The 110,729-nt window shown below is 63.2% G+C and carries 108 protein-coding genes and 1 pseudogene (1 of these 109 running past the window's edge); 58 read left to right on the top strand and 51 right to left on the bottom strand.

The features are described 5' to 3' along the window. The 4 genes from ACE3OV_RS03580 to mgtE form a co-directional block, all read left to right on the top strand. Positions 1-98, top strand: partial view of an energy transducer TonB gene (locus tag ACE3OV_RS03580; RefSeq protein ID WP_374325098.1) — the 3' portion only. It extends 790 nt beyond the left edge of the window; the window shows 98 of its 888 coding nt (coding positions 791-888); its start codon lies beyond the left edge, outside the window; its stop codon occupies positions 96-98. Positions 99-106: 8 nt separating this feature from the next. Continuing rightward, positions 107-931 carry a shikimate dehydrogenase gene (gene aroE, locus ACE3OV_RS03575; RefSeq protein ID WP_374325096.1) on the top strand — a complete coding sequence of 275 codons (825 nt, stop codon included), beginning with the start codon at positions 107-109 and terminating at the stop codon, positions 929-931. Further along, entirely contained in the window at positions 928-1,623 is a 696-nt protein-coding gene (mtgA, locus tag ACE3OV_RS03570) for a monofunctional biosynthetic peptidoglycan transglycosylase (RefSeq protein ID WP_374325094.1), read from the top strand. The genes aroE and mtgA overlap by 4 nt, the downstream gene beginning before the upstream one ends. Before the next feature lie 102 nt (positions 1,624-1,725). Beyond that, the gene (gene mgtE / locus ACE3OV_RS03565; protein WP_374325092.1) at positions 1,726-3,168 is read left to right on the top strand and encodes a magnesium transporter; all 1,443 of its coding nucleotides are present in this window, start codon (positions 1,726-1,728) and stop codon (positions 3,166-3,168) included. Here mgtE and sugE read toward each other — a convergent pair whose 3' ends face one another. From sugE to ACE3OV_RS03545, 4 genes are read right to left on the bottom strand one after another with little or no spacing between them, the layout of a single operon-like run. Continuing rightward, a complete protein-coding gene (sugE, locus tag ACE3OV_RS03560) occupies positions 3,169-3,507 on the bottom strand; it encodes a quaternary ammonium compound efflux SMR transporter SugE (protein ID WP_374325090.1) in 339 nt (112 codons plus the stop codon). Next, complete coding sequence (gene hemL, locus ACE3OV_RS03555) at positions 3,504-4,787, bottom strand: glutamate-1-semialdehyde 2,1-aminomutase (protein WP_374325088.1); 1,284 nt, start codon at positions 4,785-4,787, stop codon at positions 3,504-3,506. The genes sugE and hemL overlap by 4 nt, the downstream gene beginning before the upstream one ends. Beyond that, positions 4,774-5,418, bottom strand: a complete 645-nt coding sequence (gene thiE, locus ACE3OV_RS03550) for a thiamine phosphate synthase (protein WP_374325086.1) — start codon at positions 5,416-5,418, stop codon at positions 4,774-4,776. Before thiE ends, hemL begins: the two co-directional genes overlap by 14 nt. Then, the gene (locus ACE3OV_RS03545) at positions 5,405-6,253 is read right to left on the bottom strand and encodes a hydroxymethylpyrimidine/phosphomethylpyrimidine kinase (RefSeq protein ID WP_374325084.1); all 849 of its coding nucleotides are present in this window, start codon (positions 6,251-6,253) and stop codon (positions 5,405-5,407) included. The genes thiE and ACE3OV_RS03545 overlap by 14 nt, the downstream gene beginning before the upstream one ends. 218 nt (positions 6,254-6,471) lie before the next feature. Between ACE3OV_RS03545 and ACE3OV_RS03540 the strand changes: the two genes are divergently transcribed. The 5 genes from ACE3OV_RS03540 to ACE3OV_RS03520 all read left to right on the top strand — a co-directional run bounded on the left by ACE3OV_RS03540 (position 6,472) and on the right by ACE3OV_RS03520 (position 15,289). Next, the gene (locus tag ACE3OV_RS03540) at positions 6,472-6,846 is read left to right on the top strand and encodes a PleD family two-component system response regulator (RefSeq protein ID WP_374325082.1); all 375 of its coding nucleotides are present in this window, start codon (positions 6,472-6,474) and stop codon (positions 6,844-6,846) included. Positions 6,847-6,860: 14 nt separating this feature from the next. Further along, positions 6,861-7,226, top strand: a complete 366-nt coding sequence (locus ACE3OV_RS03535) for a PleD family two-component system response regulator (protein WP_374325081.1) — start codon at positions 6,861-6,863, stop codon at positions 7,224-7,226. Positions 7,227-7,231: 5 nt separating this feature from the next. Continuing rightward, a complete protein-coding gene (locus ACE3OV_RS03530) occupies positions 7,232-7,744 on the top strand; it encodes a chemotaxis protein CheW (RefSeq protein WP_374325079.1) in 513 nt (170 codons plus the stop codon). 103 nt (positions 7,745-7,847) lie between these two features. Further along, complete coding sequence (locus tag ACE3OV_RS03525; RefSeq protein ID WP_374325077.1) at positions 7,848-9,896, top strand: methyl-accepting chemotaxis protein; 2,049 nt, start codon at positions 7,848-7,850, stop codon at positions 9,894-9,896. A gap of 17 nt (positions 9,897-9,913) precedes the next feature. After that, on the top strand, positions 9,914-15,289 hold the full coding sequence (locus ACE3OV_RS03520) for an Hpt domain-containing protein (RefSeq protein ID WP_374325076.1): 5,376 nt from the start codon (positions 9,914-9,916) through the stop codon (positions 15,287-15,289). 39 nt (positions 15,290-15,328) lie between these two features. Here ACE3OV_RS03520 and ACE3OV_RS03515 read toward each other — a convergent pair whose 3' ends face one another. The 15 genes from ACE3OV_RS03515 to ACE3OV_RS03445 form a co-directional block, all read right to left on the bottom strand. Continuing rightward, positions 15,329-16,738, bottom strand: coding sequence for a deoxyribodipyrimidine photo-lyase (locus tag ACE3OV_RS03515; protein WP_374325074.1), 1,410 nt, complete (start codon positions 16,736-16,738; stop codon positions 15,329-15,331). An 85-nt stretch (positions 16,739-16,823) separates the two neighbouring features. After that, positions 16,824-18,896: an esterase-like activity of phytase family protein gene (locus ACE3OV_RS03510; RefSeq protein WP_374325071.1), complete on the bottom strand. Its 2,073-nt coding sequence runs from the start codon at positions 18,894-18,896 to the stop codon at positions 16,824-16,826. 67 nt (positions 18,897-18,963) lie between these two features. Continuing rightward, entirely contained in the window at positions 18,964-21,189 is a 2,226-nt protein-coding gene (locus ACE3OV_RS03505; protein WP_374325069.1) for a PhoX family phosphatase, read from the bottom strand. A gap of 81 nt (positions 21,190-21,270) precedes the next feature. Next, positions 21,271-21,984, bottom strand: coding sequence for a hypothetical protein (locus ACE3OV_RS03500; protein ID WP_374325067.1), 714 nt, complete (start codon positions 21,982-21,984; stop codon positions 21,271-21,273). Beyond that, complete coding sequence (gspM, locus tag ACE3OV_RS03495) at positions 21,981-22,484, bottom strand: type II secretion system protein GspM (protein WP_374325065.1); 504 nt, start codon at positions 22,482-22,484, stop codon at positions 21,981-21,983. The genes ACE3OV_RS03500 and gspM overlap by 4 nt, the downstream gene beginning before the upstream one ends. Next, entirely contained in the window at positions 22,481-23,635 is a 1,155-nt protein-coding gene (gene gspL, locus ACE3OV_RS03490) for a type II secretion system protein GspL (RefSeq protein WP_374325064.1), read from the bottom strand. Before gspL ends, gspM begins: the two co-directional genes overlap by 4 nt. Then, on the bottom strand, positions 23,632-24,528 hold the full coding sequence (gspK, locus tag ACE3OV_RS03485) for a type II secretion system minor pseudopilin GspK (RefSeq protein ID WP_374325062.1): 897 nt from the start codon (positions 24,526-24,528) through the stop codon (positions 23,632-23,634). The genes gspL and gspK overlap by 4 nt, the downstream gene beginning before the upstream one ends. Next, positions 24,509-25,069, bottom strand: a complete 561-nt coding sequence (locus ACE3OV_RS03480) for a type II secretion system protein GspJ (RefSeq protein WP_374325060.1) — start codon at positions 25,067-25,069, stop codon at positions 24,509-24,511. Before ACE3OV_RS03480 ends, gspK begins: the two co-directional genes overlap by 20 nt. Continuing rightward, entirely contained in the window at positions 25,066-25,437 is a 372-nt protein-coding gene (gene gspI / locus ACE3OV_RS03475) for a type II secretion system minor pseudopilin GspI (RefSeq protein WP_374325058.1), read from the bottom strand. The genes ACE3OV_RS03480 and gspI overlap by 4 nt, the downstream gene beginning before the upstream one ends. A gap of 237 nt (positions 25,438-25,674) precedes the next feature. Continuing rightward, positions 25,675-26,148: a type II secretion system protein gene (locus tag ACE3OV_RS03470; RefSeq protein ID WP_374325055.1), complete on the bottom strand. Its 474-nt coding sequence runs from the start codon at positions 26,146-26,148 to the stop codon at positions 25,675-25,677. Continuing rightward, positions 26,120-26,554, bottom strand: a complete 435-nt coding sequence (gene gspG, locus ACE3OV_RS03465) for a type II secretion system major pseudopilin GspG (RefSeq protein ID WP_374325053.1) — start codon at positions 26,552-26,554, stop codon at positions 26,120-26,122. The genes ACE3OV_RS03470 and gspG overlap by 29 nt, the downstream gene beginning before the upstream one ends. Before the next feature lie 4 nt (positions 26,555-26,558). Continuing rightward, positions 26,559-27,758, bottom strand: a complete 1,200-nt coding sequence (gene gspF / locus ACE3OV_RS03460; RefSeq protein WP_374325052.1) for a type II secretion system inner membrane protein GspF — start codon at positions 27,756-27,758, stop codon at positions 26,559-26,561. 13 nt (positions 27,759-27,771) lie between these two features. After that, positions 27,772-29,220, bottom strand: coding sequence for a type II secretion system ATPase GspE (gene gspE / locus ACE3OV_RS03455; RefSeq protein ID WP_374325050.1), 1,449 nt, complete (start codon positions 29,218-29,220; stop codon positions 27,772-27,774). After that, the gene (gene gspD / locus ACE3OV_RS03450; RefSeq protein ID WP_374325048.1) at positions 29,217-31,250 is read right to left on the bottom strand and encodes a type II secretion system secretin GspD; all 2,034 of its coding nucleotides are present in this window, start codon (positions 31,248-31,250) and stop codon (positions 29,217-29,219) included. Before gspD ends, gspE begins: the two co-directional genes overlap by 4 nt. After that, positions 31,243-31,728, bottom strand: coding sequence for a type II secretion system protein N (locus tag ACE3OV_RS03445; protein ID WP_374325046.1), 486 nt, complete (start codon positions 31,726-31,728; stop codon positions 31,243-31,245). The genes gspD and ACE3OV_RS03445 overlap by 8 nt, the downstream gene beginning before the upstream one ends. Positions 31,729-31,836: 108 nt before the next feature. Here ACE3OV_RS03445 and ACE3OV_RS03440 point away from each other — a divergent pair, with 108 nt between their 5' ends. The 6 genes from ACE3OV_RS03440 to ACE3OV_RS03415 all read left to right on the top strand — a co-directional run bounded on the left by ACE3OV_RS03440 (position 31,837) and on the right by ACE3OV_RS03415 (position 35,924). Continuing rightward, positions 31,837-32,397, top strand: a complete 561-nt coding sequence (locus ACE3OV_RS03440) for a YqgE/AlgH family protein (protein WP_374325045.1) — start codon at positions 31,837-31,839, stop codon at positions 32,395-32,397. Between the two features lies 1 nt (position 32,398). Further along, positions 32,399-32,824, top strand: a complete 426-nt coding sequence (gene ruvX / locus ACE3OV_RS03435) for a Holliday junction resolvase RuvX (protein ID WP_374325043.1) — start codon at positions 32,399-32,401, stop codon at positions 32,822-32,824. Then, on the top strand, positions 32,811-33,317 hold the full coding sequence (gene pyrR, locus ACE3OV_RS03430; protein WP_374325040.1) for a bifunctional pyr operon transcriptional regulator/uracil phosphoribosyltransferase PyrR: 507 nt from the start codon (positions 32,811-32,813) through the stop codon (positions 33,315-33,317). Before ruvX ends, pyrR begins: the two co-directional genes overlap by 14 nt. Next, positions 33,310-34,269, top strand: coding sequence for an aspartate carbamoyltransferase catalytic subunit (locus ACE3OV_RS03425; protein WP_374325038.1), 960 nt, complete (start codon positions 33,310-33,312; stop codon positions 34,267-34,269). The genes pyrR and ACE3OV_RS03425 overlap by 8 nt, the downstream gene beginning before the upstream one ends. A gap of 4 nt (positions 34,270-34,273) precedes the next feature. Beyond that, complete coding sequence (locus tag ACE3OV_RS03420) at positions 34,274-35,518, top strand: dihydroorotase (RefSeq protein WP_374325036.1); 1,245 nt, start codon at positions 34,274-34,276, stop codon at positions 35,516-35,518. Between the two features lie 142 nt (positions 35,519-35,660). Further along, positions 35,661-35,924, top strand: a complete 264-nt coding sequence (locus ACE3OV_RS03415) for a ComEA family DNA-binding protein (protein ID WP_374325035.1) — start codon at positions 35,661-35,663, stop codon at positions 35,922-35,924. Between the two features lie 28 nt (positions 35,925-35,952). Here the strand turns inward: ACE3OV_RS03415 and ACE3OV_RS03410 are convergent, their stop codons facing one another. The 4 genes from ACE3OV_RS03410 to ACE3OV_RS03395 are packed head-to-tail and all read right to left on the bottom strand — an operon-like array spanning position 35,953 to position 38,274. Then, positions 35,953-36,243, bottom strand: coding sequence for a DUF167 domain-containing protein (locus ACE3OV_RS03410; RefSeq protein ID WP_374325033.1), 291 nt, complete (start codon positions 36,241-36,243; stop codon positions 35,953-35,955). After that, positions 36,243-36,776, bottom strand: coding sequence for a YggT family protein (locus ACE3OV_RS03405; RefSeq protein WP_374325031.1), 534 nt, complete (start codon positions 36,774-36,776; stop codon positions 36,243-36,245). Before ACE3OV_RS03405 ends, ACE3OV_RS03410 begins: the two co-directional genes overlap by 1 nt. Further along, a complete protein-coding gene (gene proC, locus ACE3OV_RS03400; protein ID WP_374325029.1) occupies positions 36,776-37,588 on the bottom strand; it encodes a pyrroline-5-carboxylate reductase in 813 nt (270 codons plus the stop codon). The genes ACE3OV_RS03405 and proC overlap by 1 nt, the downstream gene beginning before the upstream one ends. Continuing rightward, the gene (locus ACE3OV_RS03395; protein ID WP_374325027.1) at positions 37,585-38,274 is read right to left on the bottom strand and encodes a YggS family pyridoxal phosphate-dependent enzyme; all 690 of its coding nucleotides are present in this window, start codon (positions 38,272-38,274) and stop codon (positions 37,585-37,587) included. Before ACE3OV_RS03395 ends, proC begins: the two co-directional genes overlap by 4 nt. A 55-nt stretch (positions 38,275-38,329) precedes the next feature. Between ACE3OV_RS03395 and ACE3OV_RS03390 the strand changes: the two genes are divergently transcribed. The 5 genes from ACE3OV_RS03390 (at position 38,330) to ACE3OV_RS03370 (ending at position 43,717) form a co-directional block, all read left to right on the top strand. Next, entirely contained in the window at positions 38,330-39,373 is a 1,044-nt protein-coding gene (locus ACE3OV_RS03390) for a type IV pilus twitching motility protein PilT (protein ID WP_374325025.1), read from the top strand. A gap of 30 nt (positions 39,374-39,403) precedes the next feature. Further along, on the top strand, positions 39,404-40,540 hold the full coding sequence (locus tag ACE3OV_RS03385; protein ID WP_374325023.1) for a PilT/PilU family type 4a pilus ATPase: 1,137 nt from the start codon (positions 39,404-39,406) through the stop codon (positions 40,538-40,540). Between the two features lie 18 nt (positions 40,541-40,558). Further along, positions 40,559-41,257 (top strand): DUF4197 domain-containing protein, encoded by a 699-nt coding sequence (locus ACE3OV_RS03380; protein ID WP_374325022.1) that lies wholly within the window; start codon positions 40,559-40,561, stop codon positions 41,255-41,257. A 71-nt stretch (positions 41,258-41,328) separates the two neighbouring features. Then, positions 41,329-41,646 (top strand): hypothetical protein, encoded by a 318-nt coding sequence (locus ACE3OV_RS03375; RefSeq protein WP_374325020.1) that lies wholly within the window; start codon positions 41,329-41,331, stop codon positions 41,644-41,646. A gap of 82 nt (positions 41,647-41,728) precedes the next feature. Then, the gene (locus ACE3OV_RS03370) at positions 41,729-43,717 is read left to right on the top strand and encodes a UvrD-helicase domain-containing protein (protein ID WP_374325017.1); all 1,989 of its coding nucleotides are present in this window, start codon (positions 41,729-41,731) and stop codon (positions 43,715-43,717) included. Positions 43,718-43,789: 72 nt separating this feature from the next. Here ACE3OV_RS03370 and ACE3OV_RS03365 read toward each other — a convergent pair whose 3' ends face one another. Next, positions 43,790-44,248 carry a cytochrome c5 family protein gene (locus ACE3OV_RS03365; RefSeq protein WP_374325015.1) on the bottom strand — a complete coding sequence of 153 codons (459 nt, stop codon included), beginning with the start codon at positions 44,246-44,248 and terminating at the stop codon, positions 43,790-43,792. A gap of 254 nt (positions 44,249-44,502) precedes the next feature. Here ACE3OV_RS03365 and pncC point away from each other — a divergent pair, with 254 nt between their 5' ends. Next, positions 44,503-45,003, top strand: a complete 501-nt coding sequence (pncC, locus tag ACE3OV_RS03360; RefSeq protein WP_374325013.1) for a nicotinamide-nucleotide amidase — start codon at positions 44,503-44,505, stop codon at positions 45,001-45,003. A 1-nt stretch (position 45,004) separates the two neighbouring features. Here the strand turns inward: pncC and ACE3OV_RS03355 are convergent, their stop codons facing one another. The 3 genes from ACE3OV_RS03355 to ubiB all read right to left on the bottom strand — a co-directional run bounded on the left by ACE3OV_RS03355 (position 45,005) and on the right by ubiB (position 50,323). After that, on the bottom strand, positions 45,005-45,448 hold the full coding sequence (locus ACE3OV_RS03355; protein ID WP_374325011.1) for a DUF302 domain-containing protein: 444 nt from the start codon (positions 45,446-45,448) through the stop codon (positions 45,005-45,007). Between the two features lie 67 nt (positions 45,449-45,515). Then, entirely contained in the window at positions 45,516-48,797 is a 3,282-nt protein-coding gene (locus tag ACE3OV_RS03350; protein WP_374325008.1) for an SNF2-related protein, read from the bottom strand. After that, a complete protein-coding gene (ubiB, locus tag ACE3OV_RS03345; protein ID WP_374325005.1) occupies positions 48,797-50,323 on the bottom strand; it encodes a ubiquinone biosynthesis regulatory protein kinase UbiB in 1,527 nt (508 codons plus the stop codon). Before ubiB ends, ACE3OV_RS03350 begins: the two co-directional genes overlap by 1 nt. A 177-nt stretch (positions 50,324-50,500) precedes the next feature. Here ubiB and ACE3OV_RS03340 point away from each other — a divergent pair, with 177 nt between their 5' ends. From ACE3OV_RS03340 to ACE3OV_RS03315, 6 genes are read left to right on the top strand one after another with little or no spacing between them, the layout of a single operon-like run. Beyond that, complete coding sequence (locus ACE3OV_RS03340) at positions 50,501-52,003, top strand: diguanylate cyclase (RefSeq protein ID WP_374325002.1); 1,503 nt, start codon at positions 50,501-50,503, stop codon at positions 52,001-52,003. After that, a complete protein-coding gene (locus tag ACE3OV_RS03335) occupies positions 51,996-52,535 on the top strand; it encodes a DNA-deoxyinosine glycosylase (RefSeq protein ID WP_374325000.1) in 540 nt (179 codons plus the stop codon). Before ACE3OV_RS03340 ends, ACE3OV_RS03335 begins: the two co-directional genes overlap by 8 nt. Before the next feature lie 33 nt (positions 52,536-52,568). Beyond that, the gene (gene argS / locus ACE3OV_RS03330; RefSeq protein ID WP_374324998.1) at positions 52,569-54,332 is read left to right on the top strand and encodes an arginine--tRNA ligase; all 1,764 of its coding nucleotides are present in this window, start codon (positions 52,569-52,571) and stop codon (positions 54,330-54,332) included. 9 nt (positions 54,333-54,341) lie between these two features. Beyond that, positions 54,342-54,956, top strand: coding sequence for an SPOR domain-containing protein (locus tag ACE3OV_RS03325; RefSeq protein ID WP_374324997.1), 615 nt, complete (start codon positions 54,342-54,344; stop codon positions 54,954-54,956). 12 nt (positions 54,957-54,968) lie between these two features. Beyond that, positions 54,969-55,613, top strand: a complete 645-nt coding sequence (locus tag ACE3OV_RS03320) for a thiol:disulfide interchange protein DsbA/DsbL (protein WP_374324995.1) — start codon at positions 54,969-54,971, stop codon at positions 55,611-55,613. Further along, positions 55,614-56,384, top strand: coding sequence for an SDR family oxidoreductase (locus ACE3OV_RS03315; protein WP_374324993.1), 771 nt, complete (start codon positions 55,614-55,616; stop codon positions 56,382-56,384). Positions 56,385-56,393: 9 nt separating this feature from the next. On the opposite strand, the gene ACE3OV_RS03310 is transcribed toward ACE3OV_RS03315, so the two are convergent. Further along, a complete protein-coding gene (locus tag ACE3OV_RS03310; RefSeq protein WP_374324991.1) occupies positions 56,394-56,594 on the bottom strand; it encodes a hypothetical protein in 201 nt (66 codons plus the stop codon). Positions 56,595-56,692: 98 nt separating this feature from the next. Between ACE3OV_RS03310 and thiS the strand changes: the two genes are divergently transcribed. The 6 genes from thiS (at position 56,693) to ACE3OV_RS03280 (ending at position 60,169) form a co-directional block, all read left to right on the top strand. Further along, a complete protein-coding gene (gene thiS, locus ACE3OV_RS03305; protein WP_374324989.1) occupies positions 56,693-56,896 on the top strand; it encodes a sulfur carrier protein ThiS in 204 nt (67 codons plus the stop codon). A gap of 13 nt (positions 56,897-56,909) precedes the next feature. Then, positions 56,910-57,692 (top strand): thiazole synthase, encoded by a 783-nt coding sequence (locus tag ACE3OV_RS03300; protein ID WP_374324987.1) that lies wholly within the window; start codon positions 56,910-56,912, stop codon positions 57,690-57,692. Then, the gene (gene trmB / locus ACE3OV_RS03295; protein ID WP_374324985.1) at positions 57,689-58,474 is read left to right on the top strand and encodes a tRNA (guanosine(46)-N7)-methyltransferase TrmB; all 786 of its coding nucleotides are present in this window, start codon (positions 57,689-57,691) and stop codon (positions 58,472-58,474) included. The genes ACE3OV_RS03300 and trmB overlap by 4 nt, the downstream gene beginning before the upstream one ends. Before the next feature lies 1 nt (position 58,475). After that, a complete protein-coding gene (locus ACE3OV_RS03290; protein ID WP_374324983.1) occupies positions 58,476-59,438 on the top strand; it encodes a recombination-associated protein RdgC in 963 nt (320 codons plus the stop codon). Continuing rightward, on the top strand, positions 59,435-59,821 hold the full coding sequence (locus tag ACE3OV_RS03285; protein WP_374326224.1) for a YchJ family protein: 387 nt from the start codon (positions 59,435-59,437) through the stop codon (positions 59,819-59,821). Before ACE3OV_RS03290 ends, ACE3OV_RS03285 begins: the two co-directional genes overlap by 4 nt. Before the next feature lie 111 nt (positions 59,822-59,932). Then, on the top strand, positions 59,933-60,169 hold the full coding sequence (locus ACE3OV_RS03280) for a toxin-antitoxin system HicB family antitoxin (protein ID WP_374324981.1): 237 nt from the start codon (positions 59,933-59,935) through the stop codon (positions 60,167-60,169). A gap of 25 nt (positions 60,170-60,194) precedes the next feature. Here the strand turns inward: ACE3OV_RS03280 and ACE3OV_RS03275 are convergent, their stop codons facing one another. The 5 genes from ACE3OV_RS03275 to ACE3OV_RS03255 form a co-directional block, all read right to left on the bottom strand. Next, positions 60,195-61,349 (bottom strand): iron-containing alcohol dehydrogenase, encoded by a 1,155-nt coding sequence (locus ACE3OV_RS03275; RefSeq protein WP_374324980.1) that lies wholly within the window; start codon positions 61,347-61,349, stop codon positions 60,195-60,197. 57 nt (positions 61,350-61,406) lie between these two features. Continuing rightward, positions 61,407-62,405, bottom strand: a complete 999-nt coding sequence (locus tag ACE3OV_RS03270; protein WP_374324978.1) for an LLM class flavin-dependent oxidoreductase — start codon at positions 62,403-62,405, stop codon at positions 61,407-61,409. After that, entirely contained in the window at positions 62,402-63,331 is a 930-nt protein-coding gene (locus ACE3OV_RS03265; protein WP_374324976.1) for a DMT family transporter, read from the bottom strand. Before ACE3OV_RS03265 ends, ACE3OV_RS03270 begins: the two co-directional genes overlap by 4 nt. Positions 63,332-63,556: 225 nt before the next feature. Beyond that, on the bottom strand, positions 63,557-64,633 hold the full coding sequence (locus tag ACE3OV_RS03260; protein ID WP_374324974.1) for an alkene reductase: 1,077 nt from the start codon (positions 64,631-64,633) through the stop codon (positions 63,557-63,559). Positions 64,634-64,728: 95 nt separating this feature from the next. Further along, positions 64,729-65,310, bottom strand: coding sequence for a TetR/AcrR family transcriptional regulator (locus ACE3OV_RS03255; RefSeq protein WP_374324973.1), 582 nt, complete (start codon positions 65,308-65,310; stop codon positions 64,729-64,731). Positions 65,311-65,709: 399 nt separating this feature from the next. On the opposite strand from ACE3OV_RS03255, the gene ACE3OV_RS03250 reads away from it, so the two are divergent. From ACE3OV_RS03250 to ACE3OV_RS03240, 3 genes and pseudogenes are all read left to right on the top strand, one after another. Next, positions 65,710-66,570: a tetratricopeptide repeat protein gene (locus tag ACE3OV_RS03250; protein ID WP_374324971.1), complete on the top strand. Its 861-nt coding sequence runs from the start codon at positions 65,710-65,712 to the stop codon at positions 66,568-66,570. A 678-nt stretch (positions 66,571-67,248) separates the two neighbouring features. Continuing rightward, complete coding sequence (locus ACE3OV_RS03245) at positions 67,249-67,659, top strand: YidB family protein (RefSeq protein ID WP_374324969.1); 411 nt, start codon at positions 67,249-67,251, stop codon at positions 67,657-67,659. A gap of 96 nt (positions 67,660-67,755) precedes the next feature. After that, positions 67,756-68,004, top strand: a pseudogene (locus ACE3OV_RS03240) (VOC family protein); the annotation flags it as partial. Positions 68,005-68,078: 74 nt separating this feature from the next. Here ACE3OV_RS03240 and ACE3OV_RS03235 read toward each other — a convergent pair. Next, positions 68,079-69,610, bottom strand: a protein-coding gene (locus ACE3OV_RS03235; protein WP_374326223.1) for an IS3 family transposase whose coding sequence is annotated in 2 segments (ribosomal slippage) — positions 68,079-69,208 and positions 69,208-69,610 — 1,533 coding nt in all. Because the reading frame shifts where the segments join, the coding sequence is not laid out codon by codon here. On the opposite strand from ACE3OV_RS03235, the gene ACE3OV_RS03230 reads away from it, so the two are divergent. The 4 genes from ACE3OV_RS03230 (at position 69,504) to ACE3OV_RS03215 (ending at position 71,875) form a co-directional block, all read left to right on the top strand. Beyond that, the gene (locus ACE3OV_RS03230; RefSeq protein WP_374326245.1) at positions 69,504-69,809 is read left to right on the top strand and encodes a hypothetical protein; all 306 of its coding nucleotides are present in this window, start codon (positions 69,504-69,506) and stop codon (positions 69,807-69,809) included. The genes ACE3OV_RS03235 and ACE3OV_RS03230 overlap by 107 nt on opposite strands. 271 nt (positions 69,810-70,080) lie before the next feature. Next, entirely contained in the window at positions 70,081-70,920 is an 840-nt protein-coding gene (locus ACE3OV_RS03225) for a Fic family protein (protein WP_374324967.1), read from the top strand. 64 nt (positions 70,921-70,984) lie between these two features. Then, positions 70,985-71,395, top strand: coding sequence for a YidB family protein (locus tag ACE3OV_RS03220; protein ID WP_374324965.1), 411 nt, complete (start codon positions 70,985-70,987; stop codon positions 71,393-71,395). A 96-nt stretch (positions 71,396-71,491) separates the two neighbouring features. Then, complete coding sequence (locus ACE3OV_RS03215) at positions 71,492-71,875, top strand: VOC family protein (protein WP_374324963.1); 384 nt, start codon at positions 71,492-71,494, stop codon at positions 71,873-71,875. Here ACE3OV_RS03215 and ACE3OV_RS03210 read toward each other — a convergent pair. The 8 genes from ACE3OV_RS03210 to ACE3OV_RS03175 all read right to left on the bottom strand — a co-directional run bounded on the left by ACE3OV_RS03210 (position 71,872) and on the right by ACE3OV_RS03175 (position 78,741). Next, a complete protein-coding gene (locus tag ACE3OV_RS03210; RefSeq protein ID WP_374324961.1) occupies positions 71,872-72,549 on the bottom strand; it encodes a helix-turn-helix domain-containing protein in 678 nt (225 codons plus the stop codon). The genes ACE3OV_RS03215 and ACE3OV_RS03210 overlap by 4 nt on opposite strands. Further along, complete coding sequence (gene hemW / locus ACE3OV_RS03205) at positions 72,539-73,765, bottom strand: radical SAM family heme chaperone HemW (RefSeq protein WP_374324959.1); 1,227 nt, start codon at positions 73,763-73,765, stop codon at positions 72,539-72,541. The genes ACE3OV_RS03210 and hemW overlap by 11 nt, the downstream gene beginning before the upstream one ends. A gap of 5 nt (positions 73,766-73,770) precedes the next feature. Then, positions 73,771-74,880 (bottom strand): Fic family protein, encoded by a 1,110-nt coding sequence (locus tag ACE3OV_RS03200; protein ID WP_374324957.1) that lies wholly within the window; start codon positions 74,878-74,880, stop codon positions 73,771-73,773. Positions 74,881-74,966: 86 nt separating this feature from the next. Continuing rightward, positions 74,967-75,485: a DUF1016 N-terminal domain-containing protein gene (locus tag ACE3OV_RS03195; RefSeq protein ID WP_374324955.1), complete on the bottom strand. Its 519-nt coding sequence runs from the start codon at positions 75,483-75,485 to the stop codon at positions 74,967-74,969. Positions 75,486-75,559: 74 nt separating this feature from the next. Next, complete coding sequence (gene rdgB, locus ACE3OV_RS03190) at positions 75,560-76,156, bottom strand: RdgB/HAM1 family non-canonical purine NTP pyrophosphatase (RefSeq protein WP_374324953.1); 597 nt, start codon at positions 76,154-76,156, stop codon at positions 75,560-75,562. Beyond that, positions 76,153-76,869, bottom strand: coding sequence for a ribonuclease PH (gene rph, locus ACE3OV_RS03185; RefSeq protein WP_374324950.1), 717 nt, complete (start codon positions 76,867-76,869; stop codon positions 76,153-76,155). Before rph ends, rdgB begins: the two co-directional genes overlap by 4 nt. 10 nt (positions 76,870-76,879) lie before the next feature. Then, entirely contained in the window at positions 76,880-77,797 is a 918-nt protein-coding gene (locus tag ACE3OV_RS03180) for a PP2C family serine/threonine-protein phosphatase (protein WP_374324948.1), read from the bottom strand. Next, positions 77,794-78,741: a serine/threonine protein kinase gene (locus tag ACE3OV_RS03175; RefSeq protein WP_374324946.1), complete on the bottom strand. Its 948-nt coding sequence runs from the start codon at positions 78,739-78,741 to the stop codon at positions 77,794-77,796. Before ACE3OV_RS03175 ends, ACE3OV_RS03180 begins: the two co-directional genes overlap by 4 nt. A gap of 77 nt (positions 78,742-78,818) precedes the next feature. Between ACE3OV_RS03175 and ACE3OV_RS03170 the strand changes: the two genes are divergently transcribed. Both ACE3OV_RS03170 and ACE3OV_RS03165 read left to right on the top strand, forming a co-directional pair. After that, positions 78,819-79,685, top strand: a complete 867-nt coding sequence (locus ACE3OV_RS03170; protein WP_374324944.1) for a YicC/YloC family endoribonuclease — start codon at positions 78,819-78,821, stop codon at positions 79,683-79,685. Between the two features lie 185 nt (positions 79,686-79,870). After that, positions 79,871-81,148, top strand: a complete 1,278-nt coding sequence (locus tag ACE3OV_RS03165) for a tyrosine-type recombinase/integrase (protein WP_374324941.1) — start codon at positions 79,871-79,873, stop codon at positions 81,146-81,148. Positions 81,149-81,202: 54 nt separating this feature from the next. On the opposite strand, the gene ACE3OV_RS03160 is transcribed toward ACE3OV_RS03165, so the two are convergent. The 5 genes from ACE3OV_RS03160 to ACE3OV_RS03140 form a co-directional block, all read right to left on the bottom strand. After that, positions 81,203-82,339, bottom strand: a complete 1,137-nt coding sequence (locus tag ACE3OV_RS03160) for a hypothetical protein (protein ID WP_374324940.1) — start codon at positions 82,337-82,339, stop codon at positions 81,203-81,205. 79 nt (positions 82,340-82,418) lie between these two features. After that, a complete protein-coding gene (locus tag ACE3OV_RS03155) occupies positions 82,419-83,057 on the bottom strand; it encodes a hypothetical protein (protein ID WP_374324938.1) in 639 nt (212 codons plus the stop codon). Positions 83,058-83,138: 81 nt separating this feature from the next. Then, positions 83,139-83,633, bottom strand: a complete 495-nt coding sequence (locus ACE3OV_RS03150; protein ID WP_374324935.1) for a siphovirus Gp157 family protein — start codon at positions 83,631-83,633, stop codon at positions 83,139-83,141. Beyond that, positions 83,626-84,648, bottom strand: coding sequence for a hypothetical protein (locus ACE3OV_RS03145; RefSeq protein WP_374324933.1), 1,023 nt, complete (start codon positions 84,646-84,648; stop codon positions 83,626-83,628). Before ACE3OV_RS03145 ends, ACE3OV_RS03150 begins: the two co-directional genes overlap by 8 nt. 2 nt (positions 84,649-84,650) lie before the next feature. Further along, positions 84,651-84,968: a hypothetical protein gene (locus ACE3OV_RS03140; protein WP_374324931.1), complete on the bottom strand. Its 318-nt coding sequence runs from the start codon at positions 84,966-84,968 to the stop codon at positions 84,651-84,653. 447 nt (positions 84,969-85,415) lie between these two features. Here ACE3OV_RS03140 and ACE3OV_RS03135 point away from each other — a divergent pair, with 447 nt between their 5' ends. The 15 genes from ACE3OV_RS03135 (at position 85,416) to ACE3OV_RS03065 (ending at position 106,127) form a co-directional block, all read left to right on the top strand. After that, positions 85,416-85,709 carry a helix-turn-helix domain-containing protein gene (locus ACE3OV_RS03135; RefSeq protein ID WP_374324928.1) on the top strand — a complete coding sequence of 98 codons (294 nt, stop codon included), beginning with the start codon at positions 85,416-85,418 and terminating at the stop codon, positions 85,707-85,709. Next, complete coding sequence (locus tag ACE3OV_RS03130; protein ID WP_374324926.1) at positions 85,709-86,320, top strand: DUF1819 family protein; 612 nt, start codon at positions 85,709-85,711, stop codon at positions 86,318-86,320. The genes ACE3OV_RS03135 and ACE3OV_RS03130 overlap by 1 nt, the downstream gene beginning before the upstream one ends. Beyond that, a complete protein-coding gene (locus ACE3OV_RS03125; protein ID WP_374324924.1) occupies positions 86,317-86,973 on the top strand; it encodes a DUF1788 domain-containing protein in 657 nt (218 codons plus the stop codon). Before ACE3OV_RS03130 ends, ACE3OV_RS03125 begins: the two co-directional genes overlap by 4 nt. A gap of 11 nt (positions 86,974-86,984) precedes the next feature. Beyond that, complete coding sequence (gene brxC / locus ACE3OV_RS03120) at positions 86,985-90,548, top strand: BREX system P-loop protein BrxC (RefSeq protein ID WP_374324923.1); 3,564 nt, start codon at positions 86,985-86,987, stop codon at positions 90,546-90,548. Between the two features lie 42 nt (positions 90,549-90,590). Next, positions 90,591-92,432 carry a BREX-1 system adenine-specific DNA-methyltransferase PglX gene (gene pglX / locus ACE3OV_RS03115; protein ID WP_374324921.1) on the top strand — a complete coding sequence of 614 codons (1,842 nt, stop codon included), beginning with the start codon at positions 90,591-90,593 and terminating at the stop codon, positions 92,430-92,432. After that, positions 92,429-93,571, top strand: coding sequence for an ATP/GTP-binding protein (locus ACE3OV_RS03110; protein ID WP_374324919.1), 1,143 nt, complete (start codon positions 92,429-92,431; stop codon positions 93,569-93,571). Before pglX (ACE3OV_RS03115) ends, ACE3OV_RS03110 begins: the two co-directional genes overlap by 4 nt. Next, a complete protein-coding gene (locus tag ACE3OV_RS03105; RefSeq protein WP_374324918.1) occupies positions 93,568-94,083 on the top strand; it encodes a hypothetical protein in 516 nt (171 codons plus the stop codon). The genes ACE3OV_RS03110 and ACE3OV_RS03105 overlap by 4 nt, the downstream gene beginning before the upstream one ends. A gap of 27 nt (positions 94,084-94,110) precedes the next feature. After that, positions 94,111-95,475, top strand: a complete 1,365-nt coding sequence (locus ACE3OV_RS03100; RefSeq protein WP_374324916.1) for an SIR2 family protein — start codon at positions 94,111-94,113, stop codon at positions 95,473-95,475. Next, positions 95,472-97,580, top strand: a complete 2,109-nt coding sequence (locus tag ACE3OV_RS03095) for an ATP-binding protein (protein WP_374324914.1) — start codon at positions 95,472-95,474, stop codon at positions 97,578-97,580. The genes ACE3OV_RS03100 and ACE3OV_RS03095 overlap by 4 nt, the downstream gene beginning before the upstream one ends. Continuing rightward, positions 97,573-99,339, top strand: coding sequence for a BREX-1 system adenine-specific DNA-methyltransferase PglX (gene pglX / locus ACE3OV_RS03090; protein WP_374324913.1), 1,767 nt, complete (start codon positions 97,573-97,575; stop codon positions 99,337-99,339). Before ACE3OV_RS03095 ends, pglX (ACE3OV_RS03090) begins: the two co-directional genes overlap by 8 nt. A gap of 6 nt (positions 99,340-99,345) precedes the next feature. After that, positions 99,346-101,853: a BREX-1 system phosphatase PglZ type A gene (gene pglZ / locus ACE3OV_RS03085; protein WP_374324911.1), complete on the top strand. Its 2,508-nt coding sequence runs from the start codon at positions 99,346-99,348 to the stop codon at positions 101,851-101,853. A 22-nt stretch (positions 101,854-101,875) separates the two neighbouring features. Then, positions 101,876-103,963, top strand: coding sequence for a BREX system Lon protease-like protein BrxL (gene brxL, locus ACE3OV_RS03080; RefSeq protein ID WP_374324909.1), 2,088 nt, complete (start codon positions 101,876-101,878; stop codon positions 103,961-103,963). Positions 103,964-104,225: 262 nt separating this feature from the next. Then, positions 104,226-104,411, top strand: a complete 186-nt coding sequence (locus tag ACE3OV_RS03075) for a hypothetical protein (RefSeq protein WP_374324908.1) — start codon at positions 104,226-104,228, stop codon at positions 104,409-104,411. Further along, positions 104,404-104,847, top strand: coding sequence for a LexA family protein (locus ACE3OV_RS03070; protein ID WP_374324906.1), 444 nt, complete (start codon positions 104,404-104,406; stop codon positions 104,845-104,847). Before ACE3OV_RS03075 ends, ACE3OV_RS03070 begins: the two co-directional genes overlap by 8 nt. Positions 104,848-104,849: 2 nt before the next feature. Beyond that, entirely contained in the window at positions 104,850-106,127 is a 1,278-nt protein-coding gene (locus ACE3OV_RS03065; protein ID WP_374324904.1) for a Y-family DNA polymerase, read from the top strand. Between the two features lie 263 nt (positions 106,128-106,390). Here the strand turns inward: ACE3OV_RS03065 and ACE3OV_RS03060 are convergent, their stop codons facing one another. The 4 genes from ACE3OV_RS03060 to ACE3OV_RS03045 all read right to left on the bottom strand — a co-directional run bounded on the left by ACE3OV_RS03060 (position 106,391) and on the right by ACE3OV_RS03045 (position 109,290). Beyond that, positions 106,391-106,567 carry a hypothetical protein gene (locus ACE3OV_RS03060; RefSeq protein WP_374324903.1) on the bottom strand — a complete coding sequence of 59 codons (177 nt, stop codon included), beginning with the start codon at positions 106,565-106,567 and terminating at the stop codon, positions 106,391-106,393. Positions 106,568-106,705: 138 nt separating this feature from the next. After that, on the bottom strand, positions 106,706-107,296 hold the full coding sequence (locus ACE3OV_RS03055) for a hypothetical protein (RefSeq protein ID WP_374324901.1): 591 nt from the start codon (positions 107,294-107,296) through the stop codon (positions 106,706-106,708). A gap of 92 nt (positions 107,297-107,388) precedes the next feature. Continuing rightward, positions 107,389-108,720, bottom strand: coding sequence for a hypothetical protein (locus tag ACE3OV_RS03050; RefSeq protein ID WP_374324899.1), 1,332 nt, complete (start codon positions 108,718-108,720; stop codon positions 107,389-107,391). Between the two features lie 285 nt (positions 108,721-109,005). Next, positions 109,006-109,290 (bottom strand): helix-turn-helix transcriptional regulator, encoded by a 285-nt coding sequence (locus tag ACE3OV_RS03045; protein ID WP_374324898.1) that lies wholly within the window; start codon positions 109,288-109,290, stop codon positions 109,006-109,008. Positions 109,291-109,694: 404 nt separating this feature from the next. On the opposite strand from ACE3OV_RS03045, the gene ACE3OV_RS03040 reads away from it, so the two are divergent. Further along, positions 109,695-110,528, top strand: a complete 834-nt coding sequence (locus tag ACE3OV_RS03040; protein WP_374324896.1) for a hypothetical protein — start codon at positions 109,695-109,697, stop codon at positions 110,526-110,528. Positions 110,529-110,729: the final 201 nt, after the last annotated feature.

The following is a 110,729-nucleotide window of genomic DNA, read 5'->3' as shown; positions in this document are numbered from 1 at the left end:
TCCCGCGCGAGGCGATGGACGGTGCAACGGTGCTGTCGTTTGCCCGGGAATGGAATTTCGTCCCCGGCGACACCCTGGCCACCCGCAACAGCAATTAAGCCTTCCCATGCCCGACCTCTACGCCGTTTTCGGCAACCCGATCGCCCATTCCCGATCGCCGTTCATCCATGCCGCCTTCGCCGCGCAGACTGGCGCCGACCTGATTTACCAGGCGCGTCTGGCGCCCGTCGATGATTTTTCCGGCGCTTTGCGCGACTTCGTCGCCGAGGGCGGACGCGGCGCCAACGTCACCGTGCCGTTCAAGGAAGAGGCGTTTCGTCTGTGCGACGAGCTGACGCCACGGGCAGCGCGCGCCGGCGCGGTCAATACGCTGAGTTTTGCCGATGGCAGGATGCGCGGCGACAACACCGACGGCGCCGGTCTGGTCGTCGACATCGAGGGTAATCTCGGCATTGCGCTGGCTGGCAAGCGGGTGCTGTTGCTTGGCGCTGGCGGCGCCGCGCGCGGCGTCATCGAGCCCTTGCTGGCGGCCGGTGTCGGCGAGCTGGCGGTCGCCAACCGCAGTGCCGACAAGGCGCTCGCCCTGGCGGCGGCCTTTGCCGATCTGGCGCCGGTCGGCGGCGGCGGGTTCGGCGACCTGGCCGGGCGTCGCTTCGACGTCGTCATCAACGCCACCTCGGCGAGCCTGGCCGGCGACCGCCTGCCCTTGCCGGAAGGGCTTTTTGCCGCTGGCGCGCTGGCCTACGACATGATGTACGGCAAGGGCGAGACGCCCTTCCTGGCGCAGGCCCGGGAAGCGGGTGCGGCGCAGCGGGCCGACGGTCTCGGCATGCTGGTCGGCCAGGCGGCCGAGGCCTTCGCGGTCTGGCGCGGCGTCCGTCCCGCTAGCGCGCCGGTGCTGCAGGCGCTGCGCGCGCAACTCGCGGCATGAAACGTTTCGGCCGCTGGCTGCGCTGGGGGCTACTGGCGCCCTTTGCGCTCGCCATTCTCTGGCTGCTCTGGCTGTTCCTGTGGGTCGTCTATTGGGGGCAGTTCAACCCGGGAACCACCCGCTTCATGGAAATTCGCCTCGCCGAACTGCGCGAGAAGAATCCGGAAGCCGTGCTGCGCCAGCAGTGGGTGCCCTACGCACAAATCTCGATACACCTGAAGCGGGCGATCATCGCCGCCGAGGACGCCAAGTTCGTCGATCATGAAGGCTTCGACTGGGAAGGCATCCAGAAAGCGATGGAAAAAAACCAGAAGAAGGGGCGTTTCGTTGCCGGCGGGTCGACGATCAGCCAGCAACTCGCCAAGAACTTGTTCCTGACGCCGACCAAATCCTATTTCCGCAAGGCCGAGGAGGCAGTGATCACGCTGATGCTGGAAAACCTGTGGAGCAAGCGCCGCATCTTCGAGGTCTATCTCAACGTGATCGAATGGGGTAACGGCGTCTTCGGCGCCGAAGCGGCGGCGCGCCATTACTTCGCCGTCGGTGCCCGTCAGCTCGGCCCGGCGCAGGCGGCTCGCCTGGCCGGCATGGTGCCCAATCCGCGTTTCTACGACCGAAATCGCAACGCGCCGGGGCTAGGCCGCAAGACGGCGATCATCCTGGCCCGCATGCCCTCGGCCGAAGTGCCCTGAGTCGCTCGCGAAAGCGCCGGCCTAAGGGAAATCCGCAGCAATTCGGCGGCTGGCCGGCACCATCTCGGTGCTAAAATGGCGCACCTATTGCGGCGCTGCACCATGAGCGAAGAAAACCAGCTGACCGATGCCGAAGACCTGCAGGAGCGCCTCGCCGAGGTGCAAACCCTGCTCGCCCGGCACAAGCTGGTCGAGGAAATCGTACACCGGCAGGAAGGCCCGCGCCACGACCTGGTCGAAGGCATCGTGCACAAGCAGCATTTGCAGGAACTCCAGCAAAAACTGGAGCCGATGCACCCGGCCGACGTCGCCTACATCCTCGAAGCACTGCCGCCCGACGAACGCCTGATCGTCTGGGACCTGGTCAAGGCCGAACACGACGGCGAAATCCTGCTTGAAGTCTCGGACGCGGTCCGCGAGAGCCTGATCGAGTCGATGGCCCGCAACGAGCTGGTCGCCGCCGCCGAAACCCTGGACGCCGACGAGCTCGCCGACCTCGCCCCCGACCTGCCACAGGGCGTCATCGACGACGTCTTCCGCAGCCTGCCGGCCGAAGAGCGCGAGCACCTGCGGGCGGCGATGTCCTATCCGGAGGATTCGGTCGGCTCGATCATGGACTTTGACATGGTCACCGTGCGCGAGGACGTCACGCTCGAAGTCGTGCTGCGTTACCTGCGCCGCTTCGACGAGTTGCCCGACCACACCGACCAGCTTTTCGTCGTCGACCGTGACGAACACCTGAAAGGCGTACTGCCGCTCAACATCCTGCTGGTCAATGAAGTCGAGGTCGAGGTCGGCAGCCTGATGCACACCGAATTCGTCGAGTTCGAGCCCGACGACGACGCCGAAGATGCCGCCAAGGCCTTCGAGCGCTACGACCTGGTGTCGGCGCCGGTGGTCGATGCCGACGGCAAGCTGCTCGGCCGGGTCACCGTCAACGACGTGGTCGACTTCATCCGCGAGGAAGCCGAGCAGGAACAACTGGCCAACGCCGGTCTGGCCGAAGAGGAAGATATCTTCGCCTCGGTCTGGGATTCGGTGCGTAACCGCTGGGCCTGGCTGGCAGTCAATCTGGTCACCGCCTTCGTTGCTTCACGCGTCATCGGCGCCTTCGAGGATTCGATCGAGAAGCTGGTGGCACTCGCCGCGCTGATGCCCATCGTTGCCGGCATCGGCGGCAATTCCGGCAACCAGACGATCACCATGATCGTCCGCGCGATTGCCATGGGCCAGGTTCAACCGGATGCGATGCGCCGACTGCTGCGCAAGGAACTCGGCGTCGCCAGCATCAACGGCCTGATCTGGGGTGGTCTACTCGGGGTTGCGGCCTGGTGGCTGTACGGCAGTTACCAGCTTGGCCTGGTGATGACCGCGGCAATGACGCTCAACCTGCTGCTGGCCGCGCTGGCCGGGGTCGGCATTCCGCTGATGCGGCAGAAGTTCGGCGCCGACCCGGCGATCGGTGGCTCGGTGATGATCACCGCACTCACCGACTCCGGTGGCTTCTTCATCTTCCTCGGCCTGGCGACACTGTTCCTGATGTGATCAGTGGCTGTCGGGCGTCAGCAGCTTGAGTCCGACGATGCCGGCGACGATCAGGGCGATGCTGGCCAGGCGCAGCGCCTCGCGCGATTCACCGAACAGCAGCATGCCGCAGATCGCCGTGCCAACGGCGCCAATACCGGTCCACACCGCGTAGGCTGTGCCCAGCGGCAGCACTTTCAGCGACCAGCCGAGCAGGACGACGCTGACCACCATGGCGATGATCGTTCCGACGCTGGGCCACAGGCGGGAAAATCCTTCAGTGTATTTCAGCCCGACCGCCCAGCCGACTTCACACAGGCCGGCGAAGAAGAGAACGATCCAGGCGCTTGCAGTGCTCATTGCGCTTGCCCGAACCAGGCATCCGCGGCGGCAACGGTCGCGGCGATATCGGCATCACTGTGCGCTGCCGAGACGAAACCAGCCTCGAAGGCCGACGGCGCGAAGTAGTGGCCGGCGCCGATCATGGCATGGAAGAAACGGTTGAAGGCTTCCTTGTCGCAGGCCAGCACTTCGTCGTAGGTACCCGGGCAGCGCTCGGCGAAATAGAGGCCGAACATGCCGCCGACGTTCTGGGCGGCGCAGGCGACGCCATGCTTTTGCGCGGCGGCGACGAGGCCGTCACACAGAGCTTTGGTTTTCGCCGTCAGCGTTTCGTAGAAACCCGGCGCCTGGATCAGCTTCAGCGTGGCCAGGCCGGCTGCCGTGGCAATCGGGTTGCCAGACAATGTGCCGGCCTGGTAGACCGGGCCGAGCGGCGCGATCTTTTCCATGATCTCGCGCCGGCCGCCAAAGGCGCCCATGGGCATGCCGCCGCCGACGACCTTGCCGAAGGTGGACAGGTCCGGGGTGATGCCGAACAGACCCTGCGCGCTCTTCAGGCCAACGCGGAAGCCGGTCATCACTTCGTCGAAAATGAGCACGGCGCCGTATTGTGCGGTGAGGTCGCGCATGGCCTTGAGGAACTCCGGCGTCGGCGCGATCAGGTTCATGTTGCCGACCACCGGCTCGACGATCACCGCGGCGATCTTGTCGCCATGCGCCTTGAACGCTTCGGCCAGACCCTGCGGGTCGTTGTAGGTGAGCACCATGGTCGTTTCGGCGGTACCGGCCGGGACGCCGCCGGAGGACGGATTGCCGAAGGTGAGCAGGCCGGAGCCGGCCTTGACCAGCAGGTGGTCGGCGTGACCGTGGTAGCAGCCCTCGAACTTGACCAGAATGTCGCGGCCGGTGAAACCACGCGCCAGGCGGATGGCGCTCATCGTCGCCTCGGTGCCGGAAGAAACCAGGCGGACCATGTCGAGCGACGGCACCATCTCGCACAGCAGGTCGGCGATCTCCACTTCGCGCTCGGTCGGCGCGCCGAACGAGAGGCCGTCGACGACGGCTTCCTGGACAGCGGCGATCACTTCCGGGTGAGCGTGGCCGAGGATCATCGGGCCCCAGGAGCCGACGTAGTCGGTGTACCACTTGCCGTCGGCATCCTGCACCTGACTGCCGCTACCCTTCTGGAAGAACAGCGGCGTGCCGCCGACCGAGCGGAAGGCGCGCACCGGCGAATTGACGCCGCCGGGGATGTGTTTCTGGGCACGGGCAAAGAGTTCTTCGTTACGTGAGGTCATGGCAGGCTTTCTCGAAAAGACGTTGATACTGGGCGGCGCGGGCGGCGATGTCCGGCGCCGAAAAGAGATCGGTGATGACGGCCAGCAGGTCGACGCCGGCGGCAAGCAGCGGTGGGGCGTTTTCTGCCGTGATGCCGCCGATGGCGCAGACGGCAACCGGCAGTTCGGCGTGCGCCCGGGCATAGAGTTCGGGCGCGGCGCGGACGGCGTCCGGTTTGGTTGGCGAGGGGAAGGCGGTGCCGAAGGCGACATAGTCGACGCCGGCCGCGACGGCGCCACGGGCCGCCTCGAGGTCGGCGTAGCAGGAGGCGCCGAGGATGCGGTCGGGGCCGAGGATGGCGCGGGCGACGCGGAGGTCGCCGTCGTCGCGGCCGAGATGCAGGCCGTCGGCATCGACCAGTTGGCAGAGGGCGAGGTCATCGTTGATGATCAGCCGGGCGCCGTGCTCGCGGGTCAGTTGGCGCAGCGCGTGGGCGCGGGCGAGACGTTCCGGCATCGGGCCCGTCTTGTCGCGCAGCTGGACGATGCGGCAGCCGCCGGCCAGGGCGGCGGCGACGCCGGCGAGCAGCGTTTCCCGCGGCAGGTCGTCGGGGGTGACCGCGTACAGGCCGCGCAATTCAGTTTGCGCCATCGCTGGCCTCCTTGGCGTCGTCGTCTTCACGGGCCCAGAACAGGCGGTCCGGGATGAACTGGCCCATGCCGCCGCGGAAACCGTGGCGGAGCGCCTGCCAGGTGTAGTCCTGGGCGTCGCGTACCGCTTCCTCGACGCTGGCGCCGCCAGCGAGGCAGCCGGCAATCGCCGAGGCCAGCGTGCAGCCCGAACCGTGGTAGCTGCCGGGCAGGCGTTCCCAGCGGTCGTGGCGGATCACGCCATCGGGCCCGTACAGGGTGTTGATCACCTCGGGCGTGCTCTCGTGGGTGCCGGTGATCAGCACGTACTGCGCGCCCATCTCGATCAGGCGGGCGGCGCAGACGTCGAGCGCCGGTTCGTTCTCGTCCTCGTCGCTCTCGGCGAGGCGACGTGCCTCGGGCGCGTTGGGGGTGATGATCGTCGTCTGCGGCAGCAGCATCTCGCGCATGGCGGCGATGATTTCCTCGCCGGACAGGGCGTCGCCGCGCCCCGAAGCGAGTACCGGGTCGAAGACGAGCGGAATTTCCGGGTAGTCGCCGACGATTTCGGCGATCGCCAGCACGTTCTCGACGCTGCCGATCAGGCCGATCTTGAAGGCGGCCACCGGCATGTCCTCAAGCACGGTGCGCGCCTGCTGTTCGAGCAGTTCGGCGGCGACCGGCTGCATGGCGACGACCCCCGAGGTGTCCTGCACGGTCAGCGCGGTGAGCGTGCTCAGCGGGTGGCAGCCGAGGCTGGCCAGGGTCAGCAGGTCGGCCTGGATGCCGGCACCGCCGGTCGGGTCGCTGGCGGCGAAAACGAGAACTTGCGGCAGATTGGCGGAAACAATGGGCATGGGCGGGTGTGGCGCGGATGTCCGGGCGTGGGCTGGAAAGCGCGATTTTATCCGAATACGCTGTACTACCGCGGGATTCTGGGCTTATGCTTGGCGACTTCCGGTTGGCGATTGTTATCCGTTCCGTAGTAATATGTTCGCCATATGCTAAGTGCGCCAAGAGACACTCGGGGAGCTGGGAATTGACTGATTTATCGAGACTGCGCGGTATCCGTGTCATGGTCATCGACGACAGCAACACGATACGCCGCAGTGCCGAGATTTTTCTCGTCCAGGCCGGTTGCCAGGTCGTTCTTGCCGAGGATGGTTTCGACGCCCTGGCCAAGATCGCCGATCATCAACCGGCGGTTATTTTTTGCGACATCATGATGCCGCGCCTTGACGGTTATCAGACCTGCGCGCTGATCAAGAAGAATCCTCGTTTCAAGGCGACGCCGGTGATCATGCTTTCCTCCAAGGATGGCCTGTTCGACCGGGCGCGCGGTCGCATGGTCGGTTCCGACCAATACCTCACCAAACCTTTCACCAAGGATAGCCTGCTGCAGACTGTCGCCAGTTTCGCACTGCCGGCCGAACCGGAAATCAAACCGTAGTCCAGGGAGCAACAATGCCCGTGAAGAACATTCTCGTTGTCGACGACTCTCCGACAGAGCGTTTTTTCGCCGTCGACCTGCTGACCAGGGCAGGTTATCTGGTGGCCACCGCTGAGAACGGTGAAGAAGGGATCGCCAAGGCCAAGGCGACCAAGCCCGATCTGATCCTGATGGACGTCGTGATGCCCGGCCTCAACGGCTACCAGGCGACGCGCACGCTGACCCGCGACGAGGAAACCAAGCACATCCCGATCATCGTCTGTACCTCGAAGGGCCAGGAAACCGACAAGATCTGGGGGCTGCGCCAGGGAGCGGTGGATTATCTGGTCAAGCCGCTCAATCCGGAAGAACTCCTGCAACGCATCGCCGCGCTGCCTTAAGCGATATGGCCCGCAAGAGCAGCCTGCGCGATTTCCAGACCTACCTGGCCGGCCGTCTCAGCGACGCGGCGCAGGGACATGGCGGCGCCTCATGGCTCGGCCTGGAAATTGGCGATGACGGCTGGCTGATCGATCTCGCCGATGGCGGGGAAATCGTCCAGGCGCCGCAACTGGCGGGCGTGCCGCTGGTTCGTCCGTGGTTTTCCGGGATCGCCAACGTGCGCGGCAATCTGTATGCCGTCACCGATTTTGCCGCCTTCCTCGGTGCCCGGCCGACGCCAAGGAATGCCAATGCCCGGCTGCTGCTGGTCGGTGTCCGCCACGGCTCGAACGCGGCGCTGCTGGTGCCGCGCATGCTGGGCCTGAAGAAGCCGGAAAACTTTGCCGAACAGGCTGCCGACGAGGCGTTCCCGGCATGGGGGCGGCGCCGCTTCGTCGATGAAGAAGGGCGCCTCTGGCGCAAATTATCGGTGCGCGAGCTGCTTGCCGATCCGGATTTCATGAATATCGGACTATGAAAAGGGGTCCCGCCGGGGCGGGGTCGAGTGGAGGTAAGACATGGCTTTAGGCTTCAAACTCCCGAAAATCGGGGCATCCAGGAAAAACGAGGCGCCGCTCACGGTGACCGGCGATGAAACGCCGCTGCCGACTGCACGGGCGGCGGCTGCTCCGCCGCTGCTGGCGGGCAAGTCGGCCAACCAGCAGATGAAGGTGCTGGGTGGGGTGTTCGTGCTGATCCTGGTGCTGGCCGCCATTCTCATCGTTCGCGATGGTCGGGATTCCTCCAATACCACGGCCTATGTTGCCGCCGCTGGCGAAATGCGCATGCACTCGCAACGCCTGGCCAAGGCCTCGTCGCTGGCGCTGCAGGGCAACTCGGCGGCCTTCGTGCAACTGCGCGAGTCGCGTTCGACCTTCAGCGACCTGATGCAGAAACTGGCGGCCGGCGGTGAAATCGGCCAGGTCAGCGTGCCAGCCTCGCCGGCGTCGGTGCAGGCGCAGCTCGACGCCCTGAGCCAGCGTTGGGCGCAGGTCGACAAGGATGCGACGAGCGTGCTCGGTCAGGAAAAGCAGCTGATCGAACTGGGCAAGAGCGTTGCCCTGATCGACAGCAAGAACCCCGCCCTGCTGGAGCTGGCGGAAAGCGTTGCCGCCGCCAAGCTGCAAGGCGGTGCGGCGCGCGAGATCGGCGCCGCCAACCATCTGGTGGTGTTGACCCAGCGCATCGCCAAGAACGCGTCGGCGCTGCTGGTCGGTGGCGAGATCGATCCGCAGATTGCCTTCACGCTGGGCAAGGACGCCAAGAGCTTCCACGAACTGCTGCAGGTGCTGGGCCGCGGCGGCGATGCCGGCAAGGTCGAAGCACTGGAAGCCGCTTTCAAGGAATACGACGGGGCGATCAGCGGCATCCTCGCCAACATGCAACCGCTGGTGCTGGCCAAGCAGGCCGGTTCGCGCATCTTCCGCGACAGCGAGGAACTGCTGGCGGCGACCGATGCGCTGGCCCAGGGTTATCAGGAGTCGCGTGGCAGCAAGCTGCTGTTCGTCCTCTTCATGTTCATTCTGGCCGCCGCCGCGCTTGCCGTGCTGGTGATGCTGGTGCGCGCCTATCTGGAAGATGCCAAACGCCAGACCCAGGAAGTCGACAAACAGCGCCAGGTGTCGGAACACACCAACCGCGAAAACCAGGAAGCCATCCTGCGCCTGATGAACGAACTGGGCGACCTCGCCGACGGCGACCTGACGGTGACGGCAACGGTGTCCGAGAACATCACCGGCGCCATCGCCGACTCGATCAACTACACCATCGAAGAACTGCGCGTGCTGGTCGGCCGCATCAACGACGCGGCGAACCGAGTCACCGCGGCCACCGAGATCGCCCGTCGCACGTCGGCCGAACTGCTCGACGCGGCGGGCCGCCAGTCGAGCGAAATTCAGGAAGCCGGTCAGTCGGCACTGGACATGGCACGCTCGATGAACGAGGTGTCGGGCAACGCCGCCCAGTCGGCGCAGGTTGCGAACCAGTCGCTGGCCGCCGCCGAGAAGGGTACCCAGGCGGTGCAGGACTCGATCAAGGGCATGAATGAAATCCGCAACCAGATCCAGGAAACCTCGAAGCGCATCAAACGCCTTGGTGAAAGCTCGCAGGAGATCGGCGAAATCGTTGAACTGATTTCCGACATTACCGAACAGACCAACGTACTGGCGCTGAACGCCGCCATCCAGGCGGCTTCCGCCGGTGACGCCGGGCGCGGCTTCACGGTGGTTGCCGAGGAAGTGCAGCGGCTGGCCGAACGCTCCGGCGAGGCGACCAAGCAGATCGCGGCGATCGTCAAGACGATTCAGACCGATACCCAGGACGCGGTGTCCGCGATGGAACAATCGACCCAGGGCGTGGTCGAGGGCGCCAAGCTGTCCGACGCCGCCGGGCAGGCGCTGGCCGAGATCGGTCAGGTGTCGCGCAACCTGGCCGAACTGATCGACCGCATTTCCAGTTCGACGCAGAGCCAGGCTGATTCGGCGACCAACGTGGCCCGCTTGATGCAGGATATCCTGCGCGTCAACGAGCAGACCACGGCAGGTACCCAGCGGACCGCCCAGGCGGTGGATGAACTGTCGGCACTGGCCTCCGAACTCAAGGGGTCGGTGGCAGGCTTCAAGGTCGACTGACCGGCGAACGAGAGAGCATGAACGCGGCAACGGAATTCGATTTGGGCCCGCTGACGTGGGTCAAGGGCGAGATCGACCAGGCGCTGGGACGCGCCGACGAAGCGCTGGGCTTGTTCGCCGAAAAAGGTGACCGGACGCAGCTGAAGTTCTGCCGCACCCATGTCCACCAGGTCCATGGCGCGCTCGACATCGTCGGTCTCAACGGCATCACCGAACTCACCGAGTCGCTCGAGGAAGTCCTCAAGGCGCTCGAGGAAGAACGCCTGGCGACCGGTGACGGCGCCCTGCCTGTGGTGCGCGAGGCGATCGCCGCGCTGCGCCAGTACCTCGACGACCTGATGGCCGGCGAACCGCACCAGCCCTTGCGCATGTTGCCGGTATGCAGCCGGTTGGCCGAACTGCGTGGCCTGCCGCCGGTGCACCCGGGCGATCTTTTCTACCCCGACCTCAGCCTGCGCCCGCCGCGTTCCGGCGTGGTGCCGCCGGTCCTGCCGCCGGAACAGATGCAGGCCGTGCTGCGCAAGCAGCGCATGCGTTTCCAGAAGGGCCTGCTCAACTGGTTGACCCGCCCCGAACAGCGCGCCAGCGGCAAGGAGGCGATGGCCGAAGCGCTGGCCGCGATCGAGGCATTGCAGCCGACGCCTGGTGCCCGTTCGTTCTGGTGGGTGTCGCAGGCCTTCCTCGAAGCGCTCGACGATCCCGAGGTTTCCGCCGATCAGTTGGCGCGTCAGCTGTGCGCCCGCATCGACCTGCAGATTCGCCGTCTGCTCGAAGGCTCCGGCAACCTCGCCGAGCGGGTGATGCGCGAGGCCTTGTACTACGTCGCCCGCACCCCGGCCACCCCCGACTCGCTGGTCGCCCAGGCGCAGCAGATCTATGCCCTGCCGGCGCAACTGCCCAGCCTGGCCGCGGTGCAGACCTTGCCCAAGTCCCAGGAACAGGCCCTGCGGCGATTGCGCGAACTGCTCGCCGGGGTCGAGGAAGTCTGGAACAAGTACTGCGCCGGCAGCCCGGCCAGCCTCAACACTTTCTGCGATCAGGCGCGGGCCTGCGCCCAGGTTACCGCCGACCTCGGCCACACCGATCTCAAGCGGCTCGGTCAGGCGCTGGCAGCGATCGCCGGCTGGCTGCAGGAAGACGCCAAGCGCTTCAGCGACGGCGTAGCCATGGAAGTGGCGACGACCATCCTGCTGCTGCAGAACGCGCAAGAGAATTTCCGCCATCTCGGCAGCGACTTCGCCCAGCAGGTCGACCTGATGGTCGACCGCATCCATGCCTGCATTGCCGGTCGCCCGGCGGCCGGCGGCGATCTGCCGTTGCTCGACGAGATGACGCGGCGGGCCCAGGAGAAGCTGCTGATCGCCCAGGTCGGGCGCGAGATTCAGAGCAACCTGGCGCAGATCGAACAGACCCTTGACGCCTTCTTCCGGGCGCCGGCCAAGGGCTTCTCGATGGCGCAGGTGGAAGGTCCGCTCAAGCAGGTCAGCGGCGCGCTGGCCATGCTCGGCCACTTCCCGGCAGTGAGCAGCCTGAAGAACAGCATCGCCCACATCACCACCTTCGCCGCCGCCGACTATCAGCCGCAGGAAAGCGATTTCCAGCGCGTCGCCGACGAACTTTCGGTCCTTGGTTTCTTCGTTGATGCCCTGCAGCACGGCGAAAGCAGTTTCGACGCCTTTGTCCGCCGCCTGAACGGCGAGACCGTCGTCGTCGCCGAGGAAGCGCCGACGCCGACCGTCGAGGCCGAAGTCGCCGCCCAGACCCGGCAGGCCCGCGCGCTGGCCGAAGCCCTGCGCGAAGCGCCGGACGATCGCCGCCTGCAGGACGAGCTGAAGCAGAACCTGGAAAGCCTGCAGAAGGATGCCGACTTGGTCGCCGACCGCGAACTCGGCGAATCGACGAAGGCCGCGCTGGCCGCGCTGGAATCCGGTACCGCGGTCGACGCGCTCGCCGACCTGCTGACGCCGCAGGTCGAGGCGCCGCAGCCGTCGGCGGAAACCCTGCTGCTCGCCGAGTCGAGCCACGAGGAAATTGACGCCGAACTGCTCGCCATCTTCATCGAGGAAGGTCACGAGGTGCTGGCCGAAATGGCGACGCAGAAGGCGGCGCTGCTCGCCGACCCGCTCGATCGCGAAGCGCTGACGACGATCCGCCGCTGCACGCACACGCTGAAGGGCTCCGGGCGCATGGTCGGCCTGACCGATTTCGGCGAGACCGCCTGGGCCGTCGAGCAGACGCTGAACCTGTGGCTGCGCCAGGACATGGCGGTGAGCCCGGAACTGCTGGCAATGGTCGACGAGGAACAGCGCGTCTTCGCGGTGTGGATCGAGCATCTGGCGCAAGGCAGCGGTATGGCCCCCGACCCTTCGGGGCTGGTGGCGCAAGCGGTTGCGCTGCGCGGCGGCACGGGCGATGCCCTGCCGGCGGTGCCAACGCCGGTGGCCCCGCTGCCGCTTGCCGTCGACACGGCGCCTGTCGAAGTGCCCGCAGCACCGGAAGCGCCGGCAGAACCGGCAAGCGAACCGCTGCTCGATGCCTTCGAAATCGACCTGCCGGAAGCCAGCGAGATCGCCGAGGAACTGGCCGAGGTCGAAGCCGAGGTTGTCAGCACCGCCGCCGCACCGGCTGCCGACAGCGCGCAGACGCTGTACGACATTTTCCGCGCCGAAGCGCAGGAGCACCTGCAGTCGCTGGCCGAATTCTTCGCCGTCCTCGAAGCCGAACCGGCGACGCCGACCAATTCCGAAATGACAAGGGCGGCCCATACGCTCGGCGGGATCGCCGCCATCGTCGGCCTGAAACCGCTCAACCACCTGTCGATCGCCCTCGAACACGCCTTGCTGCGGCGCGATGCGGCGCTCCAGCCGGACAGTCTGGAAGGCCTGGAAGCGATGCGTCAGGCGATCCTGATGCTGCACGAAATGTACGCCGGGCTGGCCGAAGAACGGGCGCCGGTCGAACAGCCGGCGCTGGTCGCGGCACTGGAGGACAGTTACCCGCCCGCCCCGGCCGCGGAAGTCGACGACAGTGGCGCTCGGGTCATCCCGCTGCCCGGCCTGAGCGGTGAATTCACCCTCGACCGCCCCGTCGAAGCCGCACCGCCACCGCCGGCCGAGCCAGTCCGCCAGCTGGTCGATGAACTTGACGAACAACTGCTGCCGATCTTCCTTGAGGAAGCCGCCGACCAGGTTCGCGAACTGACCGAACAGCTGCGCGCCTGGCGCGCGGCGCCCGCTGATGGCGCACCGCCGCAGGCGATTGCCCGCCTCTTGCACACCTTCAAGGGCAATTCGCGGATGGCCGGGGCGATGAACCTCGGCGAAGCCACTCACCTGCTCGAAACCCGTGTCCAGGAAGCGATCCGCGCCGGTAGCGCGAGCCCGCAACTGATCGATGAAATCGAAGCCGGTTGCGACGCCCTGGCGCTTGCTGCCGATGAACTGCGCAACGGACCGGCGCCGGCCGTCGAAGCGGCGCCTGCCGCCGACAGCCCGGCCACGGCAACCCCCGCCACCCCGACCGTGCCGACCACGCCAGCGGCCGATGCCGAAGGCGAGGGCGACAGCGGCGGCCAGCGGGCGATGCTGCGGGTGCGCGCCGACCTGGTCGACCGCCTGGTCAACGAAGCCGGCGAACTGTCGATCGCCCGGGCGCGGATCGAAGGCGAAATGCGCAGCCTGAAGACCTCGCTGCTCGACCTCACGGAAAACGTCATCCGCCTGCGTCGTCAGTTGCGCGAGATCGAAATCCAGGCGGAAAGCCAGATCCAGGCGCGGGTCGCCCAGGCGCACGACGGCCAGGCCGATTTCGACCCGCTCGAACTCGACCGCTTCACCCGCTTCCAGGAACTGACCCGCTTCATGGCCGAGTCGGTCAACGACGTGGCGACGGTGCAGCAGAACCTGTTCAAGAACCTCGACGACGCCAACGCGGCGATCCTCGCCCAGGCGCGCCTCAACCGTGGCCTGCAGCAGGAGTTGATGGGCGTGCGCATGCTGCCCTTCGCCAGCCAGGCCGAGCGTCTCTACCGCATCGTCCGGCAGACCGCCAAGGAAGTCGGCAAGCGCGCCAACTTCGACATCGTCGGTGGTCAGGTCGAAATCGACCGCTCGGTGCTGGAAAAGATGATGGCGCCGATCGAACACATGCTGCGCAACTCGGTGACCCACGGCATCGAGACGCGCGAGCAGCGTGCAGCGGCTAACAAGCCGGAAACCGGCGAAGTGACGCTGAAGCTGGCTCAGGAAGCCAACGAAATCGTCCTCAGCCTGAGCGACGACGGCCGTGGCCTCGACCGCCAGCGCATCCGCGCCCGCGCCGAGGAGATGGGCCTGTTGCAGCCGGGCCAGGAGGTCGCTGATGGCGCCCTGTTCGACTTCATTTTCCGGCCGGGCTTCTCGACCGCCAGTGAAGTGACTCAGGTCGCCGGCCGCGGCGTCGGCATGGACGTGGTCAGGAATGCCGTGATCGAACTTGGCGGGCGCATCGAAATCGTTTCCGAAGCCGGTCGCGGCAGTACCTTCCGCCTCTATCTGCCGCTCACCCTGGCCGTCACTCAGACCCTGCTGGTGCGTGCCGGCAGCACCGTGTATGCCGTGCCGTCGACGATGATCGAGCAGGTGCTTGAGGTCAAGGAAAAGGGCCTCGCCGAAATCCGCGACGCCGGTGCCGCCGATTGGCAGGGTCATCACTATCCCTTCCATTTCCTGCCCCGCCTGCTGGGCGATGCCGAAGCCCTGCCGGAAACCCGCCGCCGCTACTGGATCCTGTTGCTGCGCGCCGGTTCGCAACGGATCGCCCTGCTCGTCGATGAGCTGCAGGGCAACCAGGAAGTCGTCGTCAAGAACATCGGCAGCCAGCTCGCCCGCGTCGCCGGCATTGCCGGTGCCACGGTGCTCGGCGACGGCCGCGTCGTGCTGATCCTCAACCCGGTGGCGCTCGCCGCCCGGGCGCCGCTGATCGCCGTGGCCGAAGTCGCCGCGCCGGTCGCCGCCGCCCCACTGCCGATTGCCGCGCCGCACCTGCCGACGGTGATGGTGGTCGACGATTCGCTGACCGTGCGCAAGATCACCAGCCGCCTGCTGCTGCGCGAGGGTTATCAGGTGGTCGTCGCCAAGGACGGGGTCGATGCGCTCGAGCAATTGATCGACGCGCTGCCCGACGTCATCCTCTCCGACATCGAGATGCCGCGCATGGACGGCTTCGATTTCGTCCGCAACCTGCGTGCCGACGAGCGCCTGCGCGACATTCCGGTGGTCATGATCACTTCGCGTACCGCCGACAAGCATCGCAACTACGCGCTCGAGATCGGTGCCAATCACTACCTCGGCAAGCCTTACGACGAAGACGAGCTGCTCGGTCTGCTCGCCGGCTACTGCGGGAAATCCGCGTAAAGCGACGGTCGATCACGGCGTTTCCCGCGATCGACCGTTTCACCCCGTCTTCTTCACCACCGCGTAGCGTGCCAGCGTCTGCTCGCGCGACGCCGCGTGGTCGACGATCGGCCCCGGATAGTCGCGGCCGATGACGACGCCGAGCGCTTCCTGTTCCAGGCGGCCCATGGTCCACGGGGCGTGGATGTACTTGTCCGGCACCCGGGCCAGCTCCGGGACGTAGCGGCGGATGAATTTGCCTTCGGGGTCGAACTTCTCCGACTGCGTCACCGGGTTGAAGATGCGGAAGTAAGGCTGCGCGTCGCAGCCGCTCGACGCCGCCCACTGCCAGCCACCGTTGTTGGCCGACAGGTCGAAGTCGTTGAGCTGCTCGGCGAAGTAGCGTTCGCCAAGCCGCCAGTCGAGGCCGAGGTCCTTGCACAGGAAAGAGGCGACGACCATGCGCAGGCGGTTGTGCATCCAGCCGCTGTGGTTCAACTGGCGCATCGCCGCGTCGACCAGCGGGTAGCCGGTCTGTCCCTGCTGCCAGGCGGCCAGCCCGGCCGGCCAGTCAGCCCAGCGGATGGCGTCGTATTCCGGCTTGAAGGCGCGGTCGACGACCTGCGGGAAGCGGTCGAGGATCATGAAGTAGAAATCACGCCAGATCAGTTCGTTGAGCCAGGCGTCGGCCTGCTCGGCGAGCGCCGCGCTGACCAGTTCGCGGATTGAAATGGTGCCGAAGCGCAGGTGCACCGACAGATAGCTGACGCCCTTGAGCGCGGGGAAGTCGCGCAGCGCGCCATAACGGCGGATGCGGCCGGCGCGGAATTCGTCCCACAACTGGCGGGCACCGGCCATCCCGGGAACGATGCCGAGTTCGCCGAGATTGGTCGGCATGAAGCCAAGCTCGGCGAGCGTCGGCAGGTTTTCCGGCACTGGCGCGAAGCAACCCGCTGCCGAGAACGGCGCATGGTCGGCGGCGCTCAGGCGCTTCAGCCAGGTGTTCTTGTACGGGGTGAATACCGTGTACGGGCGGCCGGCGCCGGTGAGCAACTCGTCGCGCTCGAAGATCGTCTGGTCCTTGAATAGCTGCAATCTCCCGCCGGCCGCCGCCAGTTGGCGGTCCACGGCAGCGTCGCGGGTCTGCGCCGCCGGTTCGTAGTCGCGGTTGGCGTAGACCTTGGTGACGCCGAGTTCGCCGGCGAGCCGGGGAATTGCCTCGACGGCACGGCCATGGCGGACGATCAGGCCGCCGCCGCGTTGGCGTAGCGCGGCGTCGAGCTGCAGCAGACTGGCGTGGATGAACTCGACGCGGCGGTCGGCGCGCGTCGGCAGGGCGTCGAGAATGTCGGTATCGAAGACGAAGGCGCAATACACCGGGCGGCCACTGGCCAGCGCGGCGGCGAGGGCGGCGTGGTCGTGGTCGCGCAGGTCGCGGCGGAACCAGACGAGGGCGGGAGCGTTTTCCATCGGCCGATTATAGTGGCCGGCGCATCTCCAAGAAAAAGGCCACCCCGCGCGGGGTGGCCGAAAGTGATCCGCTCTGCTGGCGGCTTCAGTTCATCGTGTAGCTGCTCAAGGCTTGCGGCAGCTTCAGCAACCACAGCCGGGTCGGCCGTTCGGTGGCCTTGCCGCGGGTGACGCGGGCGCCAGTGGCAGCGTTCGGGCAGTTGCTCAGCGCACCGGTCGAGGCGTCGAGCGTGCAGTCTTCCGGGCTGCCATCGACCTCGTTGCCGGCGGCGTCGACCAGGATCGAGCGCAGGCCGAAGTCGTTGTCGTTGATCAGTGCGATTGTCTGCCCGTCGACCAGGGTCAGCCCCTCGGCCTTCTCGGCCTTCCAGCCGAGCGCGTTGAGGTCGACCAGCAGGCGCTTGCGCAGCGGCACGACGCTGGCCCAGCTACGCGTGGTGTCGGTCAGCGTGCTGCCGTCGATGCTGTTCATTTCCAGACCGTAGCCGTCGCCGGCGATGTCGGTCGCGTTGGCCGGCAGTTCGACCAGCATCAGGAAGTTGCGGACCACACCGTTGGCGTCGGCGCCCTGTTCGATGACCAGGAAGCGGTTGTTGCCCAGGGCCACGACATCGCCTAGCTTGGCGCTGCCGCTCCGGTTCTTGGACCACTTTTCGCCAGCAATCGCGTAATCGAGCGGGTAGGCGTAGAGATGGGAAGTGCCGGTCGCCGGGTCGAAGGCGAGCCAGCGGGCGAAGCGCGCGAAGTCCTTGACCTTGACCTTGTCGCTGGTCTTGCCGTCTTCGTCGAGGTCGCTGACGTCGACCGCTTCGATCGACTTGCCCTTGGCGTCGAAGGGCTCGATCGGGCTCTGCAGGAAACCGTGCAGGACGCCGCCGCTCATGGTCAGGCCTTCCATGCCGCGGTTGGCGCGACGATGGGCGAGCACCGCCGGCAGGTCGCCGGCGGCAGTGCCCGGCTGGTATTTCTGGACGATCTTGCCGGTCGCCGCGTCGATCTTGGCGATGAAGGGGCCGTACTCGTCGGAGGTCCAGAAGACGCCGTTGGCGCTGTCGTAGATCAGGCTTTCCGGGTCGAGGCCGTTGCTGTCGTAGCCGGCGCGCGCGGCGTCGTAGGTGAAGGCGTCGGTGAGCGGGATTTCGCCCGAATTGCCGACCGCGCCGGCCGGTAGCGGGCGGCCGCTGATCGGTGTGCCGGCGGCGCTCTTCAGCGTCAGCAACTGGTCGATGCGGGCGCCGTCGCGGTCGATGACGATGGTCGCGATCGACGGCACGAAGTCGGGCGAGGGGAAGACCTTGCTCGCCTTGCCGTCCGGGTTGCTGACCGTGGCCGGCGCGTCACCGTTGGGGCCGCGGTCGGTGATGCCGTAGAAGCTCAGCGTGCCGTCGCTGGCCTTGCCCTTGAAGGCGAGACCGGAGCCGGCGGCGGGGAAGAAACCATGCGGGAAATCGGCGGCGATGGCGGCGTTGCTGCCCGGGTAGGCGACGTGCAGGGCGTCTGCCGCGGCGAGCGTGTACTTCGTGACGGCGATCGTGCCGCCGGCGCTGGCCTGTGTCTGCGACGAAGTTTCGCCCTGGCCGAGCGCGGTTGCCAGCGTGCCTTCGAAGTGCTCGCGGGCGAGCGCTTCGCGTTCGTCGTTCGGGACGCGGGCGGCGTAGGGCTGACCGAAGGCGTCATTGACGCCAGCCGGCAGCAGCGCGGCCAGCGCGGTCCGGAAATCGCTGGCGGCGAGGTTGAAGTCGATGGTTTTGCCGGCCAGCGCGGCGATCACCGCCGGCGTGATGCGGATGCCGTTGGCCGGGTTGTCGTCTTCGTCGAGAATCTGCAGCAACAGCAGGCGGTTGTTGACGCCCTGCGTGCTCTCGCTCCAGGCGGCGACGCCAGCCAGTTCCAGCGGGGTGACGGTGGTGGCGCAGGCGGCGCTGCCGAGTTCGATGTCAGCCAGCGAGAAGCTGACGGTGTCGCCCTTGCGGCATTCGAAGCGGCCGTCGTCGCCAGTCGTGCCGCTCTTGCCGGAGGGCGAGGCCGCCCAGTCGATGCCACTTACCGCGGCGTCGAGGAAACGGCCGCTGACGGTGCTCGAGCCGCCGTCGCTACCGAGGCAGCCGGCAAGGCCGAAGAGGAGGGCACAGGCGAGGGCGATGCGGGTTTTTTGCATGATTTTCTTCCCTTCTTGAAAAAAAAGCCCGCCGATGAGGCGGGCAGAAAGATATTGCCAGAGAGAATCAGGCGCCGACGATGCCGCCGTCGTCCTTGGTGATGACGACCGTGGTCGACCGCGGCCGGGCGTTGCCGCCTTCCGGCCAGTGACTCTGGAAGTTGGCCGGGGTGCCGATGTCGGCGGCGGCGGTGCGTTCGCCCGGATGCTGGATATTGACGAACAGCGTCTTGCCGTCCGGCGTTTCGGTGATGCCGGTGATCTCGCAGCCGGCCGGGCCGACCAGGAAGCGGCGCAGCGTCGCTGCGGTGGCGTCGGCACCAGCGTGGGTGGTGACCGTCTGATCGGCGTTGGCATTGCTTGGCACGGCGGTGCTGGTGACATTGACCGGTCCGCCATCGCCCTGCTGACCGGGCAGGGCCGCCAGCATCATGCAGTTGGTGACGTCGGTGTAGGCGCCGTCGTCGGTCTGCAGCCACATCAGGCCGGGTACCGCCTGGCTGAACCAGAGGCCGTCCGGGCTCGAGAAGTCGTTGTCGTCGGTAAGGCCGGAGATGTTGATCGAGGCGTTGCCGAACTGGTCGTTCTCGGCGCCGAACAGGTAGACGTCCCAGGCGAAGGTGGTCGCCGCGTGGTCGCTGCCGGTTTCGCGGATGCGCACGATGTGGCCGTTGGGGTTGCCCTTGCCGCCTTCACCGTCGTCATAGTAGCGCGGGTTGGCGGCGTCCAGGCCGTAGGACTTGCCGCCGGTGGTCAGGCCGGTCGAGCCGCGCTTGCTGTTGTTGGTCAGCGTGATGTAGATGTCGCCGGTGACCGGATGGACGCCAGTCCATTCCGGGCGGTCCATCGGCGTTGCGCCAACGGCGTCGGCGGCCAGGCGGCAGTTGATGCAGACGTCGGCCTGGTCGGCGAAGCCGTAGGCGGCCGCGGCAATCGCTGCGTTGGCGATGGAGAGTTCGGTCCACGTGCCCGAACCGTCGGCATTGAAGGTGGCGACGTAGAGTTTGCCGTCGTCCAGGTACTTGTTGCCGGCGGTCAGGCCGCCGTTGGCATCGGCGGCGTCCCAGTTGGCGTTGGAGACGTACTTGTAGATGTATTCGCCCTGGGCGTCGTCGCCCATGTAGTAGACCAGCGGCTTGCCGGCCACCGCCTTGGCCGGCATCGCGCCTTCGTGGCCGAAGCGGCCCATGGCGGTGCGCTTGCGCGGCGTGGCGCCGGGGGCGAAGGGGTCGATCTCGACCACCCAGCCCATGGTGTTGGCGGCGTTGCGGTAATCGGCGGCGGCAGTGGCGCCGGTCGGCGTAATGTTCCAGCGGTCGTACTGGCCAGTGCCGCTGGTATCACCGCCGGCCGGGTTGGCCCAGCCGTAGCTGCCGTTGTTGACGCCGCTGCCGATGTAGCGGTTCTGCGCGGCGGCGGCCTTGGCGCTCAGCGTGTTGCTCGCCGGGCGCTTGAAGTAGCCGGCCCAGTTTTCCTCGCAGGTCAGGTAGGTGCCCCACGGCGTGACGCCGTTGGCGCAGTTGTTCAGCGTGCCGCGGGTGGCGGCGCCGGTGGTCGAGTAGGCGGTGACCAGCAGGTCGTCGCCGGCGGCCGGGCCGCTGATTTCCATGTTGCTGAGCGCGGTGTAGCGGCGGTTGAAGCCGGAAAGCTGGTTGATCGAGAAATTCGTGCCCTTGAGCACTTCGATCACCGAGATGCCGTGTGCGTTGACTTCCTTGTCGATCTGCGCCGGAACGCGGGCGGTGTTGTCGAAGCCGGCGCCGACTTCGGCGGCGGTATGCAGGAAGATCTGCGTGATGTTTTCGTGGTTCATGCACAGCAGGCCACGCGCGTTGTTGCTCAGGTCCTTGGCCAGGCCGGCGGCGTTGAGGCCGAAATAGGCCATTCCGTCGTGGTGGTCGCCGGCGCGGAACTGGAAGCTGGCGGCGCTGTCCGTGCCGTCGTTGGCGTAGGCGGCGGTGGTGGAGTTGAGCGGGTCACCGAGACGGTAGAGGGCGCTGAAGCTGTAGCCGGTCGGGATGCGCAGCGCGTCTTCGATGCCCTTGGCGACGGCGGTGAAGCCAAGCTTGAACGCGTCGTCCTTCTTGCTGCCACCGCCACTGCTCAGGCAGCCGGTCAGGCCGAAGCTCATGAAGCTGCCGGCAGCCAGCCCGAAGCCGCCCTTGAGCAGGTTGCGCCTAGACAGGCGGGCGTTGAGGACGCTGGCAAATTCGGTGTTGCCGGAGTCGTTGTGGCAGACGTCGTCGCAGCCATTCGGCGACGCGGGGTGGTGCTTGGTCAGGGTGTCGGACATGAGTGTCATCTCGGAATGGAGTGGGAGGAAAACGCCGCTGATTATCGGTAGCGATGATGACGTGCCGATGACCGGGGTGTTTCAGTGCCAGCGGTAATCGACCGTGTAGCGGCCGTCTTCGTCATTTCCGGCAAGCCCGGGCAGCAGGCTCAGGTAAGGAGCCAGGAAGCGGCCGGCCTCGCCCTGCAGTTCGATCCCGCCATGCAGGCGCGGGGGATCGAGACGGCCGGCGACGCGGATTTCGCCGGGGCGGCCGCCGCTGATAGCGGCGTCAGCTGTCTCGCCGTCCCAATGCCAGTCGAAACGATAGTCGCCGAGCGGTCGCTCGCCAAGCAAGCCGCTCGCCGCGCCCAGCCAGTGCAGTTCGCCGTTCGCCCGGGTGGTCTTCGAGGTGAGTGCCCACTGCAGCCGGGTGGCCTTCAATTGCAGCGTTCCCTGCCAGCTACCGAGCGGCAGATCGAGTTCTGGCTGGGAGAGCAGTGCGGCTGCCGGCAGGCTGATGCCGTCGATGTCGATGCGCCCGGGGGCGGACCAGACGATCTGGCCCTGTTCCAGGCGGGCGCGGGCCAGCGCGTCGCCGGCCGGCAGTTGCCAGGCGAGCAGGCCGAGGGCGTGCCAGTCCTTGTCGCTGGCAATATACAACTGCCCCTGGCCGCGCCACAGCGTGCCGCTGGTTGTCGCCAGCCGGCAGCGCTCGGCGCAGGCAGCGGCGAGCAGGCGGCCGGCAAGGTGGGCTGGCAACTGGGCCAGGATCAGCGCCAGGCAAGCCAGCGTCAGCAGCAGGCGGCCGATCATGACGGCCGGCCGGCGGCCCGGTAGCTGGCCTCGATCTGCAGCGTTGCGCCGCTGCCGGTGACGCGGCAGCTTTCCAGGCGCAGCCGGTGTTCCTCGTGCACGGCGGCGGTCCAGCGCAGCCAGCCAGCCAGCCCGGTGCTGCCGCGCAGCGTCAGGCGGCCGTCGTCCTCCCAGTGCGCAGCGATGTCCGGCCCGAGTTCGCCCAGCCGCGTCTGCACGACGCTGCGCAGCGCCGCCGCGTCGACCGGCGCGACCGGCGTCGCCGCCAGACCTTGCCAGGCAGCGGCGAGTGCCGCCAACTGCGTCGCCTGCGCCGCGAGTTCCGGTAGCTGGCGCAGTTGCCGGCGGCGGGCGTCTTCGAGTTGCCACAGCAGTTGGCCGGCGATCGCCAGGCCGAGGACGATCGCAGCCAGGCGCAGGATGCCCTGTTCGCGCGGCGAGCGGGCGGCCCAGAAAATGGCGGCACGGCGCCGCCAGGCGGGGGCGAGATCGGCTTTCATCGGCGTTCTCCGGCACTCAGGGTGAATTCGGGCGGCGTTCCGGCCGGCGGGCTCAGCGTCAGGCCGCGCTGCCGGGCGGCGGCGGCCAGACGCTCGGTGGCGCCGGCGTCGAGGCGGGCGACGCTGACGTGCAGGCGACCGTCGGCGTAAGCCAGCGCCTGCAAGGGCAGTTGCTCCGGCGGCAGATCGGCGAGCGTATCGGCGAGCACCAGAAAGTCGTCGGCGGCCAGGGCGCCGCTGCTCTGCAAGCGACTGGCGAGCTGACGCCGTGCCTGCAGGATGGGATCGACCATTGGCGTCTGCGGCAGGATTGCGCCGAACTGGCGGGCGATCTCGCTGCGCAACTGACGCGCCTGCCAGGCGTGCCAGCCCCATTGGCCGGCCGCCGTCAGCACCAGCAGCGCGCCGAGGCCGGCGGCGAGGCGCAAGGCTGGCCGCAGGCGGCGTGCCCAGTCCACATGGGGGCGCGGCGGCGCCAGCTCGCCGACCAGGAAGCCGGGCCCGTCCGGGATGCGCAAGGGCGGCAGTTCTTCGGCCTGCAGGCGCTTGCCCGCCGCCGCCAGGGTGTGCGCGGCGTCGGCGTCGAGCGCGCTGGCGCGGAGCGGCGTGGCAGGTGCCAGCAGGTCCAGCCAGTCGGCCAGCGTGGCGTCGAGCGGCAGGGCGACGAAACCCTCGTCCTGGCGCAGGCTCAGCTCGCCACCGAGCGCCAGCGCCTGCCCGGACGGCAGCGCCAGCGCCAGCGGCCAGGCGGCGGCGGGCGGCCAGCCCAGTTCGCGCAGGCGCTGGCAAAGGGCGGCGAGGCGGGCGCGGCCGACGCTGGCGACGCAGCGCCGGCCGTCGGCCAGCGGCGTCGGGTCAAGCACGAACAGCAGGTGCTCGGCCGGTTCGAGCAGGCTGTCTTCGAGCGCGGCGGCGATCACCGCCTGGCGTTCGCCCTGCGGGGGCGGTGGCAGGCGGGCCGGCTGGGCGGCGACCTGGCGGCCGGCGAGGAGCAACCGGCAACGGTCGCCGTCGTCGGCGGCCGGCCATTGGCCGGGCTCGGCGCAGCCTTGCGCCAGCAGGCGGCCGTCGGCGGCGTGCAGTTGCCAGGGGCAGGCGCGGCTTTCCTGCGGCCAGCCGGAAGGGATGATCAGGGTCAGGATCTGGTTCATAGAAGGGTTTGCCAGACGATTTCCGGCAATCTGCCGTTGGCGTTGCGGCGGACCAGACTGGCGACGCGGCTGCGCGCCCGGTCGCGGTCGACCTCGATTTCGATCAGGAAGTGGCGGCTGGCGGCGGCGATCGGCAACAGGCTGCCGGGCAGACCGGGGTCGCCGAGGCGGTTGCGGAAATCGCCGCTGTCGCGGAAGGGCAGGCCGCGCCGGCCGCTGGCGAGACTGGCCGCGGCGGCCGGCGAAAGACCGGGTTGCAGCGCCGAAAGGACGGCGGCCGGCGCGGTATTGACGTTGACCGGCTGGCTGCCGGCGAGGACGCAGACCTGTCCGGCCAGGCGGGCGAGCACGCCAGCGTCGTAGCCGGCCAGGCCTTGCAGTTCGCCGAAGGCGAGCAATGGTCGTCCGCTCGCCGGGGCGCCATCGGCGGCGCCGTCAACGCTGCCGGTCAGGTGTTCGGCCAGCGCGTTGGCCAGCTTGTCGGGCAGGCCGAGGATGGCCAGCAGGCGGCGGTAGGCGGCGAAGGCCTGGGGGTCGAGGCGGCCGTCCTCGCGGCGCAGGTTGTTGAGGTTGAAGCGGCCCTGCAGGTCGACGATACGGCCGCCGATGCGGGCGCCTTCGTGGCGCAGCGGCGGCAGCTCGCGCGCCCAGTCCTCGTCCAGCGTGTCAATGGCGCTGCCGGCGGCGTCGGCAGCGAGCAGGGCGCGGGCGTAGGCGACGGCGTTGCGCGCCTGCTCGGTGGCCTGCGCCTTGTCGCGGGCGCTATCCACGTCGTCGATCCAGGCGTCGAGGTCGGTCAGCAGCGTCGCCATGGTCGCGCTGACCAGGGCCACGACGAGCAGCGCGGCGACCACGGCGGCGCCGCGCTGGCGCTCATTCGGCGGCGGCGACATCGAAGATCCTTTCGATCGTGCCGCCCTCGGCCAGACTCAGGCGCAGGCGCAGGGCGCGCGGTAGCGTCCGGCCTTCGCGCTGCGGCCAGATGGCCAGCCAGCGACTTTCGTGGTCGAGCACGCTCAGTTCGCAGCCGGTGATTCCGCCGAGCAGGCGGTGGCCGACTCGCGGCGCCGGCGCGTCGTAGGCCGGCCAGAGCAGCAGTTCGAGACCGCCGGCCTGACAGCGATAGGCCAGGCGGCGCAGCTCGCCGCCGGCGACGGCGCGGGTCAGCGTCAACTGGGCCGGCTGGCCGCCCAGTTGCCAGGTGGGAAGTTCGCGCCCGTCGGCGGCGCGACCGGCGACGGCGATCGCCTGCCGGCTGTCGTCGCCGACCCGGGCCAGGGCCAGCGCGATGTCCTGCCAGCGGCCGGCCTCGCCGCTGAGGTGGGCGGCGTTGCTGCTCGCCGCGGCGACGCCGCGGTAACCGAGGACGCTGAGCACCGCCAGCAGGCTGACGGCGACGAGGATCTCGATCAGCGTGAAACCGCGCTGCCTCACGGTTGCTCCAGATAGCCGGTGTAGCGCGCGGCGACGCTGTCGGGCGCGGCATCGGCGGCGCGGACAAGGATCTCGACGCGGCGGAACTGACCCTGGGCGGCGGCCGTCACCTGCATGCGCCAGGCGAAATCGCGCCCGGCCAGCCGGCTGCTGCCCAGGCTGCTGCCCGGGTCGGGCCAGGCGCGTTCGGCGTGCAGCAGGGCCAGTTGGTTTTCCGCCACCCAGCCGGCGAGCAGGCGTTCGCGCAGGCCGCCGGTCGTCTCCGTCGCCGTCCCGCCGGCGCGCGCCGCGGCGCCCAGGGCGAGGGCGAGGATGGCGAGGGCGACGAGGATCTCCAGCAGGGTGAAACCGCCGGCCCGGGGTTTCATCCTTGAAACCTCAGTTGAACGCGGCCGCTGGCGCGTTTGGACGGGATGGCCAGCGCGAAGCGACGACGCGGCAGGCTCATGCCTGCAAGGAGGAAGCGCCAAAGCTGGGCGCCCGTCCGGACGTGTCAACGGCCGCGTAGCGCCATCACCCAAAAGGTGTGCCATATCGTGGGCACTGAGGTCAGCATTCATGCGGCTGTACAAGGAAAGATAAGTGGTCAGCTGAGGTTTCAAGGATCATTGCAGTTGCTCCAGCGTCACCCGGCCGTTCGGCTGGCCGGCGATGCGCCAGCGGCGGCCGTCGCCCTGCAGGTCGACGCTGAAAATCGGCGGCACGGCGGCGAAAACGATGGCGCTACCGGGCGGCCGCTGGACGCCGTCGATTTCCGGCCCGTCGATGCTCAGGCCACTGCTGCTGACCGGCTTGCCGGCCGCTTGCCAGCGGCCATCTTCGGCGACCAGCAGGCGGCCGCCGTCGGCGTCGACCTGCCAGGCCCAGGGCTGCGCTTCGCTGCGCGCGTGACGGGCGGCGCTCGCCGCCTGCGCGTGCAGGGCCTGCGCCGTCGCCAGTTGGGCGGCGCGCGCCGGATCGGGCAAGGTCAGCGCGACACCGCCGGCGAGGATGGCGACGATGGCCAGCGCGACCAGGATCTCGACCAGCGTGAAGCCGGTCTGCCCGGCCTCACAGCGCCCAGTTGCCAATGTCCGCATCAGCGCCCTCGCCGCCGGCGACCCCGTCGGCACCGAAGCTGAAGACGTCGATCTCGCCGCGCAGGCCGGGGTTCAGGTACTGGTAGGGCTGGCCCCAGGGATCGAGCGGCAGGCGCTCGACGTAGCCGCCGGGTTTCCAGTTGTCGGGCAGCGGCGGTTGCGCCGGTTTCTCGACCAGGGCGCGCAGGCCCTGTTCGCTGCTCGGGTAGCGGCGGTTGTCGAGGCGGTAGAGCTTGAGCGCCTGCAGCAGGCCGCCGATGTCCTGGCGAGCGGCGACCTGGCGCGCCTCGTCGGGGCGGCTCATCACCTTGGGCACGACGAGGGCGGCGAGGATGCCGAGGATGACGACGACGACCATGACTTCGATCAGGGTGAAGCCGGTCTGGCGGGCGGGATGTTTGGGCATGGGCTCAGTGCAGCAGTTGGTTGATCTCGATGATCGGTTGCAGGATGGCGAGGACGATGACCAGGACGATGCCGCCCATGGCCAGGATGAGCAGCGGTTCGAGCAGCGCGGTGGCGGTGCCGAGGCGGGCGGCGACCTCGTCGCTTTGCTGGCGGGCGGCCTTTTCCAGCATTTCGCCGAGGCGCCCGGAGGCTTCGCCGCTACCGATCATGTGCACCAGCAGCGGCGGAAAACGGCCGGAGCGGGCGAGCGCGCGGTGCAGGCTGGCACCTTCGCGCACTTCGCCGCTCGCCGTCGCCAGCGCGCGGCGCAGCGGCAGCAGCCAGAGCACGGCGCAGCCGGCGTCGAGGGCGGCGAGCAAGGGCACGCCGCTGCTCACCAGGATGGCCAGGGTCTGCGCCAGGCGGGCGCTGTCGAGCGCCTGCAGCAGGCGGCCGAGGACCGGCAGGCGCAAGAGTTGCAACTGGCGGGCGTGGCGGAAATCCTCGTTGCGCCAGGCGCGGCGGAAGGCCCACAGGCCGCCGCCGAAAACGACGGCAAGCAGCGGCCAGGTGGCGCGCAGCAAGTCGCTGACGGCGATCAGCGCCCGGGTCAGGAAGGGCAGCGCGTGCTTGCCGCTAGTGAAGACGGCGACCACCTGCGGCACGACGTAGAGCATCAGGGCGCCGATCACGGCGCTGGCGACGATGACCACGAGCACCGGGTAGATGGTCGCCTGCAACACCTTCTGGCGCAGCGCGCCGCTGCTTTCCAGGCTGTCGGCGAGGCGCTGCATGACCTGGTCGAGCTGGCCGCTCTGCTCGCCGGCGGCGACCAGCGCGCAGTAGAGGCGGTTGAAGGTTTGCGGGAAGTTCTCCAGCGCGCGATGCAGCGGGTGGCCGGCCTGCAGTTCGTCGCGGATCGCGCCGAGCAGCGCGCGCGTCGGGGCGTCGTCGCTCTGTTCGGCGAGCGCCGCCAGTGCCCGCTCGACCGGGATGCCGGCGGCGAGCAGCGTCGACCACTGGCGGGTCAGCAGCATCAGCGCTGTGTTGCCGAGGCGCGGCAGCTTGCGCTGGGTGCCGGCGGCGCGCGCCGCTTTCAGGTCGACGGCGAGCAGGCCTTGCTCGCGCAAGCTGGCGCGCGCCTGGCGGCTGCTTTCGGCGTCGACGGTGCCGCTGCTTTCGCGGCCGTCGAGGGCAATGGCGCGGTAGTGGAAGGCGGGCATCGGCGGCTTTTCGTCAGGCGCGCGTCACGCGCAGCAGTTCTTCGAGCGAGGTCTCGCCAGCCGCCAGCCAGCGTAGCCCGTCCTCGTGCAGCAGGCGCAGGCCGGATGCCGCCGCCCGCAGCGCCGCTTCGCCGCTCTGCTGATGGAGCAGCGGGCGCAGCGCGTCGTCGATCTCGAGCAGTTCGTAGACGCCGAGTCGGCCGAGGTAACCGGTGTGGGCGCAGTGCGTACAGCCGGCGGCCTGCCAGAGGCGGCCGATCTCCGCCGGCAGGCCGGCGTCGCTGGCGGGCGGGCCGGGTTGCCGGCAATGCGGGCAGAGGCGGCGCACCAGGCGCTGGGCAAGGACGCCGAGCAGCGACGACGAGAGCAGGAAGGGTTCGATGCCCATGTCGGTCAGGCGGGTCGCCGCGCTCACCGCGTCGTTGGTGTGCAGCGTGGCCAGTACCAGGTGGCCGGTCAGGCTGGCCTGGACGGCGATCTGCGCGGTTTCGGCGTCGCGGATTTCGCCGATCATGACGACGTCCGGGTCCTGGCGCAGGATGGCGCGCAGGGCCTTGGCGAAATCGAGTTCGATGCGCGGATTGACCTGGGTCTGGCCGATTCCCGGCAGGTCGTATTCGACCGGGTCCTCGACCGTCATGATGTTCTGCCGACGGGCGTCGAGGCGCGACAGAGCGGCGTACAGCGTCGTCGTTTTGCCCGAGCCGGTTGGCCCGGTAACGAGCAGGATGCCGTGCGGCTGGCGGATCAGTCGGTCAACGCGGGACAGCGTATCGGCGGCCATGCCGAGGCGGGCGAGGTCGAGGCGTTGCGGGTCCTTGTCGAGCAGGCGCAGGACCACCCGTTCGCCGTGGCTGGCGGGCAGCGTCGAGACGCGCACGTCCATGCCGCGGCCGGCGATCCGCACGCTCAGCCGGCCGTCCTGCGGCAGGCGCTTCTCGGCGATGTCGAGGCCGGCCATGATCTTGATCCGCGATACCATCGCCGCGTGCAGCGCGCGCTTCGGCGCGACGACGTCGTGCAGCACGCCGTCGAGGCGGAAGCGGACGACCGATTGCCGCTCGTAGGCTTCGATGTGGATGTCGGAGGCGTTCTCGCGCGCCGCCTGGGTGAGCAGGGCGTTGATCATGCGGATGATCGGTGCGTCGTGGCGGGCGTCGAGCAGGTCCTCGACCGGCGGCAGTTCCTCGACCAGGCGGGCGAGGTCGAGGTCCTGGCCGATGTCGCTGGCGACTTCGGCGGCGCTCTGTTCGCCGCCGGCGTAGGCGCTGGCGAGGCGGCGCTCGAAGTCGTCGGTGGGCAGCGGCAGCGGGCGCAGCGGGCGGTCGGCGACCCGCGCCAGTTCGGCCAGCGCGGCCAGCGGCGGCGGGCCGTCGGCGCGGTAGAAGACGCTGTCCGCCTGCTCCCCGGGCAGGATGCCGGCGGCGCGGGCGAAGGCGTAGGGCAGGCGGGGCAGGCTCATGGCGTCGTCGCGGGCGCCGGCAGCGCCGGCAGGGTCGGCGTCGAGCGCTCGCCCCAGGGCGGCGGGTTGAGCGTGCGTTGCCGCGCCTGGACGTCGAGCAGTTCGCGGTAGCGGTCCTCGGTCAGGGCTTCGTAGTCGCGCGTGTCGCGGACGATGCTCGGGCGCAGGAAGACCATCAGGTTGGTTTTCTTGCGGCTGCGGTTCTCGTAGCGGAAGAGGTTGCGCAGCACCGGCACGTCGCCGAGCACCGGCACCTTTTCCTCGTCATTGCCCAGCTTGTCCTCGATCAGGCCGCCGAGGACGATCAGCCGGCCGTCATCGACCAGCACGCTGGATTCCAGCGAGCGCTTGTTGGTCACCGGGCCGGAGGCGTTGCTGGCGGTGCCGGTCTGCACCGACGAGGCTTCCTGGTAAATCTGCAGATGGACGACGCCGCCCTCGGTGATCTTCGGCTTGACCTTCAGCGTCAGCCCGACGTCGCGCCGTTCGTAGGTCTGGAAGGGCGTCACCGCGTTGCTGCCGCTGGTTGCGCTGTAGGAGCCGGTGATGAAGGGCAGGTTCTGGCCGATGACGATCTTCGCCTCTTCGTTGTCCAGCGTCATGATGCTCGGCGTGGACAGGATGTTGGCCTGCGCTTCGCTTTCCAGGAAGCGGGCGAGCAGGCCGAGGTTGGTGATGGTGCCGAGGCCGGGCACGTTGATGGTGCCGTTGACGATGCCGAAGTTGAGGCCGCGCCCGGCATTGGCGACGCTGGTCGCCGCCGAGACGATGTTCTGGCTGCTGTTGCCGAAGTTGGTGCCGCCGATGACGCTGACGCCGTTTTTCGATAGCCCGCTCAGATCCTGCCACTGGATGCCGAATTCAGCGGCGCGCTCAGCCGAGAGTTCGACGATCAGCGCCTCGATGTGCACCTGGGCGCGGCGCCGGTCGAGCATGCCGACGACGTTCTGCAGGTTGGCGAAGATGCTGTCGGGGGCGGTGATGAGCAGCGAGTTGCTGGCCGCGTCGGCCTGGATCATGCTGCCGGCGACCAATCCGTTGCCGCTGTTGCTGTTGCTACTGAAATTGTTGGTGGTTTCGGCGAGCTTGGTGCTCGAACTGTCGCCGCTGGTCTTGGCTGCGCCCGAGCTGGAAAGCGGCGTGCTGGTCGTGGCATTGCTCGTGCCACTGCCGCTCTCGGTGCCGAGCAGGGCGCGCAGGGTTTCGGCGATGCGCGTCGCGTCGGCATGACGCAGCGGGATGACGCGGATGTTGCCGAGGCCGGCTTCCGGCTTGTCCATCGCCACTGCGATGCCGACGGCGCGCAACAGCAAGGCGGGGTTGTCGGCGCGCAGGAAGAGCCGGTTGCCGCGCAGGTCGGCGCTGACCGCGAAGGCGCCGTTGCCGCCGGCGCCGAACAGCGTTTGCAGGTGGCGGGCCACTTCGAGCGCCGAGACGTGTTGCAGCGCCAGCGCCTGCGGTTCGTCGCCACGCGGCACGTCGATCGCGGCAAGGATGCGCTCGATGCGGCGCAGGTTGTCGGCCGATTCGGAAATGACCAGGGTGTTGCTGGCGGCGTTGGCGGTGATCGACTGGTTGGCGCCGACCAACGGTTTCAGCGCATTGACCAGTTGCGGCGCCGATTCGTAGCGCACCTGGAAAACGCGGGTGATGATCTCCTCGCCGCTGCCGGCGTTGCCGCGCACCGGGCCGGGCTGGCTGCGGGCATCGGCCTCGGGCAGGATGCGTGTGACGTTCCTGCCTTCGACGACCGCGAAGCCCTGCAGGCGCAGCGCGGCGACCAGGGTCTGGTAGGCGGTTTCCGGCGCCATCGGCCGGTTCGAGACGATGTTGATGCTGCCCTTGACGCGCGGGTCGATGACGAAGTTGCGCCCGGTTACCTGGCCGACCGCTTTCACCGCCGATTCGACATCGACGCCGACGAAGTTGATGGTCAGCGGTTCCTGCGGCGCGGCGTGGCCGGCCAGCGGCAGGCAGAGGCCGGCCAGCAGCCCGGCGAGGCGGCAGGCGTGGCGGATCGGGTCAGTCATCGGGGTCGGTGGTGGGCGTGAGTTTGGCGGGTTTGGGCAGGGTCAGCCGGCTGTCGCCGGCGGGACCGGCGAGGGTCACGGCATCGCTTTCGATGGCACGCAGGCGCAGGCCGTTGCCGATCTCGTCACCGATGGCGACAAGGCGCAGGCCGGCTTGCCCTTCGACGCGGATCAGCGCGCGTGCCACGCTGGCGTCGGCGGAGGCGCTGATGCCAGCCAGCGTCAGGTTGAGCGGCGCTGCCGCAGTGCTGGGTGTGCTGCCGGCGAAGGCGAGGCGGCCGGCCAGGCGTTCGGCGAGCGGCTGCGGGCGATGCTCGGCGATGTGCACCGGGGCGCTGGCCGGCAGCAGGAAGTCGCCGGCCAGGCCGCCGAACAGCCAGCTGCCGGCCAGTGCCACGAGCGCCGTCGCCGCCGGCGCGGCGAAGCGCAGCAGGGCGGCCGGGGTGGGCAGGTGGCGGGGAAGGGAAAGGCTGGGCATGCCGGAGGTCGGTGGGCGGTGAGTAGGGCAGATTAATGCAGCGTTGTTACCGTTCCGTGACGGCGATCGGCGCGGCAGCAGCCGGGTTTTCCTTTAAAATTGCCACCCATGGACAACGTCAACCTGACCGACAACTTCCTGATCGCCATGCCGGCGCTGGAAGACCCCTATTTCTCGAATGCGCTCGTCTATATCTGCGAGCACAACGAGAACGGCGCGCTGGGCATCATCGTCAACCGGCCGCTCGACATGAATCTCGCCGGCCTGTTCGAGAAGATCGACATCCAGCTCGAACAGCCGGGGCTGGCCGATCTGCCGGTGTATTTCGGCGGGCCGGTGCAGCTCGACCGCGGTTTCGTGCTGCATCGGCCGGTCGGTCACTGGCAGTCGACGCTGGCGATCAGCAGCGAGATCGGGCTCACCAGCTCGCGTGACATCCTCGCTGCCGTCGGCAAGGAGGGATTGCCGGCGGAAATCCTCGTCTCGCTCGGCTATTCCGGCTGGGACGCCGGCCAGCTCGAGGAAGAGCTGGCGCAGAATTCCTGGCTGACGGTGCCGGCAAAATCGGCGATCCTCTTCGACCTGCCGCCGGAAGAACGCCTGCCGGCGGCGATGCAGAAACTGGGCGTCAGTTTCTCGCAGCTTTCCGACGTCGCCGGTCACGCCTGACGTGGGGACGGTGCTCGCATTCGATTTCGGCGCCAAGCGGATCGGCGTCGCCACCGGCGAGACGCTGCTCGCTTCGGCGCATCCGCTGACGGTGATCCACGCCGAGTCGAACGATGACCGCTTCGCGGCGATCGGCAAGCTGATCGCCGAGTGGCAGCCGGAGCATCTGGTCGTCGGTCTGCCGACGCATGCCGACGGCACGCCGCACGAAATGACCCGTCTGGCGACGAAGTTCGCCGAACGTCTGCAAAAACGGTTCAATCTGCCGGTCGCCATGGCCGACGAGCGGCTCAGTTCGCTCGACGCCGAGGCGCGCCTGCGCGAGACCGGACGCAATGCCAAGTCGGCGAAGCCGCTGCTCGATGCGGTCGCCGCCCAACTGATTCTCCAAACCTGGTTCGAAAGTTCGTCGCATGCTAGCCAATGACCCCTTGCCCGATGCCGAAGCCCAGTGCCGGCAACTGGCCGAACTGATTCGCCCGCTGTTGCCGAAGAATCCCGCGCTGGTCGGCATCTACAGCGGCGGCGCCTGGATCGCCGAACGCCTGCGCGAACTGCTCGGCCTGACCGAGGAAATCGGCCTGATCGATGTTTCCTTCTACCGCGACGATTTTGCCGAGAAGGGCTTGCACCCGCAGGTCAAGCCGACGCTGATTCCCTTCGAGGTCGAAGGCCGCCACCTGGTCCTGGTCGACGACGTGCTCTACACCGGGCGGACGACGCGGGCGGCGATCAACGAATTGTTCGATTACGGGCGGCCGGCGGCGGTCGATCTCGCCGTCCTCGCCGACCGCGGTGGGCGCGAGCTGCCGGTGGCGGCGACCTGGCGGGTCTGGGACGTGGCGCTGGCGCCGGGGCAGAGCCTGGTCCTGGGCCGCGACGAAGGCGATCAACTGGCCTGGAGGCTGGAACATGCTTAATCCGCAGCTCAACGACAAGGGCGAACTGATCCACCTGCTGTCGACCGAAGGTCTGCCGCGCTCGATCATGACGCAGATCCTCGACACCGCCGAATCCTTCATGGAAATCTCCAGCCGCGAGGTGAAGAAGGTGCCGCTGCTGCGCGGCAAGAGCGTCTTCAACCTGTTCTTCGAGAATTCGACGCGCACCCGCACCACCTTCGAGATCGCCGCCAAGCGCCTGTCGGCCGACGTCATCAACCTCGACATCGGCCGTTCGTCGACGGCCAAGGGCGAGACCCTGCTCGACACCATCGACAACCTCTGCGCGATGGACGCCAACCTCTTCGTCGTCCGCCACGCCTCTTCCGGCGCGCCTTACCTGATCGCCGAGCACCTGCGGCGTATCGGCCGCGACGACATCCACGTCGTCAATGCCGGCGACGGCCGCCATGCCCACCCGACGCAGGGCATGCTCGACATGTACACGATCCGTCACTACAAGAAGGACTTCTCCAACCTGCGCGTGGCCATCGTCGGCGACCTCCTGCACTCGCGCGTCGCCCGCTCCGACATCCACGCGCTGACCACGCTCGGCGTCCCGGAAGTCCGCGCCATCGGCCCGGAAACCCTGCTCCCCAAGCACCTCGACAAGCTCGGCGTGCATGTCTTCCACGACATGGCGGCAGGCCTCAAGGACTGCGACGTGGTGATCATGCTGCGCCTGCAGAACGAACGCATGAACGGTGCCCTGCTGCCGTCGGCCGGCGAATACTTCCGCCATTACGGCCTGACGCCGCAGAAGCTGGCACTAGCCAAGCCGGACGCCATCGTCATGCACCCGGGGCCGATGAACCGCGGCGTCGAGATCCACTCGGCGGTCGCCGACGGTCCGCAGGCCGTCATCCTCAACCAGGTCACCTTCGGCATCGCCGTGCGCATGGCGGTGATGAGCATCGTCGCGGGGAACTGAAGCAATGAATATCGAAATCTGCAACGGCCGCGTCATCGACCCGAAATCCGGCCTCGACCGCAGCAACACCTCGCTTTTCATCGTCGACCGCAAGATCGCCGCACTCGGCGAAGCGCCCGCCGGCTTTGTCGCCGAGCGGACGATCGATGCCGCCGGCTGTGTCGTCTGTCCCGGCCTGATCGACCTCGGCGCCCGTCTCAACTCGATCGAAGCCGAACTGGCGGCGGCGGTTGCCGGCGGCGTGACTAGCGTCGTCGTGCCGCCGGACGCCGATCCGCCGCTCGACGAGCCGGAGCTCGCCGACCGTCTGGTGCATCGCGCCAAGGAAATCCGCAAGGCGCGCGTTTTGCCGCTCGGCGCGCTGACGCTCGGCCTGAAGGGTGAGCGCCTGTCCGAGCTGGCCGGCCTCAAGAAGGCCGGCTGCGTCGCCTTCTCGCAGGCCAAGGTGCCGGTGGTCGATACCGAGGCCCTGCTGCGCGCGCTCGAATACGCGGCCAGCTTCGACTTCCCGGTTTTCCTCCATCCGCAGGATTACTGGCTGTCGCGCAACGGCATCGCCCACGACGGCGAACTTTCCGCCCGCCTCGGCCTGGCCGGCATCCCGGTTGCCGCCGAAACCATCGCCATCGCCACCATCGTCCAGCTGGTGCGCGACACCGGCTGCCGCGTGCATCTGACGCGGCTGTCGTCGGCGGCCGGCGTCGCCCTGGTCAAGGCGGCGATCGGCGAAGGTCTGCCGGTCAGCTGCGACATCGGCGTCCATCACCTGCTGCTGACCGAGAACGACATCGGCTTCTTCAACACGCACGCCCGCTTCCTGCCGCCGCTGCGTACCCGGGACGATCGCGCCGCGCTGTCGGCGGCGGCTGCCGCCGGCCTGGCGGCGATCTGTTCGGATCACACGCCGGTCGGCGCCGACGACAAGCTGGTGCCCTTCGGCGAGGCGAAACCCGGTGCCACCGGGCTCGAAGTACTGCTGCCGCTGACCTTGAAATGGGCCGAGCAGGAAGGCGTCGCCCTGCCTGCCGCGCTGGCCCGCATTACCTGCGCGCCGGCGGAAATCCTCGGCCTGAGCGGCGGCACGCTGGCGATCGGGGCGGCCGCCGACCTCTGTATTTTCGACCCGGCGGCGAACTGGACGCTGACCCCGGAAGCCCTGAAGAGCCGCGGCAAGAATTCGCCCTGGCTGGGTTACCAGATGAGCGGCAAGGTCCGCCACACCCTGGTCGACGGCCGGCTCGTTTTCTGAGCCCCGGCCTTTCCCGATGCGGCCCGCGCGGCCGCATTATTTTGTTCACAAATACATTGTCATATTCATCTAGAATTAATTCGCGCACCGGATGGGCCGGCGCGCGTTACCCCGAAACATCCTTACTCCGGAGGAAATTCAGATGAAGCGTGTCACCACATTGCTGTTCGGAATGCTGGCCGGTATCGGCGCCGCGCTTGCCGCCGTCAACCTGAACACGGCGAGCGTCGCCGAACTCGACGCGGTCAAGGGCATCGGCCCGGGCAAGGCCAAGGCCATCGTCCAGTACCGGGAGAAGAACGGTCCCTTCAAGTCGGTCGATGACCTGAGCCAGGTCAAGGGCTTCGGCAAGAAGAGCGTGGACAAGCTGCGCGCCGAACTGACGGTGGGGCCGGCCAAAAAATAGGCTGGCCGGGCAGCCGTCGCCGGTCGGTTCAGCTAGCGAGACTGGCGACGGCCGCCGGTGTGCTGCCGCTCACTTCCAGCACCTTGCGCCGCGAGGTCTGCCCACTCTTCAGCCGTACCGCCGCCCGCGGCAGTCCGAGGTGCTCGGCGACGAATTCGGTCAGCGCGGCATTCGCCTTGCCATCCACCGGCGGCGCCGCTAGCCGGATCTTCAGCGCGTCGCCATGGCGGCCGGCGCATTCGCTCTTCTTCGCGCCGGGCTGGATGTGCAGGGTCAGCGTGATCTTGCCGTCGGCGGCGACCCGGTACCACTCGTCCATCAAACGAACATCAGGACAACCTGCAGCAGCAGGATGGCCACCAGCGGCGACAGGTCGATACCGGAGATGGGCGGCACGAAGCGGCGAATCGGCGCCAGGATCGGCCTCACCAACTGGTTGACCGTCGGCGCCACGGGCGAATACGGATTGACCCAGGACAGCACCGCCTGCAGGATCAGGGCGCCGATCAGGATGTAGACGGTGAGCTGGATCAGGCTGCGTACCGCCAGCATCAGGATCATCAGCAGCATGCCGACGGCGTCGGCAGCGAGCGGCAGCGGCGACAGCGCGAGGAGCAGGCCGGCCAGCATCAGCTGCAGCCAGAGGGCGGCAATCAGGCTCGCCCAATCGACGCCGGCGACACCCGGAACGATCCGGCGCAGCGGCTTGACCGCCCAGTTGGTGAGCTTGATCACGAAGTCGCCGATCTGGCCGGCAAACGAGACGCGCGCCAACTGCATCATGAAGCGCAGCAGGAAGAGCGTGCAGAAGAAGGCGGCGACGGCGTTGACCAGGAACAGGACGGCCTGCATCAGTCGCCTCCGAGCAGCTTGCCGAGCTCGCGGCCACGCGCCTCGGCGGCCAGGCAACCGGCGACGATACCGTCCTTGACGCCGCGCGCCAGCATCACCTGCAGCGCCGCTTCGGTGGTGCCGCCCTTCGAGGTCACCCGTTCGCGCAGCAGCGACGCCGGGTCGTTCGAGGCGGCGGCCAGTGCGGCCGCGCCGCGTACCGTCTCGATGGCGAGCTGACGGCCTTGTTCGGCGCTGAAGCCGAGTTCGCTGGCGGCCTGCTGCAGCGCCTCGATGAACAGGAAGACGTAAGCCGGACCGCTGCCGGAAAGCGCGGTGACGCCGTCCATCTGCGCTTCGTCGTCGATCCAGACGGTGCTGCCGACAGCCTGCAGAACGCGCTCGGCAAGCGCCCGGCCGGCCGCGTCAACTTCGGGCAGCGCGCACAGGCCGGTGATGCCGGCACCGACCAGGGCCGGCGTGTTCGGCATGCAGCGGACGATGCGCCGGTGGTCGCCGAGCCAGCGCGCCAGCGCCGCCATGCCGAGACCGGCGGCGATGCTGACGACCAGTGCCTCGCCAAGACGGCCAACGAGTGGCGCAACGGCCTCGCGCATCTGTTGCGGTTTGACCGCCAGGACCAGGACGTCCGGCGCCACCGGGGCGTCGCCGGCTGCGGCGTGGCAGCTGACGCCATAGCTCTCCGCCAGGCGTTGGCGCGCTTCGCTGCCGGGATCGATGATGTGGATGTCGGTAGCGGCAAAGCCCTGCTTGACCATGCCGCCAATCAGCGCGTTGGCCATGTTGCCACCGCCGAGGAAAAGGATTTTCATGCGTAGTTTCTTTCACCAAAAATGGCCGTGCCGATGCGCACCAGGGTGGCGCCTTCGGCGATCGCGGCCTCGAGATCGTGGGTCATGCCCATGGATAGCGTGTCGAGCGCCAGGCCTTCGGCACGCAATTGTTCCAGGAGTTCGCGCAACTGACGGAAGGGGCGGCGCTGGGCAGTGAACTCGTTGCTCGGCTCGGGGATGGTCATCAGGCCGCGCAGGCACAGGTTTGGCAGGGCGGCCACGGCGTGACAGAGTTCGCTCGCCGCGGCTGGCGCGCAGCCGCTCTTGCTCGCTGCGCCGGAGACATTGACCTGAACGCAGACCTGCAGCGGCGGTAGCCCGGCGGGGCGCTGCGCGGCAAGGCGTTGAGCGACCTTCAGGCGGTCGAGCGAATGAACCCAGGCGAAATTTTCGGCGACTGGCCGCGTCTTGTTGGTCTGCAGGGGGCCGATGAAATGCCAGGTCAGCCGAAGATCGCGGCTTGCCTGGCATTTGTCGACGCCTTCCTGGACGTAATTCTCGCCGAAGGCGGTTTGACCCGCCGCATGGGCGGCGAGGATGTCGGCCAGCGGTTTGGTTTTGCTCACCGCGAGCAGCTGGACACTGCCGGGGGGGCGGCCGTAACGTCGCTCGGCAGCGGCAATTCGTATGCGTACAGCTTGCAGGTTGTCGGCGATTGCGCTCATAATCCATTGGCAATTTTTGTCACCTCAGTATACACGGGCTCCGAGGACCGATCGCATGGACATCACCGAACTGCTGGCCTTCAGCGTCAAGAACAAGGCTTCCGACCTGCACCTCTCGTCCGGCTTGCCGCCGATGATCCGCGTCCACGGCGACGTCCGGCGCATCAACCTGCCGCCGATGGAGCACAAAGACGTGCACGGTATGGTGTACGACATCATGAACGACGCCCAGCGCAAGGTTTACGAGGAAACGCTGGAGTGCGACTTTTCGTTCGAGATTCCCAACCTGGCCCGTTTCCGGGTCAATGCCTTCAACCAGCAGCGCGGTGCGGCGGCGGTCTTCCGGACCATTCCGAGCAAGGTGCTGTCGCTTGAGGAACTGAACTGTCCGCGCATCTTCAAGGACATCGCCGAGTATCCGCGTGGCATCGTGCTGGTCACCGGACCGACCGGTTCCGGCAAGTCGACGACGCTGGCGGCGATGGTGAACCACGTCAATGAAAACGATTACGCGCACATCCTGACCATCGAGGACCCGATCGAATTCGTTCACGAGTCGAAGAAGTGCCTGATCAACCAGCGCGAAGTCGGGCCGCAGACACTGTCCTTCTCGAACGCGCTGCGCTCGGCGCTGCGCGAAGATCCGGACGTCATCCTGGTCGGCGAAATGCGCGACCTGGAAACCATCCGCCTGGCGCTGACCGCGGCCGAAACCGGCCACCTGGTGTTCGGCACGCTGCATACCTCGTCGGCGGCGAAGACGATTGACCGTATCGTCGACGTCTTCCCGGCCGACGAAAAGGAAATGGTCCGTGCCATGCTCTCCGAATCCTTGCGCGCGGTGATCGCCCAGACGCTGCTCAAGACCAAGGACGGTCAGGGCCGCGTCGCGGCGCACGAAATCATGATCGGCACGCCGGCGATCCGCAACCTGATCCGCGAGAACAAGGTGGCGCAGATGTACTCGGCGATCCAGACCGGCCAGGCACTGGGCATGCAGACGCTGGACCAGTGTCTGATCGACCTGGTGCGGCGCAATGTCGTTTCGAGCAGCGAGGCACGCGTGCGTGCCGCCAACAAGGAAGCCTTTCCGGCCTGAGGGGCGGAAGGACGCAATTAAGGGGAATACATGGAACGCGATCAGGCGATGAAATTCATGCACGATCTTCTGCGTTTGATGACGCAGAAGCGTGGCTCCGACCTATTCATCACCGCCGGCTTCCCGCCGGCGATCAAGATAGACGGCAAGATCACACCAGTGTCCAACCAGGTGCTGACTTCACAGCACACGGCGGAACTGGCGCGGGCGATCATGAACGACCGTCAGGCGGCGGAGTTTGAATCGACGCGCGAATGCAACTTCGCCATCTCGCCGACCGGCATCGGCCGCTTCCGGGTCAACGCGCTGGTCCAGCAGGGACGCGTCGCCGTCGTCTGCCGGACCATCAACATGACCATCCCGAGCCTTGACGAGCTGGGCTTGCCTGCAGTGCTCAAGGATCTGGCGATGACCAAGCGCGGCCTGATCATCTTCGTCGGTGGTACCGGTACCGGCAAGACGACTTCGCTGGCGGCGCTGGTCGATTACCGCAACGAAAACAGCTACGGTCACATCATCACGATCGAGGATCCGATCGAATACGTGCACGAGCACAAGAACTGCATCGTCACGCAGCGCGAAGTCGGTGTCGATACCGATGACTGGGGACCGGCGCTGAAGAACACCCTGCGTCAGGCACCGGATGTCATCCTGATGGGCGAAATCCGCGACCGCAACACCATGGACTACGCCATCGCCTTCGCCGAAACCGGCCACCTCGCGCTGGCGACGCTGCACGCCAACAGCACCAACCAGGCGATCGACCGGATCATCAACTTCTTCCCCGAAGAGCGGCGCCAGCAATTGCTGATGGACATGTCGCTGAACATCCGGGCGATGGTCTCGCAGCGCCTGCTGCCCAAGAGGGATGGCAAGGGGCGGGTGGCGGCAGTCGAAATCATGCTCAACTCGCCACTGATTTCCGACCTGATCTTCCGCGGTGAAGTCCAGGAGATCAAGGAAATTATGAAGAAGTCGCGCGAACTGGGCATGCAGACCTTCGACCAGGCGCTGTTCGATCTCTACGACGGCGGCAAGATCACCTACGAAGACGCGTTGCGCAACGCCGATTCGCTGAACGACCTGCGCCTGCAGATCAAGCTCAACGGCAAGGACTCCAAGGACCGTGACCTGACCAAGGGCATCGGCCATCTCGACATCGTCTGATCACCGAGGACGCACATCATGAACCACATTGCGAACCGCTGGCTGGCGCCGATCCTGGCGCTGTTCCTGGCTTTTGCTGCGCTGCCGGCGCAAGCCGGGGCGCTCGACGGCATCTCCAATGCCGATGCCGGTTCCGGGGTGCGTGAAGCGCTGGCCAAGGGCGCCGAGTTCGCCGTGTCGTCGCTGGGGCAGCAGAATGGCTTCCTCGGCAACAAGAAGGTCAAGATTCCGTTGCCAGGCTATCTCGATGACGCCGAATCGGCCTTGCGCATGTTTGGCATGGGCAAGCAGGCCGATCAGCTGGTCGAGACGATGAATCATGCGGCGGAGAATGCCGTTGCCGAAGCCCTGCCCATCCTCTCCGACGCCATCCGCCGGATGACGCTGCAGGACGCCAAGGCCATCCTGACCGGTGGTGACGACAGCGTCACCCAGTACTTCCGGCGCTCCACCAGCGACCAGCTGGTGACCCGCTTCCAGCCGATCGTCAAGGCGGCGACCAGCAAGCTGCAACTGGCCGAGCAGTACAACAACTTCGCCGGCAAGGCCGCCAATTTCGGCCTGATCGACAAGAAGGATGCGGACATCGACAGCTATGTCACGCACAAGGCGATGGACGGGCTGTTCCTGGTGATCGCCGAAGAAGAACGCAAGCTGCGCGCCAACCCGCTTGGCGCCGGCAGCGCTATCCTGAAGAAGGTGTTTGGCGCGCTGTAATGTCGTGCTGATTTGCCGCCGGCATTAAAGTTTTTTGCTGGCGTGCCGTAGATCGGGTCAGGAGCCCGATCATGAAGATGTCACGCCTGCCCTCGACCACGCAGCAAGCCTCGCCGGAAGCGGCGGAGCGGGCTGCGCTCGCCCAGGCCGGGACGGTACGGCGGGTCGAGCCGATGGAAGGCGTGGTCAACGAGCGCGAGCGCTCGCAGCAGCAGGACATGGCCGAAGTCGATCCGCGTGCGGTCGGTCCTTATCAGGGCGTTGAGCGACGCCGTCAGCAGGCGGACCAGCTTGCCCGACGCTTGGTTGGCATGGGTTCGGATGCCATGCAACTGCTGCGCTTCGATACGCGTGCCCGGCGCCCGGGCAAGATCGACGAGAAGGCCTGAGGGCGGCGCCTCCGGCATGGGGTAAAATGCGCGGCCGCAGCGGCGCCTCGCTTGCCGCGATTTTCCCTGGTTCCTGTACAGCATGTCCGGCCTCAATCCCCAGCAACGCGAAGCGATCTACTATCTCGACGGTCCCCTGCTCGTCCTGGCCGGTGCCGGCTCAGGCAAGACCCGCGTGATCACGCAGAAGATCGCCTACTTGGTTCAGGATTGCGGCTTCCAGCCGCGCAACATCGCTGCCATAACCTTCACCAACAAGGCAGCGAAGGAAATGCAGGAGCGCGTCGGCAAGCTGCTTTCCGCGTCGGTGGCCAACGAGCTGCAGATTTCGACCTTCCACTCGCTCGGCGTGCGCATCCTGCGTGAGGAAGCGAAGGCGCTCGGTTACAAGCCGCGCTTTTCGATTTTCGATTCGGCCGACTGCGCCGGCATCATTGGCGACTGCGCGAAGACCGTGGACAAGGCGAGCTTGCGTCGTCTGCAGTCGATCATCTCGAACTGGAAGAACGCGCTGGTCACGCCGGAGGCCGCCCGCCACCTGGCGGCCAACGAACACGAGGCGCTCGCTGCTGCTGCCTACCTGAGTTACGAGGCGACACTGAAGGCCTACCAGGCGGTCGATTTCGACGACCTGATCGGCTTGCCGGTGAAGCTGTTCAGCGAACATCCGCAGATCGCCGAGAAGTGGCAGAACCGCCTGCGCTACCTGCTGGTCGATGAATACCAGGACACCAACGCCTGCCAGTACCAGGTGCTCAAGCTGCTGACCGGGATCCGCGCCCAGTTCACGGCGGTGGGCGACGACGACCAGGCAATCTACGGCTGGCGCGGCGCCGACATCGACAACCTGAAGAAGCTGCCGGCAGAATTCCCGGCGCTCAAGGTGATCAAGCTCGAGCAGAACTACCGCTCGACGGTGCGCATCCTGAAGGCCGCCAACAACGTCATCGCCCACAACGAGAAGCTGTTCGACAAGACCTTGTGGTCGGAGCTGGGCCATGGCGACCCGATCCACGTCACCGCCTGCAAGGACAACGAGGCCGAAGCTGAAAGCGTGGTCATGAAGCTGCAGGCGCACCGTTTCGAGCATCGCGGCAAGTTCCGCGACTACGCCATCCTGTACCGCTCCAACCATCAGGCGCGCCTGCTCGAAACCCAGTTGCGCAATCAGAAAATCCCCTACCTGCTGTCCGGCGGCCAGTCCTTCTTCGACAAGGCCGAGATCAAGGACATCATCAGTTATCTGCGCCTGCTCGCCAACGAGGATGACGACCCCGCCTTCATCCGCGCCGCCACCACGCCGCGCCGCGGGATCGGTGCCGCTACCCTGCAGGCGCTCGGCACCTATGCCGGCGAGCGCCACGTCTCCCTCTTCCATGCCGCGTTCGAAGAGGGCTTTGTCCAGCGCGTGCAGGCTCGCCAGATAGAGCCGCTGCTCGAGTTCTGTCATTTCATCAACCGCATGCAGGCGCGGGCGACGCGCGAGCCGGCGCAGCAGGTGCTGCCCGATCTGCTCAAGGCGATCGATTACGAGGCTTACCTTTACGACAGCGAGGAACAGCGCACGGCGCAGACGCGCTGGGCCAATGTCGGCGAGTTTGCCGACTGGATCAACCGCAAGGGCGAGGAAGACGGCAAGACCTTGATCGACATGGTGCAGAGCATCGCCCTGATCAACATGCTCGACAAGCAGAACAGCGACGAGATCGACGCCGTCCAGCTATCGACGCTGCATGCGGCGAAAGGGCTGGAGTACAAGCATGTCTTCCTGGTCGGCGTCGAGGAAGGCATCCTGCCCCACCGCGAATCCCTCGATCCGGCCAAACTGCAGGAGGAGCGGCGGCTGATGTACGTTGGCATCACCCGCGCCCAGCGCTCGCTGCACATCAGTTATTGCGAGAAGCGCAAGCAGGCGCGTGAGCTGATTCCCTGCGAGCCGTCACGCTTCATCGCCGAGATGGGCCAGGACGATGTCCGCTTCAGCGGCGGCAAGCAGGCGGCGCCGCCGGACAAGGCGACCGGCAGTGCGCGCCTTGACGCGCTGAAGGCGATGCTTGCCGGCAAGCGCTGAGCGCGCCGCGGACATCGCGGTCAACGGAAAAGGGAGGCCGCAGCCTCCCTTGCAGGACTTCTTGCGTTGGTCTTACTTGACCTTGCCCAGGATGTAGTCGAGCGCGCCCTTGATTTCGTCGTCGGACAGCGCCGATGCGCCACCCTTCGGCGGCATTGCATTCTTGCCCTTGAGCACCGAGGTGAGCAGTGCATCGTTGCCGGTCGCCAGGCGCGGCGCCCAAGCGGCCTTGTCGTCGATCTTCGGCGCGCCGGCGGCGCCAGTGTTGTGGCAGGCGCCGCAGACGGTGTTGTATACCGTCGGGCCATCCTTCGGCGCGGCGCCTTCGGCCGGGGCGGCGTCGGCCTTGGCCAGCGCGAAACCGGCAACCGGCTGGATGCGTACTTCAGCCTCGTCGGCACCGGCGCTGGCGCCAGCATCCGCTGCAGACTTGTAGGAGCGGTCGGTTAGCGGATAAATGATAGCAATCAGAATGGCGGCGACGATGATCGACACCCACATGGTGCGCTTGGAGAAATTTTGTTCGGCCATGCTCAAGACCCCGTTTGTAAAATGGACTAAATGTCCAATTATAGCGATTCGCGTATCATTGGGCCAAAAAAAACCCCCGCCGATGGGCGGGGGGGAAGTGTCTCGAACGGGGGAATTCGAGAGGAGGGGTTCAATGCCCTTGCAGTTTATGACGATGACAGCTAGCGGTCTGTCGCTCTTTCGTGCCTCTTGTGTAACCAATTGTGGCGTCGGCAGCCGTGCCTTGATCCGGCGCTGCTGACGTGGACTGCGACATGAACGATCTTGAATGGCTGGCCGAGCGGCTTGGTGGCGTGCTGAGCGGGCGTGGCGAATGGCTGGCCTGTGCCGAATCCTGTACGGGCGGCTGGGTTGCCCAGTCGATAACGGCGATCGCCGGCAGTTCGGGCTGGTTCGACCGCGGTTTTGTCACTTATTCCAACGCCGCCAAGGTCGAGATGCTGGGCGTGCCCGAAGCGACGCTGGCCCGTCACGGCGCGGTGTCGGAAGCGGTGGCGCGGGCGATGGCGCAGGGGGCGCTGGCGCATAGCCGGGCTGACTGGACGCTGGCGATCACCGGCATTGCCGGTCCCGGCGGTGGCTCGCCGGAGAAACCGGTGGGTACCGTCTGTTTCGCCTGGGCTGGCCGGGAAGCTGGCTGTCTGGCGCAGACCCGGGTGTTTTCCGGGGAGCGGGCGGCGGTGCGCGAGCAGTCGGTCAGGCATGCCCTGGCCGGCCTGCTCGACCTCCTTGCGGGCGCCGACTGTCAGGCCTGAGTCAGTGCAGGGCTTCGGCGACGATGTCGGCGAGCATTTTTTCGATGGCGGCGGCCGATTGGCCGGCCTGTCTGCGGTAACCGACCCAGGTGGTCGCCGGTTGTCCGGCCAGCGTGTAGATGGCGATGGAGAACGGGCAATTGACGATGTCGTGCGGATTGGTTTCCATCATCTGGCGTGACAGCGCTGCCGAACAGAATTCGAGGATCTCCGCCTTCTCGTAAATGCGCCGCGATGTGCCAAGATCGCTGCCGGTGCGGTCGAGCATGTCACTGATGTGGCTGCTTGCGTTGATCACCAGACCACGGTTCTCGATCGCCGTGACAACCGCGTCGCGGGTGTCGGCGAAACTGCCTTGCACGGCTTCGCTGGCCCGCCAGTCGTCGGCGGCGGCGAGAAGCGGAGCGCAGAGCAGCAGGAGGGCGCTGAGAGCGATGCGCGGCATGGAGTTCTCCCTTGTCATGACGGTGGCCGATTGTAAGGGTAGCCGGCCGCTGCCGGATAGGGGGCGCTCAGCCGGGGAGTGGTTCGAACAGGGCGGCGAGATCGTCGTCGCCGAACTTGATGTCGACCTGGCGGTCCTCGGAGAGGATGCCGGCGGCGAGTTCGGCCTTGCGTTCCTGCAGGGCGAGGATCTTTTCCTCGATGCTGCCGCTGACGATCAGCTTGTAGACGAAGACCGGCTTGTCCTGGCCGAGGCGGTGCGCGCGGTCGGTGGCCTGGTTCTCGACCGCCGGGTTCCACCACGGGTCGTAGTGGATCACGGTATCGGCGGCGGTCAGGTTGAGGCCGACGCCGCCGGCCTTCAGGCTGATCAGGAAGATCGGTGCGCCACCTTCCTGGAAGCGGCGGATCGGCGTTTCGCGGTCGACCGTCTCGCCGGTCAGCTTGACGTAGGCGAGGCCGGCGGCCTGCAGTTCCTGCTCGATCAGCGCCAGCATGCTGGTGAATTGCGAGAAGACCAGGATGTGGCGGTTCTCGTCGACCAGTTCGGGGAGCATCGCCATCAGCAAGTCGAGCTTGGCCCGTTCGCTGACCTTGCGTGCCGAGCCGGCTTTCACCAGTCGCGGGTCGCAGCAGACCTGCCTGAGCTTGAGCAGTGCGTCGAGGATGACGATCTGGCTGCGCGCGAAGCCGCGCTGGGCGATCTCGTCGCGCACCTTGGCGTCCATCGCGGCGCGTACCGTCTCGTAAAGGTCGCGCTGGCCGCCTTCGAGTTCGACGCTGCGGACGATGATCGTCTTCGGCGGCAATTCCTGAGCGACATCCTCCTTCTTGCGGCGCAGGATGAAGGGGCGGATGCGGCGGGCCAGCAGGTCGCGGCGGTCGATGTCGCCCTGCTTTTCAATCGGCGTCCGCCAGTGACGGGTGAATTGCTTGTTGCTGCCGAGGAAGCCGGGGAGCAGGAAGTCGAACTGGCTCCACAGTTCGCCGAGGTGGTTTTCCAGCGGCGTGCCGGTCAGGCACAGGCGGTGCCGCGCGTCGATCTTGCGCACCGCCTCGGCGCTGCGGCTCTGCGCGTTCTTCACCGTCTGCGCCTCGTCGAGGATGAGCAGGTGGTAGCGGTGGCGCATCAACTCGTCGGCGTCGCGCCAGAGCAGCGGGTAGGTGGTGAGGACGACGTCGTGCTCGGCGATCTCGGCGAAGCGCTGCTTGCGCTCCGGGCCGTGCAGCGACAGGACGCGCAGGTCGGGGGCGAAGCGCGCCGCTTCGCTCTTCCAGTTGAAGATCAGCGAGGTCGGCAGGATCACCAGCGCCGGCCGGTCGAGGCGACCGCCTTCCTTTTCCAGCAGCAGGTGGGCCAGCGTCTGCGCCGTCTTGCCGAGGCCCATGTCGTCGGCCAGGATGCCGCACAGCTTTTGTTCACGCAGGAACTGCAGCCAGGCCAGGCCTTCCTTCTGGTAGGGGCGCAGTTCGAGGCGCAGACCCTGCGGCGGCGCGATGTCGATGATGCCCTGCGCCGCCTGCAGGCGTTCGGCCAGCGCCAGGACGTCGTTCTGGCCGCGGAATTCCCAGCGGCTGGTGTCGGTCAGTTCGGCCAGGCGCGGTGCGTCGAAGCGCGACAGGCGCAGCGTCGGGCCGCCGCCGAAGCCGTCGAAAAGATCGATCAGCGTCATCGCCAGCGGCTTGATGCGGCCGGCCGGGACGCGCAGGCGCTTGCCGGCCGGGGTCAGCAGTTCGATGCCCTCGTCGTCGGGAATGCGCGCCAGTTCGAAACCCTCCAGCCAGCGCGGGTCGCGGCGAAAGAGCGTGGCCAGCAACGGGGCCAGCGGCAGGCGTTCGCCTTCGACGAGGATGCCCATGTCGAGGTCGAACCAGCCGTCGTCGGTCTCGATCAGTTCGGCGTCCCAGGCGTCGACTTCGACGACATGGTGGCGGAAATCCTCGGGGAACTCGACCTGCCAGCCGCATTCGCGCAACTGCGGGACGCTGCGCTGCATGAAGTCATACCAGGCCGCTTCTTCGTCCAGGCCGTAGATGCTCTCCGGCGGGCTGCCGAAGGTGTTCAGCGTATTGGCCGGAATCTTCTGCAAGCCGCTGTCGGCGAGGCAGGCCAGGGCCTTCTTCTCCTCGTCGGGGCGGCGCCTGACGCGTACCGTTTCACCTTCCGGCAAGGTGACGAATTCGTTCTCGTGCTGCGGCTTGAGGTCGGCGTCGCCGTAGCGGAACAGGACATGGGCGACGTCGAAGAGGCCGCCGCCGAAACTGTAGGCGTATTTGCGCCAGGGTCGGTGGCCGTGCGTGCGCAGGGTTTCCAGTTGCAGCACCGGTTGCGGCGGGCTGTCGATCTGGCGCAGGCGGGCGCTCGCGTCTTCGGCCGGCAGCGGCAGCTCCGGCGCCAGTTCGGAGAGGGCGTCGGCGACCAGCGCCGCCTCCTTGGCCGACAGTGGCGGCAGCGAGAACAGTCGGCCGATCACCGCCGGGTTGCCGGTGACGCTCAGCGGTCCGGCTTCGCCTTCGGTGAGGTCGACGTACCAGGGCGGATCGACGGCGATCACCAGTTCGGTCGGCGGTTCCGACTTGAAATAGGGGCGCTGCAGGCCCTGGCCATCGATCTGCCAGCCGACGCTGGCCGCTCGCGCGGCGCCGGCGTGCAGCGGCAGGCCGAGATCGAGCGCCGGATAGAGGCGGTTCGTTGCCGCCATTCGTTCCAGGATTTCGGCGCCGTGTTTCGGTCCCAGGCCGTAGGCGCGCAGGCCGCTGTCGTGGCCGCGCTCGGCCCAGATCAGGCGCAGGATGCCGAGATCCTCTTCGCTGACGAACTGCGGCGGGGTGACCAGGGCGCGGTCGACCTTCCACCATTCCTCGGCGTTTTCCGGGTACTTGCCCTTGCGCAGTTCGATGCCGAAGCGGCGCCGGTCGGGCGACCATTTCAGGATGTAGTAGAGCTGCTGGCGGGCGCTCGCCGGCCGTGCCTTCTTCTTGGCGACGGCGATTGAGGCGCGGCGCAGGTCCTCGACCCAGGACAGGACGCTGCCGCTGACCCTTTCCTTCGGGTTGCGCTGTTCGATGGCCTTGAGCAGGACGGCGGCAACGTGCTTGCAGTTGCGCCCGACCGGGCAGGTGCAGCGGGCGATCAGCCGTCCGCTGCCGGTGTCCGGGGCGATCAGCGCCTCGACCCGGTAAGGCTGGCGCGCCGAACCGGGAACCACGGCGCGCATCTCGCCGTCGTCGATTTCCAGGTCGCGCACCAGGTCCACGTAGGGGCGGCCCTTGGCAATCTCGGCCTCGCCCAGCCAGTCGACGATGTCGTCCTCGGTGAAGCTGTCGGCGAGGTCGGCGGCGTTCTGCATCACAAGCTCAGGTACTGGCTGCCGAGCAGGGCGGCGAGCAGCAGGGCGATCAGCGTCAGCAACAGGTTCTGTCGGCGCTGCGCGGTAATCAGGCGCTCCAGTTGCGGCTGCGGGTCGGCGTGGCGCGGCGCCGCCAACGCCTGGTGCACGAGGCGCGGCAGTTGCGGCAGCGTGCGCGCCAGCTGCGGTGCTTCCTGCTTGAAGCTTTTCAGCAGGCCACGCCAGCCGATCTGCTCACTCATCCAGCGTTCGAGGAAGGGCTTGGCGGTCTTCCACAGGTCGAGGTCGGGGTCGAGCTGGCGGCCGAGGCCTTCGATGTTGAGCAGGGTCTTCTGCAGCATCACCAGTTGCGGCTGGATTTCGACGTTGAAGCGGCGCGAGGTCTGGAACAGGCGCAGCAGCACCTTGCCGAAGGAGATGTCGCGCAGTGGCCGGTCGAAGATCGGTTCGCAGACGGCACGGATCGCTGCTTCGAACTCGTCGACCCGGGTGTCGCGCGGCGCCCAGCCGGACTCGATGTGGGTTTCGGCGACGCGCTTGTAATCGCGGCGGAAGAAGGCGAGGAAGTTTTGCGCCAGGTAGTTCTTGTCGGTGTCGGTCAGCGTGCCGACGATGCCGAAATCGAGCGCAATGTAGCGGCCGTCGGCGGCGACGAAGATGTTGCCGGGGTGCATGTCGGCGTGGAAGAAACCGTCGCGGAAGACCTGGGTGAAGAAGATTTCGACGCCGGCTTCGGATAGTTTCTTCATGTCGATGCCGTCGGCGACCAGGCGCGCGGTCTGCGAGATCGGCGTGCCGTGCATGCGCTCCATGACCATCACCGTCGAGGTGCAGAAATCCCAGTAAACCTCGGGCACCAGCAACAGCTTCGAATCGGTGAAGTTGCGCCGCAGTTGCGAGGCGTTGGCCGCTTCGCGCATGAGGTCGAGTTCGTCGCGCAGGTACTTGGCGAATTCGGCGACGACTTCCCGCGGCTTCAGGCGTTTGCCGTCGGCCCAGAGCTTTTCCAGCAGCATGGCGCCGCTGTCCATCAGCGCCAGATCGTGCTCGATCACCGACAGCATGTTCGGACGCAGGATCTTGACCGCCACTTCGTGGCCGCCGTCGCGCTCGTGCAACCTGGCGAAATGCACCTGGGCGATCGACGCCGAGGCCACCGGCACCGGGTCGAATTCGGCGAAAACCTCGCTCGCCGGCCGGCCGTAAGCCTTCTCGACTTCGGCCAGGGCAAGCGCCGAAGCAAAGGGCGGTACCCGGTCCTGCAGCTTGGCCAGTTCGTCGGCGATGTCGGCCGGCATCAGGTCGCGGCGGGTGGACAACACCTGACCGAACTTGACGAAGATCGGCCCCAGTGTCTCCAGCGCCAGGCGCAGGCGTTCGGCGCGCGGCGCCGACAGGTTGCGCCAGAACTGCAGCGCGTTGGCCAGACGGACGAGACGGCCCGACGGCTCGTGCTCGAGCACCATTTCGTCAAGGCCGAAACGGCTGGCTACGGCAGCGATCTTGAGCAGGCGGAAAAGGCGCATCGGCAGTGCGGGCCAGATTGGTCAAACGGGCATGTTAACACGGCATCGCGGCTTGCGTTGTGCACTGCGGCGGGAAAAGCGAATCGCCGTCGACAGCCGGCCCGCTTCAGCTACACTTGTCGGACAAGACAGGTTGCCTGGTACAACCGCAACGCAGTTCCCCCTCTGGAAGTCGTCATGGCCGATGCACGCAGCAATCCCTCCGAAATCGCCCGCGAAGCCCTGAAGCGACTGGCGGAGCGTCGTGTCGCGCCGACCCCGGCCAACTACCAGGCCTGCTATTTCGAAATTGCCCGCTTGCCCAACGTCCTGCCGTTTCCGGAGCCGGCGCTGCGCCAGTTGGCTGGCGCCCTGTGTCCCCGCGGCGATGCCCAGGCGGCGCAGCTGACGCGGCTCGATGCGGCGATTGCCGGACGCAGCTGGCAGGGCGTGCAAGAGGCCCTGCTCGGCTACATCGCCGCCGGCCAGGCGAGTGCTGGCGCGGCGACTCTGCCGCACGAAGTGGCGCTGCTCCTGTTGCGGGTTTTCGAACCGCTGTTTGCTGCCTTCGGCAAGGAGGACCGGCGCTTTTCCCAGGTTGCCGACGAATTGCTTGCCGTGCTGCGGCTTGCTCCCTGCGACTTGAAACGCTTCGAGCAGGTGGCGCGGCGCCTCGTCGACATGCTGCCTTGCGTCGTCGAGGAAGAGGTCGAGATCCGCGAGTCGCTGCTCAAGCTGCTGCACATGATCATCGAAAACATCGGCGAACTCGGCATTGACGATGCCTGGTTCAAGGGGCAGATCGACGGGCTGCTCGCCGCCGTGGCGCCGCCCTTGACCTTGCGTCACCTCGACGAGATGGAGCGGCGTCTGCGCGACGTCATGGACAAACAGGCGCAGGCGCGGGCCCGCTCGCTCGAGGCGCAGCAGGAAATGCGCGAGATGCTGGCCGCCTTCATCGAACGTCTGGGCGGCATTAACCGCAGCAGCGAGGTTTTCCAGGCGCGGATCGAAAACAGCGCGCGGCAGATCGAAGCGGTCAGGCGAATCGAGGACCTGGCGCCCCTGCTGGCCGACGTCGTCGCCGCGACGCACGCGATGGCCGATGAAACGGCCGGCTCGCGCGAACAGTTGCGCGCCCTGCAGGAGCGCGTGCTGGCGACCGAGGCGGAACTGGTGCAACTGCACCGCGAACTCGATAACGCCAGCCTGCTGGCCCGCCACGATCCTCTGACCGAAGCGCTCAACCGCAAGGGGCTGGACGAGGCGCTCGAGCGCGAGATCGGCGCGGTGCGCCGGCGCAACACACCGCTCTCGCTGAGCATGCTCGACATCGACAACTTCAAGCGCCTCAACGACCAGCTCGGCCACGAAGCCGGCGACAAGGCGCTGATCCACCTGGTCAACCTGGCGCGCCGCAGCATGCGGCCGAGCGACACCCTGGCCCGTTATGGCGGCGAGGAGTTCGTCATCCTGATGCCGGATACCACGCAGGCTCAGGGGGTCGAAGCGATGACCCGGCTGCAGCGCGAGCTGACCAAGGCTTTTTTCCTGGCCGACGGGCAGAAGGTGTTGATCACTTTCAGCGCCGGCGTCGTTGAACTGCGCGAGGGCGAAAGCGGTCACGATGCGGTGTGTCGCGCCGACAAGGCAATGTACCTGGCCAAGCGCGCCGGCAAGAACCGCGTGGTCGGTGCCTGAAACGGGCGGCGTGGACGAGGTCGCCAGCTTTCCGCCGGCGGCGGCGGCCGATGCCCGCTTGCTGATCCTCGGCAGCATGCCCGGCGTCGCCTCGCTGCGGGCCGGTTGCTACTACGCCCATCCGCGCAATGCCTTCTGGCCGATCATGGGCGAACTGCTCGGCTTTTCGCCCGAGCTGCCCTATGCGGCGCGCCTTATTGCCCTGCAGGGCGCCGGCATTGCCTTGTGGGACGTCATCGCCGCTTGCCGGCGGCGCGGCAGCCTGGACGCCGACATCGTCGGCAGCAGCGTGCGGGCCAATGACTTTGCCGGTTTCTTCGCTGCCCATCCGGCGATTCGCCGCGTCTGCTTCAACGGCGCCGCCGCCGAGCAGGCCTTTCGCCGTCACGTCCTGCCCGGCATCGCTGGCGACGGCCTGCAACTGTGCCGGCTGCCGTCGACCAGTCCGGCCCACGCCGGGCTCTCCCGCGCCGACAAGCTGGCCGCCTGGTCGGCAATCCTCGACCTGCCGCAGGCGGCGGGCAGCGTATAATCCCGCCTTTACATTTTTTACCGCCAAAGCTCAATGGCCCAAGATGTCAAGAACCAGCTGACCGCCCTGTTGCAACAGGCCCTGGCCAGCGTCGCCCCGACCGCCACCGCCACGCCGATTCACCTCGAACGCCCGCGCGACCCGACGCACGGCGATTTCGCCACCAACCTGGCGATGTTGCTGGCCAAGGCGTTGAAGAAGAATCCGCGCGAGATCGCCCAGCAACTGGTCAACGAACTGCCGCCGTCGGCGCTGGTCACCGCCGCCGAAGTCGCCGGTGCCGGCTTCATCAATTTCCGCCTCGATGCCGGCAGCAAGACCGACGTGGTCAAGGCCGTGCTCGCCGAACAGGAAAACTTCGGCCGCTCCACCGCCGGTGGCTGGCAGAAGGTGCAGGTCGAGTTCGTCTCGGCCAACCCGACCGGCCCGCTGCACGTCGGCCACGGCCGCGGCGCCGCCTACGGCGCCTCGCTGTCCAGCCTGCTGACCTTCGCCGGCTGGGACGTCACCCGCGAGTACTACGTCAATGACGCCGGCCGGCAGATGGACATCCTCGGCCTGTCGACCTGGCTGCGCTACCTCGAACAACACGACGTGCTCGTGCCCTTCCCGCCCAACGCCTACCAGGGCGGCTACGTGCGCGACATGGCGACGCAGTTGAAGAACGCCCACGGCGACAAGTACGTGCGTGCCGCCGACGCGCTGCTCGCCGGCACCCCGGGCCTGCCCGAAGCCGGCCGCGCCGACGACGAAGCGAAGCAGCAGCGCGAACTGCATCTCGATGCGCTGATCGCCCGCGCCAAGGAACTGCTCGGCGGCGACTGGCACTACGTGCACCAGCATGCGCTCAACGAACAGCTCGAAGACTGCCGCGACGACCTCAAGGAATTCGGCGTCGAATTCGACGTCTGGTTCTCCGAGAAGGCGCTCTACGACACCGGCCTGGTCGCCCGCTGCGTCGACCTGCTGGAGAAGAAGGGCCACCTCTACCTGCAGAACGGCGCCCGCTGGTTCCGCTCGACCGCCTTCGGCGACGAGAAGGACCGCGTCGTCCAGCGCGAAAACGGCCTGTACACCTACTTCGCCTCCGACATCGCCTACCACCTGAACAAGTTCGAGCGCGGCTTCGACAAGGTCATCAACATCTGGGGCGCCGACCACCACGGCTACATCCCGCGCGTCACCGGCGCGATCAAGGCGCTCGACCTCGACAGCGACAAGCTGCAGGTGGCGCTGGTGCAGTTCGCCGTGCTCTACCGCAATGGCCAGAAGGCGTCGATGTCTACCCGTTCCGGCGAATTCGTCACCCTGCGCGAGCTGCGCGGCGAAGTCGGCAACGACGCCTGCCGCTTCTTCTACGCGCTGCGCAAATCCGACCAGCACCTCGATTTCGACCTCGACCTGGCCAAGAGCCAGACCAACGAGAACCCGGTGTACTACATCCAGTACGCCCACGCCCGCGTCTGCTCGGTGCTCAACCAGTGGAGCGGCGATCTCGCCGCGCTCGCCGACGCCGACCTGTCGTTGCTGGCCAACCCGCGCGAACTGGCGATCGCCAACCAGCTCGGCCAGTTCCGCGAAGTGATCGAAAGCGCGGCGCGCGACCTGGCGCCGCACATGATTGCCTTCTACCTCAAGGACCTGGCCGGTGAGTTCCACGGCTGGTACAACGCCGAGCGCATGCTGGTCGACGATGCCGCCCTGCGCGACGCCCGCGTCGCCCTGGCTGCTGCCGTGCGTCAGGTGATCCGCAACGGTCTCGCCATCCTCGGCGTCAGCTGCCCCGAATCGATGTAAGGAATGGCCATGAGTCGCGACATGAAATCCTCGAAGCGCCCGCCGGCAAAGAAAAAGTCGGGCGGCGGCACGCTGGTCGGCATGTTCATCGGGCTGGTGCTCGGTGTCTGCATTGCCGCCGGCATCGTCTGGTACATCAACAAGGCCCCGCTACCGTTCAATGGCAATGTGCAGCAGCCGCAGCAGGAACGGCCGGTGCCCGAGCAGCCGCTGGCGCTGCCCGGCAAACCGGGTGACCCGGTGCAGGAAAAGCGCTTCCAGTTCTACGACATCCTGCCCGGCAAGGCCGAGGTCGAACCGGAAAAGGCCGAGCCGCCGGCACCCCGGGTCGAGCCAGAGAAAGAAGCGGCCAAGGTCGCTGACAAGGAACCCGGCAAGGAGCCCGGCAGGGAATCCAAAGTGCCGCTGTTCCTCCAGGCCGGCTCGTTCAGCACCGCCCAGGATGCCGACAACCAGAAGGCCAAGCTGGCTTTCATGGGCATCGAATCGGCCGTCCAGCAGGTGATGATTGAAGAACGGACGCTGTACCGGGTGCGTATCGGACCCTATTTCAAGCTCGATGAATTGAACAAAGTTCGTGCCGAACTTGCCAAATCCGGGGTTGAAGCCCAGTTATCCAAGTAAAGGAGTTTTTGCATGGCCATTGATCGCCGCCGTTTTGTCTCCGCCGCGCTTGTTGTCGGCGCCTCGCTGTCGGTTCCGGTGGCAGGGATTGCCCAGACCGCCGGGCGCGAATTCATGGTGCTCAATCCGGCGCAGCTGACCGAAAATCCGGCGAAGATCGAAGTCCTCGAGTTCTTCAGCTACGGCTGCCCGCACTGTGGGGATTTCAATCCCTTGCTGACGCAGTGGGCGGCAAAGCTGCCGGCCGACGTCGTCCTGCGCAAGGTGCCGGTCAGTTTCGGCCGCGCCGCCTGGGGCAATGCTGCCCGCCTGTTCTACGCGCTGGAAGTGACCGGTGACCTGAAGCGCCTGGAAGCCGATGTGTTCAAGGCGATCCACCAGCAGCGCACCAATCTCTTCGACGAGAAGACGATCCGCGAATGGGTGACGGCACGCGGTGTCGATGCCAAGAAATTCAACGATGCCTTCGCCTCGTTCGGTGTGCAGAGCAAGGTAAGGCGCGGTGACCAGATGGCGCAGGCACATCGCATCGAAGGCGTGCCGGCGCTGATCATCGATGGCCGCTTCCAGATTGCCACCCTGGGTTTCGAGCAGCAACTGGCAGTTGCCGACAAGCTGATCGAGCGGGTACGTGCGGAAAAAGCCGGCAAAAAGTAATTGACGCAGCGGGTATTCATCACGGGCGCCTCGTCGGGAATCGGCGAGGCGCTTGCCGTTTACTACGCCGCCCAAGGCGCTCGTCTTGGTCTGGCGGGACGGCGCGGCGCCGCGCTGGCGGCGCTGAATGAGCGCCTGGGCGGCGGCCACGCCTGCTATGTGCTCGACGTCACCGACGCGGCGGCGCTGGAGGCGGCGGCCAGTGATTTCGGCGGGCGTTTCGGGCCGCCGGACATCGTCATTGCCAGCGCCGGCGTCTCGGTCGGTACGCTGAGCGAATGCGTCGAAGACCTTGCCGTTTTCCGGCGCGTCATGGACATCAACGTCTATGGCATGGCGGCCACCTTCGCCGCCTTCATTCCGGCCATGCGCGCCGCCAGTGGCGAGCGCCGGCTGGTCGGCATTGCCTCGGTGGCCGGTATCCGCGGCCTGCCGGGGGCGGAAGCCTATTCGGCGTCAAAAGCGGCGACCATCGCCTACCTGGAAAGCCTGCGCCTGGAAATGCGGCCGGCCGGGATCAAGGTGGTGAGCATCGTGCCGGGCTACATCGCAACGCCGATGACGGCGATCAATCCCTACCGGATGCCTTTCCTGATGCCGGTAGACCGGGCGGCCGCCCGCTTTGCCAGGGTCATCGCCGCCGGTAAATCCTACGCGGTGATTCCCTGGCCGATGGGCATCGTCGCCAAGCTGCTGCGCCTGCTGCCCAACGGGCTCTACGACCGCCTGTTCGTCAATGCGCCACGCAAGCCGCGTGGTCTGGCGCAGTAGAGGTCTCGCTCAGTGCAGGCGGGGCGCCTGCAGCAGGATTTCGCTGGCTTCCTCGCAGATGCCGCTATGTTCGGTAAAGCAGCCGTGCAGCGGGCACTCCCGGCCGGGCGGGCAACCGTGTTCGCAAGCGCATTCGCTTTCGGTTTCGTCGGTCAGCACCATTTCGTGGATGGCTTCGCAGCGGGAAATCGGGGCGTCGAAAATGGACATGGCGTAAGCTCCTTTGTCATCTGATTTCAATATAGACAGTTTGTTGGCGCTTGCCCGCAAAATCGAAGCGTTTGCACGACTCTGCTAGAATGCCCGGCATGCCTGAACTCAAGATCAACGGCGAAATCCGCCAGTTCCCCGACCCGCTGACCGTTGCCGGCCTGATCGAGCAACTGGGCTACGCGGGCAAGCGCATCGCCGTCGAAAGAAACGGCGAAATCGTCCCGAAGAGCCAGCACGGCGAAACCTCGCTGGTCTCGGGCGACCAACTTGAAATCGTTGTCGCCGTCGGCGGCGGCTGAAAGGGAGAAAACCATGCATCAACTGACCATCGCCGGCAAGGCGTACCGTTCCCGTTTACTCGTCGGCACCGGCAAGTACAAGGATTTTGCCGAGACCCGCGCCGCCATCGACGCCTCCGGCGCCGAGATCGTCACCGTCGCCGTACGCCGCGTGAACATCGGCCAGGACGCCAGCCAGCCGAGCCTGCTCGACGCCGTGCCGCCCTCGCAATTCACCATCCTGCCCAATACCGCCGGCTGCTACACCGCCGACGACGCCGTGCGTACCCTGCGCCTGGCGCGTGAGCTGCTCGACGGCCATCCGCTGTGCAAGCTCGAAGTCCTCGGCGACCCGACCAACCTCTTCCCGAACATGCCGGAAACGCTGAAGGCGGCGGAAACCCTGGTCAAGGAAGGTTTCCAGGTGATGGTCTACTGCGCCGACGATCCCATCCAGTGCAAGATGCTCGAAGAGATCGGCTGCGTCGCGGTGATGCCGCTCGCCTCGCTGATCGGTTCCGGCATGGGCATCGTCAATCCGTGGAACCTGCGCCTGATCATCGACAACGCCAAGGTGCCGATCATCGTCGATGCCGGCGTCGGCACCGCGTCGGACGCGACCATCGCCATGGAACTCGGCTGCGACGGCGTGCTGATGAACACCGCCATCGCCCACGCGAAGAACCCGGTGCTGATGGCCAGCGCCATGAAGAAGGGCATCGAGGCCGGGCGCGAAGCTTTCCTCGCCGGTCGCATGCCGCGCAAGTACTACTCGGCCGACCCGTCGTCGCCGACCAGCGGACTGATCGGCTCGTGAGTGCTGGCGAGCTGATTCAGGGCGCCAGCGAGGGCGTCTACGAAGCCGGCCGCGAAGGTCACGGCCACATCAAGAGCTTTGTCCGCCGCGCCGGCCGCATGTCGGAAGCGCAGCAGCGTTACTACGAGACGATGCTGCCCAAGATCGGCATTCCCTACCAGCCGGAAAACATCGATCTGGCGACCGCCTTCGGCCGCCAGGCGCCGAAGATCCTGGAAATCGGCTGCGGCATGGGCGAAACCACGGCGCGCATCGCCGAGGCGCACCCGGAAAACGACTACTTCGGGCTGGAAGTGCATGTCCCCGGCGTCGGCGCGCTGTGCAAGCTGATCGCCGAGAAGAACCTCGCCAACCTGCGCATCGGCAACCACGATGCGGTCGAGGTGGTGCGCGACATGCTGGCCGAAGGCGTGCTCGACGGCATTCACATCTTCTTCCCCGATCCCTGGCACAAGACGCGGCACAAGAAGCGCCGGCTGATCCAGCCGCCCTTCGTCGCGCTGCTCGCCTCGCGCCTGAAGCCGGGCGGCTACATCCACTGCGCCACCGACTGGGAAAACTACGCGCTGCAGATGCTAGAAGTCCTCGGCGCTGAAGCCAGTCTGGAAAACAGCGTCGCCAACCCTTCTCCGGAAGCCCTGGCGGCCGCGCTGGAAGCCGATTCCGCCGCCGGTCTCGCCGGCTTCGCCCCGCGCCCGGACTACCGGCCGCTGACCAAATTCGAGAACCGCGGCCTGCGTCTGGGCCACGGCGTCTGGGATCTCGTATTCAGGAAACGCTGACATGTGGTTCAAGAACCTGCAGATCTACCGCCTGCCGACGCCGTGGGCGGTCGACCTGGCCAAGCTCGACGAGCAACTGGCGCGCGGTGAATTCACCCGCTGCCCGTCCAATCAGCCGATGTCGCGTGGCTGGGTGTCGCCGCGCAAGGACGGCGCGCTGATCTACGCCAACAACCGCCAGTGGCTGATCGCGCTCGCTGTCGAGCAGCGCCTGCTGCCGTCGTCGGTGGTCAATGAAACGGCGCAGGAACGTGCCGAGCAGATCACCGACCAACAGGGCTACCCGCCCGGCCGCAAGCAGATGAAGGAAATCAAGGAGCGTGTCACCGAGGAGCTGATGCCGCGCGCCTTCACCCGCAAGCGCTCGACCTTCGTCTGGATCGACCCGACCAATGGCTGGTTCGTGGTCGACGCTGGCAGCCCGGCCAAGGCCGAGGAAGTCATCGAACACCTGCGCCACTGCCTCGACGAGTTCCCGCTGAAGGCGCTGCACACGCAGTTTTCGCCGCAATCGGCGATGGCCGACTGGCTGGCCGGCGGCGATGCGCCGCCCGGATTCACCGTCGACCGCGATTGCGAGCTGAAGTCTGTGGCAGAGGAAAAGGCGGCGGTGCGCTACGTCCGCCATCCGCTGGGCGACGAAGTCGGCGCCGAGATCAAGTCCCACCTCGCCGCCGGCAAACTGCCGACGCGCCTGGCGCTGACCTGGGATGACCGAATCAGTTTCGTGCTCACCGAAAAGCTGGAAATCAAGCGCCTCGCCTTCCTTGACCTGCTCAAGGAAGAGGCCGAGAAAAGCGCCGAACACGCCGACGAGCAGTTCGACGCCGATTTCGCGCTGATGACCGGCGAACTGGTGCGCTTCCTGCCACAACTGATCGAAGCGCTCGGCGGCGAACAGGTCGAAGCCGACGCGCCCGCTGCGGCCCCGGCCGCCGCCGGCACGCCGCCGTGGGAAGCCTGAAGCCAGCCGACGCCTGTTCCTGCGGCAGCGGCAAGCCTTACGCCGCCTGCTGCGGGCCGCTGCACGCCGGCGAAAAACCGGCGCCGACGGCCGAGGCGCTGATGCGTTCGCGCTACGCCGCCTACGTCCTCAAGCTCGAAGACTACCTGCTGGCGACCTGGCACGCGTCGACGCGGCCGAGCGAACTCGACCTCGCCGCCGACGACAGTAAATGGCTGGGCCTGGAAGTGTGCGCTCACATCGTGCAGGACGAAACGCACGCGACGGTCGACTTCGTCGCCCGCTACCGTATCGCCGGGCGCGGCCACCGACTGCACGAACTGTCCCGCTTCGTCCGCGAGGACGGGCGCTGGTACTACGTGGACGGCGAGTTCAAAGCCTGAGGGCGCGCCGCACTACCAAATACGGTCGGCAAGCTCGCGCAGCGATATCATGCGGCTTGTTCCGGATACCGATTTGCCGGCCGCATGCCTTCTCCTGATGGAGGAAACACCATGAGCCAATTCGCCCTTCGCCTGCCCGATTCCCTGCACGAACGCGCCCGCCTGCTCGCTCAGCGCGACAACACCTCATTGAACCAGTTCATCGCGCTGGCCGTTGCGGAGAAAGTTTCTGCGCTGGAAACTGCCAGTTTCTTCAGCGAACGCGCAGCCCGGGGGAACCTGGACGAACTGCGCGCGATCCTCGACAAAGTGCCCGACATCACGCCGCAGCCGGGCGACGAGCGCTGAGCCCGTCCCGGCGCCCGGCGCCGTCTCAGTCGCAAGCCGCGCGCACGATCCTTTCCGTCTTCGCTTCGTCGATCCCGGCGTGGCCGCCGAGCGTCATCTTGCCGTGGGCGCGCAGGCCGGCGAGCACCCGGTCGGCGGCGTCGGCGTCGCTGATACCGGCGTCGCGCAAATGCAGCGGCATGTTGACGCTGCGGTAGAAGGTTTCCATGGCGGCGATGGCGTCTTCGGCGCTTGGTGCGTCGAGGCCGAAGACTTCTCGGCCGAATTGCTCCAGTTTCTCGCGCTTGTATTCGATCAGCTCGCGCAGCAGCGCCGGCTGGATGATGGCCAGCGTGCGGCCGTGGTCGATACCCCACAGCGCGGTCAGTTCGACGGCGATGCGGTGCGTCGCCCAGTCCTGCGGCACGCCGACGCCGATGACGCCGCACAGTGCCTGGTTGGCGGCCCACATCAGGTTTTGCTGCCACTCGGGTTCGGCGTGCCGGTCGAAGCTCGCGCCCAGCTTGACCAGCGCCTTCATCACCGCCTCGGCGTAGCCGTCCTGGACCAGCGCGCCGACCGGGTAGGTCAGGTATTGCTCGCAGACATGGACGAAGGCATCGACGATGCCGTTTTCCAGCTGGCGCAGCGGCAGGCTGGCCATCACCATCGGGTTGAGCACGGCGAAGCGCGGCCGCGCCGGCGGCACGAAGAAGGCGCGCTTGTCCTGCGTTGCGGTGTTGGTGACCACCGAGCCGGCGTTCGATTCCGAACCGGTGGCCGGCAGCGTCAGCACGACGCCGACCGGCAGCGCCTGCTGCGGTACATGCTTGCCGATGACGATGTCCCAGCCGTCGCCGTCGTAAAGCGCGGCGCAGGCAACGTACTTGGCGCCGTCGGACACCGAACCGCCGCCGACGCCGAGGATGAAGCCGATTTTTTCGCGTCTGACCAGATCGACCGCAAGGTCGAGCGTGGCCAGTGTCGGGTTGGCCTCGACGCCGCCGAACTCGACCAGGTCACGCCCCGCCAGCGCAGCGCGGATGCCGTCGTAGACGCCGTTCTTCTTGATCGAGCCGCCGCCATAGAGGAGCAGCACGCGCGCGTCGGCCGGCAGCAGCGTCGGCAACTGGGCGAAGCTGTCGGGGCCGAAAACGATGCGCGTTGGGTTGTGGTAATCGAATGCGAACAGGTGGCTCATGCTTGTCTCCATTTTTGTCGGGTCATTGCGGTCGACCGCAGGATAGGCGGAAAAATCTCAGGCGCAAGCGGTGGCGGCGATGTCGAGCGCGCGCAGGCGCAGCGCCGGGTCGAAGATGTCGCAGACCAGCATCAGCTCGTCGGCCTGCGTCGCCTGGCGCAGCGCGCCCAGTCCTTCGCGCACGCGGTCTGGCCCGCCGATCACGGCGGCGCCGAGGAAATCGCCGATGCCGGCCTTCTCCTGCATCGACAGCCCGGCGAGGAAGCCGGCCACGGGCGGCGGCAGCGGCCGGCGGTCGCCGCGCAGGATGCCGAGCACGCGCTGGAAGATGCCGGTGGCGAGGAAATCGGCCTCGTCGTCGCTTGCGGCGGCGACCAGCGGCACGCCGACGATCACGTAAGGCTGGGCCAGCGTCGCCGACGGCCGGAAGTTGCCGCGATAGACGGCCAGCGCCTGATGCAGCAGGGCCGGCGCGAAGTGCGACGCGAAGGCATAAGGCAGGCCGCGCTCGGCGGCCAGCCGAGCGGAAAACAGGCTGGAGCCGAGCAGCCAGATCGGCACTTCGGTGCCGGCGCCGGGCATGGCGACCAGCGGCTGGCCGGGCTGCGCCGGGGCGAGCAGGCGTTGCAGTTCGGCGACCTCGCGCGGGAAATCGTCCTCGCGCTCGATACGGTCGCGGCGCAGCGCGTGCATGGTCAGGCGGTCGGTGCCGGGGGCGCGGCCAAGGCCGAGGTCGATCCGCCCGGGATACAGTTCGGCGAGAGTGCCGAAAGCCTCGGCAACGACCAGCGGCGCGTGGTTGGGCAGCATGACGCCGCCGGACCCGACCCGGATCGTCGTGGTCGCGCCGGCCATGTGGCCGACCAGCACGGCGGTGGCCGAACTGGCGATGCCCGGCATGTTGTGGTGCTCGGCCAGCCAGTAGCGGGCAAAGCCGAGCTTTTCGGCGTGGCGGGCGGCGTCGGTGGCGATCTGCAGCGCTTCGGCAACGCTGCCGCCCTGGCGCACGGCAACCAGATCGAGCAGGGAGAGTTTCACCTCGGCGAGCGGGTTCATGCGCTTTCCTCCTGTAAACGTTGCTGGATGTCGGCCACCGCCGGGCGTCGGCTGGCCAGCCAGCCGAGCAGCGAGAGCAGCGCCAGGCCGCCGCCGATGAGCAGGATGCCGGCCACTTCAATGCTCTTGAACGCCTCGCCGAAGGTCAGCCGCGACGACAGGATGGCGACCACCGGCGTGCCCAGCACCGACAGGCTGGCTTCCCAGGCCGGCACGCGGTCGAGGATGTAGATCCACAGCCACCAGCAGAGCGCCGTGCTGAACACCGCCATGAAGCCGAGGATGCCGGCGTAGCTCCAGGTCCAGTCGGTCGGCCGTTCCGGCACGAGCAGCGCCAGGATGAGCAGCGGAATCGAGCCGAGCGCCATCTGCCACGCGGTCAATGTCAGCAAATCGACTGGCGTCTGGCCGCGCAGGCGTTTGACCAGAATGGTGCCGATCGCCCAGCAGATGGCGGCGACGATGCCGAGCGCCGGGCTCAACAGGCCGCCGTGCATCTCCCACGGTTCGATGATCAGCAGCAGGCCGATCAGCGTGCACGCGGCGGCGATCCACTGCGTGCCGCGCACCCGCTCGCCGAGAATCGGCCAGGCCAGCAGCAAGGTCCAGATCGGCATGGTGAAGATGAGCACCGCCGTCTTGCCCGGTCCGCCTTCGACCAGTGCCCAGGTCTGGAAGATCATGAAGCCGGCGACCTGGGTCAGCGCGATGCCCAGCGTCGCACCGGGGGCGGTCAGCGTCAGCTTGCGGCCGGTCAGGCGCAGCGCGATGAACAGCGCCACGGCGCTGCCGATGCAGCGCTCGGCGGCGAAGGCGAAGGGCGGCGAATATTCCAGCCCGTGCTTGGCCAGCACCCAGGTGTAGCCCCAGATCGAGGAAAGGACGATCAGCGCTAGGATCGGGCGCCAGCGGTCGGAAGCGTTCATTGTTTTCTCTGTAAAGCAGCCTGCCAGGCTTAACCAAATCGGCTGCAAAATGTGCGGCATCGGTCCATATTTCCCCGCCTTTCGGCGCGAATAGAACAACTATTCGCTTGAAAGTCGTGAAAATCTGTCCTCGCGCCGCTCATTTTTCGCTTCGATTCATTAAGCCTGACAGGCTGCCAGCGCGGCGGCATCTGCGCACCGCCGCGCCGGGGGTTGGGTGAGTGCTTACGGTAGCGTCGGATAGTCGGTGTAACCCTCGGCCCCGCCGCCGTACAGCTTGTCGGCGCGCAGCTCGTTCCACGGCGCGCCTTCGCGCAGGCGGCGGACGAGGTCCGGGTTGGCGATGAAGCCACGGCCGAAGGCGACCAGGTCGGCGCCGCCGTCGGCGATCACCTGCTCGGCCAGCGCCTTGTCGTAGCCGTTGTTTACCAGCCACGGCCCCTTGAAGGCGCGGCGGGCGGCGGCGTAGTCGAAGCTGGCCGCCGGCGTGCGCGTGCCGCCGGTTTCGCCCTCGATGATGTGCAGGAAGGCCAGGCCGTAGCCGGCCAGCTTGTCGACGACGTAGCCGTACAGCGCCTGCGGGTTGCTGTCGAGCGGCGCGGTAAAGGTGGTCAGCGGACTCAGACGGATGCCGGTGCGGCCGGCGCCGATCTCGCCGACGATGGCCTCGACCACCTCGAACAACAGGCGGGCGCGGTTCTCGATGTTGCCGCCGTAGGGGCCGCTGCGGTCATTGACGCTGTCGCGCAGGAACTGCTCCAGCAGGTAGGTGTTGGCAGCGTGGATCTCGACGCCATCGAAGCCGGCGGCGATGGCGTTGCGCGCCGCCTTGCGGTAATCCTCGACCAGGCCGGGCAGCTCGTCGTCGCGCAAGGCGCGCGGCGCCGACACCGGCACGAAGCCGTCGCGGGTGAAGGTGCTGGCCTCGGCGGTGCGGGCGGTCGACGACACCGGCGCGGCGCCGTCCGGCAGCAGCGACACATGCGAAATGCGGCCGACGTGCCACAACTGCAGCACGATCTTGCCGCCTTCGGCATGCACCGCGTCGGTGACGGCGCGCCAGGCGGCGACCTGCTCGGTCGACCAGATGCCCGGGGTGTCGAGGTAGCCCTGCGCCATCGGCGAAATCGGGCTGGCCTCGGCGACGATCAGGCCGGCGGTCGCGCGCTGGCGGTAATACTCGACGGTCAGCGGTCCGGGGCAGTTGCCGGCAACGGCGCGATTGCGCGTCAGCGGCGCCATCACGATACGGTTGGCGAGGGCGATGTCGCCGATCTGGATCGGGTCGAACAAAGTGGTCATGTCGATTCTCCTGAGGGTTGATTAGACCGGTCGTCTAGTTTCTTGCGTCAAAAAAGGGCCGTCGGCGGACGGCCCGGATTTAAATCAACGGTTGATCAGCAACTGAGCAACCGCCGCGTGAACTGCAAGGCATTCTCCAGCGGCTGCGCCTGGCGCTGCAACTTGGCCAGCAGGCTGGCGCCCAGCCACAACTGGTACAGCGTCTGCGCCGTCGCGGCGGCATCGAGCGGCGGAATCGAACCGTCGGCCATGCCGGTTTCGAGCAGCCGGGCAATGCGGCTGACGATCTGCCCGGTGCCGTCGCGCAGCGTCTCGCGCATCGGATCGGACAAATCCGCCACCTCGCCGCCCAGCTTGACCACCAGGCACTGCTGCTCGGCGCACGCCGCCTGCTTGTCCAGCCAGCGCTGCCAGTAACACGCCAGCCGCTCCTGCGCACTCAGCGCCTCGGCCGCGAACAGCGCATCGAGATCGGCCAGGTAACGTGCGAAGTAATCCTCCAGCAAGGCCTGCCCGTACTGCTCCTTGGACTCGAAGTAATGGTAGAACGACCCCTTGGGCACCCCGGCCGCAGTCAGAATCTCGTTCAACCCGACACTGGCAAAGCCCTTGCCGGCAATGATGCGCTGGCCGGTTTCAAGGACATGCTGGCGGGTGTTGTCGTGACGGGTTTTCATGGGGTGGGATTGTGCGCTTGATTAGACCGGTCGTCTATTTTTTTCCGAGGGCTGTGGTTCGGCCATGGCTGACTTTCAGCCGTTACCCAGAATCCAGCCGCTACGTGTCGGGTAGCTACCGCTTAGCCAGTGTGTGCCCTGAACGGGCAGCTTTTCGCGCTTTTGGCACCGTGAATGACGCTCCCGACCATTCGCGGGCCTGCCGCTCATCGCACCGGCAGGTTGCGAAGTACAGCGAGCGCTCAGAGCATTTGCTAAATCCGAACTCTTACGCATAGAACAGCCCCAGAGTGACTCAGAATTTTGTCATTTCGCCAAGGGTGTTCAGGATTGACAAGTTACGTTTGAGGGCACCCACCTAGGGCAACCTAGCCCAAAGCTTTACACTCAAAGCAAAGTATGAAAGTATTGGAAGCGAAGGATCAGGCAAAATTCTGCCTGGCTTTTTTTCCCCTATCCTATATGACATTCGGATTAATTGCTGCTGAACCCTCCTCGAACTTGCTCCTTGATCGCTTGATGCTCCTTGAAAGAGGCAGGCATAACGATTTAGAAGTAAAGAGGATCACGCACGAAGCTGAGAAGCTTATCCGGGCGGGCGGGGATTTTGTTGCTCAAGGTTACGGTGTGTTAGGCGCCACGGCTGCATACCAACTTGACCCAGACAAAGTCAGAAGCTGCTTCAAGAATGCTCTTTGCTATTCCGACCCAGACAACGTGGTAACTTACCAATTGAATCGCTCAATCGCTCTTCACAGGGTTTATCAGCAAGCAGAAGCACTGAAATTTATCCTTGAGGCTATTGATAGCAACCGCGACCACCTTCAGCTCCTTCAAGAAGGAATGCGTCTTTCTGCTGCTGCGTTGCAACTAGATCAGTTGGCGAACTTGCGCGAATTGCTTTTACGACTAGGTGCAAGTATGCCTTCAGACTTAGGCGTTACTGAGTTTGAAGAGCAACGATTCAATAGCAGAAGACTCGAACTTGGAATCGAGTATTCAGAAATACTCAAGCGAATCGATACTGCTGGAGAAGTTTTGCTATCAAATAAAGTCCGCTTTGGGTCTGTGCATGCTTGCGTACTACCCAATGGCGAGTGCAATTACCGATTCAACGCAAAAACCACGCCTGACGAAGCTGCAGAGCTTACGTTTTTGATCACTGATCACCTTGTCGACCGCTTCGAAAACGCTTTCGAAGACCTGCTGACAATCACGGTATTCCCATTTGAGATCGAACATTTGCAAGAGGCAGCCTAATAATCTCAATATGTCGGTCAATTCTTCAGATTTTCTTGAGTTTGCTCAGCAGTCCGCTTCATTACAGACAGAGATAGGTAACCGTAACGCGATTAGTCGTGCTTACTACGCCGTATTTCATGAAGCTCTCTCGCTTGCCGATACTCACTTTCCAGACCCAAACGCTCATTTAGCCATGGGCGCCCATGAGCGGCTCAGTGAAAGATATAAGCATTGGGAGAAACTACCCAGTTATCGTAGTTTTGCCATAATGTTAGTAAACATGAAGTCACAAAGGCATCTTGCAGACTACGCCTTGCACGAGACTGTTAATAACAGTCAAGCGCTCACCCAACTCCAAACAGCTAGTAAATTCCTTGCTCGCTTAAAGGAAAGTTGCAACCAGTTGGCGGACACCATCCCTGTACGAAACAGCTAGCTTCTAGTTGCTCCTGCAATAGCATAGGAGCGCAATCTGGTGCCGAGCGCCCTCAAGAAGCGCTTTGCCAGCTCATTGGCACAGATAGGTTGCGTATCAACCACCTGTTTGGAATATACGCTCCAGTTGATTTCACACAGCATCGCTGGGAAACAGCCCTTTCAGGGTAACGGTGGCTGGTTCCGGCAGTCCTCCCATCACAATTATTACCCCCCTCCCCACCCCGGTACGATAGGGTCTTTCCCCCTCAGGAGCGAATCATGGGTCTTCTCGATCAGGTAGTCGGCGGGCTGGCCGCCAATGCCCTCGGTGGCAAGGGTAACGGGCTGGCCGAGATGGCCATGCAGCTGGTCAATCAGTATCCGGGCGGCCTTGGCGGCCTGATGCAGGCTTTCCAGCAGGGCGGGCTGGGCGAAATCGTCAATTCCTGGGTGTCGACCGGAAAGAATCTGCCGGTGTCGGGCGATCAGTTGAGTTCGGTGCTCGGTGGCGATCTTCTCGGCAAGCTGGCCGGGCAGGCCGGGGTGGCGCCGCAGGAAGCGGCGAACGGCTTGGCTGATTTTCTGCCCGGTCTGGTCGATCAACTGACGCCGAACGGCCAGTTGCCGGAAGGCGGCGACATGCTCAGCCAGGGGCTGGACATGCTGAAGAAGGGTGGCCTGTTCGGCTGAGGCCTTTTCGCCGGCAGCGCCTGTCGGTTTCGTTCAAGACGCGGGCGGCGGGCGCTGCGACAATGCCCACTCCATTCTTTTGCGGAGTACGGCAAGATGAAATTCGGTTACACCATCCTTTACGTCGATGACGTCCGCCGGACGCTCGACTTCTACGTTGCCGCCTTCGGGCTGAGCGTGCGTTTCCTGCATGAAAGCGGCGATTTCGGCGAGCTGGAGACCGGCGGCACGGCGCTCGCTTTTTCCTCGCGGGCGCTGATGCGCCAGCTGGGCAAGCAGCCGTCGGCGCCCGATAGCGGCGCGCCCTGTTTCGAGATTGCCTTCGTTTGCGACGATGTGGCGGTGGCGGTCGACCGCGCGGTGGCGGCCGGTGCGCGCCTGGTGCAGGCCGGAGCAAGTCAAGATAGTTGTCGCCTGATTCATGCAGCCAACCGTGTTTTATTTTCAGCCTGTAGTTGCTCACGTATGACGGCATCGCGCTCAGGATTGAGCGTGACGACGCCGATCGGTGACCAGTTGCGAGTATTTCCTGACCAACGGGCTGGATTGGCTTCGCGTGCTTGGAGATATGTCTGATGGCGTGCCTTCAGAATGGCGATATCTTCCCCTGCATGGCGCTGAGCGGGCGTGACATAGCGGATGCCGCTGTGGCGATGATCAAAGTTGTACCAGCGTACGAAGTCATGTCCCCAGGAACGAGCCGCTTCCAGATCGGCGAAGCCGCGCGCGGGGAATTCCGGGCGGTACTTGGCGGTCTTGAACAGCGATTCGACGAAGGCGTTGTCGTCGGAGACGCGCGGACGCGAGTACGAAGGCTTGACGCCCAGCCAGTGGAGCATGGCCAGCACCGTGGTGGCCTTGAGGGTGCTGCCGTTATCGCCATGCAGTACGGGCTTCTCCGGCATGGCATGGATGCCTTCCGCCAGCGCAGTACGCTTGAGCAGAGCGACGGCATGGTCGGCCTCATCGCTGTCATGAATTTCCCAGCCAACGATCATCCGGCTGTAGAGGTCCATGATCAGGTACAAGTAGAACCACTGCCCCTGCACTTGGGTTGGCAGGTAAGTCATGTCCCAGCACCACACCTGGCCGGGCGCAGTGGCGACATGCGTGGTCGGCGTCCGGGCCGGCTGTGGCGCCTGGCTACGGCCCCGGTGAGCGTTCTGCCCGTGAGCGCGCAATACCCGCTGGAAGCTCGATTCGCTGGCGATATAGACGCCTTCATCGGCCAGTGCCGGGACAATACGCGCCGGCGGCTGGTCGGCAAAGCGTGGCTCATTGGCAACGGCCAGAATCCGGGCTCTTTCCTCCTCGGTCAGCGCGTGGGCGGGCATGGGTCGCGTGGCGGCAGGACGCCGGTCACCAACCGCCAGGCCGCCGTTCGCCTGCCAACGCTCGAAAGTGCGCACGCTGATGCCGACCACCTCACAGGCAGGGCGCAAACGGGCACCGGCGGTATGCGCGGTCTTGATGTGCTGGACCCAGGTTTGGCGATCTTCCAGGCCGATCATTCGTCCTCGTCCTTGTCCTGTTGGAAGATCGCCTCGAGTTTTTTTGAGAGCACCAACAAGGCGGCTGTTTCGGCCAGTGCCTTGTCCTTCCTGCGTAACTCGCGCTCCAGTTCCTTGATGCGCCGCCGGTCGGCCTTGGTTTCGCGCCGCGAAACTCGTGCCTCCTCCGGCTCCGCCAAGGCTTGCGTGGCCGACTGTCGCCACTGTTCGAGCTCCTGCGGATATACGCCGTGCTCGCGGCACCAGGCGCTCTTGCCAGCCTCGTCCAGCGCCGCCGTCACCAGCACCGCCTCGAATCGGGCCGCCGCTGTCCATGCCCGCTCGCGAGCGGGCATGGACAGCGCCTGCGCACGCCAACGCTCCAGCGTCGTCACCGAAATGCTCAACTCCCGTGCCACCGTTTCGATCGGCGCACTTTCCGGCGGCAATAATCTCGCCACCGCTTTGTCTTTGAAGGCTTGTCCGTATCTCGCCACTTCGTTCTTCCACTATCGCCCCTCAATTCAAGATTCTATCGAGGCGACAACTATTCTGACTCAGGGGGAGGCGCCGGAGGCGATGCCCTGGGGGCAGACGGTGGCCTACGTGGCCGATCACGAGGGCTACCTCGTAGAACTGTGTACGCCGGTCGGCGCTTAGATCGGGGCGGTGGCCAATGGGCTGACGATTGCGGGGCGGATACGCCTCCTTCGCAGACAGCCCAAGCGAGGGGTGGGCTACCCTCTTTCCATTGACGCTGGCCCGGTGAGTGTTGTTATGGAATTTTTGAACAGCACAGCCGCCAAAGATGGCTTATTATAGTTTATGACGATTTTTTGAAATAACGGTCCGCTTCCAGGAGAGCACGATTGCAACCGGAGGGGGTGTTCGCTCTCAGGCTGTCGGAGAGGTCGTTAACTACGTCCGGGCAATGAATCATGGAATATCTCGCCTGCCCGACTTCCCGCTTTCGCTGCGGCTGATCAGGGAGGTTCACAGTGTTCTTCTAACAGGAGTCCGTGGCGAGCATAAAGATCCTGGCGAATTCCGTCGTTCGCAGAACTGGATCGGCCCTCAGGGATGTACGCTGGCCACCGCGACGTTCGTCCCTCCCCCGGTACCGGAGATGATGGATGCCCTGTCCGATCTGGAGAACTTTCTGCACGATCGGGATAGCCTGCCGCTGACCATCCAGTGTGCGTTGATTCATCTCCAGTTTGAAACGATTCACCCGTTTCTCGACGGCAATGGTCGTGTAGGCCGTCTGCTGATCGCGTTGCTCATGCACGAGCGCAGCGTGCTCAAGCAGCCGCTGCTCTATATCTCTCTCTACTTGAAGCGCAACCGTGTCGAGTACTACGACCGCCTGATGGACGTGCGCATCAACGGCAACTGGGAAGGCTGGGTGAAGTTTTTCCTCAGAGGCATCGCAGAAGTGGCACGAGAGTCCGCCCAGACCGCCCAGAATATCGTCGGGTTTCGTGACGAAGGCCTTGCTGCGGCACGCGCCAAAGGGAAACACGAGGCGGCCCTATTGGATATGTTGTTCGAGCATCCCATCATCGATGTTCGCGCTGCGGAAAAGATGCTGGGAACTTCGTACGTCACGGCCGCCCAGGCAGTATCCAATCTGGAAGAGCTTGGCTATCTGACGGAGATCACCGGTCAGAAGCGCAACAAGATTTACCGTTTCAGCCGTTACCTGGGGCTTTTTGAGGAGCCTGAACCGGCCACTGCCGAAGATGAGCCGTCCGCCTCCAATTGGCCATGACAATTTTTAACCCACTCCCCATCTTCCCCCGGTACGATGAGCTTTTCCCCCTCAGGAGCAAATCATGGGTCTTCTCGATCAGGTAGTTGGCGGGCTGGCCGCCAATGCACTCGGTGGCAAGGGTAACGGGCTGGCCGACATGGCCATGCAGTTGGTCAATCAGTATCCGGGCGGCCTTGGCGGGCTGATGCAGGCTTTCCAGCAGGGCGGGCTGGGCGAAATCGTCAATTCCTGGGTGTCGACCGGCAAGAACCTGCCGGTGTCGGGCGATCAGTTGAGTTCGGTGCTCGGCGGCGACTTCCTCGGCAAGCTGGCCGGGCAGGCCGGAATGGCGCCACAGGAGGCAGCGAACGGTTTGGCCGATTTCCTGCCCGGTCTGGTCGATCAACTGACGCCGAACGGCCAGTTGCCGGAAGGCGGCGACATGCTCAGCCAGGGGCTGGACATGCTGAAGAAGGGCGGCCTGTTCGGCTGAGGCCTTTTCGCCGGTAGCGCCTGTCGGTTTCGTTCAAGACGCGGGCGGCGGGCGCTGCGACAATGCCCACTCCATTCTTTTGCGGAGTACGGCAAGATGAAATTCGGTTACACCATCCTTTACGTCGACGACGTTCGCCGGACGCTCGACTTCTACGTTGCCGCCTTCGGGCTGAGCGTGCGTTTCCTGCATGAAAGCGGCGATTTCGGCGAGCTGGATACCGGCGGTACGGCGCTTGCCTTTTCCTCGCGGGCGCTGATGCGCCAGCTGGGCAAGCAGCCGTCGGCGCCGGTCAGCGGCGCGCCCTGTTTCGAGATTGCCTTCGTTTGTGACGATGTGGCGGCGGCGGTCGACCGCGCGGTGGCAGCCGGGGCGCGCCTGGTGCAGGCGCCGGAGGCGATGCCCTGGGGGCAGACGGTGGCTTACGTGGCCGATCACGAGGGTTATCTCGTCGAACTGTGTACGGCGGTCGGCGCTTAGATCGGGTCGGTGGCGAAGCCGCTGGCGCGGGCCTGCGACAGGAGTTGCGGCGAGCGCCGGAATTGCGCCGGCGAGGCGGCGAACCAACGGCGGAAGGCACGGTTCAGGTGGGCCTGGTCGGTGTAGCCGCAGAGGCCGGCGATGTCGGTTAGCGGCAGTTCGCTGTCGATGGCGACGGCGGCGCGGCGGACGCGCGCTAGTGCAATCCAGAAGCCGGCGGTTTGCCCGGTGTCGCGCCGGCACAGTCTTTCCAGCGTGCGTTCGCGGATGCCCAGGCGCTGCCGCGCGGCGGCCGGTGTGGCGACTTCGGCCAGGGTGGCGAGGATTTCCTGCGTTGCCGGATCGCGGCGGGTGAAATCGGCGAGCAGATTGCCGATTTCGCTGGCCGCGTCGGGCGCCCGGGTGGCGACTGCAGCGAGCAGGCCGCTGGTGTCGATGCGGGTGCCGGGGTGCAGGCGAAAGCCCAGGTAACGGCAGCCGCCCGGGCTGGCGACCTGTTCGGTGACGGTGGCCAATGGGCTGACGAACCAGTGCGGCGGCTGCCCGGCGTCGATCCGGCAGATCAGGTCCTGGCAGCCGTCGGGCAGCACCGGCGACAGTTCCGCCGCCGCGACTTCGTGCTGCCAGGCGGCGAGGACGGTGTCGGGCAGGCGGCTGGCCGCTTCATTGGCCATCGTCGAGGAAGCGTTCCAGCAACACGTTGAGGAAGCGCCGGCCCTTGGCGGTCGGCGCGATCTTTTCCGGGCCGAGGTCGAGCAGGCCGTCGGCCTGCGCCGCCTTGAGCTGCGGCAGGATCGCGGTCAGCGGCCGCGAAGTGCGCAGTTCGAACAGGCTGGGGGCGAAGCCGTCGGCCAGGCGCAGGGCGTTCATCATGAATTCGAAGGGCAGTTCGGCGGCGGCGACCGCGTGCTCGTTCTGAATCGGTCGGCCGGCGCGGACGTTTTCCAGGTAGGCCTTGGGGTGCTTGTGGCGCATCTGGCGCAGCACGCGGTCGTGCAGCGTCAGCTTGGAATGGGCGCCGGCGCCGATGCCGAGGTAGTCGCCGAAATGCCAGTAGTTGAGGTTGTGCAGGCACTGCCGGCCGGGCTGGGCGAAGGCCGAGGTCTCGTAGTTGGCATAGCCGGCGGCGGCCAGCCGGGCTTCGATGGCTTCCTGCATGTCGGCGCACAGGTCGCCTTCGGGCAGGTCGGGCGGGAAGGCGGCGAAGTGCGTGTTCGGCTCCAGCGTCAGCTGGTAGCAGGAGAGGTGCGGCGGCGCGAAGGATAGCGCGGTGTCGATGTCGGCGAGCGCTTGCTCCTGCGTTTGATAAGGCAGGCCGTACATCAGGTCGAGGTTGAAGCGCTCGAAGTGCTCGCCAGCCAGTTGCGCCGCGCGCCTGGCTTCGGCGCTGCCGTGGATGCGGCCGAGCGCCTTGAGGTGCTCGTCGTTGAAGCTCTGGATGCCGAGCGACAGCCGATTGACCCCGGCAGCGCGAAAGCCGGCGAACTTGCCGGCCTCAACCGTGCCGGGATTGGCTTCGAGCGTGATTTCGGCCTCCGGCGACAACATCGCCAGCGCCCGGAAGGCGCCGATCAGCTCGTCGATGGCGCCCGCCGACAGCAGGCTGGGCGTGCCGCCACCGAAAAACACCGTCTGCACCGGCCGCCCCCAGATCAGCGGCAGCGCCGACTGCAGATCGGCGATCAGCGCATCGACGTACTCCCGCTCGGGAAACTCGCCGCCGCTCTCGTGCGAGTTGAAGTCGCAGTACGGACACTTGCGCACGCACCACGGGATATGGACGTAGAGCGAGAGAACCGGGGATTTGCGGAATTCGAGCGGATTTTCGCTGGTCTTTGCGGTTGACCGTGAGGTTTCGGCAAAAATCGGGATGGTGCGGGTTGGGGTCATGGGGTTCAGTCGGTTTCGCCCTGGGAGAGCAGGTCGACCAGGGGAACGTTGATGAAATAGAGGTGCTTGCCCTGGCTGTGTTCGCGGACCAGGCCGGCGTCCGCCAGTTGGCGCAGATAGCGGGCGGCGGTCTGGCGGGTGACGTTGAGGTCGCGCTGCACGAACTCGATGCGCGTGTACGGGTGGCGGAAGAGGTTGTTGAGCAGGTCCTGCGAGTACAGCTTGGGCAGCTCGCGGCGCATGCGCTGCTTGGTTTCCGCCATCAGGCTGCGCATGTCGCCGACCAGGCGGACGGCACGGCGGGCGGTTTCGGCAACGCCCTGCAGCATGAAGCTGACCCAGGCCTGCCAGGCTTCGCCATTCGGCGTTTCGTCGCGCACGGCTTGCAGCAGGCGGTAATAGTCGCCCTTGTTGCGGTTGATGTAGCGCGACAGGTAGAGCACCGGCGAGTCGAGCAGGCCGGCCTGGACCAGATGCAGCACGCAGAGGATCCGCCCGATACGGCCGTTGCCGTCGCTGAACGGGTGGATGCTCTCGAACTGGTGATGGATCAGCGCCATCCTGACGATGGGGTCGAGATCGTCGCCCGCGTCGTCGTTGATAAAGCGCTCCAGCGCCTGCATGTGGGCTTGCACGCTGTCGCCGTCCTGCGGCGGGACGAAGACGGTTGCCCCGGTGCGCTCGTTCTTCAGCACCGTGCCGCCGCTGGTACGAAACGCCTCGCTGCTGTTCTTGAGCAACTGGAACATCGAAATCAGCGTGCCGTTGCCGAGGATGCCCTGCTGCTGGCGCATGCGCTCGTAACCGTGCATCAGCGCCTCGCGGTAGCGCGCGACTTCCTTGGCCGACGGCGAAATCCATTCGGCGATGTGGAGGTCGGCCTGGAACAGTTCGTCCTGCGTCGTTACGTAGCTTTCGACTTCTGAACTGGCCTTGGCTTCCTGCAGCGCCAGGGTGTTGATCAGGATCGCCTGGTTCGGGATGCTGGCAGCGCAGCCCTTGAGTTCCGCCAGGTGGCGATGCGCCGCAACCAGCGCCCGCAGCAGGTCCGGCGTCTGGAAATCGACGCCGGCCGGTGGCAGGTCCGGAATTTGATAGTGCGTTTGCAGACTCATGACGAGACTCTGAAATTCAGATGGCGAAATAACACGAGCGATTTATCGTGTTAAAAAAATGCGCTATTTTTAACACGACAGCGGGCTCATGTTAAAAAGTTGCGGAATCCAGTTGATCGGCTAGCGAGCTTCTTGGGCGAGCGCTCAATCATGGCGCAAGTCGGGCCCAGGACATTGCGCGACCAATTGTGCTCGATGGCTTTGGCGGCGTACCAGCGGCGGGTTTCGGGGTCGGGGAGTTTGTCCAGCAGCGCGATCTGGTGATAGCAAGGTAATTGTGCAAGCACCCCTTGCACAATTGCTTCGTCCGGCCAGGCTTCGGCAAAGGCGCGCATGTACTTGAGGTTGCGCGGCGAGAAGCCTTTCATGGCGGGGAAGGCCTGGCGCAAATCCTCGGCCAGGCGGTCGATGACCTTGGCGCCCCAGCCCTGTTCGCTTTGCCGGGCCAGGATGTCGCGGCCGATCTGCCAGTAGAGCAGCACCAGTTCGCGGTTGACCGCCAGCGTTGCGCGCTGCTGGGCCGTGTGGATGCGGGTTTTCAGGTCGGCCAGCCAGTCGGCGTGGCCGGCCGGCGGTTCAGTGAAGCGGAGGGGTGGTTCGCTCATGGCTGAATTCCGGATGACAAATGAATCAAATCTGCTGGGCGACCAGCATACCGGAAAGCGCGTCGAGGTAAGGGTCAGAGTTCCGGCAGCCGCTCGATCAGTTTCTGCATCGCCTGGCCGCGATGTGAGAGTTTGTTCTTGACCGCCGGGTCGAGTTCGGCGGCGGTGCATGCGTAGGTGGGAACGTAGAACAGCGGGTCGTAGCCGAAGCCGTCGGCGCCTTGCGGGGCGGCGAGGATTTCGCCGGGCCATTCGCCTTCGGCGATGATCGGCTGCGGGTCGTCGGCGCTGCGCACGAGGACCAGGACGCAGACGAAGTGCGCCTTGCGCTCGGTCATCTGCGGGAAGCCGGCGAGGTCGGCGAGCAGCTTTTCGTTGTTGCGCGCGTCCGATTTCGGTTCTCCAGCATAGCGGGCGGAGATCACGCCGGGGGCGCCGCCGAGTGCCTTGACGCACAGGCCGGAATCGTCGGCAAGCGCCGGCAGGCCGCTGTGCTGGGCGGCATGGCGGGCCTTGGCGAGGGCGTTTTCGACGAAGGTGCAGTGTGGTTCTTCGGCTTCCGGGATGGCGAGCTGGCCTTGCGGGATGACTTCGAAACCGAGCGGCGCCAGCAGCGCGTTCAGCTCCTTCATCTTCTTGGCGTTGTTCGAGGCGAGGACCAGCTTCTTCATGCGGCGAGCGCCCTTTGCTGTTCGGCGACCAGTTGGCGGATGCCCATCTGGGCGAGGTCCATCAGCACGTTCATCTGCTCACGGCTGAACGGTTCGCCTTCGGCCGTGCCCTGCACTTCGACGATGCCGCCGGTGCCGGTCATGATGACGTTCATGTCGGTGTCGCAGTTGGAGTCTTCCGGGTAGTCGAGGTCGAGCACCGGGCTACCGTTGTAGATGCCGACCGAGACGGCGGCGACGTGGTCCTTGACCGGGTTGGCCGGCAGCTTGCCGGCTTGCACCAGCTTTTCGCAGGCCTCGTAAAGGGCGATCCAGGCGCCGGTGATCGAGGCGCAGCGGGTGCCGCCGTCGGCTTGCAGGACGTCGCAGTCGAGGGTGATCTGGCGCTCGCCGAGCGCCTTGAGGTCGGTCACGGCGCGCAGGCTGCGGCCAATCAGGCGCTGGATTTCCTGGGTGCGGCCGGTCTGCTTGCCCTTGGCGGCTTCGCGGGAAGTCCGGGTGTGCGTCGAGCGCGGCAGCATGCCGTATTCGGCGGTGACCCAGCCCTGGCCCTTGCCGCGCAGGAAGGGCGGCAGGCTTTCTTCGACCGAGGCGGTGCACAGCACGCGGGTGTCGCCCATTTCGATCAGTACCGAACCTTCGGCGTGGCGGGTGAAGTTGCGGGTGATGCGGACGGCACGGAGCTGGTCCGGCTGGCGCTGGCTGGGACGCATGGGGATTCCTTTACTTCCTGGGATTGAACTTGTCGATGGCGGCGCGGATTTCATCGATCGCCGCTTCGATTTCGTCTTCGCTGAGGTCGCTCTTGTAGCTGGGGTTGCGGCCGAACTCTTCGAGCTTGGTGGTGACTTCGTCGAGCGGCATGGTCTGGGTCGAGATGGCGCTGCTCAGCGCTTCGACGTAGTTGTCTTCCCAGCAGACGGCGACCGCCGACAGGTTGTCGCCATGGGGGCCGGCCTTGGCTTCCGCCTGGTTGAGCAGCATCGGCAGGGCCTGCAGCAGGTTGGTGCCTTTCAGCGCGACCGCCATCATGTCGCCGGAGGTGACGCCCCACAGGCCGTCGGTGCACAGCAGCACGACGTCGCCGTGTTCGAGCGGCGTCTTGCGCGAGAAATCGATGTCCGGCAGGCTCGGCCCGCCCAGGCAGCTGTAGATCTTGTTGCGGTCGGGATGGCGGGCGGCCTGAGCTTCGGTGATCAGGCCTTCGTCGAGCAGCAGGCGGATGCGCGAGTGATCGCGCGTCTGAGCGATGACGCGGCCGTTGCGCATCAGGTAGAGACGGGAATCGCCGGCGTGCGCCCAGTAGGCAACGTTGTCCTGGATGACGCAGGCGACGCAGGTGGTGCGTGGCGAGTCATCGAGATCGTGGCGCGCGGTGTATTCGCGGATCGCGTGGTGGGCATGGGTCATGCCCCGGTGCAGGAAGTCGAAGGGATCGTCGAGCAGCGGCTTGGCGGCGTTCTGGAAGGCCGCGGCGAGCGTCTGTACCGCCAGCTGGGCGGCGATCTCGCCGTGGTGATGGCCGCCCATGCCGTCGGCGATCACCATCAGCAGGGCGTCGCGCGAATAGCAATAGGTGGTGCGGTCCTCGTTGTTGGCGCGTCCGCCCTGGCGGCATTCCTGGTAAATGGTGAATCTCATCGCGGCGAATTCCTGAGTTTGTCGACGAAGCGGCCGATCCAGCCGCTGTTGGCGCGGGCGTGCGGCGGATGGGTGTCGGCGACCAGCGCCTTCTGCAGGGCAAAGACGCTTTGCGGACGGTAGAGGTGGTTGAGGCTCAGGCACCAGTCGATGATTTCGAGCAGACGGTCGGAATACTGGCCTTCCCAGCGCACCATCGCTGGCGTCAGCGTGTCCTTGCGCAGGCGCTCGTCGGCGGCTTGCGGCGCGGCGCCGTCGAGGCAGGCGTACATCGAGGCGCCGACGCTGTAGATGTCACTCCACGGGCCGAGGTCCTGGCGGTTGCCGTAGTGCTCCGGCGAGGCGAAGCCGGGGGTGTACATCGGCTTGAGCATCGGCTGGTCGCTGACCAGCGTCTGGCGGGCGGCGCCGAAGTCGATCAGCACCGGTGTGTTGTCGCCACGCAGGTAGATGTTCGAGGGCTTGAGGTCGAGGTGCAGCAGCTTGTGCGAATGGACTTCGCGCAGGCCGTTGAGCATGCGGGTGAACACACCGCGGATGAAGCGCTCGGAAATATGCCCCTGGTGTTTGTGGATGAATTCCTGCAGCGTCCGGCCATGTTCGTATTCCATGACCATGTAAACGGTTTCGTTGGCGCGGAAGAAGTTCAGCACGCGGATCACGTTCGGGTGCGACAACCTGGCCAGGGCGCGGCCTTCCTCGAAGAAGCACTTCATCCCGTAGCGGAAGGCGCCGAGGTGGTCTTCGGTGATGATCGGGCAGATGTCGCCCTTGGCGCGCAGGGCCAGGCTGTTGGGCAGGTATTCCTTGATCGCGACCTGATTGTTGTCGGGGTCGCGGGCCAGATAGACGATGGAAAACCCGCCCAGCGACAACTGGCGCTCTATGGTGTACTCCTCCAGCTGGTGGCCGCCAGGTAGCGGGTGGTTGGCTTGTTGCGCCATCGATCTCGCGGTTATCATGCAATCGCAGGCATTGTCGGGCGTGTTGTCCGACCTGTAAAGCTGGAGAGCGAGCCCCGATGATTTGCAGCATGACCGGATATGCAGTGAAAACCCGCGATCTTGAGCGGGGAACGCTGCAATTGGAACTAAAAAGCGTCAATTCCCGCTATCTGGATTTTCATTTCCGGGTTGCGGAAGATTTGCGCAGCATGGAATTGCCGCTGCGCGAGCTGCTCGCCAGCCGTCTGTCGCGCGGCAAGGTCGAATGTCGCCTGTCGTTCAATGCGGCGGCGGCGCGCGGCGAGCAACTGACGCTCAACGGCGAACTGGTCGCTGCCCTGCGCGGCCTCGCCGATCAGGTGCGCGCGGCGATGCCGGAAGCGGCGCCGCTCTCGGTCAACGAGGTGCTGCGCTGGCCGGGCATGTTCGGCGACCAGGAAATCGATTTTGCCGCGCTCGGCCCGGTCGTCCTGGCGCTGGCTCGCGAAGCGCTCGACGATTTCACGGCGACCCGTGCCCGCGAGGGCGAAAAGCTGGCGGCGATGATCGTCGACCGGGTCAACGCCATGCGCGCCATCGTCGCCGCCGTCGCGCCGCGCATTCCCGAGGCGCAGGCCGTGTTCACCGACAAGCTGCGGCAACGGTTGCAGGAAGCCCTGGGTAACGCCAGCGACGACCGTATCCTGCAGGAAGTGGCGGTGTTTGCAACGCGCATCGATGTCGCCGAGGAACTGTCGCGCCTGACCGCCCACCTCGATGAGGTCGAGCGGGTGCTGAAGGCCGGCGGCGCCAGCGGCAAACGCCTCGATTTCCTGATGCAGGAGCTTAACCGGGAAGCCAACACGCTGGCGTCGAAGTCGGCGATCACCGAGGTTTCGCAGGCAGCGATGGAGCTCAAGCTGCTGATCGAGCAGATGCGCGAGCAGATCCAGAATCTGGAATAGTGCATCACGTCATTTCATGTGATCTCATGGCATCATGCCACCCTTCAAAAAGCCGCTATTCACGCGGCTTTTTTATTTTATGGCGTTGCAGGTTGTCGCATGAAAGCGCAGAATTTGTGTGCACCCCTCTGTGAACACTAGGGTGCACATCGGCGCAAAATAGGGGTGCACACGGAGAGAGATTCATGGGCAAGCTGACAGATGTACAGATCCGGTCTTGGATCAAGCTGGGGGAGCGCTTCGAGCAGCGCGGGGATGGGGATGGTTTGTACCTCTGTTACCGCGAGAGCTATGCCATCCCTGTCTGGAAATTCCGCTACCGCCTGGCAGGAAAGCAGCGGATCATGAATATTGGCAGCTATGGTCAGCTATCACTGGCGGATGCTCGAAAAACCGCAAAGGAAATGTCGGCGCGTGTCGCCCTTGGGTATGACGTGGCTGGCGAAAAGCAGGACCGCAAGCGTGAGGCCATCGCTAAAATTGAGGCGGAAAAGAACGCTTGGACTGTTGCGAAGCTGGCCGACGAGTATTTCGAGCGAGTCATCTTGGGGCGCTGGAAACACCCCAACATCGTGCGTTCTAGGATCGAGAACGACATCAAGCCGGTCCTCGGTAAGAAAAAAGCGGAAGATGTTCGGCCCCGTGACATTGACGAGATGCTTCAGATCATTATTAAGCGGGGGGCTCCGACCATAGCAAACGATGTTCTCCGGTGGTGCAAACGGATGTTTGACTTCGGGATCAAGCGACATGTCCTTGAGCACAATCCCGCTGCGGCGTTTGACCCATCAGATGCAGGCGGCAAGGAGGTTGCGCGTGACCGTTGGCTGAACCGTGAGGAGATTGCTGCTCTTTTCCAGGCCATGAGAGAAAAAGCAGGCGCTTTCACCATCGAGAACCACTATGCGGTGCGTCTTCTCTTGCTGCTTGCGGTACGAAAAGAAGAGTTGATTGCTGCGCCGTGGCGCGAATTTGATCTGGAGAAAGGGGTTTGGCATTTGCCGGAGGAGCGAACTAAAACGAGCGTGGGAATTGATATTCCTTTACCTCCGCTGGCATTGGAAACCTTGCATGAATTGAAGCGGTTGGCCGGTGGCAGTGCTTATGTATTCCCCGCGCGCAAAATGCAAAATCGGATGATTCCGCACATCGACCTGAACACACTTAACGCCGCTCTTTCCAAGCACATCAAACCGAAACTAAAGGATGTGCCGAACTTCACTATCCACGACTTTCGTCGGACTGCACGGACCCATCTTGCTGCATTGGGTGTTGATCCGTTTGTCGCCGAACGTTGTCTTAATCATAAGCTGAAGGGGGTAGAAGGGATCTATAACCGACATGACTATTTTGATGAGCGGAAGAAGGCCTTAGAAATGTGGGCGCGACTCCTGTCGGCTTTAGAGGATGGTCGCGCTGATTACAATGTTGTGCCTTTGAAGAAAGGGAGTGCTGCCGCCTGAAATGGGGAGGCTTTTGGCGGCAGGTTTTGAGAAAAGGATGTTGTGCTCCGAGGCTTAATCGTAGTGTCGGCTGCTTCTCAACCCTTTGACTGCCACCCCAACCACCTGAGCCACCCATTCAGCCAACTCCCCATAGCTCATGGCCGGCGTCATTATCATGTCCTCCTCGAAGTCGAGGCTGGCCGTGAAATGCGTATCATTGGCCGCTTCCCACCCTTGTTCAGCCAGGGTCTCCTTTAGCTGGCCAAATAGTGGCAACGGCAACGACGTGTCATGCCGAATCATCATTTCCAGTTCCAACCCTTCCGTCCAAACGGACTGACGTATCGTGGCTGTCGTGGTGCCAGGTACAGTTTCCCCGAACAAGGAACGATCTGGCCGAATGCTCATACCCGCTGATTCATACCGCAGCTTGTGCCGATCATCGATAATAAACTGCCAGTTGAAGTCACTCATCAACACTTCCTCGCGTAGCTTCTCCTCCAGCTTGGCTTTCAGCAGGTTCCACGCAATCAAGCGAAGCTCGGGGCAATCCTTGGTCGCCATCGCCATTTTTTCGTAGTACCAGATCGTCACATCGAGGGTGCTCAAAGACTCACCGGCCATCGGTGCGATCCGGCCAAACGTATCGACCAGCACCTTTTCCGAAAGGCGTTTGCCGACCACGCGCTTGGCAAAGTTGATGACCCAGACGTCGGGCTTCAGGGCATCAATGCCGCACCGAATTCTGAGCCATTCCCAGACGGCGATTCCCAGCCCTTTCACTTTTCCCTTGAAGTCGGCTTCAAACGTGGCAGTCTTGATCCAGGCATGAAGGGAGAGCTGGTCGGTCACGCCAATCGACTCGAAGAAATCGAGCAGTCGCCGCAGTAGCTCAATGCGCGTCCAGTGCCGGTTCGACCAAAGGAAAAGTGCGGCTGCCTCATTCCCATCCTTGTCGTTGGGAAACTTTGCAAGCAGAGCTTTCAACCGGTAGTGGTCATTGATACGGTGCTGCTGTTGCACCTGTAGCTGAAAGAAGTTGAGCGCATTGATGACCACTGGCTCCTGAATATGAAAATTCAGTACGGTGTGCATCACGTCTTCAAGGTAGTCAGTTTCCCATTTCGTTGGTCGTATGAACGGCAGCCCCGCAACGGCAATTGCCAGCTTGGTAAATTCATCGTCGGTCAGTTCGATTGGCTTTTTCATTTTTCAGATTCCAGATAAGGAAACGGCCAGCGCGATGGCTGGCCGAGTGGTTCAGGGGTTATTGAGAGGAATTGCTTGGTTAATCGAAAGTGCTTGCTGCTCCAATCGGCCTCGGTATCAAGCACAGGGCATCACACAGCAGCACTTTCATGGCCGCGTTGGCTGACTCGTACCGATGCCAGCCCCGTCGACTGGCATTGAGTGTGATGGTCGCGTTCCATGGCAGCATCGGCAGTGGTGGAATGGCTGGGTCGAGCAGCAACAGCTTTTCTTCCGTTTTGCCTTCCCGTTTGCCAATCCCAACGGCCAGCGCCCAGTGATCCAGGTCGAGTGCCGGGTTCTGGATGCCGACAATGCACAGGCCATCACCGTAAAGTGTCGCCGCCACATCGTTTGCCGGATGCTTGTCGATCACTGTGCAAGACACATGATCCTGATAGGGCGTCAGGAACGATGCCAGCCGGTGCGGTTTGCTGCCTTTAAAGTAGTAAGGCAATGCAGATCGCCAGAAGCTACCCAAGGCGTTTTTTCGATTGGCTTTACTGATACCCAAATCCTTGCGTTGAACCAGCCCCAAGATCATCAGGGCCATCATCATGCAGTGCTGACCACAAGCCCCATCAAGGTCGCTTTGCTGCAAATGTAAGGGGGCATCATCCACCATGGGGCCTTCCAAGGTGGCTTTGAGTCTCTTGTGCCATCGGTAAATGTGGCTCAATTTGATTTCTCCGGACAATAGAAGGCCTCGGCACCCGCGAATGGCACCTTGGCCTTCCGAATTGTTGAGGGATTGATGTTGCTACTTGATGGACAGCCGCCGACCACGCTCAAGGTGAGCGCCGGGAATGATTTCGCCATCGAGCATGGCTTTGCGTACTTCGTTCTTGCGAACGCTGATGATGGTTTCCTCGACTTTGAAGGCGTTGGGAATGGCGTCCTCATCATCGAGTACAGCACGTGGCGGACAGTCACATACTTTGACGACAAACTCAGGCGATGACACTTCCGAAATGCCGGTCGCCAGCAGATTCGACAACAAGTACTGCCGCATCCACTCGACGCGGTTTTCTAGGCTTTTGCGTCTGGCCGTCATGCGTTTTTCAGCAGCACGAACCATGTCGGTTTCCCCCTCGAACTGGAGAATCATGGCGGCAACGTTCCACGCTTTCTCTTCGATTTCACCGGAGGCACCTTCGAGCGTATCGGCAATGACTTCGTCGGGCAGCTCCTGGTCGACCATAGCTTTGGCAATTGCCAGGTATTCGTCGGCCAATTTGTAGAGGGGCTTATTCATCATTGCCTCCCTTGCCGTTGGCAAATGTCTTTTCGGCTTCTGCCCAACTATCGAGGCGCTTCAACAGCGTGTCGTATTGTTTGCCGGAAAGCTCATCAAGCTGAGTGACATTGCCTTTCGTGGTTTTGTACAACCAGGCCAGTACTCGTTTTTCAGTGAAGCCATACCGGGTAATACGTTGGCGCAATGCCGCCAGTTCTTCACGGCTGATGGTTGCATCCGTTGCAGCAGTTGCACTTGTTGCAGAGTTTGCAGTACTAGCTTGCAACGGTGGTGACGGTGCTTCGTCGACTACCGGCTTGTCTTCGATATCCTGTGTGAATACTTCCGATAGTCCGGCAAGTCGGAGGGTGGCGTCGATATGAGCACTTTTCTCGACCATCTTCAGAGACTTGTTCACGTCGCCGTAATCCTGGCTGAGATTTCGCGCACCGACGCCTTCAGCAACAACGCGACCTTGGGCATCCCTCAATTCGCAGCGCATGACGATAGTGCTGATTTCGGATTTGTTGAGTACCGCCTCCTCGTACTGCCGTAACGACGGAAAGTGAGTGGTCATGGCCAACATGCCAGTGATTTTCTCGGCACCCGGCTTGAACAGCGATGGTTTCGACCAGTGATTTGTGTCGCCACAATCCTTGACCCTGCCTTGCTTGGCAAAGGCACAACGATCCTTGCTGACCACATGAATCCGGCCATAGTCGACACCATCCACCAGTGCTGAGCGTAGCCATTCCATCAGCAGTTCCCGATTTTGTTTGCGCCGTTGCAACCCTGCGGAAAACTGTTCGGCAGGTAAATCGAGCGGCGACACCGTGATGGCGCTATGAGCAGTCGAGCGTGGCACAGAGGCCGGTGGTGGTAATTGCTCAATGACCACTGGCACCTGCTCGATGGCAATCGGTGTTTCACTATCATCGGCGAGGCGACGAATGACACGTCGGCCATTGCGACTGGCTTGTTGAGCGGCAGCGGCTTGACCATGGTTTTCACGAAGTTTGTCTGCAATCGCCATGTCTAATACTCCTCCGGAAGTAAAAGCGTTGTCGCTGACCGATCCGCTTCGGTGATGATCCAAAGCTTCTGGCCGGAACCGATTTCATAGCTGGACAGCAAGCGGTAGCCATATCGCAATGCTGCTACATTGGCTTGCACGTCCTCTGGGTCGAGATCGCCCCAATCTCCTTGCCAGTGACGCGCAATGAACTCGAAGGGGGATAGTTCCAGTTCCTGAAGTAAGGCTACTGCGCCGGGAGTGGCATATGTTTTACCGAGCGGGAAAAGTATTTTCTCGGGTCGGCGATTGATAAAGCTGGGATGGCAAATGGCGGCCATGGTAGCTTCTCCTTGTGGTGGAATTAAGCTTCATCACACGGTTCGCACGAACGACCGTCGCCAAACTGAAATTCGTGCGAACCACCAGCAAATGCTGCCCCTGCCGACGAGCGACAAACCGTTGAAGCGAAGGAATGAATCAAAACCAACCGGCGTGACTTGGCCTGAGCGGTATTGCTCATGGTTGCAGTCGGTGAATTGGCTTGTTTCGAGGGGGGGCCGACTGGTCGGCTAGGGGTGGAAAGCGCCTTTGCAAAGGCGTCCAGTGACAGCAATGTGCGTATTCAGCTTAGCGCCAGCGCACTCGAATTGTCAAATTCGTTAGAAAAATCAATCTATTATGTTCGCCATTCTCATCAAATGAGCTAGGGTTGATTCGCACGCCCCCCCGGATTTTCAGACCGGAGTGGCGGATTCTTTCGATCAATCTAAAGAATCGGCGTTTCCATGTTTTGCCCGCCACAGTCATCTGTCATTGATGGCTTGAAAATTTTGCACTATCCTGTCGAAGTTTGCCCTAAATTGGCCATTGCTATGTCTACAAGTCCCAGTGACGGTGAAATCCTCACCATCAAGCAGGTTGCCGACTACCTGAAGGTCACGGAGCGCACGATTTACCGCTTGGCGGGTGCCAAGAAGATCCCCGCTTTTAAGGTTGGAGGTACATGGCGTTTTTCCAAAGCGGACATTGACGCTTGGATCAAGCAGCAGTCGATGGAAGCATTGGGGGGCGATGTTTGATGTCTGAGCGATACCGGCTGTCTTTCACCACCGGAGGGCTTTTCCTGCGTGAGGCATCGACTGTTGTCGCCTGCTATCTTGCGGCAAGAGACTGGAAAAAAGCACGCGACAAAGTCCGCCAAGAAAACTTGCTCCAAGTGCGCACCGCCGCCGCTGCCACGCGCATCAGCAAGGAGGTGACCGCTCGCCTGGAACTGCTGGACGATGCCGAATTAGAAGCCCTTCAGGATCTAGGGCTCCTCGACCAAGCCTACCTGCTGTGGGTGGCTGCATGTCGTCGCTATACCTTCCTCCGGGAATTTGCCACAGAGGTATTGCGCGAACACCATTTGTCCATGCGCCGTGGGCTTTCATTTGGCGATTACGACAACTTCTACAACAGCAAAGCCCTCTGGCACCCCGAGTTGGATGAGATTGCCCCGTCAACTCAGCAAAAGTTGCGTCAAAACTTGTTTCGCATGCTGCGCGAAGCGGACCTTATTTCTGAGCAACACGTCATTCAACCCTCACTTCTGAGTCCGTTTGTTGCAGAGCTATTGGCCAGACATGGCGTTGGAGATTTGATGGTATTCCCTATCTCAGACACAGAAATAGAAAGGTGGCGGATATGAGCCAAAAAATCAGTCAACAGCCGCTGGCAAACCGTTTTGAACACCTCATCAATGTGATCAGTGCCGAACGATTCTTGCAAATGCGAGGGCTGAACAACGATCTCCCTTTTTATATCTGTGAGTTCAAAGCCGCAGAAGCATTGGACATGGAGCGGCTACGACGTCAGCTCAGCAATACCCTCGAAAGCACGCCTGTCAATTGCCTGGGTGGTCGAGGCGTCAAAGTGCTGGACATCAACCTATACGACCTCTGCATCGAGCTGCTTCAGACCCGCGAAGGCAGCACTGACGGCAGCCGGTTGTGGGATGAGATTTTGGTAGTAGAGAACGAAGTCGAAAAAGACGGCCTGTTGGAATTGCTGCAGAACGTGCTGGGCATCGAGGAGTACCTCATCCCAGCCATCGGCGAGCTGCTGCATCAAGCCGAGTTCGATGTACTGTTTCTGTCGGGTATCGGGGAGGTGTTCCCCTACATCCGCTCGCACAACGTGCTCAACAACCTGCAAAGCACTGCGAAGGACAAGCCCACCATCCTCTTCTTTCCCGGTGAGTACCGGCATTCGCTGGAACAGGGAGCATCTTTAGAGTTGTTCGGCTTGCTGCACGACGACAAGTATTACCGCGCATTCAACATTTACGAAATTCAGGCTTGAGGAAGCAGTCGATGGAACTCAATCGCATTTTTCGGCAACCGGTCAATCGCCCCATCGAAGGCGTCATCAAGGCTGACGACGAAACCAGCTTGTACGTTGAACTCAGCGAATACGTCCTGACCGATGAAGTCGCCAAACGGTTGGAGCATTTCCTCGATGCGTACAACGATTACCACGGTGCAAATGGCGTTTGGATATCGGGCTTTTTCGGCTCAGGTAAGTCGCACCTGCTGAAGATGCTGGCGTTGCTGTTGGAAAACCGTGTCATCGACGGTAGCTCCGCGCTCGACATTTTCCTGCCTAAGATTCCGAAGGAAGACGAGTTGCTACGCGCAGCACTCAAAAAAGCTGTCGCCATCCCGTCCAAGAGCATTCTGTTCAACATCGACCAGAAAGCCGACATCATCAGCAAGACCCAGATCGACGCCTTGCTGTCGGTGTTCGTCAAAGTCTTCAACGAGATGTGCGGCTACTTCGGCAAGCAGGGGTACATCGCCCAGTTCGAGCGAGACCTGGACAGTCGAAATCAACTCGAAGCGTTCAAACGGACGTACCAGCAACATGCCAACAAACCATGGGAACGTGGGCGCGAACAGGCTCTGCTGGAGTCAGGCAATATCGCCCGAGCTTATGCCGAAATCACAGGTGAAGATCCCGCCTTGGCCAAGGGCATTCTGGACAAGTACCGTGCTCAGTACAGCGTTTCCATCGAGGACTTCGGCAATCAGGTTAAGGCTTGGCTAGACAAAAAGCCCGCCAATTTCCGGCTCAACTTCTTCGTCGATGAAGTCGGTCAGTACATCGCTGAAAACACCAAGCTGATGACCAACCTGCAGACGGTGGCCGAAAGCTTGGCCACCAAATGCCAAGGTCGTGCCTGGATCATCGTCACCGCGCAGGAAGACATGAACTCCGTGCTCGGGGACATGAGCAAACAGCAGAGCAACGACTTTTCCAAGATCCAGGCCCGCTTTGCCAACCGCCTCAAACTCACCAGCGCCGACGTGGCAGAGGTGATTCAGAAGCGTTTGCTGACCAAAAACGAGATCGGTACCGAGCTGCTGAAGACCACCTACAGCCAGCAATTCAACAACTTCAAGACACTCTTTGAGTTTGCCGACGGCGGGCAGCAGTACACCAACTTCCGCGACGAAGACCACTTCGTCTACTGCTATCCCTTCGTGCCTTACCAATTTCCGTTGTTCCAGACGGCCATCCGTGGAATTTCGATGCATAACGGCTTTGAAGGCAAAGCCAACTCGGTGGGCGAACGCTCCATGCTGGGCGTCTTCCGCGAGGTGGCCATGGCCATCGACAACGAGCCTGTGGGGCAGCTGGCGACGTTTGATCGCATGTTTGAAGGCATTCGCGGTGCACTCAAGAGTGCCATTCAGAGTGCCATCAACAACGCCGAGCGGCACCTGGGCGACGAATACGCAGTTCGTGTCCTCAAGGCCCTGTTCCTAGTAAAGTACGTCAAAGAGTTCAAAGCCACGGTGCGCAACCTGAGTGTGCTGATGCTCGAACGTTTTGGAGAGGATCTGCCTGCCCAGCGCAAAAAGCTGGAAGCTGCACTTAATTTGCTGGAGCAGCAGACCTACATTCAGCGCAACGCCGACGTATATGAATACCTCACCGATGAAGAAAAAGACATCGAGGAGGAGATCAAGAACACCGAGGTTGAAGCCGCTGACATCCTGAAAGAGTTGGAAACGCTGCTGTTCGACGGCGTAATCAAGCAGCGCAAGATTCGGCATAGCAACGGACAGGACTATCCCTACACCCGCAAGATGGACGACCGTGCGCTCAGCCGAGAGCATGAGTTGGCCATCCACATCGTCACCCCGCTGTCGGATAACTTCGACAACATCACCTTGCAACGTATGCAGAGCATGGGGCGGGATGAGCTGCGTGTGGTGCTGCCCGCCGATGCGCGCTTCATGCAAGACCTGACGATGCACAAGCGCACCGAGAAGTACATCCGTCAGAACAGCAATACGCAGCAAGAAGCTGTCAAACGCATCCTCGACGCCAAAGGCTTCCAGAACACCGAGCGTCTGAATGATTTGCAAGTGCGTGCCCGTGCCTTGTTGGGCAAAGCCACCCTGGTTATCAACGCTGCCGATGTGGATGTCAGCAGCGAAGACGGCCAAACGCGCGTGCTCAAGGGCTTTGATCACCTGATCCAGACCACGTACCCCAACCTGCGCATGCTGCGCGATGTGCCCTTCAATGAAGCTGACATTGGCAAGCATCTCCGCATGGTGGAAGACGGTCTGTTGGCCAACGATGCCACCAGCCTCACCGAGCCCGAACAGGAATTATTAGCCTTCATTCAGAGCAACGCACGTAGCGGCGTGCGCACCACGGTCAAGAGCCTGATTGAGCGTTTTGAGCGCAAGAACTACGGTTGGTATTACGCCGCCATTCTGTGCAACCTGGCCTTGCTGTGTGCCCGTAGCAAGGTTGAGGTGCGCCAGGACAGCAATTCGCTGGAGCAGGATGCGCTGGAACGCGGCTTGCGCAACACCAATGCCCACGCCTCCCTGGTGCTTGAACCCCAGGTCGAGTTCAGTGCCTCTCAGGTTCGGACGTTGAAAGAGTTTTTTGCCGATTTCTTCGACAGGCCTGCCAGCAGCAACGAAGCGCGTGCCTTGGCCCGAGAAGCCATCGACGCACTGAAGGACATGGAAATTGAGCTGGTCGAGCTGCATGGCCAAAAAGGCTCGTACCCCTTCCTCAGTGTGCTCGACCCGGTGATTGCCACGCTGAAAGATGTTGCCAGCAAGAACGCCAACTGGTTCCTCACAGATTTGGCTCGTGCAGAGGATGCGCTGCTGGACACCAAGGAAAACATCATCGACCCAGTGCGGCGCTTCATGAGCAGCCCACAAAAGAACATTTACGACCAGGCACGCCTGTTGGTGGCTGAGCAGGAAGACAACTTTGCCTACGTCGCGCAGGCGGAGGTGGAATGTGTCCGCAACCTGCTGACAGACAACAAGCCATGGCAAGGCAACCGGTTGCAGCAGCTTAAACCTCAGGTGGATGCGTTGCAACAAGCCATCGCCAACCAATTGGCCACCGAAAAAGAAGCTGCCGCCAACCGCCTGGCCGAGTTGGAACGAAAGCTTCAGGCCGCTGATGAGTATGGTCGGCTCAGTCCTGTGCATCAATCACTGCTGAGCAAACCCTTTGGTGACGCCACCCAGGCACTACAAGGCCAAAAACGCATCGCCATGATCCGCGACCAGCTGCGGCACTTTGAAGATGAGCGGTTCCCGCAACTGCTGCTGCAACTGGATCAATTGGCAAAGCCTGCAGATGAGCGCCCAGTCTCGAACACTGTAGCTGAGCCTGTTCCGTCTTCGCCCGTGGTCACAACACCGGTCGGCGGTCCTGCCGTAAATTCAAAGCCCAAGCCCACTGAGCCAAAGCTCGTGCCAGCCCGTACCATCAAAGTCAGCTATGCCAAGCCATGGCTCACCAGTGAAGCCGAACTCGATGATTACCTGCAGAAGCAACGCGAAGCTTGGTTAAAGGAAATCCAAGCCGGCAACAGAGTACAAATCTAAAGGGAGAGCCAGGAGTATTTTCGTGGCGTCAGGAAAAAACTAATGGATACCAGCAAACTAAAAAAATTCGCACAATTCGCCCGTCGAACCCTGGGTGAGCAGGTCAGCGCCAAGTTGGCCTTGGTGCTGTCTGAGGGCAGCGCAGCGAGTCGTGAAAGCGCAGTGGCCGTCAAAAAGCTGGAAAACGCCATCAAGAGCCATGGCAAGGAACAGGTCATTGAGCGGGTGGCCTACACCTGGTTCAACCGTTTCTGCGCGCTGCGCTTCATGGATGTGAACCGCTACACGCGGATCGGCATCGTGTCCCCCGCCGAAGGCCAGTTTCAGCCCGAGATCCTGCTCGAAGCCAAGATGGGCCACCTCGACGAGGAAATGGTCCCCGCGAAGACACAGCAGCAGATTACCGATCTGCTGGCGGGCAAAGCCCCCAGTCACGACCCGCAGGGCGAGGCGTACCGCCTGCTGGTGGTGGCCGCGTGTAACGCCTGGCACCAGTCGATGCCCTTCCTGTTCGAGCGCATCGACGACTACACCGAGCTGCTCATGCCCGACGACCTGCTCTCGGGCAATTCCATCCTGGCCTACACCCGCGAGGCCATGACACCGGATGCTTGCAAGGATTCGGCTACTGGGGAGCCCATTGTCGAGGTCATCGGTTGGCTATACCAGTTCTATATCTCCGAGAAGAAGGATGCTGTCTTCGAGGGGCTGAAGAAAAACCAGAAGATCACCCCCGAGAACATTCCTGCCGCGACCCAGCTGTTTACCCCACATTGGATCGTGCGCTACCTGGTAGACAACTCCCTGGGCCGACTGTGGTTGCTCAACCGCCCAAACTCCAGGCTGGCAGAGCAAATGGAGTACTACATCCCGCCCGAGCAAGTCGAAACGGATTTCCTTACGGTCAACAGTCCTGAAGAGATAAAAATCTGCGACCCGGCCTGCGGCTCTGGTCACATGCTCACTTACGCATTCGACCTGCTGTATGCCATCTACGAAGAGGAAGGCTACGACGCCACCGAAATCCCGGAAAAGATCCTGACGCACAACCTCTACGGCATTGAGCTGGACGAGCGCGCGGGTGAGTTGGCAGCCTTCGCACTGACCATGAAGGCACGTGCTCGCCAGCGCCGCTTCTTCAACAAGCGTATCGAGCCCAATATCACTGTGCTGGAGAAGGTGAGCTTCAGCCGTGAAGAGCTGGACGAGTACATGGGCCACCTGGGCCGCGATCTGTTCTCCCATGGCCTGCGCGAAACGCTGTGGCAGTTCAGCGAGGCTGACAACTTCGGCTCGCTGATCGTGCCCAAGGTTGGCAACGTGGCCGATGTGCTGGCCACGCTGGAAGCCAAGGACATGGCCGGCAACCTCTTCCTGGCCGAGACCCACCAGCGCGTGCTCAGTGTACTGCGCATGGCTGAAGCTCTGACCCCGCGTTATGCCGTGGTGGTGGCCAATCCGCCCTACATGGGCGGCAAAGGCATGAACGGACGGCTGAGCACCTGGGCCAAGGAGAACTACCCGAACAGCAAGTCCGACCTGTTCGCGATGTTCATAGAGCGCGGCTTTGATCTGACGCCGAAGTATGGCTACAGCGCGATGGTCACCATGCAGAGCTGGATGTTTCTGTCGTCTTACGAGTCGCTACGGGAACGCATCTTGAGCGAAACATCCATTGAATGCATGGTACACATGGCCAACATGGTCATGGGTATTGCGTTTGGAACGGCAGCGACTGTACTCAAGAAGGGCGGCAGTCCTCAGAGCCGAGGCGCTTACTGTTACGTCGAATACGAGGACATTGGCGAAGGAAACAAGCCTGTTGAGTTTCCCCCAAGAAACGAGCGGAATCTAAAGGCTGCACAGAGGCAGGAGGCTGCATGATCACCAACCTGCAGCTAAAAAACTTTACTGCCTTCACAGAACTGACCATCGACTTCTCTCCGGGTATCAACATCGTTATCGGAGAGAACGGAACCGGCAAGACCCAGCTGCTCAAGGCCATTCTGACACTGAGCGGGCCGGACGCCTGGAGTGAGCAGGCCCATGAAAAGCTGGCGAATAAGTTGTGCCGGATCTATCAGCCCCTCAGCGACAAGGTTGGCGATTTGCGTCGTTCAGGCACTCGGGGTAATGCCGTGCTGGGAGCCTCGTTTGCATCAGGCCAGAAGATTACCGCCAAATTCAGCGGCAACGCCACTGCGGCCAAAGTAACTCCTGGCATTGGTGGAACCCCCGCTGCCGCACTTTTCATCCCAACGAAGGAAGTGCTGTCGCTGGTGCGTGGCCTTACTGCTGATGAATCCCACCAGCCCACCATCGAGCGCATTTTCGATGACGCTTACCTGGACCTGGCTCACCAGCTCATTAGAGAAGGTGCCGATGATTTGGATGCTAAGGTGCAACTCGACCCTCGTTTTGCCAGCATCGTGCCACGGCTCGCCAACCTGATCGGTGGTCGGTACGAGTTACACGGTGGTCGGTTTTGTTTCCAGCCCGGAGCTTACATTGAAAAACTGGGAGCAAGCAGCGCCGCCACCAAGGCAGCCCAAAACTTTCAGGACTCCGTTCAGAAGTTCGTGCCCACCAAGGCTCCTTTACTCTCCAGCGGCATGACGGCAGAGGGTTTCCGCAAGATCGGCGTACTGCAACGCCTGCTCAGCAATGGCAGCCTCAACCCCGGCACCACTGGCCCTCTGCTGTGGGATGAACCTGAATCCAACCTCAACCCCAAGCTGATGAGGGATCTGGTGCAGGCCCTGCTGGAACTCGCCCGCAACGGCCAGCAAGTCATCCTGGCCACGCACGACTACGTGCTGCTCAAGTGGTTTGACCTGCTGATGGACAAGGGCAAGGGTGATCAGCTGCGCTTCCATGTGCTCTCCCGCGATACCGGCACCAGTCAGGTGCGACGAGACAGCATGGACGACTACCGCGCCATTGACCCGAACGCCATTGCCGACACCTTCAACGAGCTGACCAAGGAGCAAGCCGCTCGCAAGATGGGGAGGCTGGGCAAATGAAGCTGCGCGAGCGCGACTTGGAAATCGATTTCACGAATGCGATCGACGCCATTGTTTTCGACCAGATGAAGGCCGACCAACCGGGCTACCACGGTATCGGGCAAATGCATCGCGTCGATTTCGTTGTCGAGCTTGAAGAGGCGATTCTCTTTGTTGAGGTGAAAGACCCGGGCAACCCCAAAGCACAGGCCGAGGGGCTGGCAAAGTTCCATGGCGAACTGCAAGACGGCACGCTGAGCGACACTTTTGCCGCCAAGTTCATCGATACTTTCCTGTATCGCTGGGCAGAGGAATCCCTGCACAAGCCTGTTTACTACATCAGCCTCGTCACGCTAGAAGACAGCGAACTGCTGCCCAACTTCTCGGACGAGATTGCCAGGAAACTGCCCCCCATGGGCAAGTCCGTACCGCGCTGGAAGCGTCAGTTGGTGGAGAACTGTCAGGTGTTCAACATCGAACTGTGGAACGCGAGCTTTCCGAAGTGGCCCGCAGCTCGTGTCGCGCATGCGTAACAAAAAACATTCCCAGGGGAGAGAAGAATGACTGTCAACACGCTCAAGATTCGCGATGACCATAAGCCGGTGGCGTTTGCGGCAGACGGTGATGCGTTCAAGCTGCAAGCTGGCTCGCAAGTCGCCTGGCTCACTGGTGAGACCTTCGGCCATAAAGAGCTTCGCAACCGCATTGAGCCGTGGCTGACGTCTCTATTCCAATCGGAACATCTGTCATTGCTGGTTGGGTCAGGAATAACCCACGCGATCCACCGGATCGCCACGGGGACAGGTGCTAGTGGTATGGATCGCTCTGGGTATGCCTTTGGCGAGATGGGTTCAAAGATATTCGCAGCAGCAGACAAGGAGGCCCCGCGAACGGGGCGTGCAACTGCAAATATTGAAGATGATCTTCGCGTGGCAAACGATCTACTTCGGGGCATGCAGATTGTCGAATCAGAAAAAGCCGACAGCTTGAAGGCGTGTATTGACGCCGTGCTTCAGGGGTTTTCTGCTTCAATACTAACAAACGAAACCTCCATAGCTCTTGCAGAAGAAGGCAAACGCGAGCAGGCCTTCAATACCCTCGTCACTTTCCTGATGAGCTTCGCCGGCCGAACCGGGGTGCGAGACCGGCTGAACATCTTCACCACCAACTACGACCGGCTGATCGAGGCCGGGGCCGAGTTGGCCGGGCTACATCTGCTGGATCGCTTCCTGGGCAAGCTGATGCCCATCTTCCGGTCGTCCAGGCTGGATCTGGACATGCACTACAACCCGCCGGGCATCCGTGGCGAACCTCGCTATCTGGAAGGCGTGGCCCGCTACACCAAGCTGCACGGCTCCGTGGACTGGGTGCAAACCGGCAAGGACATTCGTCGTATCGGTTTGCCATTTGGGGCTACCAGCGTTGAACCCTATTTGCAGGCACCCGGCTTGAGCGGAGCGACTGCGCATGAGCTGATGATCTATCCCAACGCCGCCAAGGACAGGGAGACTGCTGACTACCCCTACGTGGAGCTGTTTCGCGATCTCGCGGCAGCTGTGTGCCGACCGAACAGCACGCTGGTGACCTACGGCTATAGCTTTGGTGATGAGCACATCAACCGCGTCATCCGCGACATGCTCACCATCCCCTCGACGCATCTGGTGGTGATATCGTATGACGACCCATTGGGTCGGATCATGCAGACCTACCAAGAGCTGGGCCGGCCCTCCCAGATCAGCCTATTGATCGGCCCGGCCTTGGCAGACTTGACGACGCTGACCGAGCACTACCTGCCCAAGCCAGCTATCGACAAGACCACCTTCCGCATGAGCGAACTGCTCAAGCAGCGCATGGGGACGGAGCCGCAACCTGCCAAAGCTGCAGCCCCAGAAGTTGGCGCTTCTGACGGGAGTGGCCTTGTATGAGCATGTCCCCCCTGGCTTATGCCGACTCCTTGCGCATCGGCACCATCGACTTCGTCTCACCCGACGAGATCAAGGTGCTGCTCGACATCGAGGCACCCGATGGCGTGGCCCTCAATACCGGCACACCGCGCCCTTTTCCGCGCATCAACGGCTATGTGCTGATTCCCAGCGACGAAGGGCATCTGGTCGCCCAGGTCGAGTGGATCACCATCGAGCGTTCGCAATACCCCAAGCGCAAGGGCATGCAGGATTTCGGTCTGGTAGATTTGCCCTATCCCTTGCGCAAGATGAACCTCAACCCGCTGGGGGTGCTCGCTTACGAGAGAAAAAACGCGCACGGCCATGACGTGTATCGCTTCCGGCGCGGCGTCGAAAGCTACCCCACCGTCGGCGATGCAGTGCTACTGCCCACGCAAAACCAGCTACGCGCCATCGTCGAGTCTGGCGACAACAGGCATGTGCTGATCGGCACCAGCCCGCTGGCTGCAAATGCCGAGGTCAAGATTGACCCAGACCGCCTGTTCGGCCGTCATCTGGCCGTGCTGGGGAACACAGGCAGCGGCAAGTCATGCTCGGTTGCAGGCTTGATCCGCTGGTCAATGGACGAGGCTCGCAAGGCCCGAGGCGGCGCTGACCCCAACGCCCGCTTCATCGTGCTCGACCCCAATGGCGAGTATGCCAACACCTTCCGCGGCATGAGCAAGGTGCGGGTGTTTGCTGTCGAACCCAGCGAAGGCGTCGAGCAATTGCAGATCCCGCTGTGGTTCTGGAACAGCGCCGAATGGGGAGCCTTCACCCAGGCCAGTGCAAAGACTCAGCGCCCAACCTTGGTACAGGCGCTGCGGTCGGTTCGTGACGGCGTGTTTGGTACCATGGTGACGCCTAGCCATGAGATGCGCCGCTATCTGCGCACGCTCGTTTCGGCGATTCAAGTCGAAAGAAATTCGGGGAACCCGTGGAAAGGTGCCGGGCCAGCAAAAGGCTTCCGTGATCGATTGATCCGATGGAAAGAGGGCTTGGCCGACAACGCTTCTTTCGATGCGGCGGAAAGCTCTGCGTTCAATGGCTTGATTCAACACATCACCACGCTCTTGGCTGCACATGGAGGTGATTGGCCAGCAATTTTCACCCCTCAAGAGATCGGCGCACTGATCGGCGTGCTGAGCAGCACGCATTCTGTGTTTGGCGGGAGCGACACCGACATCCTGCCCATCGACGCCGATGTGCCGCGCCCCTTCACTGGCGAGCAGCTTCTCCGCAGCGTCGAGGCCACCGCCGAACTGCTCGGCGTCTCAGAGTACGTCGAGACCATGCAGATGCGCATTCGCACCCTGCTGTCGGACAGCCGCATGAAGATCGTTTCGGGCACCGCCCAAGACCTCACACTGGACGACTGGTTGCGCAACTACATCGGCGACAACCAGGCGTCGAACGGTTCGGTCACCGTCATCGACCTATCGCTGGTGCCTGCCGAGGTAGTGCACATCATTACTGCCGTGATCGCTCGCATGACGCTGGAGGCGCTGCAGCGCTACCGCAAGCTACATCATGGCAAGACCCTGCCTACCGTGCTGGTGATGGAAGAGGCGCACACCTTCATCAAGCGCTATCACGACGATGCGGAAAACCAGAACTCGGCCGCCATCTGCTGCCAGGTGTTCGAGAAGATCTCCCGCGAGGGTCGCAAGTTTGGGCTAGGCCTCGTGTTGTCCTCGCAGCGCCCCAGCGAGCTGTCGCCCACGGTTCTGTCCCAGTGCAACAGCTACTTGCTGCACCGCATCAGCAACGACCGGGACCAAGAGCTGGTCCACAAACTGGTGCCCGACAACTTGCGCGGCCTGCTGCGCGACTTGCCCTCTCTCCCTTCTCGACACGCCATCTTGCTCGGCTGGGCGTCGGAGCTACCCGTACTGGTGCAGATGAACGCGCTGCCCGAGCAGCATCGGCCTAAATCGGATGATCCGGATTTCTGGGCAGTGTGGTCAGGCAAGGATAGCAAAGGCCAGACGGTCGAGCGCACCTTGGATTGGAAATCGATTGCGGACGACTGGCAGCAGATCGGTGCCCGAGCGCAAGAGCAAGATTTGGAGAACAACGATGGGTAACAGCCAAGCAAACCAGACCGAGCAAGGCATGGAGAAATATTTTTTTCGGGCTTCCGCTGCGGATTTTAAGAAAATTCCGGGCAGCCCTGTCGCCTACTGGCTATCAGATGCGATTATCAGCTCCTTTGAGAAGGGAAATCTAATTTCCGATCACTGCGCCACTCGGAAGGGAATGGCAACCGGACTCAATGCAGTTTTCGTTCGCGCGTGGCATGAAGTTTCCATAAAAGGCATTGGATTCAATCTATCAAGGACCGAGGCAGAAAATTCTTGCCTCCGGTGGTTCCCGTATGCCAATGGGGGCGAATACAGAAAGTGGTACGGAAATTTTGATGATATTGTTAACTGGGAAAACGACGGCCATCGCCTACAGACTGAGGAGCATGAGAGTGGACGCATTCGTGCCGTCAACTTAAACCTAGACTTCATCTTCAAGCCTGGCCTGTCTTGGACCTCAATTACCAGCGGCGCTTTTTCGATAAGAAAGTTGCCCAAGGGATTCCTTTTTAGTTCCGCATCGAATGCTATGTTCTGCGAAGGAGATTCAAGCCTGTATGCAGGCCTATTAAACTCTAAGGCGCATGTCATTCTAGGAAAGGCAATCAATCCAACTTTGAATGCCAATCCAGGCGATATTGGGAAAATTCCTCTGCCTGATACGTCAATTGATGTCTCTAAGATCATCGACTCGATAACGGCTCATTCGCAGCGAGATTGGGACTCTTATGAAGTCTCATGGGACTTCACCAGCCTCCCACTGCTACACCCTGATCACCGCCAGCCCACGCTCAAAGCCAGCTACCAGAAGCTTCGTGCCGACTGGCGCGAAATGATGCTGGACATGCAGCGCCTGGAGCAGGAAAACAACCGCATCTTCATCGACGCCTATGGTCTGCAGGACGAGCTGACGCCCGAGGTGCGATTGAGCGAGATCACGCTCACCTGCAACCCGCACTACCGCTACGGCGGCGACAAGAGCGACGAAGAGCTGGAAGCGATGCTGCTGGCCGACACCATGCGCGAGCTGGTGAGCTACGCCGTGGGCTGCATGCTGGGCCGCTACAGCCTGGACAAACCAGGACTGATCCTGGCCAACCAGGGCGAAACGCTGGCCGACTATCTGGCCCAAGTACCTCAGCCGAGCTTTCCGGCGGACGACGACAACGTGATTCCAGTGCTGGATGACGACTGGTTCGCCGATGACATCACCCTGCGCTTCCGCCAGTTCCTGCGCGTGGCATTTGGTGAAGAGCACTACGAAGACAACCTGGCCTTCATCGAGCAGGCGCTGAACATCAAAGGCAAGCGCAATTACAGCTTGCGCGACTACTTCCTGGGCGAGTTCTATGCCGACCACGTGAAGCGTTACAAAAAGCGTCCCATCTACTGGCTGTTCAGCAGCCCCAAGGGGAGCTTCAACGCGCTGATCTACATGCACCGCTACCGCCCAGATACGGTGAGCGTGGTGCTGAAATACCTGCGCGACTACCGTGAAAAGCTCGTCACCGAGAAGGAGCGCCAAGCCTCGGTGAGTATCAACCCCGCAACCAGCCAAGGCGACAAGACGCGCGCACTGAAGGATGTGGATCGCCTGGCCAAGGTGCTGGCCGAGCTGGAAGACTACGAGCGCGATGTGCTCTACCCGCTGGCCACCGAGCAAATCGCCATCGACCTGGACGACGGGGTGAAAGTGAATTACCGCAAGTTCGGCTCGGCACTGAAGAAGATCATCGGGCTGGATGCCAAGGAAGAGGATTAAGCCCAGATGAGTAACGCCAAGATCCAGCAGGCGCTGGGCAACTTGTTCGAGAAGCAACGCATCGTCTTTTGGTACGACACGCGCCGTGAGTTTCGCGCCGACTTCGAGTCATTGACGTTGCCCAGCGTTGAAAAAATCGAACTGGCTAACAACGAATTCGGTGTGAAGTACCGCGTTCTGCGCGAGCAACCCGAGCAGAAATTCCTGCTGTTCAAGGATGGACCGGAGCCAGCACATCTTGAAAACTGGTTGCTGGATGTTCAGTTGGCCAGCGGTAGCACCTTCCGTACCGATCAGGTCGCACTATGGCTGGCCGAGCTGGAGCTTGGGCCGGATGCCTACCCTTTGCTGGAGGCTCATGTAGTCTTTTTTGAGGCCACCAAGCGGCGCGAAAAACTGAAGGAGTTGCTGGAGCCGGGAGATAGCCAGCATGCACTGCGCCAAAAAATGTTGGCCGTTTGCGTGGGCAGCGAGCCGCGCCTGGATGTCATGCTCGAAACCCTTTTAGGGGAGCTGGCCAACGGTTCCGATACGCGCTTCAAGCTAGTTGAACGCAGCGGTTTGAGCGCCCATTTTTGGGAGCTGATGAAGCGAGCCTACGGCTACAGCACTGAACAGCCGGGCCTGCGGGATTTCGTCATTGAATTGTTCAAGACCTGTTTCTTGACAGAGGTGGACGCTGAGTTCAAACCGCAGCTGTCCTCCGAGGTGAAAGTGTTCATCAAGCGATGGAAGGACAGCCGGTCACACGCCGAAGCGTTTGAAAGCCTGTCTTCCCAGTGTGCCGACATCCTGCAAGTCGAGGACAAGCTACAGACATTGGACTACCGCAAGTTGGCGGCAGTCGATGAGTTTGAGGCCGTTGACCGCAAGGTCTTGAGTGAGCTGGTGCGCGAGGTGGTGGCCCGCACGGTGTCCGCTCAAGATGTCGAGCAATGCGTGCGTCTTCGTCGGCAGGGGCATTGGTTTGAACGCTACAAGGACGTGTATCTGGCCCTTGAACACGGTGCGCAGTTCATTCAGCAGTTGGAGCTGGTGCAATTGGAGATGGATTCTCTGGCCGATGGTGTGCACAAGTACGCCAAAACTTGGTTCCAGCTGGATCAGCGTTATCGCAAATACATTCACCACGCCAGGGAGTCCGGCCAAGCCTCTTTGCTGATGGGTTTGAACCATCTGGTCGAAAACCTCTATACCAACAACTACCTGTCGCGTCTGAATGTGCGCTGGCAGCAGTTTGTCGATGCCTGCCAGCAATGGGAAGCAGCCCCTGTGGTCAGCCAGTCCCAGTTCTTTGCCCGCTTTGTGCAACCCTACCTGGAGCGCAAGAGCAAGGTGTGTGTGCTGATTTCGGACGCCTTCCGTTACGAGGTAGGTGAAGAGCTGCAAAGCTTGATCCGCCGTGAAGATCGCTTTGATGCTGAGCTAGTTCCAGCGCTGGCCTGCTTGCCCAGCTACACCCAACTGGGCATGGCCTCTTTGCTTCCCCATCAAACCCTGCAATTGGCAGAGGACGGCAGTGGCGAGGCTCTGGTTGATGGTAGCAGCGCGACGGGCTCAAGCAATCGCGCCCGCATTCTGGCGCAAACCGTGGCAGCATCGACCGTTGTACTGGCCAAAGACGTGCTGGCGATGGGCAAAGATGAATCACGGGCGTTAATACGCGACCACGATGTGGTTTACGTGTACCACAACCTGATCGACAAGACAGGGGACACACGAGACACCGAGGAGCGGGTGTTTGGGGCGGCAGAAGACACGCTGGACGAGTTGCTGCGCGTAATTAAGAAACTGGCGAATGCCAATGCCAGCAACCTGCTGGTGACGGCTGACCACGGTTTCATCTACCAAAACCACCCGCTGCAGGACAGCGACTTTGTGAGCAGTGAGCCTGGTGGAGCCGAAATCCTCTACACCGACCGGCGCTTTGTGCTGGGTCGTGGGCTGCGCGAAAGCACCAGCTTCAAGGCGTTTCAACCTGAGCAGCTGGGGTTGGCGGGCACGCTACAGGTTCAGATTCCGAAGTCCATCAACCGTATGCGTTTAAAGGGCTCTGGAAGTCGGTTCGTGCATGGCGGAGCCACATTGCAGGAGGTGGTGATTCCGGTCATCAGCATCAACAAGAAACGCCAGAGCGATGTAGGCAAGGTCGAGGTGGAGTTGATCGGTGGCGGTGGAAAAACCATCACGACCGGGCAGTTGGCAGTGGTGCTGTATCAAACCGAGCCGGTTACTGAAAAGCGGCAACCCCGAAGACTGAGGGCTGGCCTTTACTCGCTGGCGGGCGAGGCGATTTCAGATACGCACGACCTGACCTTTGATCACGCTTCTGACAATTCTCGTGAGCGCGAGGTATCCATACGATTCATCTTGAGTCGCAAGGCCGAAGCTTGCAATAACCAGCAAGTGGAATTGCGTTTGGATGAGCCGGTGGACGGCACATCGCACCACACGCGGTATTTGGCAGTGCGTTACACCATTCGCCGTTCGTTTACGAGTGAATTTGATTTTTGAAGAATTAGCTGAGGCACGACCGATGAGCCAATTGGACGAGAAGATCAATCAGCACTTTGCCGGTTTGGTGGTTCGCAAGGACCTCGTCAAAACCGTGAAGGGCAATGCCATTGTGCCCACCTACGTGCTGGAGTACCTGCTGGGGCAGTATTGCGCCACCAACGACGAAGCCACGATCCAGGCTGGCATCGACACCGTGCGCGAGATCCTGCGCAAGCATTATGTGCACCGCAACGAAGCGGGCCTGGTGCGATCCACCATCAAGGAAAAAGGTCGGCACAAGGTCATTGACCGCATCAGCGTGGCGCTGAACGATAAGTCTGATGCCTACGAGGCCGAGTTTGCCAACCTGGGTGTTAAAAAGGTGGTCATCGACTCTGCCACAGTAAAAGCGCACCCAAAGCTTTTGGTGGGTGGCGTGTGGTGCATCGCCGATCTGGAATACATGTTCACCGAGGACAAGAATGCCTCTCCATGGATATTGGCCTCCATCAAGCCGATCCAGCTGTCACATTTCGACTTTGATGGCTATGTGGAGGCGCGCAAGCAGTTCACCACCGAGGAGTGGATTGACCTGTTGATCCAGAGCGTGGGGTTCAACCCGCAGATGTTTGGCAAGCGCAACAAGCTCAGCCAACTGGTGCGGCTGATCCCGTTCTGTGAGCGCAACTACAACCTGATCGAGCTGGGGCCGAAGGGAACCGGTAAGTCGCATATCTACTCGGAGTTTTCACCGCACGGAATACTGATTTCGGGTGGCGAGGTCACGGTGCCTAAACTGTTTGTGAACAACAGTTCTGGCAAACTTGGACTGGTTGGCTATTGGGATGCGGTTGCCTTTGATGAGTTTGCCGGCAAGCAAAAGCGCGTAGACAAGGCGCTGGTGGACATCATGAAGAACTACATGGCCAACAAGTCGTTCTCGCGGGGTGTGGAAACCCTGGGTGCAGAGGCCAGCATGGTGTTTGTGGGCAACACCGACCACACGGTGCCGTACATGCTCAAGCATTCCGACCTGTTTGATCCGCTGCCAGAGAAGTTCCATGATTCGGCTTTCCTTGACCGGCTGCACAGCTACATCCCCGGCTGGGAAGTCGATGTCATTCGCGGGGAGATGTTCTCCAATGGCTATGGCTTCGTGGTCGATTACCTTGCGGAAATCCTGCGCTCGCTACGCAGCCATGATTTTTCCGACCGGTACAAAGCTCATTTCCGTCTGTCCGACGACATCTCGACGCGTGACCGGGACGGTATCAACAAGACGTTTTCGGGATTGATGAAGATCCTCTTTCCAAGTGGGGAAGCGACTCAAGCTGAGATTGAAGAGATCCTGCGTGTGGCAATTGAGGGGCGCAAGCGGGTGAAGGACCAGCTGCTGCGAATTGACTCGACCTACCCAGCTGTCCGCTTCTCCTACTTCAATCCAGCGGGCTCTGAGAGTTTGGTCTCGACCTTGGAAGAAGACGAGTATCCAAGTTCGTATCATCGGCGAGCCACAGCCGAAGGCTCGGTTGAAGCTGCAACTGTTCCAGACCAGGGCAGAATGACGCCAGAAGCGGCCCAGCCCGCAACACCATCAGCAACACCACTAGCGCCGGTACTCCCCCCCCTCCCGATGGAGCTGAAGGAACAGCATTTGGTTTTTCAGGAAAACCAGCGTGGCGTGAATTTCGACAAGCTTTTTGGCCCTTACCTGGTGGGAGCGCGTCGCATCGTCATTACTGACCCGTACCTGCGGATGTTCCATCAGCAGCGCAATTTGATGGAGTTGTTGGAGACCATCAGCAAAATCAGTGGCCCAGAGGACGAGGTTGCAGTACATGTGGTCACAGTCGAAGACGAGTTCAGCGGCGAACGTCAGACCGAAAACTTCCAGAAGATTACTGATGCTTGTACTGGAATTGGCATTCAGTTTTCTTGGGCCTACGACAAGAGCGGCACCAAACACGACCGCGACATCATGACCGACCACGGCTGGAAGATCGTGCTAAGCCGTGGTTTGGATGTCTTCCAGCGATTTGAACTCAACGATGCCTTCAGTTTCACAAACCGAATGCAGCAGCATCGGCAGTGTAAGGAGTTCAACGTAACCTTTGTCAAAATTGGTTAAAAGTGGCTGTCCCTGCCAGATATGAAACCTATTTGAAGGCGGGCAAGGAGCTTCGGGAATGTGTCGAGCAGCACCTGGGCGAAGTAGCCCAGCAATAATTTGACGCTGGCTGAGCAGCACAACGACACGAAACTACTCAGCCCCCTCCCTGTCTGCACGACGCTAACTATAAGTTTCAGGTGGGGAGGGCTCATCACTTTGGCATACAGTATTGATTGCCTCTAGTTGCTGTATAAAAATACAGTATTAAACGGAGGCTGCCATGATTCGTATCGTCTGCCCATTCTGTCACTCCCCGCTGAACGCCACCGATCTGGAAACGGCTACGTTCGGTGATCGCGTGTGCTTGGTTTGTCCCGAGTGCGAGCACGTCCTGTTGATGGATGGTGATACTTACGCTGAAACTGAATTGCCTATATCTGCCGAAGCGGTTGAAGCCCATGCTTGAGGCTGCCAATTCGAGCTTTGACTGGTTGCCAGCCCTCGACCCGCCACGTGTATTCATCCCGCTCGGTGCAGCCAAGGTCTCGGCAGGGTTTCCCAGCCCGGCGGCTGACTACGAAGACAAGCGGCTCGATATTAACGAGTACCTGATTCGCAACCCGGTCAGCACCTTCTTTTTCCCGGTGCAGGGTGACTCGATGCAAGGTGCGGAGATTTTCGACGGCGATATTTTGGTCGTGGATCGCAGCATCAAAGCCATGCACGGTCACATCGTCATTGCCTTCGTCGATGGCGAACGCCTGGTGAAACGCCTGCATCATCGTGATAGCCGTGTCGCACTGGTCGCTGAAAACCCGGCCTATCCGACCATCGACATACGCGGTGACATGGAGTTGGTCATCTGGGGCGTGGTGATCGGCAAGTTCAAGCGGCTAGGGTAGCGATGCCGGTATTCGCGTTGGTCGATTGCAACAACTTCTACGCCAGTTGCGAAAAGCTGTTCGACCCCAAACTGGCCTCGAAGCCGGTGGTGGTGCTGTCGAACAATGATGGCTGCGTGGTGGCGCGAAGTGCCGAAGTCAAAGCCTTGGGCATTCCGATGGGCGTCCCTTGGTTCAAAATCCAGAAGGAAGCCAAGCAGTACGGCATCGTGGCTTTCTCCTCGAATTACGCCCTGTACGCCGACATGAGCAACCGTGTCGTCGAAGTGCTCGGTCAGTTCACCCCGAACCTAGAGGTGTACAGCATCGACGAAAGCTTTCTCGACCTCAGCGGTTTCAATCGGGATCTGGTCGAGTACGGTCAGGCAATCCGGCAGCGTATTCAGCAGTGGCTGGGCCTGGCGGTATGTGTCGGCATTGCACCGAGCAAGACCTTGGCGAAGCTGGCGAACCACTGCGCGAAGAAAAGCCTGGCTGGCTCCGGTGGCGTATGTGATTTCACGACTATGAGCGAATCGCAACTCACTCAACTGTTTGCCGGTATCGACGTTGGTGAGGTCTGGGGTGTTGGCAGGAAGATCGAGGCTCGTCTTGCCAATATGGACATCACCACCGTATTGCAGCTTCGGGAAGCAGACCCTGACTTGATTCGCTCGAAGTTTTCAGTGGTGCTGGAGAGAACCGTTCGGGAATTACGCGGCGTGTCCTGCCTGGACCTGGAAGAGCTTGCCCCGGACAAGCAGCAAATCATGTGCAGCCGATCCTTCGGCCAATACGTTTATGACCGCGATCAGCTTGAGGAAGTCGTTGCGAGCTATGTGGCAAGGGCTGCTGAGAAACTGCGAAAGCAAGCCTCCTTGGCCGGTGCCTTGATGGTGTTCATTCGCACCAACCCGTTCAACCCCAAGGAGCCACAGTATCAACGCTCGATGACTATCCCTTTGCCCGAAGCCACTGCTGATACGCGAGTGATGGTCAATTGGGCATTGAAGGTTCTGCGGCGAATGTATCGCCCTGGCTTTGCCTATCAGAAGGCAGGGGTGATGCTGAGCGAACTGCGACCGAAGGCGATGGCGCAAGCATCGCTGTTTGTCGATCCTGAAACTGATCGAGGTCAGCGGCTGATGGCAACGCTTGATGTTATCAATCAGCGGTGGGGTCGAGGCACCTTACGGTCTGCGGCAGAGGGGATGGAGAAGCCTTGGCAGATGAAGCGGCAGCGGCTGTCACCGAGCTACACCACAGACTGGGAAGGGCTACCGATGGCTGTGGCTGGTTAGAGCCCCCAGTATACTTGCCCACCAATGCCATTGGAATGGAAGGTTCAGGTGGATTCTTCCATTCCGCCGGCTCCTAAATTTCTAATCGAATAAGGTTTTCGCCTTTGAAGGGCGTTGTCCCTGGCCCCATCCCCGACCACGAGGCTTCACAAAGTATTGGCTGCCATTTTTTGAAGCCTTTTCCCGTAATGCCTTAGCGATAGCCGGTGTAGCCATGGGCTGGGTGAGGCATGGAAACTGGAGTTTGGTGCCCTTGCTCATGCTTATGCCCCATCCTTCGAGTGGTTTGTACGTGCAGATGATGAGTTGATTTCAATGCTGATGATGCAGCGGGGGCTAACTGGTGCGCATTCCTTGACCTTCTTTGCCAGCGGCTTGAGGCCTTTGCGAGTGACCAAAAAGGTGGCGCAACGAGTGTGAAAGGTGGGCTTTTTATCCATGGAGTTTCTCCTGTTGTGAATGAGGCCCCATGTTGGGCTAGGGGGGGGAGTGGGGCGCAATACTGGGGGCTTCGGTTTTTTTCATCACGAGGAAGGAAATGAGATACGGCCCCGCACGGGGCCGTAGGGGAAGTTCACCTACCTTGGGCGGCGGGCGTACATATCATGCTCAGCCATACGAACGTACCTTCCGCAGATGGCCCTCCATGTCTCGGCGAATCCCCCCGGAGTGCACAGCTTCAGTTCTTGGGTTAAGTGTTTCTCAATTGCTTTTTTTCCACCCCAGGGGATGTTCATAGGATCGACACCCTTGGAGTTGAGGAAGTTGTGAATTGCCTGAGTGCGTACTTCATTCACCGAACAGCGCGGCACAGCAAAGGGGGAGATGCCGGTGTTGGCGGCAACGCCAAATCCATCGTGCGAGAAGTCGCCAGGGTAGAGGCCATAGTCATGGCCGTGCGATGCAAAATAAGTGTTCAAGTCTTCGATGCTGATGCATTCGACTGACAGATCGCACACGGGCGGCTGGTATTGAAATCCCGCTTGATTCCGAACAAGTAGATGCCCAGTTAGCAGAGCATGGGCGATTTCGTGTTTAACATCCACCTCCCGGATCAAGTATTTCTTCGCGATGAGATGAATCGCTGCCAGAACAGTAACCTTGCCAGCCATTTCAGAGACAGCTTCCCCAAGAGAGATTTCGATGTTTGTGGGGGCAATAATCAACATGGTGTAACTCCTTGTTCGTGTCAGGCCCAAGCTCTTTGGTTTGAGACCTGACACGCTTAACTGATATTGGTGATCGATTTGGCGTTTAGCCGTTAGTCGAAAAGATCAGAAATGTCGCTGGTGTCGTTGGCGTTTTCATCAGCACCCTCATAGAGGAAGGCCTTCGCCTGACCGAGATGCTTTGTTGCCGTCTTCGTCGAGGGTTGATTGGAGGTTGCAATCGGCATCTGCCTAGCAGCCAGGCGGGCATTGATCTGGCGCAACTGCTTCAGCTTGGCTTTGGCGGTTTCCCGGACAAAGCAGTGGTCAACCAAGTGACTCGGGGCCTGGTACTCATCGGGTAACTGCATCCAGACGGGCAAATCCGGGGAAATCTTCGTGCTGTGGATAGCCCAGGGGATGGTGATGTCAATCCGCAGTTCAGTCTCGATATGGCGCTTGATGCTCGAAAAGTACTGCGCGCTCTTGCCGATCATTGACGGGTGCGCCTTGGGATCAACGCCATTAAAGTAGTCGTGCAAGATGGCCTGTTCGGAAGGGGAGAGCCTGGCAATCTGGTCCGGCTTCGGGCGCTTGCTGCGCAGGTTCTCGCTGACGCGAAGGTAATCCTTGATTTGCTGGAAAGCCTTGGCAATTAGCTCTGCCGCCTTCGCCTTGTTCTTCCAGATCAGAGGCGAGTAACCATCATTGTTCAGCAGCCACTTTTCATTGGCATTGTGCTCAAGGCGAACCTTGCGGCGGCTTTCGCCATACACAGCCTCACGTACCTCAGATGAGTGGAAGGTCTCAAAGGACTTGGGCGTAGGTCCAACCTTCACATATGAATTGTCCTCAAAGTCACGAGGCTTGTAGATAGTGACGGTGGTTTGCCCCGCCGAACTGATGCTAGAAATCGGCTTCTTCTGCTTGGCGTTGGTGTGCTTGGTGTTCAGTGTTGCTTCACCGTATTCTTTAATCTTCGCATTGAAACTGTTCGCCTCAGCCTGATCCTTGCAGTCAAGCAGGTATGTCAGTGCAACCCCATTGATTGAGGCGTGTGCGAGATCAAGTTGGTTAACGATGGCGGGGCTGCAGCCTTCCTGTAGAAGGTGCATTTTCAAAAATTCGAGTGCAAATAAGCAGCACCCGTAAACGAGGATCTGCAATAGGGCGTTGTTGCCAACTACGCAGGCAGGGACGTTGATGCTGATTAAGTACCCCAGCAACTCGCCCTTCCGGGCAAACTTGTTGTCACGAAATACTGGCGTGACCACGAAAGTGGCACCCGTCAGTGGCGACTTAATCCACTGGGGCTTGGGAGATGAACTCAGGATCTCCCCGTGCTGATTAATGGTTGGGTCGACAAGAAATGGAAGCGTGTCCAGCTGCTCGTCAGAGGCCACAATATGTTCGATACTGATGAACAGTTTGATACTGTCAGTCATTGCTAGTACTCCATATGATTGAATACCAATCAGCATTGGTTATTAATGGTTGATTGATGCTTCAGTTATTAAGAAAGCGGCTATCTCGGTGTGTGTGGGTTTCTGCCAGCGAGGGTGTCCGGCACATCAAAAGCTGCTGAGGATTGGCTGTATCCCTCGATCTGAAAAAATCCACCAAGCTGATAACTCGCCAAGTTATGGCGTTGAAATCCACTTGATTTTTTACAGTTTTGGTTGTGTTGCTTTGCCGTTTCAGCACGATGCGCCGGCGTTTTCTGCTGGATTTCAAGCACTCAATGCCGTGCGTAATTCACCAACGTTCCAGGCGGTGACACGCGAACCAAACTTGTGCGGTGCCGGGACAATTCCCTTTTTGACATTGCGCCAAATCGTTGCGGCTGAGCACCCATACAGGTACTTCACAACATTCATGCGAACGTGCGCTTCGTTGGGGAGGTAGCTGAAGCGTTCCAGCTGTTGATGTGTGATTGCCTGTCGTGCGGCTTTCCGCAGACGAGCTGCAACCAGCTTTTCTTCCTCGGTGAGGAATTCTTCCTTTTTGACCACCATGGCCTACTCCTAAAAGAAGTTAGCCAGCGACCAGCGTTTTGCCTGTCGATCTAGCTGCTGGTTGTTCACAGCTAAAAAAATCGACGGGGCGGCGCTGGCGGCCAGATGTATCCAGCCCCTCAAAGGAATGCATTCGTGGGCCAAAAGTTTTCAAAATCGGGAGGAAACGGGAGGAAATTTATGTAAGATTTCAGGCGGTGCGATAGGCTTGTTTGATCGCTACACGGATGCGCTGGAAAGGTTGATTCGTGTGGGGTCCCACGTGACTGCTGCTTAAGCAACATGTGGGTACCTACGGGAAGGCGAGCCGGTTTAGCGGTGAATAAACGGCTGCTTCCTGTCCGGGTGACATAGGGGGGGTACAGGGCACTTACAACTGTTTTGACGGCGGCAGGGATGGCTCTATGGTGAAAAAATCAAAAGTATTTCCTCTCGATTTCGACGCGCAAGAATGGACTGTAGAAGCGGCTTTGCCGTGGGTTTTCTTTGGCGATGAAAGGGATACTGAAGTCTGGAAGGACAAGACCAAGTTCGCCGTGCGGTTTGTTGTCGGTGATGTTGATGAGCGGTCAAATAACATATACCTCAAGCCATACATTCGAGCGTTGCAAACGTACATCATCAGTGAACATCGTGAGGTGCGGAGTCACACAGCTTTCCCCCCTTTAGTTTGGTGTCGACTTGCGATTCAGTTTTGGCTAACGGTCGGTGGCCGTCAGGATTCGTTCATCTCCGCAATGACCAAGTGGGTTAGAAAGCAGAACAAAGGGGGAATGGCGTTCGTCGTTTATCGCTGTGCGAGTACTGACAAGAAAAGGAGGATGCCGATGGAGGCTTTCCTATTCGGGAGGGAGCTCCCCGACCTGATCTCAACCGAATGGGAGTACAAGCAGAAGGCCATCAGCTCCCCCAAGCTGAATGGGAAATCCTCGCGTAAGGGGGCGCGTATTGATGAGGATAAGGTTGGTGCCAACCTTCTTGGGGCACTGAGGTCTGCCGTCGCTGATTTGGCAAAGGGGAGAAGGAATAAATCTTCGCTTCTCCGTCGCCTTGATCCAGAGACAGGGAAGTATAGGTACCGAGGGGGACGTGAGGATTTGTTGGGTGAAGTCTGCCTTCAAGAAGGTGGAGCCAAAGGAAAGTGGAGGTTCAAGAATGGGGGGGGCGGTCCGTATTCGACAACGGCGCTGCTTAAAGCGGTATCGATGGTGGCTATATGCCGCAAGTCTTGGCCGTGACCCGGTTAGGTTTCTATATGCGGGCTACCCAGCAGGGCCTGATAGAATCCGAGACATTGTTGACCTTAGAAATTCACCCATGAAAAACGTGCACCTCTGCGTGAACCCCTTTCAAATGTCGAGTAATGAGAAATCAGTAGTGGGGGGGGGGGCTGGCCCCCCCGACGGGTTCAGATCCAGCGCGGGGGGGAGTTGGGGGGT

The organism is Azonexus sp. (assembly GCF_041909095.1).
Classification (GTDB): domain Bacteria; phylum Pseudomonadota; class Gammaproteobacteria; order Burkholderiales; family Rhodocyclaceae; genus Azonexus.
The sequence above is the reverse complement of the archived record's forward strand: the minus strand, read 5'-3'. Positions and strand labels throughout refer to the sequence as shown.

Bases quoted from the DNA above. Each gene is read 5' to 3' on its own strand.
- sugE (WP_374325090.1), bottom strand. From the start codon at position 3,507: ATGAGCACTGCAAGCGCCTGGATCGTTCTCTTCTTCGCCGGCCTGTGT.
- ACE3OV_RS03135 (WP_374324928.1), top strand. From the start codon at position 85,416: ATGTTTTGCCCGCCACAGTCATCTGTCATTGATGGCTTGAAAATTTTG.
- gspK (WP_374325062.1), bottom strand. From the start codon at position 24,528: ATGTCGCCGCCGCCGAATGAGCGCCAGCGCGGCGCCGCCGTGGTCGCC.
- ACE3OV_RS03150 (WP_374324935.1), bottom strand. From the start codon at position 83,633: ATGAATAAGCCCCTCTACAAATTGGCCGACGAATACCTGGCAATTGCC.
- ACE3OV_RS03045 (WP_374324898.1), bottom strand. From the start codon at position 109,290: ATGGTGGTCAAAAAGGAAGAATTCCTCACCGAGGAAGAAAAGCTGGTT.
- ACE3OV_RS03440 (WP_374325045.1), top strand. From the start codon at position 31,837: ATGGACAACGTCAACCTGACCGACAACTTCCTGATCGCCATGCCGGCG.
- ACE3OV_RS03510 (WP_374325071.1), bottom strand. From the start codon at position 18,896: ATGCAAAAAACCCGCATCGCCCTCGCCTGTGCCCTCCTCTTCGGCCTT.
- ACE3OV_RS03515 (WP_374325074.1), bottom strand. From the start codon at position 16,738: ATGGAAAACGCTCCCGCCCTCGTCTGGTTCCGCCGCGACCTGCGCGAC.
- aroE (WP_374325096.1), top strand. From the start codon at position 107: ATGCCCGACCTCTACGCCGTTTTCGGCAACCCGATCGCCCATTCCCGA.
- ACE3OV_RS03520 (WP_374325076.1), top strand. From the start codon at position 9,914: ATGAACGCGGCAACGGAATTCGATTTGGGCCCGCTGACGTGGGTCAAG.
- ACE3OV_RS03125 (WP_374324924.1), top strand. From the start codon at position 86,317: ATGAGCCAAAAAATCAGTCAACAGCCGCTGGCAAACCGTTTTGAACAC.
- ACE3OV_RS03230 (WP_374326245.1), top strand. From the start codon at position 69,504: ATGGACAGCGCCTGCGCACGCCAACGCTCCAGCGTCGTCACCGAAATG.
- pglX (WP_374324921.1), top strand. From the start codon at position 90,591: ATGGATACCAGCAAACTAAAAAAATTCGCACAATTCGCCCGTCGAACC.
- proC (WP_374325029.1), bottom strand. From the start codon at position 37,588: ATGAAAATCCTTTTCCTCGGCGGTGGCAACATGGCCAACGCGCTGATT.
- ACE3OV_RS03350 (WP_374325008.1), bottom strand. From the start codon at position 48,797: ATGCAGAACGCCGCCGACCTCGCCGACAGCTTCACCGAGGACGACATC.
- ACE3OV_RS03260 (WP_374324974.1), bottom strand. From the start codon at position 64,633: ATGACCACTTTGTTCGACCCGATCCAGATCGGCGACATCGCCCTCGCC.
- gspL (WP_374325064.1), bottom strand. From the start codon at position 23,635: ATGAACCAGATCCTGACCCTGATCATCCCTTCCGGCTGGCCGCAGGAA.
- ACE3OV_RS03055 (WP_374324901.1), bottom strand. From the start codon at position 107,296: ATGTTGATTATTGCCCCCACAAACATCGAAATCTCTCTTGGGGAAGCT.
- ACE3OV_RS03255 (WP_374324973.1), bottom strand. From the start codon at position 65,310: ATGAAAACCCGTCACGACAACACCCGCCAGCATGTCCTTGAAACCGGC.
- ACE3OV_RS03180 (WP_374324948.1), bottom strand. From the start codon at position 77,797: ATGAGATTCACCATTTACCAGGAATGCCGCCAGGGCGGACGCGCCAAC.
- ACE3OV_RS03175 (WP_374324946.1), bottom strand. From the start codon at position 78,741: ATGGCGCAACAAGCCAACCACCCGCTACCTGGCGGCCACCAGCTGGAG.
- pncC (WP_374325013.1), top strand. From the start codon at position 44,503: ATGAACGATCTTGAATGGCTGGCCGAGCGGCTTGGTGGCGTGCTGAGC.
- ACE3OV_RS03445 (WP_374325046.1), bottom strand. From the start codon at position 31,728: ATGCCCAGCCTTTCCCTTCCCCGCCACCTGCCCACCCCGGCCGCCCTG.
- ACE3OV_RS03065 (WP_374324904.1), top strand. From the start codon at position 104,850: ATGCCGGTATTCGCGTTGGTCGATTGCAACAACTTCTACGCCAGTTGC.
- ACE3OV_RS03415 (WP_374325035.1), top strand. From the start codon at position 35,661: ATGAAGCGTGTCACCACATTGCTGTTCGGAATGCTGGCCGGTATCGGC.
- pglX (WP_374324913.1), top strand. From the start codon at position 97,573: ATGGGTAACAGCCAAGCAAACCAGACCGAGCAAGGCATGGAGAAATAT.
- ACE3OV_RS03060 (WP_374324903.1), bottom strand. From the start codon at position 106,567: ATGGATAAAAAGCCCACCTTTCACACTCGTTGCGCCACCTTTTTGGTC.
- ACE3OV_RS03310 (WP_374324991.1), bottom strand. From the start codon at position 56,594: ATGTCCATTTTCGACGCCCCGATTTCCCGCTGCGAAGCCATCCACGAA.
- ACE3OV_RS03130 (WP_374324926.1), top strand. From the start codon at position 85,709: ATGTCTGAGCGATACCGGCTGTCTTTCACCACCGGAGGGCTTTTCCTG.
- thiE (WP_374325086.1), bottom strand. From the start codon at position 5,418: ATGGCGCAAACTGAATTGCGCGGCCTGTACGCGGTCACCCCCGACGAC.
- ACE3OV_RS03395 (WP_374325027.1), bottom strand. From the start codon at position 38,274: ATGAGCGCAATCGCCGACAACCTGCAAGCTGTACGCATACGAATTGCC.
- gspD (WP_374325048.1), bottom strand. From the start codon at position 31,250: ATGACTGACCCGATCCGCCACGCCTGCCGCCTCGCCGGGCTGCTGGCC.
- brxL (WP_374324909.1), top strand. From the start codon at position 101,876: ATGAGCCAATTGGACGAGAAGATCAATCAGCACTTTGCCGGTTTGGTG.
- ACE3OV_RS03355 (WP_374325011.1), bottom strand. From the start codon at position 45,448: ATGCCGCGCATCGCTCTCAGCGCCCTCCTGCTGCTCTGCGCTCCGCTT.
- ACE3OV_RS03470 (WP_374325055.1), bottom strand. From the start codon at position 26,148: ATGCGGACATTGGCAACTGGGCGCTGTGAGGCCGGGCAGACCGGCTTC.
- argS (WP_374324998.1), top strand. From the start codon at position 52,569: ATGGCCCAAGATGTCAAGAACCAGCTGACCGCCCTGTTGCAACAGGCC.
- ACE3OV_RS03390 (WP_374325025.1), top strand. From the start codon at position 38,330: ATGGACATCACCGAACTGCTGGCCTTCAGCGTCAAGAACAAGGCTTCC.
- ACE3OV_RS03220 (WP_374324965.1), top strand. From the start codon at position 70,985: ATGGGTCTTCTCGATCAGGTAGTTGGCGGGCTGGCCGCCAATGCACTC.
- ACE3OV_RS03505 (WP_374325069.1), bottom strand. From the start codon at position 21,189: ATGTCCGACACCCTGACCAAGCACCACCCCGCGTCGCCGAATGGCTGC.
- ACE3OV_RS03225 (WP_374324967.1), top strand. From the start codon at position 70,081: ATGAATCATGGAATATCTCGCCTGCCCGACTTCCCGCTTTCGCTGCGG.
- pyrR (WP_374325040.1), top strand. From the start codon at position 32,811: ATGCTAGCCAATGACCCCTTGCCCGATGCCGAAGCCCAGTGCCGGCAA.
- ACE3OV_RS03165 (WP_374324941.1), top strand. From the start codon at position 79,871: ATGGGCAAGCTGACAGATGTACAGATCCGGTCTTGGATCAAGCTGGGG.
- ACE3OV_RS03340 (WP_374325002.1), top strand. From the start codon at position 50,501: ATGGCCGATGCACGCAGCAATCCCTCCGAAATCGCCCGCGAAGCCCTG.
- ACE3OV_RS03365 (WP_374325015.1), bottom strand. From the start codon at position 44,248: ATGGCCGAACAAAATTTCTCCAAGCGCACCATGTGGGTGTCGATCATC.
- gspE (WP_374325050.1), bottom strand. From the start codon at position 29,220: ATGAGCCTGCCCCGCCTGCCCTACGCCTTCGCCCGCGCCGCCGGCATC.
- gspF (WP_374325052.1), bottom strand. From the start codon at position 27,758: ATGCCCGCCTTCCACTACCGCGCCATTGCCCTCGACGGCCGCGAAAGC.
- ACE3OV_RS03140 (WP_374324931.1), bottom strand. From the start codon at position 84,968: ATGGCCGCCATTTGCCATCCCAGCTTTATCAATCGCCGACCCGAGAAA.
- ACE3OV_RS03540 (WP_374325082.1), top strand. From the start codon at position 6,472: ATGGTCATCGACGACAGCAACACGATACGCCGCAGTGCCGAGATTTTT.
- ACE3OV_RS03105 (WP_374324918.1), top strand. From the start codon at position 93,568: ATGAAGCTGCGCGAGCGCGACTTGGAAATCGATTTCACGAATGCGATC.
- mtgA (WP_374325094.1), top strand. From the start codon at position 928: ATGAAACGTTTCGGCCGCTGGCTGCGCTGGGGGCTACTGGCGCCCTTT.
- ACE3OV_RS03535 (WP_374325081.1), top strand. From the start codon at position 6,861: ATGCCCGTGAAGAACATTCTCGTTGTCGACGACTCTCCGACAGAGCGT.
- mgtE (WP_374325092.1), top strand. From the start codon at position 1,726: ATGAGCGAAGAAAACCAGCTGACCGATGCCGAAGACCTGCAGGAGCGC.
- ACE3OV_RS03100 (WP_374324916.1), top strand. From the start codon at position 94,111: ATGACTGTCAACACGCTCAAGATTCGCGATGACCATAAGCCGGTGGCG.
- ACE3OV_RS03070 (WP_374324906.1), top strand. From the start codon at position 104,404: ATGCTTGAGGCTGCCAATTCGAGCTTTGACTGGTTGCCAGCCCTCGAC.
- rph (WP_374324950.1), bottom strand. From the start codon at position 76,869: ATGCGTCCCAGCCAGCGCCAGCCGGACCAGCTCCGTGCCGTCCGCATC.
- ACE3OV_RS03215 (WP_374324963.1), top strand. From the start codon at position 71,492: ATGAAATTCGGTTACACCATCCTTTACGTCGACGACGTTCGCCGGACG.
- ACE3OV_RS03380 (WP_374325022.1), top strand. From the start codon at position 40,559: ATGAACCACATTGCGAACCGCTGGCTGGCGCCGATCCTGGCGCTGTTC.
- rdgB (WP_374324953.1), bottom strand. From the start codon at position 76,156: ATGAAGAAGCTGGTCCTCGCCTCGAACAACGCCAAGAAGATGAAGGAG.
- ACE3OV_RS03275 (WP_374324980.1), bottom strand. From the start codon at position 61,349: ATGAGCCACCTGTTCGCATTCGATTACCACAACCCAACGCGCATCGTT.
- ACE3OV_RS03320 (WP_374324995.1), top strand. From the start codon at position 54,969: ATGGCCATTGATCGCCGCCGTTTTGTCTCCGCCGCGCTTGTTGTCGGC.
- ACE3OV_RS03250 (WP_374324971.1), top strand. From the start codon at position 65,710: ATGAAAGTATTGGAAGCGAAGGATCAGGCAAAATTCTGCCTGGCTTTT.
- ACE3OV_RS03195 (WP_374324955.1), bottom strand. From the start codon at position 75,485: ATGAGCGAACCACCCCTCCGCTTCACTGAACCGCCGGCCGGCCACGCC.
- gspM (WP_374325065.1), bottom strand. From the start codon at position 22,484: ATGAAAGCCGATCTCGCCCCCGCCTGGCGGCGCCGTGCCGCCATTTTC.
- ACE3OV_RS03425 (WP_374325038.1), top strand. From the start codon at position 33,310: ATGCTTAATCCGCAGCTCAACGACAAGGGCGAACTGATCCACCTGCTG.
- ACE3OV_RS03500 (WP_374325067.1), bottom strand. From the start codon at position 21,984: ATGATCGGCCGCCTGCTGCTGACGCTGGCTTGCCTGGCGCTGATCCTG.
- ACE3OV_RS03170 (WP_374324944.1), top strand. From the start codon at position 78,819: ATGATTTGCAGCATGACCGGATATGCAGTGAAAACCCGCGATCTTGAG.
- brxC (WP_374324923.1), top strand. From the start codon at position 86,985: ATGGAACTCAATCGCATTTTTCGGCAACCGGTCAATCGCCCCATCGAA.
- pglZ (WP_374324911.1), top strand. From the start codon at position 99,346: ATGAGTAACGCCAAGATCCAGCAGGCGCTGGGCAACTTGTTCGAGAAG.
- ACE3OV_RS03410 (WP_374325033.1), bottom strand. From the start codon at position 36,243: ATGGACGAGTGGTACCGGGTCGCCGCCGACGGCAAGATCACGCTGACC.
- ACE3OV_RS03270 (WP_374324978.1), bottom strand. From the start codon at position 62,405: ATGAACCCGCTCGCCGAGGTGAAACTCTCCCTGCTCGATCTGGTTGCC.
- ACE3OV_RS03280 (WP_374324981.1), top strand. From the start codon at position 59,933: ATGAGCCAATTCGCCCTTCGCCTGCCCGATTCCCTGCACGAACGCGCC.
- thiS (WP_374324989.1), top strand. From the start codon at position 56,693: ATGCCTGAACTCAAGATCAACGGCGAAATCCGCCAGTTCCCCGACCCG.
- ACE3OV_RS03385 (WP_374325023.1), top strand. From the start codon at position 39,404: ATGGAACGCGATCAGGCGATGAAATTCATGCACGATCTTCTGCGTTTG.
- ACE3OV_RS03075 (WP_374324908.1), top strand. From the start codon at position 104,226: ATGATTCGTATCGTCTGCCCATTCTGTCACTCCCCGCTGAACGCCACC.
- ACE3OV_RS03200 (WP_374324957.1), bottom strand. From the start codon at position 74,880: ATGAGTCTGCAAACGCACTATCAAATTCCGGACCTGCCACCGGCCGGC.
- gspG (WP_374325053.1), bottom strand. From the start codon at position 26,554: ATGCCCAAACATCCCGCCCGCCAGACCGGCTTCACCCTGATCGAAGTC.
- ACE3OV_RS03265 (WP_374324976.1), bottom strand. From the start codon at position 63,331: ATGAACGCTTCCGACCGCTGGCGCCCGATCCTAGCGCTGATCGTCCTT.
- ACE3OV_RS03405 (WP_374325031.1), bottom strand. From the start codon at position 36,776: ATGCAGGCCGTCCTGTTCCTGGTCAACGCCGTCGCCGCCTTCTTCTGC.
- ACE3OV_RS03040 (WP_374324896.1), top strand. From the start codon at position 109,695: ATGGTGAAAAAATCAAAAGTATTTCCTCTCGATTTCGACGCGCAAGAA.
- ACE3OV_RS03530 (WP_374325079.1), top strand. From the start codon at position 7,232: ATGGCCCGCAAGAGCAGCCTGCGCGATTTCCAGACCTACCTGGCCGGC.
- ACE3OV_RS03110 (WP_374324919.1), top strand. From the start codon at position 92,429: ATGATCACCAACCTGCAGCTAAAAAACTTTACTGCCTTCACAGAACTG.
- ACE3OV_RS03210 (WP_374324961.1), bottom strand. From the start codon at position 72,549: ATGGCCAATGAAGCGGCCAGCCGCCTGCCCGACACCGTCCTCGCCGCC.
- ACE3OV_RS03050 (WP_374324899.1), bottom strand. From the start codon at position 108,720: ATGACTGACAGTATCAAACTGTTCATCAGTATCGAACATATTGTGGCC.
- ACE3OV_RS03245 (WP_374324969.1), top strand. From the start codon at position 67,249: ATGGGTCTTCTCGATCAGGTAGTCGGCGGGCTGGCCGCCAATGCCCTC.
- ACE3OV_RS03325 (WP_374324997.1), top strand. From the start codon at position 54,342: ATGAGTCGCGACATGAAATCCTCGAAGCGCCCGCCGGCAAAGAAAAAG.
- ACE3OV_RS03375 (WP_374325020.1), top strand. From the start codon at position 41,329: ATGAAGATGTCACGCCTGCCCTCGACCACGCAGCAAGCCTCGCCGGAA.
- ACE3OV_RS03290 (WP_374324983.1), top strand. From the start codon at position 58,476: ATGTGGTTCAAGAACCTGCAGATCTACCGCCTGCCGACGCCGTGGGCG.
- ACE3OV_RS03145 (WP_374324933.1), bottom strand. From the start codon at position 84,648: ATGGCGATTGCAGACAAACTTCGTGAAAACCATGGTCAAGCCGCTGCC.
- ACE3OV_RS03370 (WP_374325017.1), top strand. From the start codon at position 41,729: ATGTCCGGCCTCAATCCCCAGCAACGCGAAGCGATCTACTATCTCGAC.
- ACE3OV_RS03420 (WP_374325036.1), top strand. From the start codon at position 34,274: ATGAATATCGAAATCTGCAACGGCCGCGTCATCGACCCGAAATCCGGC.
- ACE3OV_RS03545 (WP_374325084.1), bottom strand. From the start codon at position 6,253: ATGCCCATTGTTTCCGCCAATCTGCCGCAAGTTCTCGTTTTCGCCGCC.
- hemL (WP_374325088.1), bottom strand. From the start codon at position 4,787: ATGACCTCACGTAACGAAGAACTCTTTGCCCGTGCCCAGAAACACATC.
- ubiB (WP_374325005.1), bottom strand. From the start codon at position 50,323: ATGCGCCTTTTCCGCCTGCTCAAGATCGCTGCCGTAGCCAGCCGTTTC.
- ACE3OV_RS03095 (WP_374324914.1), top strand. From the start codon at position 95,472: ATGAGCATGTCCCCCCTGGCTTATGCCGACTCCTTGCGCATCGGCACC.
- gspI (WP_374325058.1), bottom strand. From the start codon at position 25,437: ATGAAACCCCGGGCCGGCGGTTTCACCCTGCTGGAGATCCTCGTCGCC.
- hemW (WP_374324959.1), bottom strand. From the start codon at position 73,765: ATGACCCCAACCCGCACCATCCCGATTTTTGCCGAAACCTCACGGTCA.
- ACE3OV_RS03300 (WP_374324987.1), top strand. From the start codon at position 56,910: ATGCATCAACTGACCATCGCCGGCAAGGCGTACCGTTCCCGTTTACTC.
- ACE3OV_RS03160 (WP_374324940.1), bottom strand. From the start codon at position 82,339: ATGAAAAAGCCAATCGAACTGACCGACGATGAATTTACCAAGCTGGCA.